Annotated in this window: 111 protein-coding genes, 2 tRNA genes, 1 other RNA gene and 1 pseudogene (1 of these 115 cut by a window edge); 59 read left to right on the top strand and 56 right to left on the bottom strand. The window is 68.5% G+C overall.

Annotated elements, in window-relative coordinates; all coding sequences use genetic code 11:
* Positions 1 to 53: 53 nt before the first annotated feature.
* The 16 genes from BM388_RS04190 to rlmE form a co-directional block, all read right to left on the bottom strand.
* Complete coding sequence (locus BM388_RS04190; protein WP_089847289.1) at positions 54 to 263, bottom strand: hypothetical protein; 210 nt, start codon at positions 261 to 263, stop codon at positions 54 to 56.
* Positions 264 to 478: 215 nt separating this feature from the next.
* Positions 479 to 2614 (bottom strand): polyribonucleotide nucleotidyltransferase, encoded by a 2136-nt coding sequence (pnp, locus tag BM388_RS04195; RefSeq protein ID WP_175535030.1) that lies wholly within the window; start codon positions 2612 to 2614, stop codon positions 479 to 481.
* Positions 2615 to 2996: 382 nt separating this feature from the next.
* The gene (rpsO, locus tag BM388_RS04200; protein ID WP_089847536.1) at positions 2997 to 3266 is read right to left on the bottom strand and encodes a 30S ribosomal protein S15; all 270 of its coding nucleotides are present in this window, start codon (positions 3264 to 3266) and stop codon (positions 2997 to 2999) included.
* Between the two features lie 78 nt (positions 3267 to 3344).
* On the bottom strand, positions 3345 to 4262 hold the full coding sequence (gene truB / locus BM388_RS04205) for a tRNA pseudouridine(55) synthase TruB (RefSeq protein ID WP_089847538.1): 918 nt from the start codon (positions 4260 to 4262) through the stop codon (positions 3345 to 3347).
* Positions 4262 to 4690 (bottom strand): 30S ribosome-binding factor RbfA, encoded by a 429-nt coding sequence (rbfA, locus tag BM388_RS04210; RefSeq protein ID WP_089847540.1) that lies wholly within the window; start codon positions 4688 to 4690, stop codon positions 4262 to 4264. The genes truB and rbfA overlap by 1 nt, the downstream gene beginning before the upstream one ends.
* A gap of 18 nt (positions 4691 to 4708) precedes the next feature.
* Positions 4709 to 7240, bottom strand: a complete 2532-nt coding sequence (gene infB / locus BM388_RS04215) for a translation initiation factor IF-2 (RefSeq protein ID WP_089847542.1) — start codon at positions 7238 to 7240, stop codon at positions 4709 to 4711.
* A 27-nt stretch (positions 7241 to 7267) separates the two neighbouring features.
* Positions 7268 to 8761, bottom strand: coding sequence for a transcription termination factor NusA (gene nusA / locus BM388_RS04220; protein WP_089847544.1), 1494 nt, complete (start codon positions 8759 to 8761; stop codon positions 7268 to 7270).
* Between the two features lie 43 nt (positions 8762 to 8804).
* Positions 8805 to 9263: a ribosome maturation factor RimP gene (rimP, locus tag BM388_RS04225; RefSeq protein ID WP_089847546.1), complete on the bottom strand. Its 459-nt coding sequence runs from the start codon at positions 9261 to 9263 to the stop codon at positions 8805 to 8807.
* A 218-nt stretch (positions 9264 to 9481) separates the two neighbouring features.
* A tRNA-Met gene (locus tag BM388_RS04230) sits at positions 9482 to 9558 on the bottom strand.
* Positions 9559 to 9665: 107 nt separating this feature from the next.
* Positions 9666 to 9752, bottom strand: a tRNA-Leu gene (locus BM388_RS04235).
* 23 nt (positions 9753 to 9775) lie between these two features.
* Positions 9776 to 10135 carry a preprotein translocase subunit SecG gene (secG, locus tag BM388_RS04240; protein WP_089847548.1) on the bottom strand — a complete coding sequence of 120 codons (360 nt, stop codon included), beginning with the start codon at positions 10133 to 10135 and terminating at the stop codon, positions 9776 to 9778.
* A gap of 4 nt (positions 10136 to 10139) precedes the next feature.
* Positions 10140 to 10889 carry a triose-phosphate isomerase gene (gene tpiA, locus BM388_RS04245; protein WP_089847549.1) on the bottom strand — a complete coding sequence of 250 codons (750 nt, stop codon included), beginning with the start codon at positions 10887 to 10889 and terminating at the stop codon, positions 10140 to 10142.
* A gap of 109 nt (positions 10890 to 10998) precedes the next feature.
* On the bottom strand, positions 10999 to 12348 hold the full coding sequence (gene glmM / locus BM388_RS04250; protein ID WP_089847551.1) for a phosphoglucosamine mutase: 1350 nt from the start codon (positions 12346 to 12348) through the stop codon (positions 10999 to 11001).
* Positions 12341 to 13204 carry a dihydropteroate synthase gene (gene folP / locus BM388_RS04255; protein WP_089847553.1) on the bottom strand — a complete coding sequence of 288 codons (864 nt, stop codon included), beginning with the start codon at positions 13202 to 13204 and terminating at the stop codon, positions 12341 to 12343. The genes glmM and folP overlap by 8 nt, the downstream gene beginning before the upstream one ends.
* A gap of 78 nt (positions 13205 to 13282) precedes the next feature.
* Positions 13283 to 15247 (bottom strand): ATP-dependent zinc metalloprotease FtsH, encoded by a 1965-nt coding sequence (ftsH, locus tag BM388_RS04260; RefSeq protein ID WP_089847555.1) that lies wholly within the window; start codon positions 15245 to 15247, stop codon positions 13283 to 13285.
* 199 nt (positions 15248 to 15446) lie between these two features.
* Positions 15447 to 16136: a 23S rRNA (uridine(2552)-2'-O)-methyltransferase RlmE gene (gene rlmE / locus BM388_RS04265; RefSeq protein WP_089847557.1), complete on the bottom strand. Its 690-nt coding sequence runs from the start codon at positions 16134 to 16136 to the stop codon at positions 15447 to 15449.
* A 191-nt stretch (positions 16137 to 16327) separates the two neighbouring features.
* On the opposite strand from rlmE, the gene BM388_RS04270 reads away from it, so the two are divergent.
* Positions 16328 to 16654, top strand: coding sequence for a YhbY family RNA-binding protein (locus BM388_RS04270; RefSeq protein WP_089847559.1), 327 nt, complete (start codon positions 16328 to 16330; stop codon positions 16652 to 16654).
* A 159-nt stretch (positions 16655 to 16813) separates the two neighbouring features.
* On the opposite strand, the gene greA is transcribed toward BM388_RS04270, so the two are convergent.
* The 7 genes from greA to BM388_RS04305 form a co-directional block, all read right to left on the bottom strand.
* Positions 16814 to 17290, bottom strand: coding sequence for a transcription elongation factor GreA (gene greA, locus BM388_RS04275; RefSeq protein WP_089847561.1), 477 nt, complete (start codon positions 17288 to 17290; stop codon positions 16814 to 16816).
* Positions 17287 to 20532: a carbamoyl-phosphate synthase large subunit gene (carB, locus tag BM388_RS04280; RefSeq protein WP_089847563.1), complete on the bottom strand. Its 3246-nt coding sequence runs from the start codon at positions 20530 to 20532 to the stop codon at positions 17287 to 17289. Before carB ends, greA begins: the two co-directional genes overlap by 4 nt.
* A 54-nt stretch (positions 20533 to 20586) precedes the next feature.
* Complete coding sequence (carA, locus tag BM388_RS04285) at positions 20587 to 21732, bottom strand: glutamine-hydrolyzing carbamoyl-phosphate synthase small subunit (RefSeq protein WP_175535031.1); 1146 nt, start codon at positions 21730 to 21732, stop codon at positions 20587 to 20589.
* A gap of 405 nt (positions 21733 to 22137) precedes the next feature.
* Positions 22138 to 22944: a 4-hydroxy-tetrahydrodipicolinate reductase gene (gene dapB, locus BM388_RS04290; RefSeq protein ID WP_089847568.1), complete on the bottom strand. Its 807-nt coding sequence runs from the start codon at positions 22942 to 22944 to the stop codon at positions 22138 to 22140.
* 101 nt (positions 22945 to 23045) lie between these two features.
* On the bottom strand, positions 23046 to 23423 hold the full coding sequence (locus tag BM388_RS04295; protein ID WP_089847570.1) for a cupin domain-containing protein: 378 nt from the start codon (positions 23421 to 23423) through the stop codon (positions 23046 to 23048).
* 70 nt (positions 23424 to 23493) lie between these two features.
* Positions 23494 to 24399: a DMT family transporter gene (locus BM388_RS04300; protein ID WP_245781456.1), complete on the bottom strand. Its 906-nt coding sequence runs from the start codon at positions 24397 to 24399 to the stop codon at positions 23494 to 23496.
* Positions 24396 to 24674 carry a DUF2218 domain-containing protein gene (locus BM388_RS04305; protein WP_089847573.1) on the bottom strand — a complete coding sequence of 93 codons (279 nt, stop codon included), beginning with the start codon at positions 24672 to 24674 and terminating at the stop codon, positions 24396 to 24398. Before BM388_RS04305 ends, BM388_RS04300 begins: the two co-directional genes overlap by 4 nt.
* A gap of 194 nt (positions 24675 to 24868) precedes the next feature.
* Between BM388_RS04305 and corA the strand changes: the two genes are divergently transcribed.
* The gene (gene corA, locus BM388_RS04310) at positions 24869 to 25834 is read left to right on the top strand and encodes a magnesium/cobalt transporter CorA (protein WP_089847575.1); all 966 of its coding nucleotides are present in this window, start codon (positions 24869 to 24871) and stop codon (positions 25832 to 25834) included.
* Positions 25835 to 25929: 95 nt separating this feature from the next.
* On the opposite strand, the gene dnaJ is transcribed toward corA, so the two are convergent.
* From dnaJ to grpE, 3 genes are all read right to left on the bottom strand, one after another.
* Complete coding sequence (dnaJ, locus tag BM388_RS04315; RefSeq protein ID WP_089847578.1) at positions 25930 to 27078, bottom strand: molecular chaperone DnaJ; 1149 nt, start codon at positions 27076 to 27078, stop codon at positions 25930 to 25932.
* Positions 27079 to 27170: 92 nt separating this feature from the next.
* Positions 27171 to 29099, bottom strand: coding sequence for a molecular chaperone DnaK (gene dnaK / locus BM388_RS04320; RefSeq protein WP_089847580.1), 1929 nt, complete (start codon positions 29097 to 29099; stop codon positions 27171 to 27173).
* 120 nt (positions 29100 to 29219) lie between these two features.
* Entirely contained in the window at positions 29220 to 29843 is a 624-nt protein-coding gene (gene grpE, locus BM388_RS04325; protein ID WP_089847582.1) for a nucleotide exchange factor GrpE, read from the bottom strand.
* A gap of 291 nt (positions 29844 to 30134) precedes the next feature.
* Between grpE and recN the strand changes: the two genes are divergently transcribed.
* Complete coding sequence (recN, locus tag BM388_RS04330; protein WP_089847584.1) at positions 30135 to 31808, top strand: DNA repair protein RecN; 1674 nt, start codon at positions 30135 to 30137, stop codon at positions 31806 to 31808.
* 113 nt (positions 31809 to 31921) lie between these two features.
* Here the strand turns inward: recN and fur are convergent, their stop codons facing one another.
* Entirely contained in the window at positions 31922 to 32368 is a 447-nt protein-coding gene (fur, locus tag BM388_RS04335) for a ferric iron uptake transcriptional regulator (protein WP_089847586.1), read from the bottom strand.
* Positions 32369 to 32440: 72 nt separating this feature from the next.
* On the opposite strand from fur, the gene BM388_RS04340 reads away from it, so the two are divergent.
* Positions 32441 to 32869, top strand: coding sequence for an outer membrane protein assembly factor BamE (locus BM388_RS04340; RefSeq protein ID WP_089847588.1), 429 nt, complete (start codon positions 32441 to 32443; stop codon positions 32867 to 32869).
* Between the two features lie 57 nt (positions 32870 to 32926).
* Here BM388_RS04340 and BM388_RS04345 read toward each other — a convergent pair whose 3' ends face one another.
* Positions 32927 to 33241, bottom strand: a complete 315-nt coding sequence (locus BM388_RS04345; RefSeq protein WP_089847590.1) for an RnfH family protein — start codon at positions 33239 to 33241, stop codon at positions 32927 to 32929.
* Complete coding sequence (locus BM388_RS04350; RefSeq protein ID WP_089847592.1) at positions 33231 to 33665, bottom strand: type II toxin-antitoxin system RatA family toxin; 435 nt, start codon at positions 33663 to 33665, stop codon at positions 33231 to 33233. The genes BM388_RS04345 and BM388_RS04350 overlap by 11 nt, the downstream gene beginning before the upstream one ends.
* Positions 33666 to 33793: 128 nt before the next feature.
* On the opposite strand from BM388_RS04350, the gene smpB reads away from it, so the two are divergent.
* Both smpB and ssrA read left to right on the top strand, forming a co-directional pair.
* Positions 33794 to 34285, top strand: a complete 492-nt coding sequence (gene smpB / locus BM388_RS04355; protein WP_089847594.1) for an SsrA-binding protein SmpB — start codon at positions 33794 to 33796, stop codon at positions 34283 to 34285.
* 41 nt (positions 34286 to 34326) lie between these two features.
* Positions 34327 to 34707: a transfer-messenger RNA gene (ssrA, locus tag BM388_RS04360) on the top strand.
* Between the two features lie 108 nt (positions 34708 to 34815).
* On the opposite strand, the gene BM388_RS04365 is transcribed toward ssrA, so the two are convergent.
* Positions 34816 to 35835 carry a GlxA family transcriptional regulator gene (locus tag BM388_RS04365; protein WP_089847596.1) on the bottom strand — a complete coding sequence of 340 codons (1020 nt, stop codon included), beginning with the start codon at positions 35833 to 35835 and terminating at the stop codon, positions 34816 to 34818.
* A 102-nt stretch (positions 35836 to 35937) separates the two neighbouring features.
* Here BM388_RS04365 and tmpA point away from each other — a divergent pair, with 102 nt between their 5' ends.
* The 14 genes from tmpA to BM388_RS04435 all read left to right on the top strand — a co-directional run bounded on the left by tmpA (position 35938) and on the right by BM388_RS04435 (position 51012).
* Positions 35938 to 37056 (top strand): 2-trimethylaminoethylphosphonate dioxygenase, encoded by a 1119-nt coding sequence (tmpA, locus tag BM388_RS04370; protein ID WP_089847598.1) that lies wholly within the window; start codon positions 35938 to 35940, stop codon positions 37054 to 37056.
* Positions 37053 to 37688 carry an HD domain-containing protein gene (locus BM388_RS04375; RefSeq protein ID WP_089847600.1) on the top strand — a complete coding sequence of 212 codons (636 nt, stop codon included), beginning with the start codon at positions 37053 to 37055 and terminating at the stop codon, positions 37686 to 37688. The genes tmpA and BM388_RS04375 overlap by 4 nt, the downstream gene beginning before the upstream one ends.
* A complete protein-coding gene (locus tag BM388_RS04380; protein ID WP_089847602.1) occupies positions 37685 to 39286 on the top strand; it encodes a 5-guanidino-2-oxopentanoate decarboxylase in 1602 nt (533 codons plus the stop codon). Before BM388_RS04375 ends, BM388_RS04380 begins: the two co-directional genes overlap by 4 nt.
* Before the next feature lie 100 nt (positions 39287 to 39386).
* Positions 39387 to 40343, top strand: coding sequence for an ABC transporter substrate-binding protein (locus BM388_RS04385; RefSeq protein ID WP_089847604.1), 957 nt, complete (start codon positions 39387 to 39389; stop codon positions 40341 to 40343).
* Positions 40340 to 41125, top strand: a complete 786-nt coding sequence (locus tag BM388_RS04390) for a class II aldolase/adducin family protein (RefSeq protein WP_089847606.1) — start codon at positions 40340 to 40342, stop codon at positions 41123 to 41125. Before BM388_RS04385 ends, BM388_RS04390 begins: the two co-directional genes overlap by 4 nt.
* 7 nt (positions 41126 to 41132) lie before the next feature.
* On the top strand, positions 41133 to 42344 hold the full coding sequence (locus tag BM388_RS04395) for a pyridoxal phosphate-dependent aminotransferase (RefSeq protein ID WP_089847608.1): 1212 nt from the start codon (positions 41133 to 41135) through the stop codon (positions 42342 to 42344).
* A complete protein-coding gene (locus tag BM388_RS04400) occupies positions 42341 to 43135 on the top strand; it encodes an ATP-binding cassette domain-containing protein (protein ID WP_089847611.1) in 795 nt (264 codons plus the stop codon). Before BM388_RS04395 ends, BM388_RS04400 begins: the two co-directional genes overlap by 4 nt.
* Positions 43136 to 43168: 33 nt before the next feature.
* Positions 43169 to 43942 carry a transporter substrate-binding domain-containing protein gene (locus BM388_RS04405; protein ID WP_089847613.1) on the top strand — a complete coding sequence of 258 codons (774 nt, stop codon included), beginning with the start codon at positions 43169 to 43171 and terminating at the stop codon, positions 43940 to 43942.
* Positions 43943 to 44016: 74 nt separating this feature from the next.
* Positions 44017 to 44724 (top strand): ABC transporter permease, encoded by a 708-nt coding sequence (locus tag BM388_RS04410; RefSeq protein WP_089847615.1) that lies wholly within the window; start codon positions 44017 to 44019, stop codon positions 44722 to 44724.
* A gap of 1 nt (position 44725) precedes the next feature.
* Positions 44726 to 45451, top strand: a complete 726-nt coding sequence (locus tag BM388_RS04415; protein ID WP_089847617.1) for an ABC transporter permease — start codon at positions 44726 to 44728, stop codon at positions 45449 to 45451.
* Between the two features lie 14 nt (positions 45452 to 45465).
* Entirely contained in the window at positions 45466 to 46926 is a 1461-nt protein-coding gene (locus tag BM388_RS04420) for an aldehyde dehydrogenase family protein (RefSeq protein WP_089847619.1), read from the top strand.
* A gap of 272 nt (positions 46927 to 47198) precedes the next feature.
* Positions 47199 to 48398, top strand: coding sequence for a saccharopine dehydrogenase family protein (locus BM388_RS04425; protein ID WP_089847620.1), 1200 nt, complete (start codon positions 47199 to 47201; stop codon positions 48396 to 48398).
* A gap of 6 nt (positions 48399 to 48404) precedes the next feature.
* Positions 48405 to 49559: a carboxynorspermidine decarboxylase gene (gene nspC, locus BM388_RS04430; RefSeq protein ID WP_089847622.1), complete on the top strand. Its 1155-nt coding sequence runs from the start codon at positions 48405 to 48407 to the stop codon at positions 49557 to 49559.
* Positions 49560 to 49716: 157 nt separating this feature from the next.
* Positions 49717 to 51012 carry an aspartate kinase gene (locus tag BM388_RS04435; RefSeq protein ID WP_089847624.1) on the top strand — a complete coding sequence of 432 codons (1296 nt, stop codon included), beginning with the start codon at positions 49717 to 49719 and terminating at the stop codon, positions 51010 to 51012.
* A gap of 51 nt (positions 51013 to 51063) precedes the next feature.
* Here the strand turns inward: BM388_RS04435 and gap are convergent, their stop codons facing one another.
* Positions 51064 to 52071, bottom strand: coding sequence for a type I glyceraldehyde-3-phosphate dehydrogenase (gene gap, locus BM388_RS04440; protein WP_089847626.1), 1008 nt, complete (start codon positions 52069 to 52071; stop codon positions 51064 to 51066).
* Between the two features lie 393 nt (positions 52072 to 52464).
* Between gap and BM388_RS04445 the strand changes: the two genes are divergently transcribed.
* Positions 52465 to 52938 carry a methylglyoxal synthase gene (locus BM388_RS04445; protein ID WP_089847628.1) on the top strand — a complete coding sequence of 158 codons (474 nt, stop codon included), beginning with the start codon at positions 52465 to 52467 and terminating at the stop codon, positions 52936 to 52938.
* 34 nt (positions 52939 to 52972) lie between these two features.
* On the opposite strand, the gene BM388_RS04450 is transcribed toward BM388_RS04445, so the two are convergent.
* Together BM388_RS04450 and crcB are read right to left on the bottom strand one after the other, a co-directional pair.
* On the bottom strand, positions 52973 to 53362 hold the full coding sequence (locus BM388_RS04450; protein ID WP_089847630.1) for a fluoride efflux transporter FluC: 390 nt from the start codon (positions 53360 to 53362) through the stop codon (positions 52973 to 52975).
* Positions 53359 to 53742 carry a fluoride efflux transporter CrcB gene (crcB, locus tag BM388_RS04455; protein WP_089847632.1) on the bottom strand — a complete coding sequence of 128 codons (384 nt, stop codon included), beginning with the start codon at positions 53740 to 53742 and terminating at the stop codon, positions 53359 to 53361. Before crcB ends, BM388_RS04450 begins: the two co-directional genes overlap by 4 nt.
* Before the next feature lie 265 nt (positions 53743 to 54007).
* Here crcB and ybiO point away from each other — a divergent pair, with 265 nt between their 5' ends.
* Positions 54008 to 56314 (top strand): mechanosensitive channel protein, encoded by a 2307-nt coding sequence (ybiO, locus tag BM388_RS04460; RefSeq protein ID WP_425431904.1) that lies wholly within the window; start codon positions 54008 to 54010, stop codon positions 56312 to 56314.
* Positions 56315 to 56665: 351 nt separating this feature from the next.
* Here ybiO and BM388_RS04465 read toward each other — a convergent pair whose 3' ends face one another.
* The 4 genes from BM388_RS04465 to hemC are packed head-to-tail and all read right to left on the bottom strand — an operon-like array spanning position 56666 to position 61211.
* Positions 56666 to 57919 carry a heme biosynthesis HemY N-terminal domain-containing protein gene (locus BM388_RS04465; protein ID WP_089847637.1) on the bottom strand — a complete coding sequence of 418 codons (1254 nt, stop codon included), beginning with the start codon at positions 57917 to 57919 and terminating at the stop codon, positions 56666 to 56668.
* Positions 57916 to 59469 (bottom strand): uroporphyrinogen-III C-methyltransferase, encoded by a 1554-nt coding sequence (locus BM388_RS04470; protein WP_089847640.1) that lies wholly within the window; start codon positions 59467 to 59469, stop codon positions 57916 to 57918. Before BM388_RS04470 ends, BM388_RS04465 begins: the two co-directional genes overlap by 4 nt.
* 6 nt (positions 59470 to 59475) lie before the next feature.
* The gene (locus BM388_RS04475) at positions 59476 to 60270 is read right to left on the bottom strand and encodes a uroporphyrinogen-III synthase (protein ID WP_089847642.1); all 795 of its coding nucleotides are present in this window, start codon (positions 60268 to 60270) and stop codon (positions 59476 to 59478) included.
* Positions 60270 to 61211, bottom strand: coding sequence for a hydroxymethylbilane synthase (gene hemC / locus BM388_RS04480; protein ID WP_089847644.1), 942 nt, complete (start codon positions 61209 to 61211; stop codon positions 60270 to 60272). Before hemC ends, BM388_RS04475 begins: the two co-directional genes overlap by 1 nt.
* A gap of 233 nt (positions 61212 to 61444) precedes the next feature.
* Between hemC and argH the strand changes: the two genes are divergently transcribed.
* From argH to BM388_RS04515, 7 genes and pseudogenes are all read left to right on the top strand, one after another.
* Positions 61445 to 62854 carry an argininosuccinate lyase gene (gene argH / locus BM388_RS04485; RefSeq protein ID WP_089847645.1) on the top strand — a complete coding sequence of 470 codons (1410 nt, stop codon included), beginning with the start codon at positions 61445 to 61447 and terminating at the stop codon, positions 62852 to 62854.
* Positions 62854 to 62967: pseudogene (lptM, locus tag BM388_RS18245) on the top strand (LPS translocon maturation chaperone LptM); the annotation flags it as partial. The gene argH and the pseudogene lptM, both read left to right, overlap by 1 nt.
* 232 nt (positions 62968 to 63199) lie before the next feature.
* Complete coding sequence (gene lysA / locus BM388_RS04495; protein ID WP_089847650.1) at positions 63200 to 64480, top strand: diaminopimelate decarboxylase; 1281 nt, start codon at positions 63200 to 63202, stop codon at positions 64478 to 64480.
* Positions 64480 to 65328, top strand: a complete 849-nt coding sequence (dapF, locus tag BM388_RS04500) for a diaminopimelate epimerase (RefSeq protein ID WP_089847652.1) — start codon at positions 64480 to 64482, stop codon at positions 65326 to 65328. Before lysA ends, dapF begins: the two co-directional genes overlap by 1 nt.
* 30 nt (positions 65329 to 65358) lie before the next feature.
* Positions 65359 to 66075 (top strand): DUF484 family protein, encoded by a 717-nt coding sequence (locus BM388_RS04505; RefSeq protein ID WP_089847654.1) that lies wholly within the window; start codon positions 65359 to 65361, stop codon positions 66073 to 66075.
* Positions 66072 to 66986, top strand: coding sequence for a tyrosine recombinase XerC (locus BM388_RS04510; RefSeq protein ID WP_089847656.1), 915 nt, complete (start codon positions 66072 to 66074; stop codon positions 66984 to 66986). Before BM388_RS04505 ends, BM388_RS04510 begins: the two co-directional genes overlap by 4 nt.
* The gene (locus tag BM388_RS04515; RefSeq protein ID WP_089847657.1) at positions 66983 to 67714 is read left to right on the top strand and encodes an HAD family hydrolase; all 732 of its coding nucleotides are present in this window, start codon (positions 66983 to 66985) and stop codon (positions 67712 to 67714) included. The genes BM388_RS04510 and BM388_RS04515 overlap by 4 nt, the downstream gene beginning before the upstream one ends.
* A 46-nt stretch (positions 67715 to 67760) precedes the next feature.
* On the opposite strand, the gene yihA is transcribed toward BM388_RS04515, so the two are convergent.
* Positions 67761 to 68399, bottom strand: coding sequence for a ribosome biogenesis GTP-binding protein YihA/YsxC (gene yihA, locus BM388_RS04520; protein WP_089847658.1), 639 nt, complete (start codon positions 68397 to 68399; stop codon positions 67761 to 67763).
* 238 nt (positions 68400 to 68637) lie between these two features.
* Here yihA and BM388_RS04525 point away from each other — a divergent pair, with 238 nt between their 5' ends.
* The 6 genes from BM388_RS04525 to BM388_RS04550 all read left to right on the top strand — a co-directional run bounded on the left by BM388_RS04525 (position 68638) and on the right by BM388_RS04550 (position 74291).
* On the top strand, positions 68638 to 69258 hold the full coding sequence (locus BM388_RS04525; protein WP_089847659.1) for a c-type cytochrome: 621 nt from the start codon (positions 68638 to 68640) through the stop codon (positions 69256 to 69258).
* Between the two features lie 166 nt (positions 69259 to 69424).
* A complete protein-coding gene (locus tag BM388_RS04530; protein WP_089847660.1) occupies positions 69425 to 70057 on the top strand; it encodes a thiol:disulfide interchange protein DsbA/DsbL in 633 nt (210 codons plus the stop codon).
* Position 70058: 1 nt separating this feature from the next.
* Complete coding sequence (locus BM388_RS04535; protein WP_089847661.1) at positions 70059 to 70895, top strand: endonuclease/exonuclease/phosphatase family protein; 837 nt, start codon at positions 70059 to 70061, stop codon at positions 70893 to 70895.
* A gap of 115 nt (positions 70896 to 71010) precedes the next feature.
* Entirely contained in the window at positions 71011 to 71568 is a 558-nt protein-coding gene (locus BM388_RS04540; protein ID WP_089847662.1) for a TRAP transporter small permease subunit, read from the top strand.
* On the top strand, positions 71568 to 72971 hold the full coding sequence (locus BM388_RS04545; RefSeq protein ID WP_089847665.1) for a TRAP transporter large permease: 1404 nt from the start codon (positions 71568 to 71570) through the stop codon (positions 72969 to 72971). The genes BM388_RS04540 and BM388_RS04545 overlap by 1 nt, the downstream gene beginning before the upstream one ends.
* Positions 72972 to 73181: 210 nt before the next feature.
* On the top strand, positions 73182 to 74291 hold the full coding sequence (locus BM388_RS04550; RefSeq protein WP_089847667.1) for a TRAP transporter substrate-binding protein: 1110 nt from the start codon (positions 73182 to 73184) through the stop codon (positions 74289 to 74291).
* 84 nt (positions 74292 to 74375) lie between these two features.
* Here BM388_RS04550 and BM388_RS04555 read toward each other — a convergent pair whose 3' ends face one another.
* The gene (locus BM388_RS04555; protein ID WP_089847669.1) at positions 74376 to 74807 is read right to left on the bottom strand and encodes a YqaA family protein; all 432 of its coding nucleotides are present in this window, start codon (positions 74805 to 74807) and stop codon (positions 74376 to 74378) included.
* Positions 74808 to 74870: 63 nt separating this feature from the next.
* On the opposite strand from BM388_RS04555, the gene thiD reads away from it, so the two are divergent.
* The 4 genes from thiD to dtd all read left to right on the top strand — a co-directional run bounded on the left by thiD (position 74871) and on the right by dtd (position 77825).
* Entirely contained in the window at positions 74871 to 75683 is an 813-nt protein-coding gene (gene thiD / locus BM388_RS04560; RefSeq protein ID WP_089847671.1) for a bifunctional hydroxymethylpyrimidine kinase/phosphomethylpyrimidine kinase, read from the top strand.
* An 83-nt stretch (positions 75684 to 75766) separates the two neighbouring features.
* Entirely contained in the window at positions 75767 to 76612 is an 846-nt protein-coding gene (locus BM388_RS04565) for a universal stress protein (protein WP_089847673.1), read from the top strand.
* Between the two features lie 112 nt (positions 76613 to 76724).
* A complete protein-coding gene (locus tag BM388_RS04570; protein WP_089847675.1) occupies positions 76725 to 77318 on the top strand; it encodes a chalcone isomerase family protein in 594 nt (197 codons plus the stop codon).
* A gap of 69 nt (positions 77319 to 77387) precedes the next feature.
* On the top strand, positions 77388 to 77825 hold the full coding sequence (dtd, locus tag BM388_RS04575; protein ID WP_089847676.1) for a D-aminoacyl-tRNA deacylase: 438 nt from the start codon (positions 77388 to 77390) through the stop codon (positions 77823 to 77825).
* A gap of 45 nt (positions 77826 to 77870) precedes the next feature.
* Here dtd and BM388_RS04580 read toward each other — a convergent pair whose 3' ends face one another.
* Positions 77871 to 79817 (bottom strand): ATP-binding cassette domain-containing protein, encoded by a 1947-nt coding sequence (locus BM388_RS04580; RefSeq protein WP_089847678.1) that lies wholly within the window; start codon positions 79815 to 79817, stop codon positions 77871 to 77873.
* Between the two features lie 53 nt (positions 79818 to 79870).
* Between BM388_RS04580 and BM388_RS04585 the strand changes: the two genes are divergently transcribed.
* From BM388_RS04585 to BM388_RS04615, 7 genes are all read left to right on the top strand, one after another.
* On the top strand, positions 79871 to 80398 hold the full coding sequence (locus BM388_RS04585; protein ID WP_089847680.1) for a TIGR02444 family protein: 528 nt from the start codon (positions 79871 to 79873) through the stop codon (positions 80396 to 80398).
* Positions 80399 to 80489: 91 nt separating this feature from the next.
* A complete protein-coding gene (locus tag BM388_RS04590; RefSeq protein WP_089847682.1) occupies positions 80490 to 81512 on the top strand; it encodes a TRAP transporter substrate-binding protein in 1023 nt (340 codons plus the stop codon).
* 198 nt (positions 81513 to 81710) lie between these two features.
* On the top strand, positions 81711 to 82289 hold the full coding sequence (locus tag BM388_RS04595; RefSeq protein ID WP_089847684.1) for a TRAP transporter small permease: 579 nt from the start codon (positions 81711 to 81713) through the stop codon (positions 82287 to 82289).
* 35 nt (positions 82290 to 82324) lie between these two features.
* Complete coding sequence (locus BM388_RS04600) at positions 82325 to 83608, top strand: TRAP transporter large permease (protein ID WP_089847685.1); 1284 nt, start codon at positions 82325 to 82327, stop codon at positions 83606 to 83608.
* Between the two features lie 33 nt (positions 83609 to 83641).
* On the top strand, positions 83642 to 84085 hold the full coding sequence (locus tag BM388_RS04605) for a universal stress protein (RefSeq protein ID WP_089847687.1): 444 nt from the start codon (positions 83642 to 83644) through the stop codon (positions 84083 to 84085).
* A 144-nt stretch (positions 84086 to 84229) separates the two neighbouring features.
* Positions 84230 to 84916: a BamJ family beta-barrel-assembly machinery protein gene (gene bamJ / locus BM388_RS04610; RefSeq protein WP_089847689.1), complete on the top strand. Its 687-nt coding sequence runs from the start codon at positions 84230 to 84232 to the stop codon at positions 84914 to 84916.
* Positions 84909 to 85982, top strand: coding sequence for a PHB depolymerase family esterase (locus tag BM388_RS04615; protein ID WP_245781457.1), 1074 nt, complete (start codon positions 84909 to 84911; stop codon positions 85980 to 85982). The genes bamJ and BM388_RS04615 overlap by 8 nt, the downstream gene beginning before the upstream one ends.
* Positions 85983 to 86029: 47 nt before the next feature.
* On the opposite strand, the gene BM388_RS04620 is transcribed toward BM388_RS04615, so the two are convergent.
* A complete protein-coding gene (locus BM388_RS04620) occupies positions 86030 to 86623 on the bottom strand; it encodes an SCO family protein (protein ID WP_089847695.1) in 594 nt (197 codons plus the stop codon).
* Between the two features lie 2 nt (positions 86624 to 86625).
* Positions 86626 to 87135 carry a hypothetical protein gene (locus BM388_RS04625; protein ID WP_089847771.1) on the bottom strand — a complete coding sequence of 170 codons (510 nt, stop codon included), beginning with the start codon at positions 87133 to 87135 and terminating at the stop codon, positions 86626 to 86628.
* 108 nt (positions 87136 to 87243) lie between these two features.
* Between BM388_RS04625 and BM388_RS04630 the strand changes: the two genes are divergently transcribed.
* Positions 87244 to 88158 carry an AEC family transporter gene (locus BM388_RS04630; protein WP_089847697.1) on the top strand — a complete coding sequence of 305 codons (915 nt, stop codon included), beginning with the start codon at positions 87244 to 87246 and terminating at the stop codon, positions 88156 to 88158.
* 349 nt (positions 88159 to 88507) lie between these two features.
* On the opposite strand, the gene trmB is transcribed toward BM388_RS04630, so the two are convergent.
* Positions 88508 to 89248, bottom strand: a complete 741-nt coding sequence (trmB, locus tag BM388_RS04635) for a tRNA (guanosine(46)-N7)-methyltransferase TrmB (protein WP_089847699.1) — start codon at positions 89246 to 89248, stop codon at positions 88508 to 88510.
* A 133-nt stretch (positions 89249 to 89381) separates the two neighbouring features.
* On the opposite strand from trmB, the gene BM388_RS04640 reads away from it, so the two are divergent.
* Positions 89382 to 89762: a DUF423 domain-containing protein gene (locus BM388_RS04640; RefSeq protein WP_089847701.1), complete on the top strand. Its 381-nt coding sequence runs from the start codon at positions 89382 to 89384 to the stop codon at positions 89760 to 89762.
* Here the strand turns inward: BM388_RS04640 and BM388_RS04645 are convergent, their stop codons facing one another.
* Both BM388_RS04645 and BM388_RS04650 read right to left on the bottom strand, forming a co-directional pair.
* Positions 89763 to 90176 carry a PaaI family thioesterase gene (locus tag BM388_RS04645; RefSeq protein ID WP_089847703.1) on the bottom strand — a complete coding sequence of 138 codons (414 nt, stop codon included), beginning with the start codon at positions 90174 to 90176 and terminating at the stop codon, positions 89763 to 89765.
* 184 nt (positions 90177 to 90360) lie between these two features.
* Entirely contained in the window at positions 90361 to 92547 is a 2187-nt protein-coding gene (locus tag BM388_RS04650; RefSeq protein ID WP_089847705.1) for a malate synthase G, read from the bottom strand.
* 246 nt (positions 92548 to 92793) lie between these two features.
* On the opposite strand from BM388_RS04650, the gene BM388_RS04655 reads away from it, so the two are divergent.
* On the top strand, positions 92794 to 93768 hold the full coding sequence (locus tag BM388_RS04655) for an alpha/beta hydrolase (RefSeq protein ID WP_089847707.1): 975 nt from the start codon (positions 92794 to 92796) through the stop codon (positions 93766 to 93768).
* On the top strand, positions 93765 to 94256 hold the full coding sequence (locus tag BM388_RS04660) for a hypothetical protein (RefSeq protein WP_089847709.1): 492 nt from the start codon (positions 93765 to 93767) through the stop codon (positions 94254 to 94256). The genes BM388_RS04655 and BM388_RS04660 overlap by 4 nt, the downstream gene beginning before the upstream one ends.
* Positions 94257 to 94283: 27 nt before the next feature.
* Here the strand turns inward: BM388_RS04660 and BM388_RS04665 are convergent, their stop codons facing one another.
* Both BM388_RS04665 and BM388_RS18070 read right to left on the bottom strand, forming a co-directional pair.
* Complete coding sequence (locus tag BM388_RS04665; RefSeq protein WP_089847711.1) at positions 94284 to 95786, bottom strand: YifB family Mg chelatase-like AAA ATPase; 1503 nt, start codon at positions 95784 to 95786, stop codon at positions 94284 to 94286.
* Between the two features lie 87 nt (positions 95787 to 95873).
* Positions 95874 to 96299, bottom strand: coding sequence for an accessory factor UbiK family protein (locus BM388_RS18070; RefSeq protein WP_089847713.1), 426 nt, complete (start codon positions 96297 to 96299; stop codon positions 95874 to 95876).
* Positions 96300 to 96591: 292 nt separating this feature from the next.
* Here BM388_RS18070 and BM388_RS04675 point away from each other — a divergent pair, with 292 nt between their 5' ends.
* The 3 genes from BM388_RS04675 (at position 96592) to glnK (ending at position 98710) form a co-directional block, all read left to right on the top strand.
* Entirely contained in the window at positions 96592 to 96930 is a 339-nt protein-coding gene (locus BM388_RS04675; protein WP_089847715.1) for a P-II family nitrogen regulator, read from the top strand.
* A 38-nt stretch (positions 96931 to 96968) separates the two neighbouring features.
* Positions 96969 to 98219 (top strand): ammonium transporter, encoded by a 1251-nt coding sequence (locus BM388_RS04680; protein WP_089847716.1) that lies wholly within the window; start codon positions 96969 to 96971, stop codon positions 98217 to 98219.
* A 152-nt stretch (positions 98220 to 98371) separates the two neighbouring features.
* Positions 98372 to 98710: a P-II family nitrogen regulator gene (glnK, locus tag BM388_RS04685; protein ID WP_089847718.1), complete on the top strand. Its 339-nt coding sequence runs from the start codon at positions 98372 to 98374 to the stop codon at positions 98708 to 98710.
* A 111-nt stretch (positions 98711 to 98821) separates the two neighbouring features.
* On the opposite strand, the gene BM388_RS04690 is transcribed toward glnK, so the two are convergent.
* Positions 98822 to 99598 carry a ferredoxin--NADP reductase gene (locus BM388_RS04690; RefSeq protein ID WP_089847720.1) on the bottom strand — a complete coding sequence of 259 codons (777 nt, stop codon included), beginning with the start codon at positions 99596 to 99598 and terminating at the stop codon, positions 98822 to 98824.
* 157 nt (positions 99599 to 99755) lie between these two features.
* Here BM388_RS04690 and BM388_RS04695 point away from each other — a divergent pair, with 157 nt between their 5' ends.
* A complete protein-coding gene (locus BM388_RS04695) occupies positions 99756 to 100682 on the top strand; it encodes a LysR family transcriptional regulator (protein ID WP_089847722.1) in 927 nt (308 codons plus the stop codon).
* A gap of 62 nt (positions 100683 to 100744) precedes the next feature.
* Here the strand turns inward: BM388_RS04695 and BM388_RS04700 are convergent, their stop codons facing one another.
* On the bottom strand, positions 100745 to 101173 hold the full coding sequence (locus BM388_RS04700) for a host attachment protein (protein ID WP_089847723.1): 429 nt from the start codon (positions 101171 to 101173) through the stop codon (positions 100745 to 100747).
* Positions 101174 to 101396: 223 nt separating this feature from the next.
* Between BM388_RS04700 and BM388_RS04705 the strand changes: the two genes are divergently transcribed.
* Positions 101397 to 101903, top strand: a complete 507-nt coding sequence (locus tag BM388_RS04705; protein ID WP_089847726.1) for a hypothetical protein — start codon at positions 101397 to 101399, stop codon at positions 101901 to 101903.
* Between the two features lie 40 nt (positions 101904 to 101943).
* Here BM388_RS04705 and BM388_RS04710 read toward each other — a convergent pair whose 3' ends face one another.
* A complete protein-coding gene (locus BM388_RS04710; RefSeq protein WP_089847728.1) occupies positions 101944 to 102327 on the bottom strand; it encodes a VanZ family protein in 384 nt (127 codons plus the stop codon).
* A gap of 7 nt (positions 102328 to 102334) precedes the next feature.
* Positions 102335 to 103411, bottom strand: coding sequence for a uroporphyrinogen decarboxylase (hemE, locus tag BM388_RS04715; RefSeq protein WP_089847730.1), 1077 nt, complete (start codon positions 103409 to 103411; stop codon positions 102335 to 102337).
* 155 nt (positions 103412 to 103566) lie between these two features.
* On the opposite strand from hemE, the gene ribA reads away from it, so the two are divergent.
* Positions 103567 to 104202: a GTP cyclohydrolase II gene (ribA, locus tag BM388_RS04720; RefSeq protein ID WP_089847732.1), complete on the top strand. Its 636-nt coding sequence runs from the start codon at positions 103567 to 103569 to the stop codon at positions 104200 to 104202.
* Between the two features lie 70 nt (positions 104203 to 104272).
* Positions 104273 to 104944: a PAQR family membrane homeostasis protein TrhA gene (gene trhA / locus BM388_RS04725; RefSeq protein WP_089847734.1), complete on the top strand. Its 672-nt coding sequence runs from the start codon at positions 104273 to 104275 to the stop codon at positions 104942 to 104944.
* 27 nt (positions 104945 to 104971) lie between these two features.
* Here the strand turns inward: trhA and BM388_RS04730 are convergent, their stop codons facing one another.
* A complete protein-coding gene (locus BM388_RS04730) occupies positions 104972 to 105601 on the bottom strand; it encodes a glutathione S-transferase family protein (RefSeq protein ID WP_089847737.1) in 630 nt (209 codons plus the stop codon).
* Positions 105602 to 105869: 268 nt separating this feature from the next.
* Here BM388_RS04730 and BM388_RS04735 point away from each other — a divergent pair, with 268 nt between their 5' ends.
* Positions 105870 to 106151 (top strand): hypothetical protein, encoded by a 282-nt coding sequence (locus tag BM388_RS04735; protein WP_089847739.1) that lies wholly within the window; start codon positions 105870 to 105872, stop codon positions 106149 to 106151.
* 162 nt (positions 106152 to 106313) lie between these two features.
* Here the strand turns inward: BM388_RS04735 and djlA are convergent, their stop codons facing one another.
* Genes djlA through BM388_RS04755 form a run of 4 tightly spaced genes read right to left on the bottom strand, consistent with a single transcriptional unit; the run spans position 106314 to position 110196 of the window.
* Positions 106314 to 107075, bottom strand: coding sequence for a co-chaperone DjlA (gene djlA, locus BM388_RS04740; protein WP_089847741.1), 762 nt, complete (start codon positions 107073 to 107075; stop codon positions 106314 to 106316).
* 27 nt (positions 107076 to 107102) lie between these two features.
* On the bottom strand, positions 107103 to 109016 hold the full coding sequence (gene dxs, locus BM388_RS04745; RefSeq protein WP_089847743.1) for a 1-deoxy-D-xylulose-5-phosphate synthase: 1914 nt from the start codon (positions 109014 to 109016) through the stop codon (positions 107103 to 107105).
* Between the two features lie 15 nt (positions 109017 to 109031).
* On the bottom strand, positions 109032 to 109919 hold the full coding sequence (locus tag BM388_RS04750; protein ID WP_089847745.1) for a farnesyl diphosphate synthase: 888 nt from the start codon (positions 109917 to 109919) through the stop codon (positions 109032 to 109034).
* Positions 109906 to 110196, bottom strand: coding sequence for an exodeoxyribonuclease VII small subunit (locus BM388_RS04755; RefSeq protein WP_089847747.1), 291 nt, complete (start codon positions 110194 to 110196; stop codon positions 109906 to 109908). The genes BM388_RS04750 and BM388_RS04755 overlap by 14 nt, the downstream gene beginning before the upstream one ends.
* A 271-nt stretch (positions 110197 to 110467) precedes the next feature.
* Here BM388_RS04755 and serA point away from each other — a divergent pair, with 271 nt between their 5' ends.
* On the top strand, positions 110468 to 111478 hold the 5' portion of the coding sequence (serA, locus tag BM388_RS04760; protein WP_089847773.1) for a phosphoglycerate dehydrogenase. It continues 240 nt past the right edge of the window; the window shows 1011 of its 1251 coding nt (coding positions 1-1011); its start codon is at positions 110468 to 110470; its stop codon lies off the right edge, out of view.

The raw sequence follows: 111478 nt of genomic DNA on the forward strand, positions 1-111478 counted from the left end.
CATGTCGACCGGCTCGCGGCACAGGTAGACCCTCAGTCCCGTGTCTGGCCGAATCATCGGGCCACCTCCACGGCGACGAAGCGCTGCGGGCGATGACGAGGTGGTACTGGTACCTCCTGCACCACCAGGCGCTGCTCCCACGCCAGCAGTGACGCCAGCTCCAGTCCCTGCTCCGCTGCGTTCTCACTCAACGGCAATTGCCGAGAGGAAGCATGGAACAGATGGCCCAGCCAGAAGGCCTGTGTCGGGGTCAGGTCGGTCATGGTGTCCTCCTTGGGATCGGGTGACACCAGTCTGATGGACACTATTCAGTTGCAGAAGATGGGGTTTGTGGAGCGCTTACGGCGATCAGCCTCTCATCGCTCGCGACATGAATCAGCGCCTCCTCTAAGCCAGAACTAAAAGAACCGCCCCCGCAGCCAGGCTGCGGGGGCGGTTTCGTTACCGCGTCGGCGATCGGCTCGCCGAGGGCGGTCGCTTACAGCTCGGGCTCGGCGGCCGCTTCGGCCTCGAAGGCGGCCTTCTCTTCCGGGGTGATCTCCTTGATGGTGAGCTTCACCCGGTTGCGGTTGTCGATGTCGAGCACCTTGACGATGGGCTCGTCGCCCTCGTTGAGGAAGTCGCGCACGTCGTTGACCCGCTCCGGCACGATCTGGGAGATGTGCACCAGCCCGTCGGTGCCCGGCATGATGTTGACGAAGGCGCCGAAGTCGGCGATGCGCACCACCTTGCCGCGGTAGAGCTTGCCGATCTCGGGCTCGGCGGTGATCGCGAGCACCGTGTCGATGGCCGCCTTGGCCGCCGTCTTGTCCTCGGCGTAGATGCGCACGGTGCCGTCGTCGTCCAGGTCGATGGAGGCGCCGGTATCCTCGCAGATCTTGCGGATGGTGGCGCCGCCCTTGCCGATGACGTCGCGGATCTTCTCCGGGTCGATCTTGAGGGTCGCCATGGAGGGCGCGTTCTCGGAGACCTCGGTGCGGCTCTGGGCGATCACGGTGTTCATCTGCTCGAGGATCTGCTGGCGAGCCTCGTGGGCCTGCTGCAGCGCCTGCTCCATGATCTCTTCGTTGATGCCCTCGATCTTGATGTCCATCTGCAGGGCGGTGACGCCCTCGGAGGAACCGGCCACCTTGAAGTCCATGTCGCCCAGGTGATCCTCGTCGCCGAGGATGTCGGTGAGCACGGCGAAGCCGTCGTCATCCTTGACCAGGCCCATGGCGATGCCGGCCACCGGCGCCTTCATCGGCACGCCGGCATCCATCAGCGCGAGCGACGAGCCGCACACGGAGGCCATGGAGCTCGAGCCGTTGGACTCGGTGATCTCGGAGACCACGCGGATGGTGTAGGGGAAGTCCGCCTCGTTGGGCAGCATGGCCTGGACGCCGCGGCGCGCCAGACGGCCGTGGCCGATCTCGCGACGCTTGGGCCCGCCCATGAAGCCCGCCTCACCCACGCTGTAGGGAGGGAAGTTGTAGTGCAGCAGGAAGCGGTCCTTGCGCTCGCCCTCCAGCGACTCGATCAGCTGGGAGTCGCGCAGGGTGCCCAGCGTCGCCACCACGATGGCCTGAGTCTCGCCGCGGGTGAAGATTGCCGAGCCGTGGGTCTTGGGCAGGCCACCGACCTCGATGGAGAGCGGACGCACGGTCTTGTGATCGCGGCCGTCGATGCGCGGCTCGCCCTTGACCACCCGCGAGCGCACCACGCGCTTCTCGAGGCCGGCGAAGGCGCCCTTCACCTCGTCGGCGGCGAACTGGCCGTCTTCCTCACCGGCGAACTGCTCGACCGCCTGATCCTTGAGGGCGGACAGGGCGTCCTGGCGGGCCATCTTGTCGGTGACGCGGTAAGCCTCGCCGACCTTCGCCTCGAAGGCCTCGGCCATGGCGCCCTTGAGGGCAACGTTCTCGGCGGGGGCCTGCCACTCCCACTTCGCCTTGCCGGCCTCGGCGGTCAGCTCGTTGATGGCGGTGATCGCCACCTGCATCTCCTGGTGCGCATAGAGCACCGCGCCCAGCATCTCGTCCTCGAGCAGCTCCTTGGCCTCGGACTCGACCATCAGCACCGCCTTCTCGGTACCGGCGACCACCATGTTGAGCTCGGAGTCGCCCAGCTCTTCCACGGTCGGGTTGAGGAAGTAGCCGTTGTCCTCGGTGAAGCCCACCCGCGCGGCGCCGATCGGGCCCTTGAAGGGCACGCCGGAGATCGCCAGCGCCGCGGAGGTGCCGAGCATCGCCGCGATATCCGGATCGTGGTTGCGGTCGGTGGAGAGCACCGAGCAGACCACCTGCACCTCGTTCATGAAGCCCTTGGGGAAGAGCGGGCGGATCGGGCGGTCGATCAGCCGCGAGGTGAGGGTCTCCTTCTCGGTAGGACGCCCCTCGCGCTTGAAGAAGCCACCGGGAATCTTGCCGACGGCGTAGGTCTTCTCCTGATAGTGGACGGAGAGCGGGAAGAAGGGCTGGGCCGGGTTGGCCTCCTTCTTGGCCACCACGGTGCACAGCACCACAGTGTCGTCCATGGTGACCATCACGGCACCGGTGGCCTGGCGGGCGATGCGCCCGGTTTCCAGGGTGACGGTGCTGCGACCGTACTGAAATGTCTTCTTGACCGGATTCACGGCGACTTCCTTCAACGTTACTTTTCTGTGTTTGGGTCGTTTTGACTCGCCAACCATTTTAGGGCGTGACGCCCGCCGGGACCACCAGGCGGCGACATTTCCGCGCCCCCATTGGCGGGGCTGACCCGGCGACAGGCCTCCGGGGAGGCGCTGTGAATACGTCCCTGTACGCTACCTCGGCCCTGCGGCGCTCTCGCGTCCCGCTCCGCTTGCAGGTCCGGTGCTGGCCATCCATGGACAGCCCGTTCGGAGCAGTGCTCCTCACCCCTGGTACTCGGACCTCCCCTGCGGCCCGTCCCCGGCGCCCGCCGATATCGCCGCCGCCAACGCAAAACGGGCAGCCCGAAGGCTGCCCGTTTCGTTACCGCGTGGGGTGCGACGCTTAGCGACGCAGGCCCAGACGCTGGATCAGCGACTGATAGCGCTCGAAGTCCTTGCGCTTCAGGTAGTCCAGCAGCTTGCGGCGCTGGTTGACCATGCGGATCAGGCCACGACGAGAGTGGTGATCCTGCTTGTTGGTCTTGAAGTGATCCTGCAGGCCATCGATGTTGGCGCTCAGCAGGGCCACCTGAACTTCGGGGGAACCGGTGTCGTTGTCGCCACGACCGTACTCGCTGACGATTGTGGACTTCTGCTCGGCTGTCAGTGCCATCTGTCTCTCCAGTAAGCAATATGCTTGGGGTTGAATGTGTGAGACCACGCATATTTGCAGTCTCGGGCGTTTCTCCCTTCACTCGGCTGCGGTGCTCAGCAGCCGTTTCGGCGCCACCTCCTGTGGCCCCGTCACCGTACCGAGGCCCAGGAAGGCCTCGCCACGATAGAGTCTTGCCGTCTCGCCCTCGGCGAGCCCGCGGGCCTCGACCCGGGCCGACTGGCCGTGGGTCAGGCGTCCCGCCGCCTCGCCGTCAACGTCGAGGCGCGGCAGATGATCGATCAGTGCGTCGACCGGCAGAAGCCCGGCCTCGCGCTCGGCCTGATCGGCCAGGGCCTCGAGCGCGGCAAAGTCCTGCATGCCGTCGCTCGTGAAGGGGCCGGTCGCCAGCCGCCGCAGCGCACTGATGTGGGCCCCGCATCCCAGGGCGCGGCCGATGTCCTCGGCCAGCGTGCGGACGTAGGTGCCCTTGCTGACGCGGACCTCCAGCTCGAAGGCCTCGGCCTCGCAGGCAAGAAGCCGGGCATCATACACCGTCACACGGCGGGCTGCACGCTCGATCGACTTGCCCTCGCGGGCGAGTTCGTAGAGCTTGCGGCCCTGGTGTTTGAGGGCCGAATACATCGGCGGAATCTGATCGATCTCGCCGCGAAAGCGCGCCAGCACGCCCTCTATATCGGCCTCGGTGAGCCGCGGCACCGCGTGACGCTCGATCACCGCACCCTCGGCATCGCCGCTGTCGGTGACCACCCCGAGCTCCACCCGAGTACGGTAGACCTTATCGGCCTCCAGCAGATGCGCGGAGAACTTGGTCGCCTCGCCGAAGCAGACCGGCAGCAGGCCGGTGGCCATGGGATCGAGCGTTCCGGTGTGGCCGGCCTTCTGGGCCTGAAACAGGCGCCGCGCCCGCTGCAGGGCGTGATTGCTGGATGCCCCCGCGGGCTTGTCCAGCAGCAGCACGCCGTTCACCGGCAGTCCGCGACGTCGCCGTGCCATCAGTGGCGCTCGTCGCTTTCTGTCGGCCCCTGACCCGAGGCACCATCCTCCGGTGCCTCGTCATGCTGATCGCGATCGCTGGCCACGGCCTCGTCGATCAGCGACGACAGCCGCTGACCGCGTACCACGCTCTCATCGTAGTGAAAGCGCAGCTCCGGCACGTGGCGCAACTTGATGCGTCGGGCGATCTGGCTGCGCAGGAAACCGGCGGCGCGCTTGAGCACCGCCAGGTTTTCCTTGATGCGCTCGGGCTCCTGCTCACCCAGCAGGGTCACGTGGACATCGGCATAGCCGAGGTCGCGACTGACCTCGACGCCGCTGACGGTGACCATGCCCAGGCGCGGGTCCTTGACCTCGCGCTGGATGAGCACCGCCAGCTCCTTCTGGAGCTGGTCGGCGACCCGGTCGGTACGCTTGAATTCCCGCATGGTCGCCTCCTGGGGCCCTTAGAGCGTCCGCTCGACCTTGACCTGATCGAAGACCTCGATCTTGTCGCCGACCTGGACGTCGTTGTAGTTCTTCACGCCGATGCCGCACTCCATGCCGTTGCGCACTTCCTGGACGTCGTCCTTGAAGCGGCGCAGCGACTCGAGCTCGCCCTCGTAGATCACCACGTTGTCGCGCAGCACGCGGATCTTCTTGTTGCGATGCACGCTGCCCTCGACGACCATGCAGCCGGCCACGGCGCCGATCTTCGGTGCGCGGAAGACGTCACGGACCTCGGCCACGCCGACGATCTCTTCCTTCCACTCCGGTGCCAGCATGCCGCTCATGGCCTGCTTGACCTCGTCGATCAGCTGGTAGATCACGCTGTAATAGCGCAGATCCAGGCCTTCACGCTCGATGATCTCGCGGGCTGCAGCGTCGGCACGCACGTTGAAGCCGACCACGATGGCGTCACTGGCGAGCGCCAGGTTGGCGTCGGTGCCGGTGATGCCGCCCACGGCGGAGGAGACCACGGCCACCTCGACCTCGCCCGTGGAGAGCTCTTCCAGGGCGCCCTTGATCGCCTCCAGCGAGCCTTGCACGTCGGCCTTGAGCACGATGTTGAGCTTGGCGGCGACATCCTGGCCCATCTGGCTGAACATGTTCTCCAGCTTGGCCTTCTGCTGGCGAGCCAGACGCACCTCGCGGTACTTGCCCTGACGGAAGTTGGCGACCTCGCGGGCCTTCTTCTCGTCGGCCAGCACCATGAAGTCGTCACCGGCTTCGGGGGTGCCGCCCAGGCCCTGGATCTCCACCGGGGTGGAGGGACCAGCCTCGTCGACCTGCTTGCCAAGCTCGTTGGTCAGCGCACGCACGCGGCCGTAGTGCAGGCCGGCGAGCACGATGTCGCCCTTCTTCAGGGTGCCGTTCTGGACCAGCACGGTGGCTACCGGGCCACGTCCCTTGTCCAGGCGCGACTCGACCACCACGCCCTTGCCGGGCGCTTCGGGCACGGCCTTGAGCTCGAGCACCTCGGAGACCAGCTGGATCGACTCCAGCAGCGTCTCGATGCCCTCCCCGGTGTGCGCGGAGACGTGCACGAACTGAGTGTCGCCGCCCCACGCCTCGGAGATGACGCCGTGCTGGGACAGCTCGTTCTTGACCCGGTCCGGATCGGCGCCCGCCTTGTCGATCTTGTTGACCGCGACCACCATCGGAACCTCGGCGGCCTTCGAGTGCTCGATGGCCTCGATGGTCTGGGGCATGACGCCGTCATCGGCGGCCACCACCAGCACCACCACGTCGGTGGCCTTGGCACCGCGAGCACGCATGGCGGTGAACGCCGCGTGGCCCGGAGTATCCAGGAAGGTCACGCCGCCGTGATCGTCTTCCACATGGTAGGCGCCGATGTGCTGGGTGATGCCGCCAGCCTCACCGGTGGCCACCTTGGCCTTGCGGATGTAGTCGAGCAGCGAGGTCTTGCCGTGGTCGACGTGACCCATGACCGTGACCACCGGCGAGCGGGTGATCTCCTCGCCCTCGTAGGAGATGCCCTCGAGGACCTCGGTCTCCAGCGCATCGTCCTTGACCAGCTTGGGCGTGTGCCCCATCTCCTCGACCACGATGGCCGCGGTGTCCTGATCGATGGTCTGGTTGATGGTCACCGCCGCACCCATGGTGAACATGGCCTTGATGACCTCGTTCGCCTTGATCGACATCTTGTCGGCCAGGTCGGCGACGCTGATCGACTCGGGGATGGAGACCTCGCGGACGATCGGCTGAGTCGGCTTCTGGAAGCCGTGCTTGCCGCCGCTCTGGCCGGCGCCACCGCGGCGACCGCCGCGACGCTCGGCGCGCTTGGCCTTCTTGCCGCCCCGGCGACGCTCCTCGCGATCACCACGGTCGTCTTCACGATCGTCACGGCCCTTCTTGCCAGCCTTGCCGCTGGCTTTCTTGACCGCGGCACGACGCGGCTCGGCACGCCCCTCCTTGGGGGGAGCGGGCGGCTCGTCGGAGGACGGCTGCGTTTCCAGCTCCGGCACCGGGATCGCCGGCTCGCTGGCAGCCTTCTCGGCCTTCTCGGCCTCGAGCTTGGCGGCGGCCTCGCGCGCAGACTCCTCGGCGGCACGCACCTTGGCTTCCTCGGCCTCGCGAGCATCCTTGGCGGCCTGGGCCTGCTGGGAATCGGCCATGTCGCCGACCAGCTGGCGCGGGCCGGCATCGACCTCGGGCTGGCTCTTGTCGGTCTCTTCCTCGGCGCGCTTGACGTAGGTGCGCTTCTTGCGAACCTGCACCTCGATGCTCTTGCCGCGCTCGCCGGTATTGATGCGGCTGCGCGTCTTGCGCGTCAGGGTGATGCGATTCTTCGCTGGCCCGGCGCCGCTGCCGCCGTGACTCTTGGTGAGATAGTCGAGCAGCTGACGCTTGTCCTCTTCGGACACGGCGTCACTCTCGGCCTTCTGGCCAAGCCCTGCTTCTTTCATCTGCTCCAGCAGGCGAGGCACGTCGCGCCCCACCTTCGCTGCAAAATCCTTAACGGTCATTTCTGACATTACGACCCTCCTCAGCCCGTGACCCGTTTACTGTTCGTTCTCGAACCATGGCGCACGGGCAGTCATGATCAGTGCCGCGGCGCGCTCCTCGTCGATACCCTCGATGTCGGTCAGATCATCGACGGACTGCTCGGCCAGGTCCTCCATGGTGACAATGCCCCGACTGGCCAGAATGAAGGCCAGATGACGCTCCATGCCGTCCATCTCCAGCAGGTCGTCGGCCGGCTGGGCGCCGTCGAGTTCCTCCTCGGAGGCGATGGCGAGGTTCAGCAGTTCATCCTTGGCGCGAGCGCGCAGCTCTTCGATGAGATCCTCGTCGAACTCCTCGATCTCCAGCATCTCCTCGACCGGCACGTAGGCGACCTCCTCCAGGGAGGTGAAACCTTCGTCCACCAGCAGGCGCGCCACGTCCTCGTCGATGCTCAGATGCTGAATGAAATGCTCGACGAGGCTATCCACTTCCTGGTCGCGCTTGGCCTCGGCCTCTTCCTCGGTCATGACGTTGAGACGCCAGCCGGTGAGTTCGGAGGCCAGGCGCACGTTCTGGCCACTGCGGCCGATGGCCTGGGCCAGGTTGTCCTCGGCGACGGCGACGTCCATGGCGTGGGACTCCTCGTCGACGAGGATCGAGGCGACATCGGCCGGCGCCATGGCGTTGATCACCAGCTGGGCGGGATTGTCGTCCCACAGCACGATGTCCACGCGTTCGTTCTGCAGCTCCGAGGAGACGGCCTGCACGCGCGAACCGCGCATGCCGACACAGGCGCCGACCGGATCGATGCGACGATCGTTGGTCTTGACCGCGATCTTGGCCCGGGAGCCCGGGTCGCGTGCCGCGCCCTTGATCTCGATGAGCTGCTCGGCGATCTCCGGCACCTCGATGCTGAACAGCTCGATGATCAGCTCCGGGCAGGTGCGCGAGAGAATCAGCTGGGCGCCGCGGGCCTCGGCATCGACCTTGACCAGCAGCGCGCGGACCCGCTCATTCATGCGGTAGCGCTCGCCCGGAATCATCTCGCTGCGCGGCAGGAACGCCTCGGCGTTCTCGCCCAGATCGATGATCAGGCCATCGCGGGTGGTCTTCTTGACGATGCCGGCGACCAGCTCGCCCTCACGCTCGGCATACTGGCGCACCACTTCGGCGCGCTCAGCCTCGCGGACCTTCTGCACGATGACCTGCTTGGCGGTCTGCGCGGCGATACGGCCGAAGGCGGCGTTCTCGATGCGCTCCTCAACCACGTCACCCAGCCCCAGGGGCGGGTCGCGACGCTCGGCGAAGGTGAGTTTGATCTGGGCATCGGGCCCGTCGAAGTCATCGTCCTCGACCACCTCCCAGCGGCGGAAGGTCTCGTAATCGCCCGTGTAGCGATCGATGTGCACGCGCACGCTGGCTTCCTCGTCTTCGAAGCGCTTGCGCGATGCACTGGCCAGGGCCGCCTCGACGGCCTCGAAGATCACCTCGCGGGAGACCCCCTTCTCGTTGGAGATCGTGTCGACGACCGCCAGAATTTCTTTACTCATGCCTTAGCCTCGCCAGTGAACCTGTCCTTATACACCGAGCTCATCACGTGAACTGCGGGACGACCCGCGCCTGATCGATGCCCTCGATGGGAAAGCAATACTCCTCGCCGTCGACCTGCAGCAGCACCTCGTCGTTCTCGACCCCGGCCAGCAGCCCCTTGAACTTGCGCCGGCCGTCGAAGGGCGCGCGCAGCTTCACGGTGACCACATGGCCCGCGTACTGGGCGAACTGCTCGAGGGTGAAGAGCGGCCGATCCATGCCCGGCGAGGAGACTTCCAGTCGATACTCGCCCGGCACCGGGTCCTCGACATCGAACACCGCGCTGACCTGGCGACTGACGTCGGCGCAGTCGTCCACGCTTATCCCGTTCTCATGGTCGATGTAGATCACCAGGCGGGAATGTTTGCCCTGAGACAGATGATCGATGCCCCAGAGTTCGAACCCCATGGCCGAGACCACCGGTTCGATCAGCGCATGCAGCGCAGCGTCCTTGATTGCCACGGAAGAAAGCTCCTACAGCCGTTGCATCAGGCACCTGGCCGGGAGTTGAGAGAAGAGTCAGGTGGCTGATTGGCGTTGCCCGAGCAGCGCCGCCGGCGTTTCCGGCTGACATGCTGCTAACAAAAAGCCCCTTCACAGGAAGGGGCTTTTACAAGAAACCTGTATACCACTTCGGCACTCTGGCACGCTCCTGCTACTGCGCATGCCTGCCAAGAAGATGGTAGCGGGGACCGGATTTGAACCGATGACCTTCGGGTTATGAGCCCGACGAGCTACCAGACTGCTCCACCCCGCATCAATCTAGGTCGGTGATTGTAAGCCCACATGACTCGATGGTCAAGTGGCAACACCGCTTTCTGCCAATCCTGCTTCGAAGGTGCGAACTGCTCGCTTGCTTCGATTTGGTGCCGAAGGCGGGACTTGAACCCGCACGACCGTAAGGTCACTACCCCCTCAAGATAGCGTGTCTACCAATTCCACCACTTCGGCATCGGGGGAGGCTGGATGACGACTCAGTCGCCGCTTTCCTCCAGCACTGGCGCAGTATTATCCACATCACTGCTGCCGCCGTCAAGGGTCGGCACGGCATTCTGTTGCTCGATCAGCTCGGCATCGGGAATGCCAGCCTCGGGCGCATCGCCGGCCTGAGAGGCGAAGTACGCCAGGGTCAGCGAGGTGGCGAAGAAGGCCGCGGCCAGCAGGCCGGTGAACTTCGCCAGGAAGTTACCGCTGCCCCGCGAGCCGAACACGGTCTGGGAGGCACCGCCACCGAAGGCGGCACCGGCTTCGGCGCCCTTGCCCTGCTGCAGCAGGATCAGGACGACCAGGGCGATGGCGATCGCCACGTGGGTCATGAGAATGGCAACTTGCATGGATTCAACCTGCTGACTGACAAATGGCTAGGAAATCGTCGACCTTGAGGGAGGCACCCCCCACCAGGCCGCCGTCGATGTCGGGTTGGGCGAGCAACTCGGCGGCATTATCCGCCTTCATGCTGCCGCCGTACAGCAGACGCATGCCGGCGGCGAGCGTCTCGTCATGGCGCGCCAGGCGCTCGCGCAGGGCAGCGTGAACCGCCTGCGCCTGCTCGGGCGTGGCGGTGCGGCCGGTGCCGATCGCCCAGACCGGCTCGTAGGCCACGATCAGGCGCGAGTGCTCGGCCGGGTCGAGGGCCTCGAACACCGCCTCGAGCTGGCCCAGCACCACCGCCTCGGTGCACCCGGCCTCACGCTCCTCGAGGGTCTCGCCGACGCAGAGCACCGGGGTGACCCCCTCGTGAAGCGCCGCTTTGACGCGCGCCAGCACCGCCGCGTCGTCCTCGCCGAACAGGGCACGGCGCTCGGAGTGGCCGACCAGCACCAGGCGGGCGCCGCACTCGCGCAGCATGGCACCGCTGACCTCGCCGGTGAAGGCGCCGGAGGGTCGATCGCTGAGCGTCTGCGCGCCCACCGTCACGGCGGTCTCGCCAAGCGCCTGAGACGCGGCCCCCAGGAAGGGGAAGGGCACCATCAGCGCCACCTCGACGTTCACGGGCAGGGAGCCCCCGGCGAAGGCCCGGCCGAACTCCTCGACCAGGGTCAGGGAGCCGTTCATCTTCCAGTTCCCGGCGATCAGCGGCATGCGCATGGAGCTTCCTCTTTCAAGGTGGTGCGAAATGGTATAGGAGGGGCCCAATCAAGACAACCAGAGTCAAGACAACCAGAGCCAGGACAACCGGGGCCGTCGCCCCCGACGCTCAGCAGAGCAGCGCCTCGACGTCATCGGCCAGGCGCCGCGCCAGGCCGTCGACGTCCAGGTGGGCCCGACCCTCGACCATCACGCGAATCAGCGGCTCGGTGCCCGAGGCGCGCAGCAGCACGCGCCCCTGATCGCCGAGCTCCTCCTCCAGGGCGCTCACCGCCTGCTTAAGCGCCGACTGATCGAGCAGCGCCTTGGCGTCACTGCCCGGCGTCAGGCGCACGTTGACCAGCGCCTGCGGCGCCTTCTCGAGCCCGGCGAGCAGGCGCTCCAGCGATTCGCCCGTGCGAACCATGATCGCCAGCACCTGGAGCGCCGAGACGATACCGTCGCCGGTGGTCTGCACATGGCCGCAGACGATGTGCCCCGAAGACTCGCCGCCCAGCTGCCAGCCGTTGGCCGCCAGGCGCTCCATGACGTAGCGGTCGCCGACCTTGGCGCGCTCGAAGGGGATCTCGAGCGCTTCCATGGCCGTAGCCAGGCCGAAGTTGGACATCAGGGTGCCCACCACGCCGCCGCCCAGATCACCCCGGGCATGCCGATCGCAGGCGATCAGGTAGAGGATGTCGTCGCCGTCGATCTCGCGGCCGTCGGCATCCACCAGCAGCACTCGGTCGCCGTCGCCGTCGAAGGCCACGCCGAGGTCGGCGCCCTGATCGACCACCGCGGCGCTCAGGGCGGCGGGATGGGTCGAACCCACCGCCTGGTTGATGTTGAGGCCGTCGGGCGAGGCGCCGATCAGGCTGACCTCGGCCCCCATCTCGCGGAACACGCTGGGCGCGATGTGGTAGGTGGCACCGTGGGCGCAGTCGATCACCATCTTCAGCCCGTGCAGGCTGACCCGGTCGGGAATGGTCGATTTGCAGAACTCGATGTAGCGGCCGGGGGCATCATCGACCCGCATCGCCTTGCCCAGCCGAGACGGCCCCACGGTGGTCAGCGGCTCCTCGAGCATCGCCTCGATGTCAGCCTCGACCGCATCGGCCAGCTTGGTCCCGGCGGCGGAGAAGAACTTGATGCCGTTGTCCTGGAAGGGATTGTGCGAGGCCGAGATGACGATGCCCGCGTCGGCGCGGAAGGTGCGCGTCAGATAGGCGATGGCCGGCGTCGGCATCGGCCCCAGCAGCATCACATCGACGCCGGCGGCGGAGAGCCCGGACTCCAGCGCCGACTCGAACATGTAGCCGGAGATCCGCGTGTCCTTGCCGATCATCACCCGGGCCCGCCCGGTCTCACGCGTCAGCACGCGACCGGTGGCCCAGCCCAGCTTGAGCATGAAATCGGCGGTGATGGGAGGCTCTCCCACGGTGCCACGAATGCCGTCGGTGCCGAAATAGCGTCTAGTCATGCGTACCGCCTTCCTCGAGTACGGCCCAGGTCATGTTCACCGCGTCCACGTGGGGCCCCACGTCGTGAACGCGCAGGATGCGTGCGCCGCGCTCCACCGCCATGGCGGTGAGCGCCAGGCCGCCGGAGAGACGCTCCTCTACCGGCCGCCCGAGCACCTTGCCGATCATGCTCTTGCGCGACATGCCGACGAGAAGGGGCAACCCCAGGGGCGCCAGCTGATCCATGTGCTTGAGCAGGCGCAGGTTGTGCTCCACGGTCTTGGCGAAGCCGAAACCGGGATCGAGTAACAGGCGCTCGCGACGCAGCCCGGCGGCCTCGCAGGCGGCCACCCGCTGCGCCAGGAAATCGGCCACGGCCTCTTCCACCGGCACATCGTAATGCGGCTCCTGCTGCATGTCGCCGGGCTCGCCGAGCATGTGCATCAGGCACACCGGCAGGCCGCTGGCGATCGCCGCCGACAGCGCGCCCTCGCGGCGCAGGTTGCGCACGTCGTTGATCATGCCGGCCCCGGCCTCGGCCGTCGCCTGCATCACCTCGGGGGTGCTGGTATCCACCGAGACCAGCGCATCGAACTCGCGCACCAGCGCCTCGACCACCGGCACCACTCGGTCCAGCTCCTGCTGGGGCGATACCGGCTCGGCCCCGGGGCGCGTGGACTCACCGCCCACGTCGATGATCGCGGCGCCCTCGGCGAGCATCTGCTCGGCATGACGCAGGGCGTCGTCCGGCACCGCGTGGCGCCCGCCGTCGGAGAAGGAGTCGGGAGTGACGTTGAGGATCCCCATGACGCGGGGAAAGGAGAGGTCGAGGCGGTGCCGGCCGCACTGCAGGTGGGTCGCTGTGCTGGTATCCATCGTCTTCCTGTTGATCGAACGGCGTGATCGAACGGCAAAGGCGCCCCGCAGGGCGCCTGAGAGTACTGCCGGTGCGGCTCAGCTGCCGGCCGGGCCACCCAGCGGGTCGGAGGGTCGACGCGAAGGCGTGTCGTCGTCTTCGGCGTCGTCGCTCGCCGCCGGGCCGGTCTCGGCATGCGGCTCGCCGCCGGTGGGGGCACCGCCGCTCGGATCATCCCAGCCCTCGGGCGGACGCGGGTCGCGACCGGCCATGATGTCCTTGAGCTGAGTGGAGTCGATGGTCTCGTACTTCATCAGCGCATCGGCCATGGCGTCCAGCTTCTCGCGATTCTCGCTGAGGATCTGCTGAGCCTGCTCGTAGCAGCCGTCGATGATCTTGCGCACCTCCTTGTCGAGCTTGGAGGTCGTCTCGCCGGACTTGAGCTTGCCCCCCTGGCCGGGGCCGCCGAGGAACTGATGGGACTCGTCCTCGTCGTACATGATCGGCCCCATCTCCTCGGAGAGGCCCCATTTGGCGACCATGTTGTGCGCAAGCTCGGTGGCCCGCTTGATGTCGTTGGAGGCACCGGTGGTGACACCGTTCGGTCCCAGCGTCATCTCCTCGGCGATGCGGCCGCCGAACAGCGAGCAGATCTGGCTGATGATCTGCTGGCGCGACAGGCTGTAGCGATCCTCCTCGGGGAGGAACATCGTCACGCCCAGCGCCCGGCCGCGGGGGATGATGGTGACCTTGTAGACCGGGTCGTGCTCTGGCATCACCAGGCCGATGATGGCGTGGCCCGACTCGTGATAGGCGGTGTTGAGCTTCTCCTTGTCGGTCATGACCATGGACTTGCGCTCGGCGCCCATCATGATCTTGTCCTTGGCGAGCTCGAGCTCCTCCATGCCCACCAGGCGCTTGTTGCGACGCGCGGCGAACAGGGCGGACTCGTTGACCAGGTTGGCCAGATCGGCGCCGGAGAAGCCGGGCGTGCCGCGGGCGATCAGCGACGGCTTGACGTCGTCGGCCAGCGGCACCTTGCGCAAGTGCACGTTGAGGATGTGCTCACGGCCGCGGATGTCCGGCAGCGGCACCACCACCTGACGGTCGAAGCGGCCCGGGCGCAGCAGCGCCGGATCGAGCACGTCGGGACGGTTGGTGGCGGCGATGACGATGACGCCCTCGTTGGCCTCGAAGCCGTCCATCTCGACCAGCAGCTGGTTCAGCGTCTGCTCGCGCTCGTCGTTGCCACCGCCCATGCCGGCGCCGCGCGAGCGACCCACCGCATCGATCTCGTCGATGAAGATGATGCAGGGCGACTGCTTCTTGGCCTGCTCGAACATGTCACGCACGCGGGAGGCACCCACACCGACGAACATCTCGACGAAGTCGGAACCGGAGATCGAGAAGAACGGCACCTTGGCCTCGCCGGCGATGGACTTGGCGAGCAGCGTCTTGCCGGTACCGGGCGGGCCGACCATCAGCACGCCGCGCGGGATGGTACCGCCCAGGCGCTGGAACTTGGTCGGATCACGCAGGAAGTCGACTAGCTCCTCGACCTCTTCCTTGGCCTCGTCGCAGCCGGCGACGTCGGCAAAGGTGGTCTTGATCTGGTCCTGGGAGAGCAGCTTGGCCTTGGACTTGCCGAAGCTCATGGGCCCACCCTTGCCGGCCCCGCCGCCCTGCATCTGGCGCATGAAGAACATGAAGATGGCCAGGATGAGCAGGATCGGGAAGCTGGCGATCAGCAGGCGCATCCACAGGCTCTGCTGCTCGGGCTCCTTGCCCACCACGGTAACGTCATTGGCCAACAGATCGTCCATCAGCTTGGGATCCTCCGCCGCCGGGCGGATGGTCCGGAACTGCGAGCCATCGGTGCGCTCACCGGCGATGGTGTAGCCATCGATGGTCACGCTCTTGACCTGCTGGTTCTGCACCTGCTGGACGAACTGGGAATAGTTCATCGCCTGCGGTGAGCTGTCGACGCTGAAATTGTTGAACACCGTCAGCAGCACTGCCGCGATGACCAACCACAGAATCAGGTTCTTCGCCATGTCGTTCAAGGGACTACCCTCATTGCAAGAATCTGTCGGCCGAAAATGCCTGGTCCTTCGACACTACATGAGCGGCACATGTTCAGCCAGCCTACGGCCGGAGCGGGAATATCCGTCACTGTGACACAGTCCCGTCATCCTGTCCGACAATCGGCCCATTAGTCGCTGCCTATCGGGGCAGTGCCCCGTATTGCGACCGAGGCACGCCTCAGCCGCGAAATCCTTCCGCCAGCAGGTAAACCTCACGCGAGCGGGCCCGTGAGGCCTCCGGCTTGCGCGTCACCACGCGCTTGAAGCTGCCGCGCAGCTCCGTCAGGAACTCGTCGAACCCCTCGCCTTGGAAGACCTTGGCCAGGAAGGTGCCGCCGGGTGACAGCGTCTGGCGCGCCAGCTCCAGTGCCAGCTCCACCAGATACATCGCCTGGGGCTGGTCGATGGCGGCCATCCCACTCATATTGGGGGCCATGTCCGACATCACAAGGTCTACTGGACGATCGCCGAGGGTTTCGAGTATCGCCTCGAGCACGTGCTCTTCGGTGAAATCGCCCTGCACGATGTCGACATCGGCCAGGGCATCCATCTCGAGGATGTCCGAGGCGATCACCACACCGCTCGACCCGACCTTCTCGGCGGCCACCTGGCTCCACCCGCCCGGGGCGGCACCCAGATCGATCACGGTCATGCCGGGGCGCAACAGACGATCCTTCTCGTCCAGCGCCAGCAGCTTGTAGCTGGCCCGGCTGCGATAGCCGTCCTGCCAGCTCTGCTTCACGAACCGGTCGTCGAAGTGCTCCTTCATCCAGTCCTTGCTGGTCTTACTGGTCTTGCTGGCGGAGGCCTTGCTGGCCGGCTTCTTGCCGGCAGCGCCCTTGGCGCGGGAAGCATGGGGACGTGCCACGGCATCACCTGTGAATGGCCATGAATGACAGGTAGTCGAGCGAAATCCGGGAAGACCCGAGGGAGGTGCGACGGGGTGCTGACCTGCGGACCCGGTCGATGGAGAAGCAGGCAACGGGTAACGAGCTTTCGCCGCGAGACGATTCGCCGTACCATGTGCGCTGCGCGCCAACCGGGAAGAAGCAAGATACCATGAGCTTGTCACAGGCACAAAAGAAAGCATTTCGCAGCATCGGCCACCATCTCGATCCCGTGGTCACGGTCTCCGAGAACGGCGCCTCCGAAGGGGTGCTCGCCGAACTCGACCGCGCTCTGCGCGACCACGAGCTGGTCAAGGTCAAGCTCGCCCTGCCCGACCGCGACGACCGCGCGGCCATGCTCGACGAGCTGGTCACGGCGAGTGGCGCCGAGCCGGTGCAGAAGATCGGCAAGATGGCCCTGCTCTATCGCCACAACCCCAAGGTCAATCCGAAGCTCTCCAACATCACGCGCTTCGAGGAACACCACGGGCGGCGCTGAGGCGCCCGGCGGTCTATGATCGCCAGAGGCCACGACGCAAGACCGTAAAAAAGAAACCCCGCCGACTCCGGTCCGCGGGGTTTCTTCTTGTCTGACGGGCATGGCGCTCGCTGATGCTGCCCCACCAACCCCGCCGGCGAGCGGCGGGGCGGCAAGCGCCTACAGGTGCTCGACGCTGGCGATCTCGTACTCGACCTCGCCGCCGGGCGTCTTCACCACCACCACTTCGCCCTCTTCCTTGCCGATCAGGGCACGGGCGATGGGCGAGGTGACCGAGATGCGACGCGCCTTGATGTCAGCCTCGTCCTCGCCGACGATGCGATAGGTCACCTCCTCGTCGTTGTCGAGGTTGATCAACCCCACGGTGACGCCGAAGATCACCTTGCCGGTCTGGGGCAGCTTGGCGACGTCGATCACCTGGGCGTTGGAGAGCTTGCCCTCGATCTCCTGGATACGCCCCTCGATGAAGCCCTGCTGCTCACGAGCCGCATGGTACTCGGCGTTCTCCTTCAGGTCGCCGTGCTCACGAGCCTCGGCGATGGCGGCGATCACCCTAGGGCGCGCCTCGCCTTTCAGCTCCTCGAGCTCCTTGCGAAGCCGCTGCTCACCGGCGACGGTCATCGGGACCTTGTTCATTGCGTAGCTCCTGCATGCAGTTCCTGTAGCCGCCGCACGGTGATGGCGTTGCCATACTCGAGCGCCATGCACACGGCGTTGGCTCCTGCCAGGGTGGTGGCGTAGGGAACCTTGCGAGCGAGTGCGGTGCGGCGGATCACCGAGGAGTCATTGATGGCCTGGCGGCCCTCGGTGGTATTGACGATATAGGCGACCTCGTCGTTCTTGAGCAGATCGACGATGTGGGGACGGCCTTCATAGACCTTGTTGACGATCTGAACCGACAGCTCGGTGCCCTCGAGGGCCTTCGCCGTGCCGCGGGTCGCGCAGAGTGTGAACCCCAAGGTTACCAGAGAACGGGCCACCTCGATAATGCCTGCCTTGTCCGGGTCGCGCACCGAGAGGAACGCCTTGCGCTTACCCTCGAGCCGCGGGATCGCCTCGCCGGCACCCAGCTGCGCCTTGTAGAAGGCCTCGGCGAAGGTGTCGCCCGAGCCCATCACCTCGCCGGTGGACTTCATCTCCGGCGAGAGGATCGGATCGACCCCCGGGAACTTGTTGAACGGGAAGACCGCCTCCTTGACGCTGTAGAAGTGCGGCACGATCTCGGCCTCGAAGCCCTGCTCGGTCAGGGTCTGGCCGGCCATGCAGCGCGCGGCGACCTGGGCCAGGGAGGTGCCGATGCACTTGGAGACGAAGGGCACGGTGCGCGAGGCGCGCGGGTTGACCTCGATGACGTAGATCTCGTCGTCCTGCCAGGCCAGCTGGACGTTCATCAGGCCCTTGACGCCGAGCTCCACGGCCATCTGCTTGACCTGCTCGCGCATCGCGTCTTGCACCTCGGCGGGCAGCGAATAGGGCGGCAGCGCACAGGCGGAGTCGCCGGAGTGCACGCCGGCCTGCTCGATATGCTGCATGATGCCGCCGATCACCACTTGGCTGCCGTCGCTGACCGCGTCGATGTCGATCTCGATGGCGGCATTGAGGAAGTGATCGAGCAGTACCGGCGAGTCGTTGGAGACCTTCACCGCGTGGGTCATGTAGTTCTCGAGCTCGGAGGCGTCGTAGACGATCTCCATGGCGCGACCGCCGAGCACGTAGCTGGGGCGCACCACCAGCGGGTAGCCGATCGCCTCGGCCTTGGCGAAGGCCTCGTCGAAACTGCGCGCGGTGGCGTTGGGCGGCTGCTTGAGGCCCAGCTTGTCGATCATCTGCTGGAAGCGCTCGCGATCCTCGGCGCGGTCGATGGCGTCCGGGGTGGTGCCGATGATCGGCACACCGGCGGCCTCGAGCTCGCGGGCGAGCTTGAGCGGGGTCTGGCCGCCGAACTGCACGATCACGCCGACCGGCTGCTCCTTGTCGGCGATCTCCAGCACGTCCTCCAGGGTCACCGGCTCGAAGTAGAGGCGATCCGAGGTGTCGTAGTCGGTGGAGACGGTTTCCGGGTTGCAGTTGACCATGATGGTCTCATAGCCGTCGTCGTGCATGGCGAAGGCGGCATGGACGCAGCAGTAGTCGAACTCGATGCCCTGGCCGATGCGGTTGGGTCCGCCGCCGAGCACCATGATCTTCTTCTTGTCGCTGACCTCGGCCTCGCACTCTTCCTCGTAGGTGGAATACATGTAGGCGGTGTCGGAGGCGAACTCGGCGGCACAGGTGTCGACGCGCTTGTAGACCGGGCGGATGCCGGCCCGCTGACGCGTACGCCGGAACTCCTTCTCGGCGACGCCCAGCAGGCGCGCCAGGCGGGCGTCACTGAAGCCCTTGCGCTTGAGCCGGTAGAGCTCGCGCGGGGTGAACTCGGAGAGCGGGCGCGTGGCCACCTCGGCCTCGATCCGGATCAGCTCCTCGATCTGCACCAGGAACCAGCGATCGATGTTGGTCAGGGCGAAGACCTCCTCGAGGCTCATCCCGGCGCGCATGGCGTCGGCGACGAAGAAGATGCGCTCGGCGCCGGCGGCCTGCAGCTCGCCCTTGATGTGCGCCATGGCCTCGGCGGTGAACGCGCCGGGCTTCTGCTCGGGAAACACGGGATCGAGGCCGTCGTTGCCGGTCTCCATGCCGCGCAGCGCCTTGTGCAGCGACTCCTGGAAGGTCCGGCCGATGGCCATCACCTCGCCCACCGACTTCATCTGGGTGGTCAGGCGATCGTTGGCCTGAGGGAACTTCTCGAAGGTGAAGCGCGGGATCTTGGTGACCACGTAGTCGATGGCCGGCTCGAAGGACGCCGGGGTGCGGCCGCCGGTGATGTCGTTCTGCAGCTCGTCCAGGGTGTAGCCCACGGCCAGCTTGGCGGCGATCTTGGCGATCGGGAAGCCGGTCGCCTTGGAGGCCAGCGCCGAGGAGCGCGACACCCGCGGGTTCATCTCGATGACCACCATGCGCCCGGTCTGCGGATCCATGCCGAACTGGACGTTGGAGCCGCCGGTCTCGACGCCGATCTCACGCAGCACCGCCAGCGAGGCGTCGCGCATGATCTGGTATTCCTTGTCGGTCAGCGTCTGGGCCGGGGCCACGGTGATGGAATCGCCGGTGTGCACGCCCATGGGGTCGAAGTTCTCGATGGCGCAGACGATGATGCAGTTGTCGTGCTTGTCGCGCACGACCTCCATCTCGTACTCCTTCCAGCCGAGCAGCGACTCGTCGATCAAGAGCTCATGGTTATTCGAGAGCTCGAAGCCGCGCTGGCAGATCTCGTCGAACTCCTCCTTGTTGTAGGCCACGCCGCCGCCGGAGCCGCCCATGGTGTAGGAGGGGCGGATGATGGTCGGGAAGCCCAGCTCGGCCTGGATCTCCCAGGCCTCCTGCATGCTGTGCGCCACCTTGGCCTTGGGGCACTCCAGGCCGATGTTCTTCATCGCCTTATCGAAGAGGTCGCGATCCTCGGCCTTGTTGATGGCATCGGCGTTGGCGCCGATCATCTCCACGCCGTACTTGGCGAGCACGCCGTGCTTGTCGAGCTCCAGGGCGCAGTTCAGCGCGGTCTGCCCGCCCATGGTGGGCAGGATGACGTCCGGGCGCTCGGCCTCGATGATCTTCTCCACCGTCTGCCAGGTGATCGGCTCGATGTAGGTGGCATCGGCCATCGCCGGGTCGGTCATGATGGTGGCCGGGTTGGAGTTGACCAGGATGACCCGGTAGCCCTCCTCGCGCAGCGCCTTGCAGGCCTGGGCGCCGGAGTAGTCGAATTCGCAGGCCTGGCCGATGACGATGGGGCCAGCACCAATGATCAGGATGCTCTTGATGTCGGTACGCTTGGGCATGACGGTTTCCGCGGCTAATCGATGAATGACGGTCTGATGTAGGGCGATTCGCGCCTAGCGGCGTTCCTTCATCATGGTGACGAAACGGTCGAACAGCGGCGCCACGTCGCGCGGGCCCGGGCTCGCCTCGGGGTGACCCTGGAAGCTGAAGGCCGGACGGTCGGTGCGCTCGATGCCCTGCAGGGTGCCGTCGAACAGCGAGCGATGGGTGGCGCGCAGGGTAGCCGGCAGGCTCGCCTCGTCGGCGGCGAAGCCGTGGTTCTGGCTGGTGATCATCACCTTGCCGGTGTCGAGATCCTGTACCGGGTGGTTGGCGCCGTGGTGGCCATGACCCATCTTCACCGTCTTGGCGCCGCTGGCCAGCGCCAGCAGCTGGTGGCCCAGGCAGATGCCGAACAGCGGGATCTCGGTCTCGAGGAACGCCTCGATGGCCGTGATGGCGTAGTCGCAGGGCTCGGGGTCGCCGGGGCCGTTGGAGAGGAAGATGCCGTCCGGGGCCATCGCCAGCACCTCGTCGGACGGAGTCTGGGCCGGCACCACGGTCAGCCGGCAGCCGCGCGAGGCCAGCATGCGCAGGATGTTGCGCTTGGCGCCGAAGTCGTAGGCGACGACGTGATAGGGGCGCTCGATGGCGCTCGCATCGGCGTAGCCCTGACCCAGGGCCCACTCACCCTCGTGCCAGTCGTGGGCGGTCTGGCAGGAGACCACCTTGGCGAGATCCATGCCCTTGAGGCCCGGGAAGGCACGGGCCGCGGCCAGGGCGCGCTCGACGGCGTCCTCACCCTCGGCCTCGCTGCCCGCCAGGATGGCGCCATTCTGGGCGCCCTTGTCGCGCAGGATGCGGGTCAGGCGGCGGGTATCGATGTCGGCGATGCCGAGCACGTTCTCGCCCTTGAGGTAGTCGGAGAGCGACTGCTCGCTACGAAAGCTGCTGGCCAGCAGCGGCAGGTCGCGAATCACCAGGCCCGCCGCGGCGATGCCGCCGGACTCGACGTCCTCGGCATTGACGCCGGTGTTGCCGATATGGGGATAGGTGAGAGTGACGATCTGTCGGGTATAGGAGGGGTCGGTCAGGATTTCCTGGTAGCCGGTCATGGCCGTATTGAACACCACCTCACCGCTGGTTTGTCCATCGGCGCCGATGGCCGTGCCGTGGAATACACTTCCGTCTTCCAGGGCCAGTATCGCGGGTCTGTTCAATGCTAGATCCTCCCAAGTGTTAAGAGACAGCTCGTCAAGCCGTGCCATTCGCCGGGCCGCAAAAAAGCGGGACGAACCCGATGGCTAGACCGGTTTCATCCCGCTTGTTGTCATTCGCTCGGAATGCCTGGGCCGAAGCAACAAGCGCTGTGAAGGGGCTTTCGCCCGTGCGCCCGGCCAAAATTTTCGGGATATTACAGGAAACGACGCCTCGCGACTACCCCCTGGAGGGACGACAGTCCCCGGCGAGCCACGGCACATGCCGCGAGAGGCGCCGGGGGCAGGTCGTAGAGGGGGTCCGAAGCCCAGGGATGGCGGAGGTAGCGTACAGGGACGTATTCACAGCGCCCCCTCGAAGAGCTGCCGCCGGAACAGCCTCGTGCCCTGTGCCAAGGACCGGCCTTCTTATTCCAGGCCCAGCACGTCCTGCATCGCGTAGCGGCCATTGCCCTGGCCGGCCACCCAGCGTGCCGCACGCACCGCGCCCTTGGCGAAGGTCATGCGGCTCGACGCCTTGTGGGTGATCTCGATGCGCTCGCCCTCGGTGGCGAACATCACCGTGTGCTCGCCGACGATGTCGCCGGCGCGCACGGTGGCGAAACCGATCTCCTTGTCGGTACGCGGGCCGCACTGGCCGACCCGCTCGAACACGCCGTACTCCTTGAGCGGACGCTCCAGGGCGTCGGCCATCACCTCGCCCATCTTGAGCGCGGTGCCAGAGGGGGCGTCGACCTTGTGACGATGGTGGGACTCGATCACCTCTATATCGTAGCCCTCGTCGCCCAGCGCCTTGGCCGCGGTCTCCAAGAGCTTGAGGGTCAGGTTGACCCCCACGCTCATGTTCGGCGCGAAGACCATCGGCACGCGATCGCCATAGCCATCGAGCTCGGCGAGCTCGGCGTCATCGAGGCCGGTGGTGCCGATGACCATGCGCTTGCCGTGCTCGGCACAGAAGGCCAGGTTGGCCAGGGTCACCTGCGGGGCGGTGAAGTCGATCAGCACGTCGAAGTCGTCGACGATGGCGCCGAGGCTGTCCGCCGCCGTCACGCCCAGCTTGCCGATGCCGGCCAGTTCGCCGATATCGGCGCCGACCAGCGAGCTGCCCGGCTCGACGACCCCGCCGGCCAGGGTGGCCTCGGCGTCCTGCTGTACGGCGTTGACCAGGGTGCGGCCCATGCGGCCGGCGACGCCGACGATGGCGATACGGGTCATGCGGACTCCTGCGAATGCGATGATGGAAAGCGCCGGCAGTATAACAGAGCGGGCCCGGCATGGCCGGGCCCGCGAACACGCGCAGCGATCAGAAGAGACGACTACTCGGCATCCGCCTCGCGCTTCGTGACATGCTCGGTGCCCGGCGCATGTTCGGGCGGGCTGTAGGTGGTGTAAAGCTTGAGCATGCCGCTACCGATATTCTTGAAATTGTGGAAGACGCCGGAGGGCACGATGCTCACGTCGCCGGCCTGCACGGCTACCTTGACCTCGCCAACCGTGGCCTCACCCTCTCCTTCGACGAAATAGAGCAGCTGGTCGTGGCCCTCGTGGACCTCACCGCCGATCTCCCCGCCCTGGGGGATGGCCATCAGCACCAGCTGACTCTGCTCGCCGGTCCATATCACCTGGCGAAACTCGTCGTTGTCCTTGGCCATCTGCACGATGGGCAGGGTCGTGCGCTGCGTTTCCTGCGTCATGGTCGCTCCTCGCATCAATATATTCATCCAGACTAGGAAGTCAGTCGAACGCCGGCAAGGGGCCGCGACCTCATGACGCCGCGTCGTCGCGACGCAGCAGCAGCGCCATCGCCAACACCACCAGCAGGCTGCCCGGCAGCCAGACCCAGTCGATCCGCCCCGGGTCGCGGACGAACAGCAGCAGCATCGAGACGAAGGGCACCAGGTAGCTGTAGGCGGTGACCGCCCCCGGCGTCAGCACCGCGGTGGCGCGCTGCAGCAGCCAGAAGGTCAGGGCGCTGGAGAAGAGGCCCAGATAGATCAGCAGCAGCAGGTCACGGCCGGTCATGGTCGCCAGGCGCGTCACCGGCTCGACGGCGAGGCCCGCCAGCCCGACCAGGACGGCGCCGAGCCCCAAGCTCCAGAAAGTGCGCACCGCGGCCGAGGCCGGCAGGCGCCCGGTCGACATCCCCCACTTGCTGAGCACCGGATAGAGCGCCGTGGCCAGGCAGCCGAGGAAGAACACGGCCTCGCCGATGCCGAACCGCAGACGCCCGCCCTGCCCCAGGGACTCGGCGATGGCAAGCCCCAGCGCGCCCGCCGCGCCGAGCGCCAGGATCAATGGCAACCGCCAGCTCAGCCGCTCGACCCCGACGCCCGCCCCGAGCAGGAAGGCCAGCAGCGGCACCGTGACGAACAGGGTGGACATGGAGAGCGCCGTGGCATGATGTGCCGCCCAGAACATGGCGCCGAAGAAGCCGGCCAGACAGAGCCCCATCAGCGCGTAGAGCGGCAGGGTTCGCCCATCGGGCAGGAAGTCCGGCGAGCACCGGGCCAGCCACCAGAGGCCCGCACAGGCGATGAGAAAGCGCAGTGCGGTCAGCGATAGCGGTGGCAGCTCGCTCATCACCCCCACCGCGGGGAACGAGAGCCCCACCAACACCGCCCACAGCAGCATGCCGAGGTGGGCGGCACGAACCGAGAGTGGCGCGTTCAATTTTCCCAGACGATCTCCAGGGTCACCCCCGCGAGCCCCTCGAGGGCGGCATTTACTCTGCCCTCCAGCTGATCCAGGCTCTCATCATCCAGCGTCTCGACGGCCACGCTCAGGTGCTGCGGCCGAGCCTCGAGCAGACAGCTGCCCTCGTCGAAGCTCACCCGCGCCTGGGTCGCTTCCCTATCGATCGGCTGGGCGTCGGCCCACTCCTGGCACAGCCGCTCGATCAGCCCCTTGGCATCCTCGGCGGGAATATCGGCACGTGAAATCGGCATGGGTGACTCCGTGTTCCTTGGATATGAGCCTCCAGCCTATGACGACAGCCACCGCCAACGCCACCCCGCCGCGACGAGGCCGCGCCGGCACGAGGTACAGGCGCCTGGCGTTCCAGCGTTGGCAGGCTTTCCTTCGATCGCGCCGCGCCCGGGCTACGCTGAGGACCGAGGCCGCCGACCGGGAGAACAGGGAGATGCTCGTCAACTGCGTAGCCTATGAGCAGGGGCGCCGCCTGTGCGATATCACGCCCGAGGAGATCCGCGCCCACCTGGATCAGCCCGGGCGCTTCGTGTGGGTGGCTCTGCACAACCCCGACGAGGGGGAGATGGCCCGCTTCCAGGCAATCTTCGGCCTCCACGAGCTGGCCGTGGAGGACGCCCTGAAGGGCGACCAGCGGCCCAAGCTCGAGGAGTACGGCGAGGCGCTGTTCGTGATCATGCACATGATGACGATGATTGACGGCGAGCTGCAGGCCGGCCAGGTGGCGGTGTTCGCCGGGCCCGGCTATGTGCTCTCGGTGCGCCTGCACCCGAGCCGCGGCTTCGCCGAGGTGCGCCGCCGCTGCGAGCACGAGCCCAAGCTGCTCAAACACGGCCCGGCCTTCGTGCTCTACGCGCTGCTGGACGCGGTGGTCGACCGCTACTTTCCGGTGGTCGAGGCGCTGGAGGCCGAGCTGGAGAGCATCGAGGACCAGATCTTCGTCAGGGGCTCGGCGCGCGCCAGCCTCGAGCGGCTCTATCAGCTCAAGCGCCAGACCATGCGGCTCAAGCACGCCGCCATGCCGCTGGGCGAGGCGGTGAGCCACCTGTTCGGCGGCCGGGTGCCGGCGCTGTGCCGCAAGACCCGGGAGTACTTCCGCGACGTCTACGACCACCTGCACCGCATCGAGGCGGCGGTGGACACCATCCGCGAGATGATCATCACCGCCATCCAGGTGAACCTCTCGATGGTGGCCATCGACGAGGGCGAGGTGCACAAGCGGCTCGCGGCCTGGGCCGCCATCTTCGCCGTGGCCACCATTCTCGCCGGCATCTGGGGCATGAACTTCGCCCACATGCCGGAACTCGACTGGCGCCTGGGCTACCCCCTGGCCCTGCTGGTGATGGGTGGCGCCTGCGGCGTGCTCTACCGACGCTTCCGGCGGGCGGGGTGGCTATAGCGAGCCACGCCGCAGGCCGCAGCCCAGCAACGGACACGAGAAGGCCCCGCCTCCTCTCGGAGTGCGGGGCCCTGTCGGTTCCTGCGGGACTAGCCTTACGGCTTCATGTCCTCGAAGAACTTCTTCACGCCGTCGAAGAAGCTCGACTTCTTCGGCGAGTGATGGCTCTTACTGCCCTCCAGGCTGTCCTGGAAAGCGCGCAGCAGGTCCTTCTGCTCCTCGCTGAGCTTGACCGGAGTCTCCACTACGACCTTGCACAGCAGATCGCCGGGGGGACCGCCGCGCACCGGCTTGACGCCCTTGCCGCGCAGGCGGAACAACTTGCCGGTCTGGGTCTCGGGCGGGATCTTCAGCTTGACCCGAGCCTCCAGGGTGGGCACCTCGAGCTCGCCGCCCAGCGCCGCGTCGACGAAGTTGATCGGCACCTCGCACTGCAGGTGACGGCCGTCGCGCTGGAAGATGTGGTGCGGCTTGATCGCCACCTGCACATAGAGATCCCCGGGTGGTCCGCCATTGACGCCGGCCTCGCCCTCGCCGTTCAGGCGAATGCGGTCGCCGGTATCCACGCCGGCCGGGATCTTCACCGAGAGGGTGCGAGTCTCGCGCACCCGGCCCTCGCCATGGCACTTGTGGCACGGCACTTTGATGTGCTCGCCGCCGCCGTGACAGGTCGGGCAGGTCTGCTGCACGGCGAAGAAGCCCTGCTGCATGCGCACCTGACCCATGCCGTTACAGGTCGGGCAGGTCTCCTTGCTGGAGCCCGGCTCGGCACCGCCACCGTCGCAGCGCTCGCACTCGACATGGCGCGGCACGCGGATGTCCACGCTGGTGCCGGCCACGGCGTCCTCGAGGTCGAGCTCGAGATTGTAGCGAAGGTCGCTGCCGCGCTGCGGGGCGTTGGGGTGGCGACGACCGCCGCCCCCGCCGAAGATGTCGCCGAACACATCGCCGAAGATGTCGCTGAAGCCGCCGGCACCGGCCCCGGCGCCACCGAAGCCGCCACCGCCGCCGGCCTGGCCGTCGACGCCGGCATGGCCGAACTGGTCGTAGGCCGAACGCTTCTCGCCGTCACTCAGGACCTCGTAGGCCTCGGAGACCTCGCGGAACTTCTCGGCTGCCGAGTCATCATCCGGATTGCGGTCCGGGTGGAATTTCTGGGCGAGGCGTCGGTAGGCCTTCTTGATGTCCTTCTGGTCGGCACCGCGCTCGACGCCCAGTACTTCGTAATAATCACGCTTGGACATGAGTCTGTCCGCCTCCGTAGGGACTCTGCGGAAACACCAACGCGGGAGTCAGGCCCCCGCGCTGGCATCATCCGTCAAACAGATGTCGTGGTTTACTGCTTTTTCTGGTCGTCGTTGACTTCTTCGTACTCGGCGTCGACCACGTCATCTTCCTGCTTGGCGGCGCCCTCATCGGCCTCGCCGGCCTGCTGCGCGGCCTCACCCTGCTCGGCGTACATCTTCTGCGCCAGGGTGCCGGAGGCCTCGGTCAGCTTGTCGAGCTTGGCCTGAATGTCCTCCTGGTCGTCGCCCTTGATCGCCTCTTCCAGCTCGGAAGCGGCGGTCTCGATGGCCTGCTTCTCTTCATCGCTGGCCTTGTCGCCGGCCTCTTCGAGGGTCTTGCGGGCGGCGTGGATCATGCCGTCGGCCTGGTTGCGCAGCTGGACCAGCTCCTCGAACTTCTTGTCCTCGTCGGCGTGCGCCTCGGCATCCTGGACCATCTGCTCGACTTCTTCCTCGGAAAGGCCGCTGGAGGCCTTGATCACGATGGACTGTTCCTTGCCGGTGGCCTTGTCCTTGGCGGACACGTTCAGGATGCCGTTGGCGTCCAGGTCGAAGGCGACCTCGATCTGCGGCACGCCGCGCGGCGCCGGCGGAATGTCGGCCAGGTCGAAGCGACCGAGCGACTTGTTGCCGCCAGACTGCTTGCGCTCACCCTGCAGCACGTGAATGGTCACGGCCGTCTGGTTGTCATCCGCGGTCGAGAAGGTCTGCGTCTTCTTGGTCGGGATGGTGGTGTTCTTCTCGATCAGCGGCGTCATCACGCCACCCAGGGTCTCGATGCCCAGGGTCAGCGGGGTGACGTCGAGCAGCAACACGTCCTTGACGTCACCGCCCAGCACGCCGCCCTGGATCGCCGCGCCCACGGCCACGGCCTCGTCCGGGTTGACGTCCTTGCGGGCGTCCTTGCCGAAGAACTCGGCCACGGACTTCTGCACCATGGGCATGCGGGTCTGACCGCCGACCAGGATGACGTCGTCGATCTCGCCGTTGGACAGGCCGGCATCCTTGAGCGCGGTCTTGCACGGCTCGAGGGAGCGCTTGACCAGCTCCTCCACCAGCGACTCCAGCTTGGCCCGGGTCACCTTCACGTTGAGGTGCTTGGGACCGGTGTTGTCGGCGGTGATGTAGGGCAGGTTGACGTCGGTCTGCTGGGCGCTGGACAGCTCGATCTTGGCCTTCTCGGCGGCTTCCTTGAGGCGCTGCATGGCCAGGTTGTCGCCGGACAGGTCGATGCCACTGTCGGCCTTGAACTGATCAACCAGGTAGTTGATCAGCTTCATGTCGAAGTCTTCGCCGCCCAGGAAGGTGTCGCCGTTGGTGGCCAGCACCTCGAACTGAGTCTCGCCGTCGACGTCGGCCACTTCGATGATGGAGATATCGAAGGTGCCGCCACCCAGGTCATAGACCGCGATGGTCTTGTCGCCGCGAGACTTGTCCATGCCGTAGGCCAGCGCGGCCGCGGTCGGCTCGTTGATGATGCGCTTGACCTCGAGGCCGGCGATACGACCCGCGTCCTTGGTGGCCTGACGCTGGGAGTCGTTGAAGTAGGCCGGCACGGTGATCACCGCCTCGGTCACTTCTTCGCCCAGGTAGTCCTCGGCGGTCTTCTTCATCTTCTTCAGGACTTCGGCGCTGACCTGCGGCGGCGCCAGCTTCTTGTCCTTGACCTGCACCCAGGCATCGCCGTTGTCGGCTTCGGTGATGGTGTAGGGAACCATCTTGACGTCTTTCTGGACGACATCGTCCTTGAAGCGACGGCCGATCAGGCGCTTGATGGCGTACAGGGTGTTCTCGGGGTTGGTGACCGCCTGGCGCTTGGCCGCCTGGCCCACCAGCGTCTCACCGTCCTCGGTGTAGGCAATGATGGACGGCGTAGTCCGTGCGCCTTCGGCGTTCTCGATCACCTTGGCCTGGTCACCGTCGAGCACGGCGACGCAAGAGTTGGTGGTCCCCAGGTCAATACCGATGATGCGTCCCATAGGAAATCCTCAAACTGGCAGTTGAATTCGTGATCTGCGGCTTTCGCCGCGGGGTTGCCGTCTATCTGGGGGCCCTCGAAACCTTTTCAAGACCCGAGGGCCGCTTTTCTATGGTCGGTGTCAGCCGGCGGCCTGGCTGACGACCACCATGGCCGGACGGACCAGGCGCCCGTTGAGCAGGTAGCCCTTCTGCACCACCTCCATCACGGAGTTGGGCTCCATCTCGGGATTGGGCACCATGGCCATGGCCTCGTGGTACTGCGGGTCGAAGGGCTCACCATGGGGCTCCACCACCTCGACGCCGAACTTGGTCATCACGTCGTGCTGCATTTTGAGCGTCATGGAGACGCCCTCGATGTGCGCCTCGCTGGCCTCGTCGCCCATGGACTCGAGCGCCTTCTCGAGGCTGTCGATCACCGGCAGCAGCTCCTTGACGAACTTCTCCAGCGCGAACTTGCGGGCCTTCTCGGCCTCCTGCTCGGCGCGACGCCGCACGTTCTGTGCCTCGGCGGCCGCCCGCATGGCCTGATCCTTGGCCTCGGCGACGCTCTGTTCGAGCTCCTCGACGCGTGCCGCCAGCACCTCGGCCTCTGGATCGCCGGCGGCCTCGGCCTCGGTGGCGGCCTGATCGGCGCCCTCGATGGCGTCCTCCAGCTCACCCTCCACGGTCTCGGCCTGCGGCGCGGCTTCCCGCTCCTCGCGAGCGAGTTCGTCGTCCAGCGGGGTCTGAGGGTCTTTAGCCATGTGGGGTCTCCTGAATGGCAATCAGCGGCCAGGGCCGCTGGCAAGGCATGAATGATGGCTTGAATAACGGTCTGCGAGGTATATGGGGCTGGCCGCGGTGAACTCAAGGCATCATCGCGAGACGAATTTGCGGGTGCATTGTGGGGGCCGCTTGACTACTGTATAAATACACAATACTTGTATGGATGCACAGTATTTGAAAGACAGTACTTGAGGGACGGTACTCGAAAGACCGTCTTGAAAGACCGTACTTCCAGAACGGTATCCCCAGACAGGCCCCCGGGAGGCACCATGCTGACAGAGCTTGCCATTCGCGACTTCGCCATCGTCGACCACCTCGAGCTGGACCTGGCCGGCGGCATGACCGCCATCACCGGCGAGACGGGGGCCGGCAAGTCCATCCTGCTCGGCGCCCTGGGGCTCTGCCTGGGCGAGCGCGCCGACAGCGCCAGCGTGCGTCATGGCAGCGAACGCGCCGACCTGAGCGCCCGCTTCGATCTCGAGGCCCTGCCCGAGGCGCGCGCCTGGCTCGAGTCCCGCGAGCTGCCCGTCGACGACTGCCTGCTGCGCCGCGTGGTAACGCGCGGCGGTCGCTCCAAGGCCTGGATCAACGGCCAGCCGGCCACGGTGGCCGACCTGCGCGGCCTGGGCGAGCACCTCATCGAGATCCACGGCCAGCACGCCCACCAGGCGCTGCTGCACGAGGAGACTCACCTGCGCCTGCTCGACGACTTCGCCGGCCATCGCGAGCGGGTGGCCGAGATGCAGCTGGCCTTCCGCGAGTGGCAGGCGGGCCGCCGGCGGCTCGCGCGCCTGGCCGAGGACGGCGACGAGATCCGCGCCCGCCGCCAGCTGCTGCGCTATCAGGTGGAGGAACTGGATACGCTGGCCCTGGCCGAGGGCGAGCTCAAGGGGCTCGAGGAGGAACAAGAGGAACTGGCCCACGCCGAGGAACGGCTGCGCGAGGCGCAGTTCGCCGCCGAATGCTGCGACGGCGACGAGGCCGGGGCCCTGTCACTGCTCAACCAGGCGATCCAGCATCTCTCGGAGCTACCGGGCAGCGACCGCGGCAGCCTCGCCGACACCCTCACCATGCTCGGCGAGGCGCGCATCCAGGTCGAGGAGGCCGGCCGCGAGCTCGGCCACTTCGCCGCCGGCGTCGAGCTTGACCCGGAGCGGCTGGCCTGGGTGGAAGAGCGTTTGGGCGAGATGCACCGCATCGCCCGCAAGCACCACGTGCTGCCCGAAGAGCTGGTCGACCTGCACCGGCGCCTGGCCGAGGAGCTCGAGGGCCTGGAGGGCGGCGACGGCGACCTCGAGACGCTGGCCGCCGAGGTCGAGGCGCTGAAGGCGCGCTGGCACGAGCAGGCCTCGGCGATCTCCAAGGCGCGCCGCCAGGCCGCCCGCCGCTTCGGCCGGGCCGTGCAGGAGCAGCTGGCCTTCCTGGCCATGGGCAAGGCGACGTTCGAAGTCGAGTTCGCCCCCCGTGAGACTCCGGCCCTCGAGGGGCTGGAAGGCGCCCGCATGCTGATCAGCACCAATCCCGGCCAGCCGGCGCGCCCGCTGGCCAAGGTGGCCTCGGGGGGCGAGCTGTCGCGCATCAGCCTGGCGATCCAGGTGGTGGCGGCGCAGCACTCGACCATCGCCAGCCTGGTCTTCGACGAGGTGGACGTGGGGGTCTCCGGAGCCACCGCCGAGATCGTCGGCCAGCTGCTGCGCCGGCTGGGTGAGAACGGCCAGGTGATGACCGTGACCCACCTGCCTCAGGTGGCCGCCCAGGCGCATCACCACCTGCACATCGAGAAGCAGGCCGAGAAGGCCTCCACCCTGACCCGCATGGCCCTGCTCGACGAGGCCGGCCGGGTCGGCGAGCTGGCGCGCATGCTGGGCGGCGTGAACCTCTCCGACCGCACCCTGGCCCACGCCCGGGAGATGCTCGACGCCAGCCAGCGCGCCCACCACTGACCCCGCCGAGCAAGGCGCGAACCAAGGCCCCAACGCAGCGCGGCCCCGATCCTCGGATCGGGGCCGCGCTGTGCTGCCGTTCGGGGGAGTGCCCCGTCGCCACGATGGCGACACTACTTCTTCTGGATGCCTTCCTGGCGAGTCGCCCGGGAGCCGCGGGGCCGCACATAGAGCACCAGGGCGTGATCGACGAGCTCGTAGCCGTGCTCCTCGGCGATCTCCTGCTGGCGCCGCTCGATGGTCTCATCGAAGAACTCGATGATCTCACCGCTCTCCAGGCACACCATATGGTCGTGGTGCTCCTCTTGAGAGAGCTCGAACACGGCATGTCCGCCATCGAAGTTGTGGCGAATCACCAGGCCGGCGGTCTCGAACTGGGTCAGCACACGATAGACGGTGGCCAGGCCCACGTCCTCGCCCGCGTCCAATAGGGTCTTGTACACATCCTCGGCGCTCAGGTGATGCTTCTCGGAGGCGCTCTCGAGGATCTGCAGGATCTTGACGCGCGGCAGGGTCACTTTGAGACCGGCCTTGCGCAATTCATGGTTCTGGTCGGCCATGGTCGCTCTTCGCAGTATCGGGTAGGGTCGGTTATGATCGACCGAATCCACGATAGTGAAGAACAGGCGCAAATGCAAAAGCTGACAAGAATCGTCACCCTTTCCCTCGCCCTGCTGATGATCAGCGGCTGCAGCTACTTCGGAGTCTACAAGCGCGACCTCCCCCAGGGCAACCTGGTGACCGAGGGCATGGCCGAACAGCTGCGGCCGGGCATGAGCCGCCGGCAGGTCGTCGACCTGATGGGCAGCCCGCTGCTCGAGGCGCCCTTCGATGCCCGCCAGTGGGACTATGTCTATCGCCTCGACGAAGCCTACGGCGGCGTCGAGCAGCGGCGCATTACCCTGACCTTTAATGGCGGGCGCGTCGTGGAGATCGAGCGCGAAGGCGACTTCTCGACGGCGCCGCCGCTCGGTGACGAGCGCGGCATCGGGCCGGACCGCGAGGCCGCCGCGGACGATCAGGAAGCGCCGCTCGACAACCTCACGCCGGATCGCCCCTGAGCCGACCCGCGCCAGCCTGTCCCTGACACCCCGCCCCGGCACCCGCCGGGCGGGGCGTCAGCGCGTCTTGCGCGCGGCGCGCTCGGCGCGCACCGCCTTGGGATCGATCTTGAGCGGCCGGTAGACCTCGACGCGATCCCCCGCCTTCAGGCGCTGGGCGTCGGGATCGCGCAGCAGTTTGCCGAAGAGACCCAGGTCGGCATCGAGGAAGGTCGCCGGCGGAAGCTCCGGAAACCTCGCTTCCAGCCCGGCCATCGCGACCGCCTGCCGAGCCGTGGTGCCCTCGCTCACGGAAAGCGGCACGATGCACTGCCGCTCGGGCAGGGCGAAGGCCACCTCGATCTCGATCGCGCCCGGCGCCCTAGCGCCCATAGAGGCTGTCCGCGCGGCGGGTGAAGGAGTCCACCAGCTGCCCGGCGACCTGCTGGAAGAGCTTGCCGAAGGCCATCCCCAACAGGCGATTGGCGAACTCGAACTCCAGTTCGAGGCTGATCTTGCAGGCCCCCTCACCCATCGGTATGAACAGCCAGCGGCCACGCAGGCGCTTGAAGGGGCCGCTGACCAGCGACATTTCGATGCGCTCGGGTTCGATCAGGTCGTTGCGGGTGGTGAAGCTCTGCTCGATGCCGGCACGACCCAGGGTCATCTCGCCGATCAGGTGCGCGTCGTCACGCTCCAGCAGGCGGGCGTTCCGGCACCCCGGGAGGAATTCCGGGTAGCGCTCGAAGTCGTTGACCAGGTCGAACATGTCCTGGGGGGTGTGCCGCACCATGGCGGACCGATTGACCGTTGGCATTGAGCTCTCCGCTGACTTCACAGTGCCCAGGGCGTATCATGAGCGGTTATTTCAGGCCTTGAATGGTACCACGCTTCCCCCCACATCGAAGGGCAAGCGCCACCGGCAGATACAGGACACGAGGTTTCATGGCCAACAAGAAAGGCAAGAGCAAGGGTCCAGGCGGCAACGTCATCGCCCAGAACAAGAAGGCACGCTTCGAATACCATATCGACGAGAGCTTCGAGGCGGGCGTGGTGCTGGCCGGCTGGGAGGTGAAGAGTCTGCGCGCCGGCAAGGCGCAGCTCACCGACACCTACATCCTGATCAAGAACGGCGAGGCGTGGCTGCTCGGCACCCACATCACGCCGCTCAATACCGCCAGCACCCACGAGATCGCAGACCCCACGCGGACCCGCAAGCTGCTGCTGCATCGCAAGGAGATCGCCAAGATCTTCTCGCGCACCCAGGAGAAGGGCCACACCTGCGTGCCGCTCAAGCTCTACTGGAAGGACAACCTGGTGAAGTGCGAGCTGGCACTGGTGACCGGCAAGAAGCTGCACGACAAGCGCGCCACCGAGAAAGACCGCGACTGGCAGCGCCAGAAAGGGCGCATCATGCGCGAACAAACCAAGGCCTGAGGTGTCACAAGCCCTAGCATCCTGTTAGGATGCCCAAGTACGGGGGCGACACGGTTTCGACGCCGGTGACAATCCCTGAGGTGCATGCCGAGAGCGTGATGTATCTCGTAAATCCAACATCACGACTAAATAGTCGCAAACGACGACAACTACGCTCAGGGCGCGCTGGCAGCTTAAACGCCGCTAGCTTCTAGCCCGGCCCGAAGGCAATGTGCCCATTCATTGCTGACGGGATATGAGCCAGGACTGATGGGATCGCGATAGGTGGTGTCCTCTCGCCTGTCGTTAAACCTGACGAGGAATCGCGTTGCTGGATCCTGGTCGTCGGAGCCAGTAGCGTTAAATCAAATGACGAAACTAAGCATGTAGAGCCAATGGGTGCGTGCCGGCGGACGCGGGTTCAATTCCCGCCGCCTCCACCAAACAGTCGACGAATCAAGCGCCTACGGGCGCTTTTTTCGTTTCTGACCGCCCATCACTAGCGCCTCAACGCCCGACGCATCGCTCACCGCTAGGCGACCCATCCGCCGTCACGCGCCCTGCTCGACGCTGCTGCCGCGCTCGGCGGTGACGCTGGGCGCTTCCTCGAAGCGGCTTCGATAGGCCCGGGTGAAGTGCGCTGGCTGGGTGAAGCCGGTCGCCAGGGCCGCCTCAGTGACCAGGCAGCGGCTATCGGCCAGCAACTGGCGCGCCCGGTCCAGGCGCATGCCCAGGTAGCACTGACGTGGCGTCTCGCCGAAGTGGCGCTGGAAGAGCCGCGTCAGCTGGCGCTGAGACTGCCCCGCCAGCCGACACACCTCGGGGATCGGCAGCGCCTGGACCAGGTTGGCCTCCATGACCGCCAGCGCTCGCACCACGCTGCGCGGCAGGTCCCAGTAGCGGTGCCGCGGGGCGCCGCCCTCGCCGCGCCCCCGCTCGTGCACCAGCTGTCGACCCACGGCGTCGGCCAGGGCGGGCCCGTAGGCGCGCTCGATCCACTCCAGCATCATGTCAATGCTCGCCGCCCCGCCGGACCCGGTCATCCGCGTGGCATCGAACTCATAGCGCACCGGGCTGATCTCCAGCTCCGGAAACTCGAGGCGGAAGGCCGGCACGCTCTCCCAATGCAGCGCCACCCGGCACCCCTCCAGCACCCCCGCCCGGGCCAGGATGAAGGGCGCGGTGTCCAGCCCGCCCAGCCAGCCGCCGTGGGCGGCGATGCGCCGCAGCACGGCCCGATCCTGGAAACGCACCGTCGCCTCTGCCTCGTAGGAGGAGACGACCATCAGGCGCGCGCTGTCCTCCAGCGACTCCAGCGGGCCGTCCACGTCGATACGCACTCCGTTGCTGGCCACCACCGCCTCGCCGTCCGCCGACAGCAGCCGCCAGGCGAAGAGATCGCGGCCGAAACGGTTGGCCACGCGCAGCGGCTCCAGCAGGCAGAACAGGGTCAGCATGGAGAAGCGCGGCACCAGCCACACATCGAGGGTGTATTCGGCCTGCTCCGGAGTGAGCAGGGGCGGGGAATCGGGGCGCGGATAGGGCCAGGCGCCGTCGGGAGCATCGATCATGGCCAATAGAGTCAAGCCTGAGGCTAATTTAATCAAGTCATAGTCGTCGCAGGCGGTTATGGTTGAGCGCGACCCCGAAGCACAGTCCGTGGAGACGCCGCCATGACACATGTCACACCCCTGGCCAATAACCGACGCCTGGTCATCGACCACCACGGCCGGACCCGCGAATTCGCCGCCCTCTGGCTGCGTGAGCGCTGCCCCGATGCCGAGACCCTGGACCCGCGCACCGGACAGCGACTGATCGAGGCGGCCGAGCTGCCGCTCACCCTCGCCGTGGAGTCGGCCGAGGTCCGCGACGGCGCACTGCGCCTACGCTTCAGCGACGGGCATCACGGCGTCTTCGATCTCGACGCGCTGGTGAACGACGCGCCGAGCGACCCGCCCCAGCGACTCTGGGATGCGGCCAGCGCGCCGCGCCCCGAGGCCGACTTCGCCGCCGCCGTGGAGGACGACGCGGCCCTGCTCGGCATGCTCGAGGCGCTGCATCGCGACGGCTTCGTGCTGGTCTCCGGCGTGCCCACCGAGGAGCACGGCATGCAGCCGCTGATCGATCGCATCGGCCCGCTGCGGCGCACCAACTGGGGCGGCATCGCCGACGTCAAGTCGGTGGCCGACGCCTACGACCTGACCATGACCCAGCGCGGCCTGGAGCCGCATACGGACAACCCCTATCGGGACCCCATCCCCGGCTACATCTGGCTGCACTGCCTGACCAATGCCGCCGACGGCGGCGACAGCACCCTGGCCGACGGCTTCATGGCCGCCCGCCTGCTGCGCGAGCGCGACCCGGCGGCCTACGACTGCCTGACCCGCGTCACCCCGGGCTTTCGCTACCGCGACGACACCACCCACCTAGAGGGCGAGGGGCCGCTGATCGAGCTGGACAGCCAGGGCGAGCCGGTCCGGGTGCGCTACTCCAACCGCACCGAGCGCGTGCCGGCCCTGCCCCCCGAAGAGCTGGAGGCCTACTACGCCGCGCGCACGGCGTTCTATCGCCTGATCACCGGCGAGGAGCTGACTCTGCACCTCAAGCTCGACCCGGGCCAGATGCTGATCATGGACAACTACCGCCTGCTGCACGGCCGCAGCGCCTTCCAGCTGGCCGGCGGCGTACGCCACCTGCGCCAGGGCTACGTCGACCGCGACAGCACCGCCAGCCGCCGCCGGATACTGCGCCACCAGGCCACCCCCGCCCCGACCGCTGGAGACCCCGCATGAACCAGGCCACCTTCCGCCACTTCGGCGAGGCACGCCGCGACGACTGGGCGCTGATCGACGCCCGCTTTCGCGACTACGTCGCCGATGCCCCGCGCCGGGTGCTGGCCCACCTGCACAACCTGGCCGGCGACACCCACGGCTATCCGGTGGATCGCTACCAGCACAGCCTGCAGACCGCGACCCGGGCGCTGCGCGACGGCGCCGACGAGGAGATGGTGGTCTGCGCGCTGCTCCACGACATCGGCGACGACCTGGCCCCGGCCAATCACGCCGAGATCGCCGCGGCGATCCTCGAGCCCTTCGTCGATCCGCTCAACGCCTGGATGATTCGCCACCACGAGCTCTTCCAGGGCTACCACTACCGCCACTTCTTCGGCCAGAACCCCCACGCCCGGGAACAGTTCCGCGACCACCCCGCCTACGCGCGCACCGTGCGCTTCTGCGACGACTGGGACCAGGCGAGCTTCGACCCCGACTACGACACCCTGCCCCTCGAGCACTTCGTGCCCATGGTGGAGCGGGTGCTGGGCCGCCCGGTGCGCGGCGGCCTGCCTGATCTTGTCAAAGAGCCGGTGGATGAGCCGGTGGATGAGCCGGTGAAAGCGTCGGCGAACGGGGAGGCGACCCCATGAGCCAGACCTGTGCCCGCCAGCTGCTGCGCCTGCTGGAAGCCTATGGCGTCGACACCGCCTTCGGCATCCCCGGGGTGCACACCATCGAGCTCTATCGCGAGCTGAGCGAGAGCCGCCTGCGCCACGTGACCCCGCGCCACGAGCAGGGCGCCGGCTTCATGGCCGACGGCTATGCCCGCGCCAGCGGCCGGCCGGCGGCGTGCTTCATCATCTCCGGCCCCGGGATGACCAACATCGCCACCGCCATGGGCCAGGCGCTGGCCGACTCGGTGCCGATGCTGGTGATCTCCAGCGTCAACCGCCGCCCGACCCTGGGCCGCGGCCAGGGGCGCCTGCACGAGCTGCCGAGCCAGCAGCAGACCCTGGCCGGGGTCAGCGTCTTCAGCCACACCCTGCACGACCCCGAGGCGCTGCCGGAGATTCTGGCCCGGGCCTTCGCGATCTTCCGCGGCGCCCGGCCGGGCCCAGTGCACATCGAGATCCCCATCGACCTCTTCGATGCCGAGGTCCCCGCGCTCGCGCCGCGCCCCGTCGAGGTGTTCCCCCCGGCACCGGCCCCCGCGGCCATCGCTCGGGCCGTCGACTGGCTGGCAGGCGCCGAGCGTCCGCTGCTGCTGCTCGGCGGCGGCTGCGTCAGCGCCCCCGAGGCCGCCATCTCGCTCGCCGAGCGCCTCGACGCCCCGACCCTGACCACCATCAACGCCAAGGGCGTGCTGGGCCAGGACCACCCGCTGGATCTGGGCGCCACCGCCAGCCTGCCCGCCGCGCGTCGGCTGGCGGCCGAGGCCGACGTGGTGCTCGCCATCGGCACCGAGCTCGGCGAGACCGACTACGACCTGGTGTTCGATGAGGGCTTCAGGCTCGATGGCCGGTTGATCCGCGTCGACATCGATCCCCAGCAGCTGGGCCGCAACCAGGCGACCGATCTGGCGCTGGTCGCCGACGCCGGCGAGACCCTCGCGGCGCTGGTGGCGAAGCTGCCCGAACCCGGCCAGCGCGACGGCGGCGCGCGCGCCGCGGCCGTGCGCCAGGAACTGGCACTCGCCGAGGACCCGGAACTCGCGCCCTACGTGCCGCTCTTCGCCACCCTGCGCGAGGCGCTGCCCGACGCCGTGGTGGTCGGCGACTCCACCGGCCCCGTCTACGCCGGCAACTTCCTGGCCGCCATGCCGGCCCCGCGGCGCTGGTTCAACGCCGCCACCGGCTTCGGCACCCTCGGCTACGGGCTGCCCGCCGCCCTGGGCGCCGCCCTGGCCCAGCCGGAGCTGCCGGTGGTCGCGCTGGTCGGCGACGGCGGCCTGCAGTTCGTGCTCGGCGAGCTGGGCACCGCCCGCGATCTGGGTCGGCCGCTGGCGGTCGTGGTCTGGAACAACGACGGCTACGACGAGATTCGCCGCTACATGTCGGCAAGCGACGTGCAGCACGTGGGCGTCGACCTGGCCGCGCCGGCCTTCAGGGACCTGGCCTCGGCCTACGCCTGCCGCTACGCCGCCATTGGCGACCCGGCCGGGCTGCACGCCGCCCTCGCACGCCTCGACGGCGCCGACTCGCCGCTGATCATCGAGGTGGATGCCGCCGCCTGGGCCGCATCGGCATAACGCCGCCCGCGGCACGCCGCTACCCCCGGGCCGGGCCCCCGGGGACAACGATAATCAGCCCTGACGATAACTGGCCCTGACGATAAGGAGACGTCTGCATATGGATACCAAGACGCGAAGCACCCTGACCCTCATCAACGGCCTGACCCTGATCACCGGCCTGGCCCTGACGGCGCCGGCGCTCGCCGCCGACCGCGACGACCGCCTGCGTCTGGTGGTGCCGCCCTGGCCGGGGGTGACCGTGAAGAGCGAGATCCTCGCCCAGCTGATCACGCCGCTGGGCTACACCGCCGAGCAGCAGCAGCTCAGCTCGACGGTCGGCTACAGCACCCTGCAGAGCGGCGACAGCGATGCCTTCCTGGCCGGCTGGCTACCCGCCCAGCAGGAGAGCTACGACGCCGCCATGGCGGCCGGCGCCATCGTCGACCTGGGCAACAACGTCACCGGCGCCCGCATGGGCTTCGCCGTGCCGAGCTACGTGGTGGAGGCCGGCATCACCAGCGCCGAGCAGCTCGCTGACCCCGAGATCGCCAAGCGCTTCGACCGCACCGTCTACAGCATCGAGAGCGGCTCCACCGTGACCGACATGCTCGACGCCGCGATCGAGACCGACACCTACGGCCTCGGCGACTGGGACGGCATGGCCTCCTCGACGCCGGGCATGCTCGCCGAGGTCAAGGCCGCCGTGGCGGAGGAGCAGTGGATCGTCTTCTACGGCTGGACCCCGCACTGGATGGTGCCGGAGTACGACACCCGCATCCTCGACGACCCGGCCGGCGTCTACGGCCCGGATAACGGCCGCAGCGACGTCAAGACCATCGTCGCCAAGCCCTACGCCGAGGCCAACCCCAACCTGGCCCGCCTGCTCGACCAGTTCGAGCTCACCGCCGCCCAGCAGAGCGACATCATCCGCGAGTACAGCCTGGAGGAGCGCGACGTCGAGGCGGTGGCCCGGGAGTGGCTGGCCGCGCACCCCGAGCGCCTCGCCGCTTTCCTTGAGGGCGTCGAGACCCGCGACGGCGGCGACGCCCTGGCCGCCGTGGAGGCGAGCCTGTGAGTACGCCCCGCGAGACCGAGGCCGGCGTGCGGCGCGACCTGGCGGCCGCCTATCGGCTGATCGCCCTGGACGGCATGGACGACGGCATCTCGACCCACATCTCGGCGCGGCTTCCCGATGAGGCGCCGAGCGGCGAGGGCCAGAAAGAAGAACGAGAGCGCTTCCTGCTCAACCCCTTCGGCCTGCGCTTCGAGGAGATCCGCGCCGATGACCTGGTCACGGTTGCCGCCGACGGCACGGTGCTCGACGACCCCACCGGGCTCGGCATCAACCCGGCCGGCTTCACCATCCACAGCGCCATCCACGCCGCCCGCCCCGAGGTGGCCTGCGTGCTGCACACCCACACCGTGGCCGGGGTCGCCCTCTCCTGCCTCGCCGAGGGACTGCTGCCGCTCAACCAGTGGGCGCTGCAGTTCCACGACCGCCTGGCCTACCACGACTACGAGGGCATCGCGCTGGACCTCGACGAGCGCCAGCGCCTGACCGATGACCTGGGGCCCCACATGGCCATGGTGCTGCGCCAGCACGGCCTGCTGACCTGCGGGCGCAGCGTCGGCGAGGCCTTCCTGCGCATGCGCGACCTGGAGCGCAGCTGCCAGACTCAGCTCGCCGCCCAGGCCACCCGCCGCGAGCTTCTCGCCGTCTCGCCGGCGATGGCCGAACACGTGGCCCGCCAGTATGAGGCCTGGGCCGAGAGCCCGGCGGGCACCGCCCTGGCCTGGCAGGCCGAGCGGCGCCGGCTGGCGCCGCACTCCGACTCCCCCGACACCGACCGAGGCTGAGCTTTCGATGCGCTATTCCCAACTGACTAACCGGATCGCCGGCGAGGGTGCCGCGGCCTGGGACATCCACTACCGAGCCCTGGCCCGCCAGGCCGCCGGCGAGGACATCACCGTGCTCTCGGTGGGCGACCCCGACTTCACCACCCCGGCGCCGATCATCGACAGCGCCGTCGCGAGCCTGCGCGCCGGCGCCACCCACTACGCCGACGTGCAGGGCAAGCTTTCGCTGCGCCAGGCCATCGCCGACGGCTATCGCCGCCAGGGCCTCGAGGTGGGGCCGGAGCACGTCATCGTCATGGCCGGCGCCCAGTGCGGCCTCTACGCCGCCGCCCAGTGCCTGCTCGATCCGGGCGACGAGGTGCTGGTCCCGGAGCCCAGCTACGTCACCTACGAGGCGGTGCTGCGCGCCACCGGCGCCGAACTGGTACAGGTCCCGCTGCGCGGCGAGGCGGACTTCCGCCTCGACCCGGCGGCCCTCGAGGCGGCCATCACCCCGCGCACCCGGGCGCTGCTGCTCAATAGCCCCCACAACCCCACCGGCCAGCTGATCGACGCCGAGACCTGGGAGGCCGTCGCCGCGCTGTGCCGCCGCCACGACCTATGGCTGATCTCCGACGAGGTCTACGCCGAGCTGATCTACGAGGGCGAGCATGTCTGTCCCGCCATCCTGCCGGGCATGGCCGAGCGCAGCGTGGTGATCAACAGCCTCTCCAAGTCCCACGCCATGACCGGCTGGCGGCTGGGCTGGGTGATGGGCCCGGAGCCGCTGATCGGCCACCTGAGCCACCTGGCGCTGTGCATGCTCTACGGCTGCCCGGACTTCATCCAGGACGCGGCCTGCACCGCCCTGACCGCGCCCCCCGCCGAGCTCAAAGAGATGCGCGAGGCGTATCGCGTGCGTCGCGACGCCGTCTGCGAGGCGCTGGCCGAGAGCGCCGCGGTCAGCGCGATCCGTCCGCCGGCGGGGATGTTCCTGATGGTCGACATCCGCGCCACGGGCCTCTCCTCCCAGGCCTTCGCCGACCGCCTGCTCGACGAGGAGGGCATCTCGGTGCTCTCCGGCGAGGCCTTCGGCCCCTCGGCGGCCGGCTTCGTGCGCCTCAGCCTGACCGTCGGCGCCGAGCGGCTCGCCGCCGCCAGCCGCCGCCTGGCCGCCTTCGCCGAACGCGCCCTGGCATCCCTGTCACCGACCCCGGCCTCGGAGGCCGATTGCCTATGACGTCATCGTTCGAACCCTCTTCCCGTCCCCAGGCCGCCGCCCCCGCAGTGGCGGCCCACCACCTGATCAAGCACTTCGGCGACCTGGAGGTGCTCAAGGGCGTCTCCCTCGAGGTCGACGAGGGCACCGTCACCTCCATCATCGGCTCCAGCGGCTCCGGCAAGAGCACCCTGCTGCGCTGCATGAACCTGCTGGAACGGCCCGACCGGGGCGAACTGGCGATTGCGGATGAGGCGATTCGCTTCACCCGCAATCCCCAGGGCGACATCGTCGGCCTGGACCGGCGCCAGCTGCAGCGGCTGCGCGCCAAGGTGACCATGGTCTTCCAGCAGTTCAACCTCTGGCCCCACCTCAGCGTGCTGGGCAACGTCATCGAGGCCCCGATGCGGGTCAAGGGGCTCTCCCGGCGCCGGGCCACCGCCATCGGCGAGCACTACCTCGAGCGGGTCGGCATGGCCGATCGCCGCGACGCCTATCCCGCCTTCCTCTCCGGCGGCCAGCAGCAGCGGGTGGCCATCGCCCGTGCCCTGGCCATGGAGCCCCGCCTGCTGCTCTTCGACGAGCCCACCTCGGCGCTGGACCCGGAACGGGTCAACGAGGTGCTCGGGGTGATCCGCGACCTCGCCGACGAAGGCCGCACCATGCTGCTGGTCACCCACGAGATGCACTTCGCCCGGGAGGTCTCCGACCAGCTGGTCTACCTCGACCAGGGTCGCATCGCCGCCTCGGGGAGCCCGCAGGACGTCTTCGATGATCCCCGCTGCCGCCGCTTCGTCGCGCCGGCCGCCTGAACGCTCCACACACCACAACGACAGGAGAAGATCATGACATTCCCCCTCAAGAGCGCCATCGCCGCCGCCACGCTGAGCCTCGCCGTGACCGCCCAGGCCAGTGAGCCCCTCAAGGTGGGCATCTCCGGCGAGCCCTACCCGCCCTTCACCTTCAAGGCCGCCAGCGGTGACTGGACCGGCTTCGAGGTGGATCTCGCCCTCGCCCTCTGCGACGCCATGGGCCGCAACTGCGAGATCACGCCCACCGGCTGGAGCGGCATCATCGCCTCGCTCAACGCCGAGCGCATCGACATGATCATGAACTCCATGTCGATCACCGCGAAGCGCCAGCGGGTCATCGACTTCACGCGTCCCTACTACTTCACGCCCGGCGCCTACGTGGCCGCCGACGAGCGTGAGATGAACAGCCCAGAGGACCTCGACGGCCTAGTGATGGGCGTCCAGGCCGCCACCACCAACGCCACCTACGCCCGCCGCGCACTGCGCGACAGCGGCGTGGACATCCGCCTCTACAACCAGGCCGAACAGGTCAACAACGACCTGCTCTCCGGGCGCCTGGACGTGATCCTGGCCGACGAGATCGCCATGCTGCAGTTCCTCGATCGCGACGAGGCCGAGGGCTTCGAGATCAAGGCCACCGCGCCGCGCCACGCGGCCTACGGCGAGGGGGTCGGCATCGGCCTGCGCCAGGCGGACGACGAGCTCGAGGCCTCGCTCAACGACGCCATCGCCACGGTGATCGAGGACGGCACCTGCGCCAGCCTCTCCGAGCAGTACCTGGGCACCGACGTCTGCGTCTACGACTGAGCCTCGCGCCAGTCGCCGCCCCGACGCCACCCGCGTCGGGGCGCTTCGTCACGTGACCAAGGACACCATCGACCATGACTTCCATGACACCGGAGGGGCTCGGCGACTGGGCCGGCCCCATCCTCGCCGGGGCCCTGACCACGGTACAGATCGCCGTGCTGGCCTACGCCATCGGCCTGCTGCTGGGGCTGCTGGGCGCCGGCGCCAAGCTGAGCCCCTGGGCGCCGCTGCGCGCCCTGGCGGGCGCCTACTCGACGCTGATCCGCGCCGTGCCGGAGCTTCTGCTGATCATCCTGCTCTACTACGCCGGCGCCCAGGCGCTGGACGCCCTGCTGGCGAAGCTCGGCATGGCGGGCGCGGTGAAGATCACCGGCTTCGCCACCGCCGTCGGGGTGCTGGCCTTCGTCCAGGGGGCCTACATGACCGAGGTCTTCCGCGGCGCCATACTGGCCATCCCACAGGGGCAGCTGGAGGCCGCCGACGCCTACGGCTTCTCGCGCTGGACCCGCTTTCACCGCATCGTGCTGCCGGCCATGCTGCCCAATGCGCTGCCGGGCATGTCCAACCTGTGGCTGATCCTGATCAAGGACACCGCGCTGATCAGCGTGATCGGCTTCAACGAGCTGTTCTTCACCATCCAGCAGGCCGCCGCCAGCAGCCGCGCCTACTTCCTGTTCTACGCCGCCGCCGGGGTCATCTACCTGCTGATGACCCTCTCCTCCACGGCGCTGTTCGCCCGCCTCGAGCGCCTGGTACGCCGCGGCCAACCCACGGAGGCCTGAGATGGACTTTTCCTGGCTGAGCGATCCCTTCTATCAGGAGTATCTGTGGGAGGGCTTCGTCAACACCCTGTGGCTGCTGGTGGTCTCGGCCGCCGGCGGCCTGTTCCTCGCCGTGGGCGTGGCCCTGGCCCGCCTGCGCGGCCCCCGGCCGCTGGCCTGGCTGGCCCTGGCCTTCACCACGGTGATCCGCGGCACCCCGCTGCTGGTGCAGCTGTTTTTCTTCTACTACGGCGTGGGCCGTCTGCTGGAAGGCGTACCGGGCATCCGCGAGAGCGTCTTCTGGCCGCTGCTGCGCGATCCCTTCTTCTTCGGCGCCCTGACCTTCATGCTCAGCGTCGGCGCCTACTCCGGCGAAGTGATCCGCGGCGCCATGCAGAGCGTGCCCCGGGGCGAGCTGGAGGCCGGCCGCGCCTTCGGGCTCTCCGGCGTCCAGGTGCTCGCCCGGCTGTGGCTGCCGCGGGCCATCCAGCTCTGCCTGCCGACCCTGACCGGCGAGATGATCCTGCTGCTCAAGTCGGTACCGCTGGTCTCCACCATCGCGCTGATGGACCTGCTGCAGGCAGCCAACATCATTCGCGACGAGACCTTCCTGATCTACGAGCCGCTGCTGCTGATCGCCGGCATTTACCTTGCCACCACCATCGTGCTGACCCTCGGGCTGCGCGTGGTGGAGCTGAACTTCCCCGGCATGCGGCCGACCCGGCGCCGCTGGCTGCCGATTCGCTGAGCACGAGAGGCCCTATGAACTCCCTGACCGAGCACTCCCTGACCGAGCAGTTCATCGACAATGCCTGGGTGCCGAGCCGGGCCGAGACCCGCCACCCGGTGGTGGACCCCTACCATGAGACGGTGATCGCCGAGGTCACCGCCGGCGACCCGGCGGACGTGGAGGCGGCCGTGGCCGCCGCGCGCCGCGCCCTGCCCGGCTGGCGCGCCACCCCGGAGCGTCGGCGAGGCGAGCATCTCGACGCCATCGCCGCCGGGCTCGAGGCGCGCCGCGAGTCGCTGGCCGCGCTCTCGAGCCGCAATAACGGCAAGCCCCTGCCCGAGGCGCACCAGGACCTCAGTGATGCCATCGACTGCTACCGCTACTACGCCGACCAGGCCCGCGCCCTGGGCGAACGCCAGGGCCAGGCCGACGCGAGCGGCCTTCCGGGCCTCTCGGCCCGGCGCTACTGGGATCCCGTCGGCGTCGTGGGCCTGATCACCCCCTGGAACTTCCCGCTGGTCAGTAGCGCCTGGAAGCTCGCCCCGGCGCTGGCCGCCGGTTGCACGGTGGTGTTCAAGCCCTCCGAGGTCACCCCCCTGCCGGAACGGGCGCTGGCCGAGCTCGTGCTCGAGGCGGGCCTGCCGGCCGGGGTGGTCAACCTGCTGCACGGTGACGGCCAGGGCATCGGCGCGCCGCTGAGCCGGCATCCGGGCATCGACAAGCTCTCCTTCACCGGCAGCAACGCGGTGGGCGAGGCGGTGATGCAGGCCGCCGCCCACGGGGTGCGCCCGGTCTCCCTGGAGCTCGGCGGCAAGTCGCCGATCGTGGTCACCGAGGATGCCGATCTCGCCCAGGCGCGGGACCTGGTGATGGCCGGCATCTGCTACAACGCCGGTCAGATGTGCTCCGCCACCAGCCGCCTGCTGGTTCACGAGCGGCTGGCGGATGCCCTGTTCGACGCCATCGACGAGGCCATGGGCGCGCTGCGCCTGGGCGATCCGCTGGCGACCGAGACCGACATGGGCCCGCTGGCCAACGCCGTGCAGCGCGACCGGGTGCAGGGCTTTCTCCTCCAGGCCGAGCGGGAGGCGCTTGCCAGCGCCACCCCCGTCCTCGAGCCGCCCAAGCACGGCTGCTTCGTGGCGCCGCGCCTCTATCGCGACGTGCCGACCGACAGCCGACTGTGGCGCGAGGAGATCTTCGGGCCGCTGCTCTGCGCGCGGCGGGTGGCCAATGATGAGGAGGCCATCGCCCTGGCCAACGACAGCGACTTCGGCCTGGCGGCCACCGTGGTGGCCGGCTCCCCGGCCCGGGCCGAGGCGATCGCCCGGCGCCTGGAGGCGGGCAACGTCTGGTGCAACTGCGACCAGGTCGCGCCGCCCCACGCCAGCTGGGGCGGCATGAAGCGCAGCGGCATCGGCCGCGAGCTCGGCCCGGCGGGGCTCGACGCCTACCTGGAGCCCAAGCGCATCACCCGCCCGACGGCGGACTGAGGCGCGCGCCAGGGTCCCGAGGCTGCCATGGCCGTGGCGACGCCCCCGGCACGTCGCCACGCTCACGACCTAGCCTTTGGTATGAGGCGGACCGCGAAAAGCACTTGCCCCCGACTCGCTTCGACGCCATCATCGCGCACTCGCGCCGACCTTGCGGGGCTCGGCGCGTTAGGTCGACCGGGGTGGCATCGGGTCCGGGCTCGCAGACGCGGTCCATCGACCGATAAGACCCTATCATCGTTGAACATTTCTCGATCTGGATTCGAAACCCCATGAGCAAAGTCCTGATTGTCGGCGCCGGCGGCGTCGGTGGTGTCGTTACCCACAAGTGCGCCCAGCATCCCGAGGTCTTCTCCGAGATCTGCCTGGCCAGCCGCAACCAAGACAAGTGCCGCGCCATCGCGGCGCAGCTGGACCGCCCCATCCAGACGGCCCAGGTCGATGCCGATGACGTCGAGGCGCTGGTCGCGCTGATCGAGTCCTACCAGCCGGACCTGCTGATCCACGTGGCCCTGCCCTACCAGGACCTGACCATCATGGAGGCCTGCCTGCGCACCGGCGTCCCCTACCTCGACACCGCCAACTACGAGCATCCCGACGAGGCGAAGTTCGAGTACAAGGAACAGTGGGCCTTCCAGGAGCGCTTCGCCAAGGCCGGCAACATGGCCACCCTGGGCTGCGGCTTCGACCCCGGCATGACCAACATCTACTGCGCCTGGGGCCAGAAGAACCTGTTCGACGAGATCCATCACATCGATATCCTCGATGCCAACGGCGGCGATCACGGCTACCCGTTCGCCACCAACTTCAATCCCGAGATCAACATCCGCGAGATCACCGCCAACGGTCGCTACTGGGAAGAGGGCGAGTGGAAGGAGACCGCGCCGCTGGCCGAGAAGCGCACCTTCGACTTCGACGGCATCGGCGAGAAGGACCTCTACCTGCTCTATCACGAGGAGCTCGAGTCCCTCTGCCAGAACATCACGGGCCTGAAGCGCATCCGCTTCTGGATGACCTTCTCCGAGCAGTACCTCACCCACCTCAAGGTGCTCGAGAACGTCGGCATGACCAGCATCGAGCCGATCGAGTTCGAGGGGCGCCAGGTCACCCCGCTGCAGTTCCTCAAGGCGGTGCTGCCGGACCCCGCCTCGCTCGGGCCGCGCACCAAGGGCAAGACCAACATCGGCGTGATCCTCGACGGCATCAAGGACGGCAAGCGTCGCAAGGTGCACATCTACAACATCTGCGACCACGAGGCCTGCTATCGCGAGGTGCAGTCCCAGGCGGTCTCCTTTACCACCGGCGTGCCGGCGGTGACCGGTGCCATGCTGATGCTCGAGGGCCTGTGGAAGGGTGATGGCGTTTACAACGTCGAGCAGCTCGACCCGGACCCCTTCATGGATCGCATCGGCGACATGGGCCTGCCGTGGCAGATGGTCGAGCTCGACCCCGACGCCGACCCACTGGCCTGATCGACGATGGTGGATACGCCCGACTTCGACGTGACGGCCTGCCCCTCGCCGGCCTATGTGGTAGACGATGCCCTGCTGCGCGAGAACCTGGAGCTGCTCGAGCGGGTCCAGGCTGAGAGCGGGGCGCGCATCCTGCTGGCGCTCAAGGGCTTCGCCCTGTGGGATGCCTTCCCGCTGGTCAGCCAGTACCTGGTGGGCACCACGGCCAGCGGCCAGGACGAGGCGCGCCTCGGCGCGGAGACCTTCGGCGGTGAGGTGCACGCCTACTCCCCGGCCTTCAGCGAGGCGGAGATGGCGGTGGTGCTGCGCTACGCGGACCACCTCAGCTTCAACTCCCCGGCCCAGTGGCAGCGCCACCGCGCGGCCGTGGCCGAGGCGCCGCGCACGGTCTCCTGCGGGCTGCGGGTGAACCCGGAGTACTCCGAGGGCAAGGTCGCGCTCTACGACCCCTGCGCGACGGGCTCGCGGCTCGGCATCCGGGCGGCGGAGCTCGAGGGCGTGGAACTCGCGGGCCTCGACGGCCTGCACTTCCACACCCTCTGCGAGCAGGACAGCGACGCCCTAGAGCGCACCCTGGCGGCCTTCGAGGAGGCCTTCGGCCGCTATCTCGCCGATCGCAAGTGGGTCAACTTCGGCGGCGGCCACCACATCACTCGTCCCGACTACGACGTCGAGCGGCTGGTGCGGGTGATCCGCGACTTCAAGGCGCGCCATCCGCACCTCGAGGTCTACCTGGAGCCCGGCGAGGCGATCGCGCTCAACACCGGCTACCTGGTCTGCACGGTGCTCGATATCGTCGAGAACGACGGCGCCATCGCCATCCTCGACACCTCGGCCACGGCGCACATGCCCGACGTGCTGGAGATGCCCTACCGGCCGGAGATCATCGGCGCGGGCGAGCCCGGCGAGAAGGCCCACACCTATCGCCTGGGCGGGCTGACCTGCCTGGCCGGCGACGTGGTGGGCGAGTACAGCTTCGATGCGCCGCTCTCGATCGGCGATCGCCTGGTGTTCACCGACATGGCCCACTACACCATGGTCAAGACCACCACCTTCAATGGCATGCGCCTGCCGTCGATCTGCCGCATCGACGAGGCGAGCCGCGAGGTGCGCACGGTGAAGACCTTCGGCTACGAGGACTACCGGCAGCGGCTGAGCTGACGCCGTCAGATTCCTCGAGGCAGACACTACGGGCACCTTCGGGTGCCCGTCGTCGTTTGGTCCGCCCCATCGATGGCGGTCGCCCGCGGCGCACCCTTTCCTCGCATCTCCGTTTCGCGCATGGTAGCGACACCATGCCACCGCGAAAGGAGTCTCCATGACCCAGGTCTTCAAGTTCGGCGGCGCCTCGATCCAGGACGCCGAGGCCATCCGCCACCTGGGCGAGCTGCTCGCCCGCTTCCCCGAGCGTCCGCTGGTCGTGGTGGTCTCGGCCATGGGCAAGACCACCAACGCCCTGGAGGCGTTGCTCGCGGCGGCCAGGGGCAGCGACGACGCCGACTACCGCGAGCGCCTCGCGGCCCTGCGCCGCGACCACCTCGCCACGGTCGAGGCGCTGTTCGGGGAAGAGGCCGAGCCGGTGGCGCGCCGCATCAAGGCGCTCATCGATGAACTCGACCGGCGCCACCGCGCCCATGCGCACCGCGAGCGGCCCTTCCACTACGACCAGACGGTGTGCTTCGGCGAGCTGCTCTCCACCACCATCGTCGCCGCCTGGCTCGAGGAAGCGGGCCTGGCCAGCGAATGGCGCGATGCCCGGGAGCTGATCGTCACCGACGGTGATCACCAGGCGGCCAACGTCGACTGGGCGGCCACCGCCGAGCGGGTGCGCGGCCTGGACTTCGACGACGGCAGGCTCCGCGTCACCCAGGGCTTCATCGGCGCCACCCCCGAGGGCACGGCGACGACCCTGGGGCGCGAGGGCTCGGACTACTCCGCGGCGATCCTCGCCCACTGCCTGGACGCCGAGGCCGTCACCATCTGGAAGGACGTGCCGGGGCTCTTCAACGCCGACCCGCGCAGGGTCGACAACGCGGTGCAGCTCGAACGGATCTCCTACGACGAGGCGATCGCGCTGGCCTGGCACGGCGCCACGGTGATCCATCCCAAGACCCTGGCACCGCTTCAGCAGCGGGCGATCCCACTGACCGTGCGCTCCTTCCAGGATCTCGAGGCGCCGGGCAGCACCATCGCCGAGGATGCCCGCCGCGACGGCGAGGTGCCCGCCGTCATGTTCTGCGAGGATCAGACGCTGCTGGAGATCCGCCCGCGGGACTTCGCCTTCATGGACGAGGCTCGCCAGCACGACATCCTCGGCCGGCTGGTGGCGGCCGGGCTGCATGCCGGCCTGATCGATGCCGGGGCCATGCGCCTCTCGCTGTGCCTGGATAGCCATCCCGCCCGCCTGGAACCCTTCGTCCAGTCGCTGAGTGTCGACTATGCGGTGACGCGCAGGGACGGCCTGACCCTGGTCAACGTGCGCCACGGCGACGACGCCCTGCTCCGCGCCCTCGGCGAGGGGCGCGAGTGCCTGGCCGAGCGGCGCAACGCCGATACCGCCCAGCGGCTCTACCCCGCCGGCCAGTGCCCGGCGACCTGGCACCTGCCCGACTGAGGTGCGCCCGGGGCACGCTCCCGGAGTGACCTGGGAGCGGCCGGCGACGCCCTAGCGCGTCGCAGCCGCCTGCATGGCCAGGGCGGTGTCCAGCATGCGGTTGGAGAAGCCCCACTCGTTGTCGTACCAGGCCATCACCTTGACCAGCCGGCCGTTCACCCGGGTGTGGTTGGCGTCGAAGGTCGAGGAGTGCGCATCGTGGTTGAAGTCGATGGAGACCAGCGGCTGGGCGTTGACCGCCAGCACCGGGGAGGCCTCGGCGGCCCGGGCGACGATCGCGTTGATCTCCTCCCGGCTGGTGTCGCGGCTCGCGGTGAAGGTCAGGTCCACCAGCGAGACGTTGATCACCGGCACGCGCACCGCCAGGCCATCGAACTTGCCGGCAAGCGCCGGCAGCACCAGCCCCACCGCCGCCGCGGCACCGGTCTTGGTCGGGATCATCGAGTGCGTCGCGCTGCGGGCCCGGTAGGGGTCCTGGTGGTAGACGTCGGAGAGGTGCTGGTCGTTGGTGTAAGCATGTACCGTGGTCATCAGGCCGTTTTCGATGCCCACCGCCTCATGGAGCGCCTGGGCGACCGGCGCCAGGCAGTTGGTGGTGCAGGAGGCGTTGGAGACGACCTCGTGCTCGGCGGTAAGCACGCCCTCGTTGACACCAAAGACCACGGTGGCATCGGCATCCGGGCTCGGCGCGGAGATCAGCACGCGCCTGGCCCCGGCCGCGAGGTGCCGGGCGGCGTCCGCCCGCTGGGTGAAGAGCCCCGTGCACTCCATTACCAGATCGACCCCCAGGGCCTGCCAGGGCAGCGCGGCGGGGTCCCGCTCGGAGAGGATGGCAATCCGCTGGCCATCCACGCTCATACTCTCCTCATCGTGGTCGACGGCGAAGGAGAAGTGGCCATGCACGGTATCGTGGCGCAGCAGGTGTGCGTTCATGGCCGGGTCGCCGAGATCGTTGATGGCGACCACCTGCACGCGGTCGCGATAGCCGTTCTCGAAGAGGGCCCGGAGCACGTTGCGGCCGATGCGGCCAAAGCCGTTGATGGCGATCTTGAGCGTCATGAGATGATTCTCCTTGGTCCGGTGCGTTCGGTGATCTCGACCCTCTGGGGTTAGAACGCCCCGGGACGTGAACGTTGTGTCTGGCGAGGCCGTCGCGCTCTTCCCGGCGCGTCGAGCCACGCATCGCGTGCCCTAAATGTGGACCAGCTCTCCCGGGGGCTCAAGGATTTTTAAGTAATTTTACAACATTGACCGCAACACCCGACACGATGCTTCACTGCCATTCGGATCGCCGCCCCACGAAGCTATTACGACCCATTACCGCCTTAAAACCAGCATGCAAGGAACAGCGACGCATCCCCTGGCACGCCTGCAGACACGGCACCAAGTAGTAAACTTACCTTTAAAGCGTTATCGTCATCGTTGGAACGCCCCCTTCCGAGGAGCATCGAGATGTCACATCGACCGCCGCGTAACGTAACGCGCACCCTGCCGGCCAAGAAGCGCATCGCGCTGGTAGCTCACGACGGCAAGAAGGATGAACTGCTGGAGTGGGTGGGCCGCTGGCAGGCGATCCTGGCCGGGCACCAGCTGGTCGGCACCGGCACCACGGCAGAGCGCATCTCGCGCCAGCTGGGCCTCGCGGTGGAGGGCCTGATGAGCGGCCCGCTGGGTGGCGACCAGCAGATCGGCGCGCGCATCGCCGAGCAGCGCCTCGACCTGCTGATCTTCTTCTGGGATCCCTTCGCGCCGCAGCCCCACGACCCCGACGTCAAGGCGCTGCTGCGCCTGGCGGCGCTGTGGAACGTCCCGGTGGCCTGCAACGCGGCCAGCGCCGACTTCATGGTCAGCTCGCCCTGGCTCGACCGGGACTACGAGATGAACATCCCCGATGCCGGCGCCTGGGTGTCGTCGCGCACCGACTGAGCCGCCCGGCGCGGCGACGCCCGATCGTGTGCCGTCAGGCCCGCGCCGCCGCCCGCTGGCCGATGAGATGTCCCAGCCAGGCCGCCACCAGCCACAGCGGCACGCTCGCCAGCACATAGCCCAGCGACAGCCAGGGGCGACCGACCTGAAGCAGCCTTAGCGTCTCGAGGCCGAACAGGGAGAAGGTGGTGAAGCCGCCGCAGAAGCCGGCGACCAGGAAGGGCTGCCAGCGCGCTGCCCGGCCGTGGACCCGGTGGGCGGCGAAGGCGGTGAAGGCGGCGATCAGCCACGAGCCCAGACCGTTCACCAGCAGCGTGGCCCAGGGGAAGGCCGGCCCGGCCAGCGCGACCCCGACGAGATAGCGCAGCATCGCCCCCAAGGCGCTACCGAGCCCCACGGCGCCGTAGGCGCGCCAGGCGATCAAGAGAGCCCGCCCGACAGCCAGGCCCCCGCCAGCAGCGCGGCGAACCCCGCCACCAGGGTCGTGAGGACGTTGACCAAGGCGGCGGCGCGGCGGCCCTGACGGGCGAGGGTCAGGGTCTGCAGGCTGAACGAGGAGACGGTGGTGTAGCCCCCCAGCAGGCCGATGGCCGCAAGCGACCACGCCGGTCCCGAAGCCGTCGGCTCCAACAGGCCGGCAAGCAGCCCCATCAGCAGGGCGCCGCTGAGGTTGACCGCGAGGGTGCCCCACGGCAGGCCGGCGCCCAGGCGACGCGCCACGACGTCCCCCAGCGCCAGGCGTGCCATGCCTCCCAGGCCCCCGCCGGCCGCCACGGCCAGCAGTGTCAACGAATCGATGCTCATCCCTTCCCCACGACGCCCACGCAAAAAAAAGCCACCCTAGAGGGTGGCTAAGAGTATCGCATGCTTGCCTTGCAGGGGGCAGCGACCTCAGGCCGCTGCTATAGAGCAATGTTGGCAGATAGCGAGCATGATGTACAATAATTGTACATAAAAATATCCCCACAGCCTCCGGGTCGTGATCACGGCGCCAAACCCGTACCATGCCGATGATGCACCGCTTCCCTGACATCCCATCGCCAACGCCCCGAGAGACGGAGATCACTGCGTGAATCCTATGCGAGCCCTGACAGCCCTGTGCGGCTGGCTGCTGCTGGCCCTGGTGGCCTTCGCCGGCCCGGCCCAGGCACAGCAAGCCGATACCGGCGGCGAGCCGCCGGCCTACTCCACCCTGGCCGACCTGCTCGAGAACGCCGAGAGCCGCCAACAGCTGATCGACCAGCTGCGCGGCCTGGCCGCCGCCGAAGCCCCACGGGCCGAAGCGGCCGCGGCGGCCTCCGAGCCCTCCCTGCCGCGCCAGCTGGCCCAGGCCACCAGCCGTATCGCCGGCGAGATCGGCACCCAGCTGGCCAGTGTGATGGACGCGGTCGGCGGCCTGGTCGCGGGCAGCGCCGAGGCGACCGCCAGCTTCGACATGGAGGCCTTCAGCGAGGCGGCGATCAACCTGGGCCTGGTGATACTCGCCACCCTCGCGCTGTTCCTGATCATTCGCCGGCTGGCCAAGCCGGTCTTCACGCGCATCAGCCAGTGGTCGCTCACCGACCAGGGACTCAACCCGGTGCTGCGCCTGGTGCTCTGCGTCGCGCTGGCCGCGCTGATCGACGTGCTGGTGGTGGCGCTCGCCTACGTCGGCGGCAACCTGGTCGCCACCTTCGCCGTCGGCGAGGCCGGCGAGCTCTCCACCCGGGCCTCGCTGTTCCTCAACGCCTTCCTGGTGATCGAGCTGCTCAAGGCGGGGGTGCGGATGCTGTTCTCGTCACGCTACGAGGGGCTTCGCCTGCTGCCGATCGCCGCCGACGAGGCCTCCTACTGGAACCGCTGGATCGCCCGGCTCATCGGCCTGGTCGGCTATGGTCTGATGGTGGTGGTGCCGCTGATCAGCGCCTACCTGGCCCCCACCTTAGGCCAGAGCATGGGCACACTAATCATGATCGCCGCCTTCGTCTATGCGGTGGCGGTGGTGCTGCGCAACCGCAAGCGACTGCGTGACGCCCTCAACCGCAAGGCACGGCAGACGACCATGGCCGCCAGCCGGGTCTCTCTGCAGCTGTTCGCCCGCACCTGGCACCTGTTCGCCCTGGCCTACTTCGTGATGGTGCTGGTACTCACCCTGACCCGCCCCGCGGACGCCCTGCCCTTCGTGCTCTTCGCCACCCTCAAGACGCTGGCGACCGTGGTGGTGGGCATGCTGGCATCGACCTTCCTGACCCAGACCATCGGCCGCCAGATCCGGGTCTCCGACGACCTGCGGCGCAAGCTGCCGCTGCTCGAGCCACGCCTCAACAGCTACGTGCCCAACGCCCTGCGCGCCGTCCGCGTGCTGATCCTGATCACGGTGACCATGGTGGTGCTGAGCGCCTGGGGCGCCTTCGATCTCACCGGCTGGTACGCCTCCGAGGCCGGCCGCGACCTCGTCGGCAAGACGGTCAGCGTGTTCGTGATCCTGGCGGTGGCGGCGGCAGCCTGGCTGGGGCTCGCCAGCCTGATCGAGCATAAGCTCAACCCCGAGACCGGCGGCGGCGTGCCCTCGGCCCGGGCCCAGACCCTGCTGGCGCTGTTCCGCAACGCCCTGGCCATCGCCCTGGTCACCATGACGGCGATGATCGTGCTCTCCGAGATCGGCATCAACATCGGCCCGCTGATCGCCGGTGCCGGCGTGCTGGGCCTGGCCATCGGCTTCGGCGCCCAGAAGCTGGTCCAGGACATCATCACCGGCATCTTCATCCAGGTCGAGAACGCCATGAACACCGGCGACGTGGTCACGGTGGGCGGCATCACCGGCACGGCCGAGAAGCTGAGCATCCGCTCGGTGGGCATCCGGGACCTGTCCGGCACCTACCACATCGTGCCCTTCTCCAGCGTCGACACCGTCTCCAACTACATGCGCGAGTTCGGCAACCACGTCGGCGAATACGGCATCGCCTACCGCGAGAGCATCGACGAGGCCATCGAGCAGCTCAAGCTGGCCTTCGAGGACCTCAAGGCCAGCGACGAGCACGGCCAAAAGCTGCTAGAGCCGCTCACCGTGGCCGGCGTGGTGGCACTGGCCGACAGCTCGGTGAATATCCGGGTGGTCATCAAGACCACGCCCGGCGACCAGTGGGCCGTGGGGCGCGCCTACAACCGCCTGGTCAAGCTGCGCTTCGACGAGGCCGGCATCGAGATCCCCTTCCCGCACACCACGCTGTACTTCGGCGAGGACAAGCAGGGCGGCTCACCGGCGGCCAACCTGCGGCTGCTGGACGCCGCGTCGCGTGGCCGACCCTCCGATGCCGCCCACGGCGACGATACCCGCCACGGCGTCCAGGAGATCGCCGATGCCGACCATCGCCAGCCCAACGACAGCGAGGTCTAGGCGCCCACCGCCAGGCGCCCGCGGGCGCCTGCCTTCCCGACAGCGGGGTCGCCTTCGGCGGCCCCGCTGTCGTTTTATCGGGCGGCTGGGCGTCGCGGCGGACCGGCCACGACATGTCGTGGCGTCGCGCCGGGCGCGGCAGAGCCCCAAGGCGACGCGATCGATCATCGACGCGCCGACGAGAAGGTACGGCCTCCAGGGCCGCGGCAGGCGAGGCCACTGGCGCCGCGTAGCAACCACCCGCACAGCAAGAGGGGCTGCCGAATGGCAGCCCCTCTTGCTGTGCGGTTCACTTCATGGCGAACCGGGTCATGGTGACTCGGGCGAGCCTGGCTCAGGTTCGGGCGTGGCTCAGGACGCCGCCTTGGCCGTCTTCGCCGCCGAGTCGGGTGTCTCAGTAGGCTGCGGCAGGGAGGGCAGCGACTTGTCGAGCAGCTCGACACTCTGGCGGTAGAAGAGCTGGCTCTTCTGATGCTCGCCCAGGTTGGCGTAGAGCCGGGCCAGCTCCGCGCATGCCACGCCGCTGGGCCGCTGGCGCTGGCTCGCTTCGAAGTACTCCTGAGCCTTGCCCCAGTAGGCGTTGCGCAGCGCCAGGCGTCCCAGGGCGAGCAGCAGGTCCGGGTCGTTGGGCCGCTCCTGCAACCACTTCTCGGCCACCACCAGCTGTCGGCGGGCATCCACGTCGAGCAGGCCGTAGCGCAGCACCAGGCGACTGTCCCAGTGCTCCTTGAGGGAGTGGCGCAGCAGCCGCTCGGCGATGCCCTCCTGGTCGCCCCGCACCAGCGCCTCGGCGTAGAGCACGATGAGGTCGTTGTTGGTACGCAGGTAATCGGGCATGTCGGCCCAGAGGTTGCGCACCCGTTCGATGTCGCCGGGGTTGCGTGCCTCCTGGCCGATCAGCTCGCGGTAGGCGCGCAGCTCAAGCTGCTCGCGTTCCTCGCGGGAGATCAGCTGCTGAGTCCCCAGCCGCGGCATCAGGCGGCGCAAGCCGTCCCAGTCGCTGACGCTGAGATAGGCCTGCTTGAGCTGCTTGAGGACCTGGGGATGGTTCGGCAGGTGGCGGTCCAGGCGGGTCAGGATCGCCAGCGCCTCCTCGTACTGCTGGCGATCCAGCATCAGCTGGGCCTGCATCATGCCCACCGCGGTGTCGGCACCCTCGGTGCTCAGGTGCGCCCGCTTGAGCAGGGTATCGGCCTGCTCGTAGCGCCCCTGATAGTGGGCGGCCAGGGCCGCGGAGAGGTAGTTGACCAGCGGCGTACTGGAGTCATCGGCGGCCTTGACCAGGGCCTTCTCGGCGCGCTTCCAGCGCCCCTCGGCGAGCGCCACCAGGCCGCGCACGGTGCGCTTCATGGCGGTGCGGTTGCGGGCCCGGCTGTTCCACACCTTGAAGCGGCTGACCGGCCGGGTCAGGCGCATCAACAGGCGCAGCCCGAAGTGCAGCACGATGAACACCGCCAGCAGGATGACCAGGCCGAACCAGAAGGAGGTCTGGTAGGAGGTGTCGCCCACCCGCACCAGCCAGTAGCCCGGCACCGACATCATCAGCTGGCCGAACAGCGCCCCGAGCGCAAGGCCCAGGACCACGATCAGAATCAGCTTTCTCATGCGTCATCTCCCTGGCCGCCCTCGGCCTGGTCGGCGGAGCGGCTCTCGAAGCGATGCTCGATGAAGCTCGCCAGCGCCTGCTGGGAGCCGCTGATATCGGGCAGCTCGGGGCGGATGCTGCGCTGCTTGAGCTCCTCGAGGCGCGCGATCACCGACTGGACGCCGGAGGCGTCGGTATCGTAGTAGCCGCGGACCAGCGTCAGGGCCTTGTCGAGGCTGGCCTCATAGAGCGCCTGCTCCTCCTTGAGCAGCGCCAGCTGGGACTGCTCGAGCACCAGGCGCACGCTCTGGCGCAGGTAGGACTCCTGCTCCGGGGCGATCAGCGCCTCCAGCGCCTCGTCGTGCTTGCGCACGGTGACCAGATCCTTGAGCTCGTTGCCGAAGCGCGACAGCTGCTGCTGCCAATCGCCGGTGGGCGTCTCCTCGATGGCGGCATCGGCGGTCATCTCCTCGATGTCCTGAGCCAGAGGCTGGCCGGCGATCAGCTCCTGCTGGGCGTTGAGCGCCAGGTAGAGGCCGGTGCGATCGACCGTCGGCACGGCCTCCAGGGCGGCGAGCTCGGAGGCGATCTCGCGACGCACCGGGACCAGGGCGGGATTGTCGGCCTCACGCAGGCGCGCGTCGGCGGTGCGCAGCAGGGCCGCGGCGCCCTCGACATCGCGCTCCAGCAGCAGGCGCTGATTGGCCAGGCGCAGCAGGTAGGCGGCCTCGGCATGCAGCCAGTCGCGCTCGTCGGTGTCCTGCTCACGGGACAGCTCGTCGAGTACCTTATCGAGGGTCTCATCGACGCTGCTGCGATAGTCGGCGAACTCGCCGCGCAGGCTGGAGAGTGTCGACTCGAGAGCCGCGTCACGCTCGCTTTCGGCGCTTTCCAGCTGGCCCTCCAGGTCGCCCAGGGCGGACTCGCTGGCGACGTCGGCGGGCAGAGCGGCGAGACGCTGCTGCTGCGCCTCGAGCTTCTGCCAGGCCTGCCAGCCGAAGAAGCCCACGCCGATGGCCAGCAGGATCACCAGCACCAGCGCCACGGCGCCGGACTTGCCGCCGCCCTGTCCGCCGTCGCTCCTGGCGGTGGCGGCGCCACCGGCCGGGGGCTTGCCAGCGTCGGAGGCCTTCGCCTTGTCCCCGGGCGCGCCCTGGGCCTTTGCCTTGCCGGCGCTGGCGCCTCCCGAGGCCGGCTTGTCGGTCGAGGCGTTCTGCGTCTTGGACGCGTTGGCGCCGGTGGCCGGCGTGTCGGCGGAGGCGCTCGGCGACTTCTTCTCGGTCGCACCGCCCTGACCACTCGGCTGGTCGGTGCCGGCACTCGGCGTGCTGGACGACGCGGTCGCGTCATCCGAGCTCGGCGCGGCGGCGCCCGGCGCTGCCGCCTCCTGCTTCGCCTGACCGGCCGGCGCCGATGATCCACCCTTGCCTCGGCGGCGCGAGCGACGGGAGGCAGTACCGCCACCCTTGTCGGCTTCGCCGCTCCCCTGGCCGCCCGAGGGCGTCGATGCGCCCTGAGCCGCATCCGAAGGCGTCTGCTGTTCGTCCTGATCGTTTGGTTGCTTGCTCATCTGTCGCTAGCCCTTTTCGAGATCATCATGATCGACATCGGCCTCCTCAGGGGCGCTGCTCCCGGCGACCGTGACCGCCAGGGCGGCAGGGGTGGCACCCGAGGCCACCACGGGGACGCGAAATCCCAGCCTGCCGGCCAGTGTAGCCAACCGCGCGCTGGAAACGATTAGCGGTTGGTTCAAGGCGGCATCCGTACACCATCCTGCCAGATGTTCGAGAATTTCTCCGCTGCTGACCACCAGCGCACGATAATTGCCCTCGGCCAGCCGCGCCTGCAGGGGCGGCGCGGGGTCGAGGAGGCGACGCCGATAGACCGCCAAGCGCGTCACCCGGGCGCCCCGCGCGGCCAGAGTATCGGCGAGCAGGGTGCGCCCGCCTTCACCGGCCACCAGCAGCACGCGCTGCTCGTCGAGGGCCCGCAGAGATGCGAGGCGCAGCAGCGCCTCGCTGGTGTCCTCGCCGCTCTCCGGCGGCGGCACGTGCACGCGCACGCCCAGATGGTGGTGAAGAGCGGCGGCGGTCGACGCTCCCACCGCATAGTAGTCGATGCCGACCGGCAGCTGCGGCCAGTAGCGATCCAGGGCGTTCGCCAAACACTCGGCGGCGAACGGGCTGACCACCACCACCTTGTCGAACTGGTCGACGTCCAGCCAGGTGCTGCGCGCCGCCGGCGTCTCCGCCAGCGGTTCGAGGCGCATGACATCCAGGCGCTCCACGGGCAGGCCGCGGGCCTCGATGGCCTCGGCCAGCGGGCCCGCGCGCTCGCCCGGGCGGGAGATCAACACCGGACGGCTCGCCATCAGCCGGCGCCGTAGACCTCGGCGAGGATATCGCCGGCGCCCTGGTCGAGTAGCTCTTCGGCCACGCGGATGCCCAGCGCCTCCGGCTCGTGGATCGAGCCGCGGCCCTCGGCGCGCAGCACCCGGGTGCCCTCCGGATTACCCACCAGGGCACGCAGCCAGAGGGTCTGGCCGTCGTTCTCGAACACGGCATGGCCGCCGATCGGCACCTGACAGCCGCCCTCGAGGCGGGTGTTCATGGCGCGCTCGGCGCGCACCCGGGTGGCGGTGGTCGCGTCGTCCAGCGGGGTCAGCAGCGCCAAAAGCTCCGGGTCATGGAGGCGGCACTCGATGCCCAGCGCCCCCTGGCCACAGGCCGGCAGGCAGACTTCGGGCGGCAGCTCCATGGCGATGCGCGCCTCGAGGCCCAGCCGCTTGAGGCCGGAGGTGGCCAGCAGGATGGCGTCGTACTCGCCGGCATCGAGCTTGCCCAGGCGCGTCTGGACGTTGCCGCGGAGGTTGAGGACCTCGAGGTCCGGACGCGCCTCGCGCATCTGCAGGCCGCGACGCAGGCTGGAGGTGCCGATGCGCGCGCCCTGGGGCATCTCGTCGAGCGAGGCGTAGTGGTTGGAGACGAAGGCGTCGGTGGGCTCGGCGCCCTCGAGGATCACCGAGAGCCCCAGGCTCTCGGGGAAGTGCATGGGCACATCCTTCATGGAGTGCACGGCGATGTCGGCGCGGCCGTCGAGCATCGCCTCCTCCAGCTCCTTCACGAACAGCCCCTTGCCGCCGACCTTGGCCAGCGGGGTGTCGAGGATCTTGTCGCCGCGGGTCGACATGGGCACCAGCTCGACCTGCAGGCCGGGGTGGGCGGCCATCAGACGGTCGCGGACATGCTCGGCCTGCCACATGGCCAGTTGACTCTTGCGGGTGGCGATACGCAGGGTATTGATGGCTTGCACGTGGTTCTCCCGTACCGGTTGGCCTGCCGATGGCGCACGATGCGCTGGCGCCCGGTGATGATGTGGATACGCCTCATCATAAAGCACCGCGCGAAACAGGAAAAATCGCGTCGCGCTGAGCGTGTGCCGCCCCTCGCCAGCCTCGTGGACTCTGGTACACTTTCTGCCATGTCAAGGCAGCGCCGCCCAGACGGCGCCCACCACCCCTATCGTCAAGCAGGATGCCCAGCCCGATGAGCCCGAGTCCTTCCACCCCCGGCACCAATCAGTCCTGGGGCGGCCGCTTCAGCGAGCCCACCGACGCCTTCGTCGAACGCTTCACCGCCTCGGTCGGCTTCGACCAGCGCCTCGCCCTCCACGACATCCAGGGCTCCGTCGCCCACGCCACCATGCTGGCAAGGGTCGGCGTGCTGACCATTGATGAGCGCGACGCCATCACCCAGGGCCTCGACGAGATCCGCGGCGAGATCGAGCGCGGCGAGTTCGAGTGGTCGGTGGCCCTGGAAGACGTGCACATGAACATCGAGGCGCGGCTCACCGACAAGATCGGCATCACCGGCAAGAAGCTGCACACCGGCCGTTCGCGCAACGACCAGGTGGCCACCGACATCCGCCTCTTCCTGCGCGCCGAGATCGACGTCGTCGCCGCCGAACTGGCGCGCCTGCGTGAGGGGCTGATCGAGCTGGCCGACCGCGAGGCCGACACCATCATGCCCGGCTTCACCCACCTGCAGACCGCCCAGCCGGTGACCTTCGGCCACCATCTGCTGGCCTGGCAGGAGATGCTGGCGCGCGACCACGAGCGCCTGCTCGACTGTCGCAAGCGGGTCAACGTGCTGCCGCTGGGCGCCGCGGCGCTGGCCGGCACCACCTACCCCATCGACCGCCACGTCACCGCCGAGCTGCTGGGCTTCGAGCGGCCCGCCGAGAACAGCCTCGACGCGGTCAGCGATCGGGACTTCGCCATCGAGTTCACCGCCTTCGCCAGCATCCTGCTGATGCACCTGTCGCGAATGAGCGAGGAGCTGGTGCTGTGGACCAGCGCCCAGTTCGACTTCATCGACCTGCCCGACCGCTTCTGCACCGGCTCCTCGATCATGCCGCAGAAGAAGAATCCCGACGTGCCGGAGCTGGTGCGCGGCAAGACCGGGCGGGTCTATGGCCACCTGATGGGCCTGCTGACGCTGATGAAGTCCCAGCCGCTGGCCTACAACAAGGACAACCAGGAGGACAAGGAGCCGCTGTTCGACACCCTGGACACCGTCAAGGGCTGCCTGCGCGCCTTCGCCGACATGGCCCCGGCCATCGAGTCGAAGAAGCCCAGCATGGCCGAGGCCGCCCGCCGCGGCTTCTCCACCGCCACCGACCTGGCCGACTACCTGGTGCGCAAGGGCGTGGCCTTCCGCGACGCCCACGAGATCGTCGGCCAGTCAGTGGCCTTCGGCCTCAAGGAGGGCAAGGACCTCTCCGAGATGAGCCTCGAAGAGCTGCGCCAGTTCTCCGACACCATCGAGGCGGACGTCTTCGAGGTGCTGACCCTCGAGGGCTCGGTGGCGGCCCGCAACCACATCGGCGGCACCGCCCCGGACCAGGTGCGGGCCGCGGCGCAACGCGCCCGCGATGCCCTGGCGAGCCTGGCCTGATGCGCCGGCTCCTCTCCGCCCTGGCCCTGGCCTTGGCCCTGCCCCTCGCACTGGCCGGCTGCGGCCAGAAGGGCCCGCTCTACCTGCCCGGCGACGAGGCGGCCGCCGAGCGCTACGACCCTGCCGCCGAGCAGGCGACGTCGGACGACGCCGCCGCCCGGCAAGACGCTGACACCGATTCCCAAGAGAAGCGCTGATTTATGTCGCGAGCGAAAGATAGGCTGATCGCCGCCGGCGCACAGCAACCGGAGTTGACAGGCTGCTCAATGAGGATTGCGCGCACCGCCGGCGGACAGGATATCGAGCGCAGCAATAAATCAACGTTTCTCCAAGGCGAGAGCTAGCATGGACTATTTCGACTACCGCGACGGCGTCCTCTACGGCGAGGATGTGCCGCTCACCCGCATCGCCGACGAGTTCGGCACGCCCTGCTACGTCTACTCCCGGGCGACCCTGGCCCGCCACTACCGCGCCTACGCCGAGGCCCTGGGCGGCCATCCGCACCTGATCTGCTACGCGGTCAAGGCCAATTCCAACCTCGCCGTGCTGGGCCTGCTGGCGACGATGGGCGCCGGCTTCGACATCGTATCAATAGGCGAGCTCGAGCGCGTGCTCGCCGCCGGTGGCGATCCGGCCCGGGTGGTCTTCTCGGGCGTCGCCAAGCAGGAGGCCGAGATGACCCGCGCCCTGGAGGCGGGCATCAAGTGCTTCAACGTGGAGTCGCGTCCCGAGCTCGAGCGCTTAAACGCGGTAGCGGGCCGGCTCGGCATGCAAGCGCCGGTCTCGCTACGGGTCAATCCGGACGTCGATGCCGGCACCCACCCCTACATCTCCACCGGGCTCAAGGACAACAAGTTCGGCATTCCGGTGGACGAGGCGCTGGCCGCCTATGAGCTGGCGGCCACGCTGCCCCACCTCGAGGTGGTCGGCCTGGACTGCCACATCGGCTCCCAGCTCACCGAGCTTTCGCCCTTCCTCGACGCCCTCGACCGCCTGCTGGTGCTGCTCGAGCGCCTGCGCGAGCGCGGCATCGAGATCGAGCACCTGGACCTCGGTGGCGGGCTGGGCGTGCCCTATCAGCACGAGCACCCCCCCGCGCCCTTCGACTACGCCACCGCCCTGCTCGAGCGCCTCTCGGCGTGGCCGGGCAGCGAGCGCCTGACCCTGCTCTTCGAGCCGGGCCGCTCCATCGCCGCCAACGCCGGCGTGCTGCTGACCCGGGTCGAGTTCCTGAAGCCCGGCGAGACCAAGAACTTCGCCATCGTCGACGCGGCCATGAACGACCTGATCCGCCCGGCGCTCTACCAGGCATGGCAGGCGATCCTGCCGGTGGATACCCGCCACCCACGCGACGCCGCCACCTATGACGTGGTCGGCCCGGTCTGCGAGACCGGCGACTTCCTGGGCAAGGATCGCGAACTCGCTATCGCCTCGGGCGACCTGCTGGCGGTGCGCTCCGCGGGGGCCTACGGCTTCGTGATGGCCTCGAACTACAACAGCCGCCCGCGCCCCGCCGAGGTGATGGTCGACGGCGATCGGACCCACCTGGTGCGTCGCCGCGAGCGCCTCGAGGAACTCTGGGCCGGCGAGGCGCTGCTGCCCGACAACGCACAAGAGGCCCGCTGATGCTCCTGCACTTCACCAAGATGCACGGGCTGGGCAACGACTTCATGGTGGTCGATCTGGTCACCCAGCGGGCGCGCTTCACCGAGGAGGAGATCCGCCGCCTGGCCGACCGGCGCTTCGGCATCGGCTTCGACCAGCTGCTGGTGGTCGAGCCGCCCCGTGATCCGGACAGCGACTTCCGCTACCGCATCTACAACGCCGACGGCAGCGAGGTCGAGAACTGCGGCAACGGGGCGCGCTGCTTCGCGCGCTTCGTGCGCGACCAGCGCCTGACCCACAAGCACGAGATCCACGTCGAGACCGCCGGCGGCCCGCTGACCCTGGTGGTCGAGGACGATGGCCGGGTGCGCGTCGACATGGGCGAGCCGCGCTTCGCCCCCGAGGCCCTGCCCTTCACCACGGAATCCTTCGACGCCGCCGAGGGCCGGGTCCTTCACACCCTCGAGGTGAACGGCGAGCGCCATGAGATCGGCGTGGTCTCCATGGGCAATCCCCACGCCGTGCTGCGGATCGAGGACGTCGACACCGCCCCCGTCGAGCGGCTGGGCCCGGCCATCGAGTCGCACCCGCGCTTCCCCAAGCGTGTCAACGCCGGCTTCATGCAGGTGGTGTCACCTCACGAAATCCGCTTGAGAGTCTATGAGCGCGGCAGCGGCGAGACACTGGCCTGCGGCACCGGCGCCTGCGCGGCCGTGGCCAGCGGCATCCGCCAGGGGCTGCTCGAGAGCCCTGTCACCGTGCACCTGCCCGGTGGCGAGCTTCGCATCGAGTGGGGCGGCGACGCCGCCCCGCTGATCATGACCGGACCGGCCGAGCGCGTCTTCGACGGCCGCGTCGTGCTGAACTGAGTCGCCCCCGCCACCCAAGGAGAAGTGCCCATGACCCGTGCCGCCCCCGACCCGCGCCAGACCCTCGATCCCGATCGAGTGGCCGAGTGGCTGGCCCGTCACCCGGACTTCTTCGTCGGGCGCGAGGGGCTGCTGCAGCAGCTCAAGGTGCCCCACCCCGAGACCCGCGGCGCCACCTCACTGCTCGAACGGCTGGTGCATGACCTGCGCGCCCGCGCAGAGCAGGCCGAATGGCGCCTGGAGCAGCTGCTGGAGTCGGCCCGCTTCAACGAGGGCCAGTATCGACGCACTCGCGAGCTGATCCTCGCGCTGCTCGAGGCCGAGGACAACGACGCCCTGGGCCAGGCGCTGGCCACCCAGCTCGCCGAGAACTTCCACACCCCGGCGGTGGCGCTGTGGTGCCCGGCCAGCCTCACCGATGCCGAGCCCCACCCGCCCCAGGCGCCCCGACAGGTGCTCGACGATCACGCCGGCCAGCGCCTGGCGGCGCTTCTCGACGGCCGGCCCAGCCGCTGCACGCGACTGACCCCCACCGATTGGAAGCGCCTGCTGCCCCACGTGCCGGCGCCCGCCAAGGCCGGCTCCTGCGCGGTGGCGCGGCTGACCCTGGGCGAGCCGCTGGGCTATCTGGTGCTGGCGAGCCCCGACCCGGATCACTTCCGCGCCAGCATGGACACCCTGTTCACCGACTACGTGGGGGAGGTGGTGGCGCGCCTGCTGGTGCGCATGGCGCCCGCCTCGTCGTGAGCACCGCGATACTCGAGCCCGCGGTCGAGGCCTTCCTCGCCGGGCTGGCGCGCACCGCGAGCCCCGCCACGGCCGACGCCTACCGGCGCGACCTCGCGGCCCTGACGACCTTTCTCGCCGCCGAGGCCATCGACGACTGGGCCGGACTCGATGCCGCCCTGCTGCGCCGCTTCCTCGGCGGCGAGCGGCTGCGCGGCCTGGCACCGCGTAGCCTGGCTCGCCGCCGCGCCGCGATCTCGCGCTTCGCCGCTCATCTGGTGGAGACGGGAGAGCTGGCGCACAACCCGGTCTCACTGGTGAAGGCCCCGCGCCAGCCCAGCCACCTGCCGCGTCCGCTGGACGTGGATCAATTGTCGCGCTTTCTCGACACGCCCCACGACGACTCGCCGCTGGCGCGCCGCGATCAGGCGATGCTGGAACTCTTCTACTCCAGCGGCCTGCGCCTGGCCGAGCTGGCGGCGCTGGATCTCGGGGATCTTCAGCCGCAGCGGGTCAGGGTACTCGGCAAGGGCGGCAAGCCTCGTCAGGTGCCGGTGGGCCGGCGAGCCCGCCAGGCCCTGGACGCCTGGCTCACCGTGCGCGGCCAGCTGGCCGCGCACGACGCCCAGGCGCTGTTCGTGGGGGTGCGCGGGGGACGGCTGGGGCATCGCGGCATCCAGCGGCGCCTCGCCGAGCTGGCCAAGGTGCGGGGGCTCGCCGAGCATCTCCATCCGCACCGGCTGCGCCACTCCTTCGCCAGCCACCTGCTGGAGTCGAGCCAGGACCTGCGCGCGGTGCAGGAGCTGCTGGGCCATGCGGATCTCGCCACCACCCAGGTCTATACCCGGCTCGACTGGCAGCACCTGGCGGCGAGCTACGACGCCGCCCATCCGCGGGCGCGACGCCGCGGCGACGACAGCGGAGAGCCCTGATGAGCCTCGAGGCGATCACCTTCGACCTGGACGACACCCTGTGGGACAACCGCGGGGTGATGGCGCGCACCGAGACCGGCCACTATGCCTGGCTCGACGAGGCCCTGACGGACTGGCTGTCGCGCCGCGGCGAGTCCCGCGGGCGATTCGCCGAGCGCTATCCCCTGGCGGCCTATCAGGCGGCGCGCGGCCGGCTGGCCGAGCGCTTCCCGCCGCGGCGGGGCGACTTCAGCTGGCTGCGCGAGCGCGCCCTGGTGGAACTGCTGGAGGCCTTTGGGCTGCCACGCAGCGCCGCCTGGCTGTGGGCATCCGCCGCCATGGGACGCTTTCATGCGCTGCGCCTGGACGTCGCGCCCCACCCCGAGGTGGAGCCGCTGCTCGAAGAGCTTGGCGATCGCTACCGGCTGGGGGCCATCACCAACGGCAACCTGGCGCTGCACCGCCTGGCACTGTGTCGCCACTTCCGGGTGGCCATCGCCGCCGGCGAGATCCAGGCTCCCAAGCCGGACGCGCGACCCTTCCTGGCCGCCCTGGCGCGGCTCGAGACCGCGCCTTCGCGGGCGCTGCACGTGGGGGATTCCTGGCGAGAAGATGTGCTGCCGGCGCTGCGTTTAGGGATGCGGGCGGTGTGGATCGCCCCGGACCCGCCGCCAGGCGCGCTGCCGGCGGGCGTGCATCGGCTGGCGCACGTGCGCGAGCTGCCGGCCCTGCTGACCGACCTGACCTAGTCGCTGCCATCACGGACGCCAGGGCAGAGCTCAAGGGAAGCGCTCGTCAGTCGGCGGCGGGCACCGGCGCATCGAGCAGCCACTGGTCGAGGCGCGCATGCACCTCCTCGATGCCCTGCTTCTTGAGGGCGGAGAACAGCTGGATGCTCACCAGGTCTTCCCACTCGTGCAGCCGCGAACGCACCTGCTGCAGGGCGCCCTTCGCTGCGCCGCTCTTCAGCTTGTCGGCCTTGGTCAGCAGGATATGCACCGGCATGTCGGCCTCGTCGGCCCAGCCGAGCAGGGTCTGGTCGAACTCCGAGAGCGGATGGCGCACGTCCATCACCAGCACCAGGCCGCGTAGCGAGCCGCGCCGACGCAGGTAGTCGGAGAGGTGGCGCTGCCACTCCAGCTTGACCTGCTCCGGCACCTTGGCATAGCCGTAGCCCGGCAGGTCGACCAGCCGGCGATCGCTGTCCTCGCCGAGCCCGAAGAAGTTGATCAGCTGGGTGCGTCCCGGCGTCTTGGAGGTGCGGGCCAGCGCCTTCTGCCGGGTCAGGGCATTGATGGCGCTGGACTTGCCGGCATTGGAGCGGCCGGCGAAGGCCACCTCGGCACCGCTGTCGGGCGGGCACTTGGCCAGGGTCGGAGCGCTAGTGATGAAACAAGCGGCCTGATAATTGAGGCGAGAGTTGAGTCGCGACATGCGGGAGAATCCTGACGTTGATCAAGGGCGCCACGGCTTGCATTCCCGCGGCTCGGGTGTTCCGTTATAATGCAGTGTCTTTGTCTGCGACCCGGGGCGCGTCAGTATACCACCGTGCTTCGGCCGCCAGCGACCGACCACCGCGTCGGCGACGACCGGCCACAGGGCACCCGGATCCAACCCGGGCGGCACCCGGGGTACGTACCGGCCAACAACGTAACGGGATAGTGGAACTGCGATGAGAAAGCTACTGGCAAGCCTGGCAATCACCATGGGCGCGGTCGGCGTGGCCCATGCGGACCTTCAAGCGGACGCCGATGCGGCGGCCGGTCGAGACAAGGCGCAGGCCTGCGCCGCCTGTCATGGCCAGCAGGGCATCAGCCCCTCCGGCGCCTTCCCCAACCTGGCCGGACAGCAGGCCTCCTACCTGGCCAAGCAGATCATGGACATCCGCGACGGCAACCGCATGGTGGCCCAGATGGCCGGCCAGGTGGACAACTACTCCGACCAGGACGCCTGGGACGTGGCCAAGTACTTCGCCGAGATGGACCCGGCCCTGGGCCAGGCCGAGGATGACGAGGTGCTGATCGAGCGCGGCCGCGAGCTCTACCGTGCCGGCAACATGGCCAAGGGCATCCCGGCCTGCTCGGCCTGCCACAGCCCGACCGGCGAGGGCATCGGCTCGGCGGTCTACCCGGCGCTCTCCGGCCAGAAGCATGATTACCTGGTCTCCACCCTGCAGGACTTCGCCGCCGGCGAGCGCGCGAACGACCCCGCCGCCATCATGCGCAGCATCGCCGCCAAGATGAGCGATAGCGACATGGACGCCGTGTCCAACTACGTGCGCGGCCTGCACTGAGCCCCGGCCCGGCGAGCCGGGCACCGGTACTTCGAGGGCGGCCTGGGGCCGCCCTCGGCGTCTGCGGGGAACCCGGACGCCGACGGGGCATCAAAGCCAGCGGCGTGTCGCCCACAGGCACCCGAATCCTGTTTCATTCAAGGTGTTGCACTCAAGGAGAGCCCCCATGCTGAAGACCCTGATGGTTGCCCTGGCCGGCCTTGGCCTGTCATCCCTGGTATCCGCCGCCCCCCTCGTCGAGGGCGAGCACTACACCGTGCTCGAGAACCCGGTGGAGACGCGGGTCGAGGACGGTCAGGTCGCGGTGACCGAGGCCTTCTGGTACGGCTGCCCGCACTGCTACGACCTGGAAGACCCGCTCAACGCCTGGGTCGCCGAGCAGTCCGAGGACGTGGCCTTCCAGCGCATGCCGGCCACCATGGGTGGCACCTGGAACACCCATGCCTTCGCCTACTATGCCGCCGAGCAGCTGGGGATCCTCGACGAGCTCCACGAGGATTTCTTCCACGCCATCCACGAGGAGGGCCGCCGCCTGGCCTCGGAAGACGACATCGCCGCCTTCTTCAGCGACTACGGCGTCAGCGAGCAAGAGGCCCGCGAGGCGCTGGCCTCCTTCGGCGTGAAGAGCCAGGTGAACCAGGCCCATGCGCGCATGCGCCAGATGCAGCTGATGGGCGTGCCGGCGCTGATCATCGACGGCCGCTACCTGGTCTCGCCGAGCACCGCCGGCAGCCTCGGCAACATGCCGCAGATCGCCGGCGCGCTGGTCGACAAGGTCCGCGAGGAGCGTGCTGACTGAGATGCCCCAGCTGGCCGAGGCAAGGACACGGCTGCTCGACGGCGGCCACCTGAAGCTGCTCACCTTCAACCTGCAGGTGGGCATACAGACCTCGGCCTACCACCACTACCTGACGCGCAGCTGGCAGCACTTCCTGCCGCACCCCAAACGGCTGCAGCGTCTGAACATGATCGGCGAGGTGCTCGGCCGCTTCGACATCGTCGGCCTCCAGGAGGCCGACGGCGGAAGCTTCCGCTCGAGCCACATCAACCAGGTGGAATACCTCGCCACGCACGCCGGCTTTCCCCACCATTTCCAGCAGCTCAACCGCAACCTGGGCCGCATCGCCCAGCACAGCAACGGGCTGCTCTCGCGACTGACGCCGTCGCGGATCGAGGAGCACCGCCTGCCCGGCACCCTGCCCGGCCGCGGGGCGATCCATGTCCGCTACGGCGAGGGCCCCGACGCCCTGCACCTGTTCGTCGCCCACCTGGCGCTGAGCCATCGCGGCCGAGTGCGCCAGCTCGACTACCTCAGCGAGATCATCCGCCCGCTGCGCCATGTGGTGGTGATGGGCGATCTCAACTGCACCCCGGACCAGCTGCACGGCCACGAGCGCTTCCGCGCCTCGCTGCCGCTGCACCCGGTGCGCCCGCCGCTCAGCTACCCCTCCTGGCAGCCGCGCCGCGCCCTGGACCACATCCTGCTCTCCGACTCGCTACAGGCGGACGAGGTGCGGGTGCTCGAGCACCTCTTCTCGGATCACCTGCCGATCGCCGTGGACGTGCGGCTGCCCGATGCCTGCCTGACCAGCTGCCTGGCCGCCGGCCGGCAGACGAGCGAGCGCAGGCGACACTGACGCTCCTCGGGTCGGTAACGTATAGTCAGCGTTGGTCGCCGCGACGGTAAGCACGCCTCCCGTGTGCGACCATCCGGCCTTTTCCTACGCTCAGTCCGACACAGCGAGACCCCCCATGGCCCAATCCCGCGAGCTGCCGGGCATCATCGCCTGGCTCGACCGCGCCTCGGAGCGGCTCGGCAACAGCCTCTCCTGGCTAATCCTTTTGATGATGCTCATCCAGTTCCTGATCGTGGTGCTGCGCTACGCCTTCAGCGTCAACAGCATCCCCATGCAGGAGTCGGTGATGTACATGCACGCCGCGGTGTTCATGCTGGCCGCCGCCTACACCCTCAAGCACGACGGCCATGTGCGGGTGGACATCTTCTATCGGGGGATGACGCCGAAGCGCAAGGCGCTGGTCGACCTCGCCGGCACCCTCTTTTTGCTGCTGCCGGTAATGGGCTTCGTGATCCTCTCGAGCCTCGGTTACGTCGGCAAGTCCTGGGCGATCCTCGAGGGCTCGCCCGACTCCGGCGGCATCCCCGGGGTCTTCCTGCTCAAGACGCTGATCCCGCTGTTTGCCGGCCTGATGATCCTCCAGGCCCTGGTCGAGGCGGTGAAGAACGTCTACGTGATGACCGGACGCCTTCCCGCTACCCATGACGACGAGCCCCACGAGGAGCACCTGTGATGCTGGAATTCATGCCGCTGATCCTCTTCATCGTCATCTGCCTGGTGCTGATGGCCGGCTACCCGGTCGCGCTGTCGCTCGCCGGCACCGCGCTGGCCTTCGCCGGGCTGGGCCTCGGGCTCGAGTCGCTGGGCATCGATGCCCACTTCGATGCCGGCTACCTGGGCGCCTTCCCCAACCGCCTCTACGGCATCATGACCAACCAGACGCTGCTGGCGGTGCCGCTGTTCGTGCTGATGGGCGTGCTGCTGGAGAAGTCCAAGGTCGCCGAGACCCTGCTCGAGGCCATGGCCCTGCTGTTCGGCTCGCTGCGTGGGGGCCTGGGCATCTCGGTGACCCTGGTCGGCATGCTGCTGGCGGCCTCCACCGGCATCGTCGGCGCCACCGTGGTCACCATGGGCCTGATGTCGCTGCCGACCATGCTCAAGCGCGGCTACAGCGTGCCGCTGGCCACCGGCACCATCTGCGCCACCGGCACCCTGGGGCAGATCATCCCGCCCTCCATCGCCCTGGTGCTGCTGGGCGACGTGCTCTCCTCGGCCTATCAGCAGGCCCAGCTCTCCATGGGCATCTTCAGCCCCAAGACGGTCTCGGTGGGTGATCTGTTCATGGGCGCCCTGATCCCCGGCCTGGTACTGGTGGTGTTCTATATCGCCTATGTTGCCGTGATCGCCTGGTGGAAGCCCAGCGCCACGCCGGCCGTCGATCGCCGCGAGCTGATGGAGGAGCTCGGCCACGAGGGCGGCCTCGGCCTGCTGCTGCTCAAGGGCCTGGTACCGCCCATCGTACTGATCGTGATCGTGCTGGGCTCGATCCTCGGCGGCTTCGCCACCCCCACCGAGGCCTCGGCCGTGGGCGCCTTCGGCGCGCTGATGCTGGCCCTGGCCTACCGCCGCCTGGATCTCGCCACCCTCAAGGAGGTACTGCGCTCCACCACCCACGTCACCACCATGGTATTCATGATCCTGATCGGCGCGGCGCTGTTCTCGCTGGTGTTCCGCGCCTACGGCGGCGAGGAGCTGGTGACCGAGGTCTTCGAGGGCATGCCCGGCGGCGTGGTCGGGGCGACGCTGATCGTGATGCTGGTGATCTTCCTGCTCGGCTTCATCCTCGACTTCATCGAGATCACCTTCGTGGTGGTGCCGATCGTCGGGCCGATCCTGCTGGCCATGGGCCTCGATCCCATCTGGCTCGGCATCATGATCGCCATCAACCTGCAGACCTCCTTCCTCACGCCGCCCTTCGGCTTCGCGCTCTTCTACCTGCGCGGCGTGGCGCCGGACTCGGTGCCCACCTCGGCGATCTACAAGGGCGTCATGCCGTTCATCGTGCTGCAGCTGGCCATGCTGCTGGCCCTGGCCTTCTTCCCCGGGCTCGCCACCTGGCTGCCGGACCAGTTCTAGCAGCACGTTCGCCCGGGCCGGGCCCGGGCGCGGTGCCGCCTGACACCGAGCGTGGACTGAGAGTTAGCAGCCAAGGCCACCCGATTCGCTATAGTGCCAGCGTCCTGACACGGCGCCCGCGCCGTTCACGGCGGGCACGCCCCGACACCCTACCGCCAACCGCCCCCTGGGGCGTCTCGACACCAAGTCCCACAACACGAGAGGCACCGTATGAAACTCAGATCACTCGCCATGGCCGTGGCCATGAGCGCCGGCGCATCCGGCCTGCTGCTGGTCTCCAGCATCGACAATACCGCCCAGGCCCAGGAGACCTTCGAGTGGAAGATGGTCACCTCCTGGCCGAAGAACTTCCCCGGCGTGGGCCAGGGGCCCGAGCGTCTCGCCAAGCTGGTCGATGAGATGTCCGACGGCCGCCTGACCATCGAGGTGTTCGGGGCCGGCCAGCTGGTGCCGGGCTTCGAGGTCTTCGACGCCGTCTCCGGCGGCACCGCCGAGCTGGGTCACTCCGCCTCCTACTACTGGAAGGGCAAGGCACCGGCGGCGCAGTTCTTCGCCGCCGTGCCCTTCGGCATGAACGCCCAGGAGATGATCGCCTGGCTGCATCACGGCGGCGGCCTGGAGCTGTGGAACGAGCTGTATGACGACTTCGGCGTCGACGTCATGGCGGCCGGCGCCTCGGGCGTGCAGATGGGCGGCTGGTACAACAAGGAGATCACCTCCGTCGACGATCTGGACGGCCTGAAGATGCGCATGCCGGGCCTCGGCGGCGAGGTGATGAACCGCATGGGCGTAGCCATCGTTAACATGCCGGGCGGCGAGATCTTCACCTCCCTGCAGTCCGGCGCCATCGACGCCACCGAGTGGATCGGCCCCTACAACGACCTGGCCTTCGGCCTGCACCAGGCCGCCGAGTACTACTACTACCCCGGCTGGCACGAGCCGACCGTGATGTTCGAGGCGATCGTCAACGAGGAGGCCATGGCCGCGCTGCCCGCCGACCTGCAGGCGATCCTGCGCACCGCGGTGCGTGACGTGAACGCCGACGTGCTCGACGAGTACACCGCGCGCAACAACGACGCTCTCGAGACCCTGGTCAACGAGCATGAGGTGGAGCTGCGTCGCCTGCCGGACGACGTGCTGGCAAAGGCCCAGGAGCACTCCGCCGACGTGGTCGCCGAGCTCGCCGAGTCCAGCGAGATGGCGCAGAAGATCTACGACTCCTACGAGGCCTTCCAGGAGAAGGTCGTGAACTATCACGCCATCTCCGAGCAGGCCTACTACAACGCCCGCAACCCGGAGGGCGACACCACCAGCGAGTGATCGCGCCGGTGCCACGCCACTAACGTGGCGTGCAATACCAAGGGGCCGCCTGCGGGCGGCCCCTCGTCGTTGTCGGCCGCGCACTCAAGCGCATAGCGGGGCCAGCCAGGCCTCGGCGAGCCACAGCACCAGGGCGTAGCGGGCGCCCTTGGCCACGGCGATCAGCAGGATCGCCCGCCACCAGGGCAGGCGCAGGATACCCGCCAGCACGGTGAGCGGGTCGCCGATGAGCGGCGCCCAGGCCGCCAGCAGGCTCCACTCGCCGAAGCGCAGGTACCAGCGCTCGGCGCGCTCGAGCCCTCCCCGCGAGACCGGAAACCAGCGGCGATCCTGGAAGTGGCGCGCATAGCGCCCCAGGCCCACGTTGACGAGGCTGCCGAGGGTATTGCCGACGCTCGCCACGCCCCACAGCCACCATCCCGGCTCGCCCTGGCACCAGAGTCGCGCCAGCCACACCTCGGAGCCACCGGGCAGCAGGGTGGCGCTGGCCAGCGCCACCAGAAACAGCATCAGCATGGCACCGGGCCCCCTCCCTGCAGTAGGCTATCGGTCCCCTTCGAAAGCAATGACAAGACGCTGATGGCCACCCCCCGTTCGATCCCCAATACCCTGACCATCGCCGGCTCCGACCCCGGCGGCGGCGCCGGCATCCAGGCCGATCTCAAGACCTTCTCGGCCCTGGGCAGCTATGGTACCAGCGTGATCACCGCCCTAACCGCGCAGAACACCCGCGGCGTCACCGGGGTGCATCCGGTGCCGGCCGCGTTCATCGCCGCCCAGCTCGACACCCTGCTCGACGACATCGCCATCGACGCGGTGAAGGTCGGCATGGTGGCCAGCCGAGAGGTGGCCGAGACGATCCGCGACAGCCTCACCGCCCGGCGGCCGCGCTGGGTGGTGCTCGACCCGGTGATGGTGGCCAAGAGCGGCGATACCCTGGTCGACGACGCCGGCATCGCCGCGGTGCGCGACTGCCTGGTGCCGCTGGCCGACCTGATCACCCCGAACCTGCCGGAGGCGGCGGTGCTGCTCGATTGCCCGGTGCCCACCGACCGCGCCGGCATGCAGGCGATGGCGCCCGCCCTGCGCGAGCTGAGCGCCGGCGCGGTGCTGCTCAAGGGCGGCCACCTGCGCGGCGAGGCCTGCCCGGACCTGCTGATCACCGCCGATACCCTCGAGTGGCTGGAAGGGCCGCGTATCGACACCGGCAACCTGCACGGCACCGGCTGCACGCTCTCCTCGGCAATCACCGCGCGCCTGGCCCTGGGCGATGCCTTGCCCGAGGCGGTGGCTGCCGCCAAGGCCTGGCTGTCCCGCGCGCTCGAGCAGAGCCATCGCCTCGCCGTGGGCCAGGGGCACGGCCCGGTGCATCACTTCCACGCCTGGTGGTAGGCGGGCGGCCTTGCGCCCTCCCCCGGTGCCACCCATGCTGAGAGCGGTGCCATCGAGATCTTCCTGTCCGGGAGGGAGTCATCATGAGCCAGACCCTGCTGTTCGCCAGCGATCTCTCCGCCGAGAACCGCGCCGCCTTCGCTCGTGCCGTGCGCCTGGCGGTGGAGAGCGGCGCCCGCCTCGACATCATCCATGTGCTCGACCCCTATCTGCCGCGCCGCGTCCTCCACGACCTGGAGGCCGCCGTGGTGGCGGACATCCGCGCGACCCTCACCGACCTGCGTGAGGATTACGCGCTACCCGAGCCGTCGAGCCTGATCCAGACCATGGCCGGCGCCCCCTATGCCGAGATCATCCGCGAGGCCCACGAGCGCCAGGCCGACCTGATCATCCTGGGCGCCCATCGCAAGCGCGGGCAGCCCGACCTGGTGGCCGGCACCACCCTGGCCCGAGTGCTTCGCAGCGCCCCCTGCCCGGTGCTCTCGGTCAGCCACCTGGCGACCCAGGCGTGGCACGACATCCTGGTGCCGGTAGACTTCTCGCTGACCTCGCGGCACACCCTGCGCGAGACGCTCAAGCGCTTCCCCGAGGCGCGACTGACCCTGCTGCATGCCTGGGACATTCCCGGCGAACGCGAGCTGGGCTCGAACGGCGACTACGCCCGCTGGCGCGACCGCGAGGTGGAGCGGCTGCGCACCCAGCTGGAGCGCGAGACCGAACAGCTGATGGGCGAGCTCGACGACGTGCCGGAGCTCGAGCTGGTGCTCGAACAGGGCGATCCCCTGGAGGTGTTGATGACGCGCCTGCGGCGCCAGCCGCCGGACCTGCTCGCGCTGGGCAGCCGCGGGCAGCTGGGCCGCCAGAGCCAGATCACCGAGCGCCTGCTCTCGGAGCCCCACTGCGACGTCATGCTCTGTCGCGCCTGGTAGCGGGTCGTCCATCTGGAGGGCCGTCCCTCGCATGGGTCAAGCGCATCTACACAGAACCTGCACGCGATTATAGTGTCTGTACAAGCCACACCCCGAAGCGTGAGGTTCGTCCATGTTCCTGTCCTGCACCCGCGGCCGCCTACTGCTCACCGCCCTGGTGATCGCGCTGCCCGCTGCGGCCGCCTCGGCCGAGAGTAGGCCCGCCGAAAAGGAGCCCGTCGAGGTCGAGGGCGCCCGCTTCGCCGCCACGCTGGAAGTCGGCGAGCGCCGCTATGAGCGCATCGGCCACGGCCTCTTTCGCTACATGATCTGGGATGCCTACGCCGGCGCCTACTACCAGGCCGCCGGCTACCCTCGCCCGGCCCCGCAGTCCGAAGTGCCGCGCCGCCTGGAGCTGGAATACTTCCACGCCATCGAGGCCGGGGACTTCGCCGAGGTGACCCGTGAGCGCATCCAGAAGGCCCTGCCCGGCAGCGAATTCGCCCGCCTCGAGTCGAGCCTCTCCGCCTTCAACGACCGCTATCGCGACGTCAGTCCCGGCGACCGCTACGCCCTGGGCTGGGACGGCGAGGCCCTGACCCTTGCCCTGAACGGCGAGCCACTCTATTCAGGCGGCGACCAGGCGCTTGCCAGCGCGCTGTTCGGCATCTGGCTGGGCGACGATCCGCTGGGGGACGATTTCCGGGACGACCTGCTGGGACGCTGAGGGCGGCCATCCAGCCAGCCGCCGTGCTAGGCTTGACCGCCCGAGACATCAGCCAGGAGAGCTCGCCCGATGAAGGCCCTGATTCAGCGCGTGCGACGCGCCAGCGTAGAGGTGGACGAGCGTGAGGTGGGCGCCATCGGCCCGGGGCTGCTGGCCCTGGTGGGCGTCGAGAGGGGCGATGACGAGGCCTCGGCCGACCGGCTGCTGCACAAGCTGCTGCACTACCGGGTCTTCGCCGACGCGGCCGGCAAGATGAACCTCAATGTGCAGCAGGCCGAGGGCGGACTGCTGCTGGTCTCCCAGTTCACCCTGGCCGCCGATACCCGCAAGGGGCTCAGGCCGAGCTTCTCCAGCGCTGCCCCGCCCGCCGAGGGCGAGCGCCTCTTTCACTACCTGCTCGACCGGACCAGGGCGGCCTGGCCGACGGTGGAAAGCGGCGAATTCGCCGCCGACATGCAGGTCGCGCTGATCAACGACGGACCGGTCACCTTCCTGCTGGAGGGCTGAGCTCACCCGAGCCGCCCACAGCCCCGACCCTCGTGAGCGCCGGCATCAGGCGCCGTTGAGCTCCGCCTCGGCGGCCTCCAGCGCCTCCTCGGCGTCGATCCAGGCCTGCTCCAGCTCCTCGAGTCGCGACTTGAGCTCGCCCTGGCGCCCCAGCCGCTCGGTGAGTTCGTCCTTTCTCGTCGGATCGGTATAGAGCGCGGCCTCACCGAGGCCCTCCTCGACGCCGACGAGCTCGGCCTGGACCTTCTCCATGGCCTTCTCGGCCCGATCACGATCGCGCTTGAGCGGACGCAGTTTCTCGCGCATCTCCGCGGCGGCGCGACGCGACGCCTTGCGATCCTCCCGGGGGGCACCCCCCTCGACCTGACGCTCGGCCTTGTCGGCCCGGGCCTCCCGGCGCTCCCCTTCCAGGCGGCTCTTGAGCCAGGCGCGGTAGTCCTCCAGGTCACCGTCGAAGGGCGCAACTCCGTGGTCGGCCACGCGCCAGAACTCGTCGACGGTGGCGCGCAGCAGGTGGCGATCGTGGGAGACGATGATCACCGTGCCCTCGAAGCTCGCCAACGCCTCGGTGAGCGCCTCGCGCATCTCCAGGTCCAGGTGGTTGGTGGGCTCGTCGAGCAGAAGCAGGTTGGGCTTCTGCCAGGCCACCAGGGAGAGCGCCAGGCGCGCCTTCTCGCCGCCGGAGAAGCGCCCCACCTCGGCGAAGACGTCATCGCCTTGGAACCCGAAGCCACCCAGGAACTTGCGGATGTCCAGATCCGCCGCGGTGGGCGACAGGCGCTGCACGTGCTGGAACGGCGTGGAGGCAAGATCCAGCCCCTCCAGCTGGTGCTGGGCGAAGTAGCCAATCGCCAGGTGCTCGCCAGGCACCCGGCGCCCGGCCAGCAGCGGCAGGTCGCCGGTCAGCGACTTGATCAGCGTCGACTTGCCGGCCCCGTTGGGGCCCAGCAGGCCGATGCGCTGGCCCGGCAGCAGGGTCACCTTGACGTCGTCGAGCTGCACCGTCTCGCGGCCGTCGGCGTGACGGTAGCCCAGGCGCGCCTCGTCGAGCACCAGCAGCGGGTGGGAGGAGCGATCGGCCGAGGGAATGGTGAAGTGGAAGGGCGAGTCGGCGTGGGCCACGGCGATATCGCCCATGCGCTCGAGCATCTTCAAGCGGCTCTGGGCGGCGCGCGCCTTGCTCGCCTTGGCGCGAAAGCGCGTCACGAAGCGCTCGATCTCCTCGCGGCGAGCCTGCTGCTTGGCGGCCTCGGCCTGCTGCAGGGCCAGCTTCTCGGCGCGGGTCCGCTCGAAGGTGGAGTAGTTGCCGCGATAGATCACCAGCGACTGGCGATCGAAGTGCACGATGTGGTCGCACACCGCGTCGAGGAAGTCGCGATCGTGGGAGATCAGCAGCAGGGTACCGGGATAGCGGGTGAGCCACTGCTCGAGCCACAGGAGCGCATCCAGGTCCAGGTGGTTGGTGGGCTCGTCGAGCAGCAGCAGGTCGGAGGGCTTGAACAGCGTGCGCGCCAGGTTGACGCGCATGCGCCAGCCGCCGGAGAAGGCCGACAGCGGCCGATCCAGATCGGCCTGGTAGAAGCCCAGTCCCACCAGCAGCTGGGCGGCGCGGGCCGGGGCGCTGTAGCCGTCCAGCGCCTCGATGGCGCCGTGCAGTTCGGCCTCGCGGTGGGCGTCTTCGCGCTGACGCGCCTGCTCGAGGGCCGTCTCGGTGCGGCGCAGCTCGCGGTCGCCATCGAGCACGTAGTCGACGATGGAGCGGTCAAGGGCCTCCACCTCCTGGTCCATGTGGGCGATGCGCTGGCCGCCGCTCATCTCCAGCTCGCCCTTGTCCGGGGCGAGCTCGCCGAGCAGCAGCTTGAACAGGCTGGACTTGCCCGCGCCGTTGGGCCCGACGATCCCCGCCTTGTGGCCGGCGTGCAGGGTCAGGTCGGCCCCCTCCAGCAGGGGCTGGGTGCCGCGTTGCAGGGAAACTTGGCGCAGTGCGATCATGCAGGCTCCACTCGGCAGTCGGTGAGGCCGCCGCCCAGAGGCGACAGCGTGTCATGACCCACGATTCTACCCAATTGCCCGACGCTCTGCGGGCCCGTCTGCGCCGCGACCCGCTCTGGGAGTTCGCGCTGGCCCTCTACGGGCGCGACGGTGTCGAGGCCGCCTGCCTGTCGCTGCAGGACGAGGCCGGCGTCGATGTCTGCGAGATGCTCTGGCACTGCTGGCTTTACCACCACGGCCTGACTTGCGACGCCCCGCCCGATGACACGCGTCGTTGGCAACGCGACGTCACGGCGCCGCTGCGCCGCCTGCGCCGGGCCCTCAAGGCCGAGGCCCAGGACGACGCCGGCGTCGCCGAGCTGCGCCGCACGCTCCAAAAGGCCGAGCTCCAGGCCGAGCGCGAGGCCCTCTCGCACCTGCAACGCCAGGCCCTGAGCGGACGCGGCATTGCGCCGCTGCCTACGCCGCCTCCCGCTCCACTGGAGGTCCTCGCCAACCGTCTTCGGCTCCGCAAAGCCCGTGATCTTACTAAACTTAAGATGCTAATAAGCCAGCTTGACCCCTCAAAGGGGCCACGCTAGCCTGAAATCAGTTGAGTGAATGCCGAATTCACCAGACGCCTGCCGATGGGCCATCCCCGTCGCGGGTCAAACCTGTAGAGGGATCACAAGAATGAAGTCACAGAAACTGTTGACGAGCGCCGGTATTGGCGCACTGATGGTTGGCATGTCCACCGCTGCCATGGCTGATAACTGGCGCTACGCCCACGAGGAGTACGAAGGCGACGTGCAGGACGTCTTCGCGGTCGCCTTCAAGGACTACATCGAGGCGAACTCCGATCACTCGCTGCAGATCTACCGCTTCGGCGAGCTCGGCGAGTCCGACGACATCATGGAGCAGACCCAGAACGGTATCCTGCAGTTCGTCAACCAGTCTCCCGGCTTCACCGGCGCGCTGATCCCCGAGGCACAGATCTTCTTCATCCCCTATCTGATGCCCACCGACATGAATCAGGTGCTCGAGTTCTTCGACGAGAGCAAGGCCATCAACGAGATGTTCCCGGAGCTCTACGCCGAGCAGGGCCTCGAGCTGCTGCAGATGTATCCGGAAGGCGAGATGGTGGTCACCGCCGATGAGCCGATCACCTCGCCGGCGGACTTCGAGAACAAGAAGATCCGCACCATGACCAACCCGCTGCTGGCCGAGACCTACAGCGCCTTCGGCGCGACGCCCACGCCGCTGCCCTGGGGCGAAGTCTACGGCGGCCTGCAGACCGGCATCATCGACGGCCAGGAAAACCCGATCTTCTGGATCGAGTCCGGCGGCCTCTACGAGGTCTCGCCGCACCTGACCTTCACCAGCCACGGCTGGTTCACCACCGCGATGATGGCCAACCAGGACTTCTTCGAGGGCCTCTCCGACGAGGACAAGGAGCTGGTGCGCGCCGCCTCCGACGCGGCCTACGACCACACCATCGAACACATTCAGGGACTGGCCGAGAGCTCCCTGGAGAAGATCCAGGCGTCCTCTGACGAGGTCACCGTGACGCGTCTCGACGACGCGCAGATCCAGGCCTTCAAGGAGCGTGCTCCCCAGGTCGAGGAAGAGTTCGTCGACATGACCGGCGAGAGCGGCAAGGAACTGCTCGAGCAGTTCAAGGCCGACCTCGAGGCAGTGAAAGACGACGCGGAGTAACCTCTATCGACGTCGCCTCGACAGGGGGGTGGCCCGCCCGGGCCACCCCCCTGCTGTTTCTGGGCAGGGAATTTCCAGGCATGCGCGAGCGTGCACCCAGCGTTGATGTCTCGGGTCTCGGTGGCCGGTCGCGGCGCGTATGCTGGACTTCTAGGAATCCCTGATTCCCCGCATCGCATGCTGAAAGGGAGCGCGGACATGACCGAAGAAGAGTCCGAAAAGCATTACCGCTCGGGATTGCCGGGCTTTCTGGGCACCATCGACACCTTCATCAGTAAACTCGAGGCGGTCATTCTGGCGCTCGGCGTGCTGCTGATGGCCTTCAACACGATCGCCAACGTTATCGCCCGCTTCGTGTTCGGCGACAGCATCTACTTCTCCGGCGAGATCAATCGCATCCTGATCATCATGATCACCTTCGCCGGCATCGGCTATGCCGCTCGGCACGGCCGCCATATCCGCATGTCGGCCATCTACGATGCGCTTCCCGTGGGCGGGCGCAAGGCGCTGATGATCTTCATCGCGCTGGGCACCTCGCTGGTGATGTTCTTCCTGCTTTACTACTCGATCATCTACATCCTGGACCTCCACGACAAAGGCAGGATCCTGCCGGCACTGGGCTTCCCGATCTGGATCATCTACGTCTGGGCACCGCTCGGCTTTTTGATCACCGGCATCCAGTACCTGCTCACCGCGATCAAGAACCTGACGTCGCGGGACGTCTATCTGTCGACCGGCGTGCTCGACGGTTACAAGGATACGGAAACGGAAGTCTGACCTGACGGTGGGCAGAAAGCCCGGGGGAACGCAAGATGACGACAATAATGGTTACCACCATGATCGCCCTGCTGCTGCTGGGCTTTCCCATGATGATCCCGCTAATCACTGCGGCGGTCATCGGTTTCTTCATGATGTTCAATGGCCTGGGCCAGATGGACACGCTGATCCAGCAGATGATGGCGGGCATCCGCCCGGCCTCGCTGATCGCGGTGCCGATGTTCATCCTCGCCGCGGACATCATGACGCGAGGCCAGTCGGCCGAGCGTCTGATCAACATGGTGATGTCCTTCATCGGCCACGTGAAGGGCGGGCTGGCGGTCAGCACCGCCGCCTCCTGTACCCTGTTCGGCGCGGTGTCGGGCTCCACCCAGGCCACCGTGGTGGCCGTCGGCTCGCCCCTGCGCCCCAAGATGCTAAAGGCGGGCTACTCCGACTCCTTCACCCTCGCGCTGATCATCAATGCCAGCGACATCGCCTTTTTGATCCCGCCGAGCATCGGCATGATCATCTACGGAGTCATCTCGGGGACCTCCATCGCCGAGCTGTTCATCGCCGGCATCGGCCCGGGGCTGCTGATCCTGCTGATGTTCTCCATCTACTGCGTGATCTACGCCACCCTGCGCAAGGTTCCCACCGAGCCGAAGTCGAGCTGGGGCGAGCGCTTCACCGCGGTGCGCCTGGCGCTGTGGCCGCTGGGCTTCCCGGTGATCATCGTCGGCGGCATCTACGGCGGCATCTTCAGCCCAACCGAGGCGGCGGCGGCCTGCGTGCTCTATGCCATCTTCCTGGAATTCCTGATCTTCCGCTCCCTGAAGATTCCGGACATCTACGCGATCGCCAAGTCCACCGGCCTGATCACCGCCGTGGTGTTCATCCTGGTCGCGGTGGGTAACGGCTTCTCCTGGATCATCTCCTTCGCCCAGATCCCCCAGGAGCTCCTGGCGGCGGCAGGCATTCACGAGGCCGGTCCCACCGGCGTGCTGATCGCCATCTGCATCGCCTTCTTCGTGGCCTGCATGTTCGTCGATCCCATTGTGGTGATCCTGGTGCTGACGCCGATCTTTGCCCCGGCCGTCGCGGCCACCGGCCTGGATCCGGTGCTGGTCGGTATCCTGATCACCCTGCAGGTGGCGATCGGCTCGGCGACCCCGCCCTTCGGCTGCGACATTTTCACCGCGATTGCCATCTTCAAGCGGCCCTACCTGGACGTGATAAAGGGCACCCCGCCCTTTATCATGATCCTGGTGCTGGCGGCGACTCTGCTGATCCTGTTTCCGCAGATCGCCCTCTTCCTTCGCGACCTGGCCTTCCGGTAAGCCTCGCGACTCGGCCTTAGGAGAACGACGATCATGTTCAATCGCATACTGGTCCCGGTGGACGGGTCCAAGGGTGCCATGAAGGCGCTGGAGAAGGGCGCAGGCCTGCAGATGCTCACCGGTGCCGAGCTCTACATCCTCTGCGTCTTCAAGCACCACAGCCTGCTCGAGGCCTCGCTCTCCATGGTGCGTCCCGACAAGCTGGACCTCCCCGACGACGTGCTCAAGGAATACGCCACTGAGATCGCGGTGCACGCCAAGGCGCAGGCCGAGGAACTCGGGGTGCCGCCGGAGCGGATGCGCGCCTTCGTCAAGGGGGGGCGGCCGTCGCGCACCATCGTGCGCTTCGCCCGCAAGCGCGAATGTGACCTGATCGTGATCGGCTCCCAGGGCACCAACGGCGACAAGAGCCTGCTGCTGGGCAGCGTCGCCCAGCGAGTGGCCGGCTCCGCCCACTGCCCTACCCTGATCATCTAACCCCGACGCGAGGCGTCAGCGAACCGGTTTGCCGGCACCCTCCACGGGTGCGGAACCGGTTCGGCACTGTTAGAGTCCCAGCATTCCGATCTTGCGTATTCTATCCATCCAAGGCGCCACGGCGCCGGACCACAAGGTTGCTTCATGAAGACACTGCTGACCACCGCCTCCCTCGCCGCCCTGCTGACTGCCGCGCCGCTGGCCCTGGCCGCGCCGGAATCCGAGGACGAGAAGCTGAGCTACAGCCTCGGCGTGACCCTGGGTCAGAGCATCCAGCAGGACGTGGCGGATCTCGACATCGACGCCTTCACTCAGGCCATTCGCGACGTCTTCGGCGGCGAGGAGCTGGAGATGAGCGATCAGCAGATGGCCGAAGCCCTGACCGCCTTCCAGCAGCAGGCCATGGCCTCCCGCGAAGCCGAAGCCGAGCAGAAGGCCGCCGCCAACCGCGCCGAAGGCGAGGCCTACCTGGCCGAGAACGCCGAGCAGGACGGCGTGACGGTCACCGACTCCGGCCTGCAGTATCGCGAGCTGGAAAGCGGCGACGGCGCCACGCCCGTGGCCGGCGATACCGTTCAGGTCCACTACGAGGGCACGCTGATCGACGGCACCGTCTTCGACAGCTCCTACCAGCGCGGAGAGCCGGTCAGCTTCCAGGTGGGCCAGGTCATCGAGGGCTGGCAGGAGGCCCTGCAGCTGATGAGCGTGGGCGATACCTGGGAAGTGGTGATTCCCTCCGAGCTCGCCTACGGCGCTCAGGGCCAGGGCCCCATCGGTCCTCACGAGACCCTGATCTTCAAGGTCGAGCTGCTCGACGTCACCGGTGAGTGATCCGGCCGCGATGCGTCCCGTCCGCTGCCTGTCGGCCGTCGGTCTCTGTCTGACGCTGGGCATGGCCGCTCCCGCGGTCGCCCAGTCAACGCCGGAGTCGCTGCCCCGCCTCGGGCTCGCCGCACACGACGCCAGCGTGATCGGCGTCTCCTCGGGGGGCTACATGGCCACCCAGCTGGCGGTGGCCTGGCCGGAGCGTTTCAGCGGGCTCGGCGTGCTCGCCGCCGGCCCTTGGGCCTGCGCCCGCGGCTCCCTGAGCCTGGCTCTGGGCCAGTGCATGGGCACCCACAAGGGCCCGCCCGACCTGGAACTCCTGGCGGATCGTTACCGCGACTATCGCGAGCGCGATCTGGTCGGTGAGGCCGAGGCGCTCGCCGAGCTGCGGGTCTTCATCTGGCAGGGCGCCGAAGACGACACCGTGGCCCCGGCGCTCGGCCAGGCACTCGCCGAGCAGTTCCGTGGCTGGCTGGCCGCGCCCGAGGAGCAGCTGAGCCGCGTGGAGAGCGAGCAGGCCGGCCACGGCTGGCCGGTGGCGGCAGATACTCAGGCGCCCGTGCAGGAGCTCACGGACTGCCGCGAGGGAGGGGCCACGCACCTGCTGGCCTGCGACCGGGACATCGCCGGCGAGGCGCTAGGCTGGCTGCATGGCGAGCTCACCCCGCCCGAGGCGCAGGAGGCCTCCGGCCGGCTGCTCGCCTTCGATCAGGCAGACTTCGATGCCCGGGGGCTCGCTGACACCGGCTACCTCTACGTGCCGGAACGCTGCGAGGCGGGGGGCTGCACGCTCACCGTGGCGCTGCACGGCTGCGCAATGGGTGCCGAGCAGATCGGCGAGACCTTCGTGCGCCACAGCGGCCTGAACGACTGGGCCGCCGCCAACGAGCGGGTGGTGCTCTACCCCCAGGCGGAGACCAGCCTGCCCAACCCCCAGGGGTGCTGGGACTGGTGGGGCTTCGCCGAGAGCGCCTGGCAGCTCGACCCGCTGCACGACACCCGCGAGGGCACACAGACCAGCGCCCTGATGGCCATGATCGCGCGCCTGCAGGCGGCGCCCGAGACGCCCTGAGCCGGCGCCGCCGGGCGGCGCTCCCGCAGCGGTTGGATCGGAGGGCGTCAGCCCTCCGCCAGGGCCTGCTCCAGGGCCGCCTGGAGCGGGCCCGAGGTGGGAGAGTGCAGCACGCGACGCCGGATCTCTCCGTCACGGTCGACCAGAAACAGCGAAGCGCTGTGGTCGATGGTGTAGGCCATGGCGGAGTCCGGAGTCTCCACCCGGCGCCAGACCACTCCGTAGCGCTCGGCCAGCGGCGCCAGCTCCTCCGGGCTGGCGGTGGCGCCGATGAACGCCTCGCCGAAGAACGCCAGGTACTCCTCAAGCCGCGCCAGGGTATCCCGCTCCGGATCCAGCGAGATCATCAACGGCACCACCCGGCGGCGCTGCGCGGGGTCCAGCCGCTCCATCGCCTGACGCACCACGGCGAGCCCCATCGGGCAGACGTCGGGGCACCAGGTGTAGCCGAAGAAGACCACCGCCAGCTGATCCTCCTCGAGCTGGCGCAGCGAGAAGTCGCCCTCGGTCGACGCCAGCTCGATCGGACCGCCCTCGGGCTCGCCGTCGGCCGGCGACGACTGTTGGGTGAAAGCCACGCCGACCGCCACCAGCATCGCCAGTACCGCGGAAAGCCCCAGCCAGATGCCACGTCGCCTCATCGTCATCGCCTCTCTACCTCGAAGTCGAACCAGCTTCCCAGACGCCCCCGGGGCGTGTCCACGACCACCTTCGCCCGCCAGGGCATGACCGCTTCGGTGCAGATCGAGACCTGCCCCGCGCCGCGGAATACCCCGCCGCCCTCGGCCTCGAGGGGGAAGCGATGCAGCCCCATGTCCATCTCGCGGCCGACGAAGTCGACCCGCACGGCCTCGGCCGGCGTGCCGGAGACGCGCACCTCCAGCGGCAGGCGCTCGAGGGGCCGGATTGCCCCCTGGGAGACCACCGCCAGGCTCAGCTCGGCGCCGCCGCCCAGGCGCGCGGTACACGGCGCCGCGGAGGGATCGCAGGCGGCCCGCGCCGGAGGCATCCAGCGCACCTCGGCCTCGTCGCGCAGGCTATAGCTGGTCAGGTACCAGAGGGCCACGGCGAGGGTCAGCAGGGTGACTGTGATCAGCAGGTGCAGCAGCGGCAGGCGCGCCGCGCCGCTCGACGACGGGATACGCGGGGGCATGGCGAAGCGCGAGGCCTCCATCGGTGGCAGGATGCGGGTAAGCTTACCAGTATTTACCGGCGGCGAAGTGCGCGAGGATGTCGCAGGGAACGTTCACGAGGGGGTGTCATGGAAGGCGTAGGCAGTGCACTGGGACCGCTGTTCCTGCTGATCCTGCTGGGCGCGGGGCTCGGCCGCTGGCGCCAGCCGGGCGGGGATTTCTGGCCGCAGATGGAGCGGCTGATCTACTTCCTCCTGTTTCCCGCCATGCTGGTGTCGACCCTGGCCGGCGCGGATGTCGGCCAGGTGCCGGTGGCGCGGCTCGCCCTGGCGCTGCTCGGCGCCCTGGGGCTGTTCGGTCTGCTGCTGTGGGGGCTGCGCCAGCGGCTCGGCCTCGAGCCCGCCGCCTTCACCTCGACCCTCCAGGGCGCGCTGCGCTTCAACACCTACGTCGGCGTGGCCGGCGCGGCGGCCCTGCACGGCAAGGCCGGGACCACGGTGGCGGCGGTCGCCGTGGCGCTGCTGGTGCCGATGGTCAACGTGCTCTGCGTGGTCAGCTTCATCGCCGCGGGCACCCTCGGCACGGCGAGCCTGGGGCGCAGCCTGGGAGCGCTGGCGCGCAACCCGCTGATCCTCGCCTGCCTGGCCGGCATCGGCCTGAACGCAAGCGGCGTCGGCCTGCCCGGCTGGAGCGCGCCCACCGTGGAGCTGCTCGGTCGCGCCGCCCTGCCGCTGGGTCTGGTGGCCGTGGGCGTGGCGCTGCGACCCGCCGCGCTGCTGCGGCTCGACCGCGGCGTCTGGGCCGCCAACCTGATCAAGCTGGTGCTGATGCCGGCGACGGTGCTAGCCCTGGCCCTGCTGCTCGGCCTGGACCCGGTGAGCCGGGACGTGGCGCTGCTCTTCGCCGCCCTGCCCACCGCCACCTCGGCCTACATCCTGGCCCGTCAGCTGGGCGGCGACGCCGAGCTGATGGCGGCGCTGATCACTGGCCAGACGCTGCTGGCCATGGCGACCCTGCCGCTGTGGCTGAAACTGGTCGGCTGAAGCCGGTCGGCCGAGATGGATCGGGCAAGCCGGGGCTTTCGATCTCTTAACGAAAACATTTCTTGTTTGCATTGACGACGCAAACGAGAATGATTACTCTGCAAGGGTGGCGTTGATGAGGCGCCACGACCGGACAGGGCCCCTGCCAGTGCCCTGTCAGGATTTCTCCCTCTCATTGTTTGTCACGGTTCTTGTCGCCGCCCCCACGGGCGGCGTTTTTTTGTGCGCCTCTTACGCGTCGGCCCTTTGCCACCTGCTTCCTTGCCAGCCGCCCTGTTACCACCGGCCCCATGCAAGACGCCCCCGGGATCGAAGGATCGCCGGGGGCGTCTGCTGGCCGTGTGATCACTCAGTCGTCGCGTCGGAAGATCAGGTCCCAGACGCCGTGGCCGAGCCTCTCGCCGCGCGCCTCGAACTTGGTCAGCGGGCGAAATTCGGGGCGCGGCACGTAGGGGGCCGTCTCGGGATCGGCGGTATTGGCAAAGCCCGGCGCCTCCTGCATCACCTCGGCCATCCACTCGGCGTAGGCCTGCCAGTCGGTGGCCATGTGCAGGGTACCGCCGAGCGTGAGGCGGCTGCGCACCAACTCGACGAAGGCGTACTGCACGATGCGCCGCTTATGGTGCTTCTTCTTGGGCCAGGGATCGGGGAAGAACAGCTGCAGGGTGTCGAGGCTCGCCTCGGGCAGGCACTGTTCGAGGACGGCCAGGGCGTCCTCACGATAGACTCGCAGGTTGGTCAGGCCGCGCTTGTCGGCCTCGTCAAGCAGCTTGCCGACGCCCGGCGCGTGCACCTCGATGCCGATGAAGTCGGTATCCGGATGGCGCTCGGCCTGCTCGACCAGCGAGGCGCCCATGCCGAAGCCGATCTCCAGCACCCGCGGCGCCCGGCGGCCGAACAGCGCATCGAGGTCCTGGCGGCCCTCGGCCAGGGTCAGCCCCAGGCGCGGCCAGACCTCCTCGAGCCCGCGGGTCTGAGCCTGGGTCATGCGCCCGGCGCGCAGCACGTAGCTCTTGATGCCGCGGCGATGCAGCGGGGCCTCGGGCCCTTCGGGGCCGGTCGTCTTGTCGTCGTGTCGCGGGTCGCTCATGGGCTGGGGAGAACTCGTTGGCAACGGTGATTCGGGGCCAACATTGTAGCGGCTAACGCGCCGCCGGGGTACGGTGGGCGGCCAAACGCCACCCTAAACAGTACGCGGAGACGCACTCATGCAGGACAGAGCCATGCAGGACAGAGGCTGGTGGTTCGGGGCGGCCCTCTCCGGGGCCCTGGTGGTCATGGCCGGCGCCTTCGGCGCCCACGCCCTGGAGGGAGCGCTTGCGCCGCGCCTGGCGGCCGCCTTCGAGACCGGCGTGCGCTACCAGGCCTGGCATACCCTGGCGCTGCTCGCCGTGCTGGCCTGGCGCGCCACGACGCCGCTGGTCGGCCAGCGCCTGGCGCTCGGCCTGTGGGCGGGGGGCATGCTGCTCTTCTCGGGCTCGCTCTACGCCCTGGCGCTGACCGGCATGGGTCGATGGGGCATGATCACCCCGTTCGGAGGAGTGCTGCTGATCGCCGGCTGGCTGGCCCTGGCGGCGGCGGTAGTGCGTGCCCGCCCCGGCTGATCAGTCGCCGTCCGGCAGCGCATAGGTGGCCGTGACCAGTGCCACCGGCTGCTCGTCACCCGCCGAGAAGAGCTGCACCTCACCCACCGCCAGGCGACGCCCCAGCTTGAGTAGCCGAGCGTTGGCGATGACGTCGCGATCGCCCCGGGGGCGGCGCAGGAAGCGGCAGTGCAGGTCGCTGGTCACGGCCATCGGCTCGGGGCCGATCTGGGCGAGGATCGCCACATAGAGGCAGACGTCGGCCAGCCCCATCAGGGTAGGGCCGGAGACGCTGGCGCCGGGGCGCAGGTGCTCGTCCTCGATGGCGAGGCTCATGGTGGCGCGCATCTCGCCGACCCCCTCGATGGTGCCGGTGCGCTGGGGAAAGACCTCGTCGAGGAAGTCCTCGATGGCGGCGGCGGTCATCACGGTCATGGCGCATCTCCCGTCGATAGGGGGGTGAGGGTGGGCCTTCACGATAGCGAAACCGGCCCCGCCCCGACAGTCGCCGAACGTCGCGCGCCAAGCCTGGCCGGCAAACACGAAAACGCCCCCGCGGCGGCAGCCGTGGGGGCGTTGCGGGTTCAGGAGGCGGGCGGGCCCGCGGCCTGGAACGGCCTTACTTGGCCTTGTGCACCGCGCGCCAGTGGTGCAGGAGCGGCTCGGTGTAGCCGGACGGCTGCTCGCAGCCCTTGAAGACCAGGTCGCTGGCGGCCTGGAAGGCGGTGGAGGCGGCAAAGTCGTCGCTCATCGCCGTGTACTCCGGATCGCCGGCGTTCTGCTGATCGACCACCTTGGCCATGCGTTCCAGGGTCTCCTGGACGCGGGCGGACTCGACCACCCCGTGACGCAGCCAGTTGGCGATGTGCTGGCTGGAGATCCGCAGGGTGGCGCGATCCTCCATCAGGCCCACGTCGTGGATGTCCGGCACCTTGGAGCAGCCCACGCCGTGCTCGACCCAGCGCACCACGTAGCCGAGGATGCCCTGGCAGTTATTGTCCAGCTCCTGCTGGATCTCCTCGTCGCTCCACTCGGGCGTCTCGGCGACCGGAATGGTGAGCAGCTCGTCCAGCAGCTTTTCATGAAGGGCGGGCTCGCCCTGACCTTCCATCTCGCGCTGCAGGGCCGCCACGTCCACCTGGTGGTAGTGCAGGGCGTGCAGGGTCGCGGCGGTGGGAGACGGCACCCAGGCGGTGTTGGCGCCGGCCTTGGGGTGGCCAATTTTCTGCTCGAGCATGTCCGCCATCAGGTCCGGCATGGCCCACATGCCCTTGCCGATCTGGGCGCGACCGCGCAGGCCGCAGGCCAGACCGACCTGAACGTTGTTCTGCTCGTAGGCCTGGATCCAGGCGGCGCCCTTCATGTCGCCCTTGCGGATCATCGGGCCGGCTTCCATGGCGGTGTGCATCTCGTCACCGGTGCGGTCGAGGAAGCCGGTGTTGATGAACACCACCCGCGACGGCGCCTCATTGATGCACGCCTTGAGGTTGGCCGAGGTGCGACGCTCCTCGTCCATGATGCCCATCTTCAGGGTATCGCGGGCCATGCCGAGGATGTCCTCGATGCGGCCGAACAGGGTATTGGCGAAGGCGACTTCCTTCGGCCCGTGCATCTTCGGCTTGACGATGTACATGGAGCCGGTGCGCGAGTTGCGCGGCTCGCACTCGCCCTTCTTCAGGTCGTGCAGGGCGATCAGCGAGGTGACGATGCCGTCGAGGATGCCCTCGGGCAGCTCGTTGCCCTCGGCGTCGAGCACAGCCGGGGTGGTCATCAGGTGGCCGACGTTGCGCACGAACATCAGCGAGCGACCCGGCAGGGTCACGCTGCCGCCGTCGGTGCCCTGCCAGGTGCGATCGCCCTTGAGGCGGCGGGTGATGGTCTTGCCGCCCTTCTGGACCTGCTCCTCCAGGTCGCCCTTCATCAGCCCCAGCCAGCTTGCGTAGACGCCGACCTTGTCCTCGGCGTCTACCGCGGCCACGGAGTCCTCGCAATCCATGATGGTGCTCAGCGCGGCCTCGACGATCACGTCCTTGACGCCGGCCGGATCGGTCTTGCCGATGGCGTCACTGGGATCGATCTGGATCTCCAGGTGCAGGCCGTGATTGACCAGCAGCAGCGCGGAGGGCGAGGCGGCTTCGCCGTCGAAGCCCAGCAGCTGCTCGGGCGCTTTCAGGACGGTCTCGCCACCGCCCTCGAGGGAGACGACGAGCTTACCGTCGCGCAGGGCATAGCCCACTGCGTCGCTATGGGAACCGCTGGCCAACGGCGCGGCGCGGTCGAGCACGCCCCGGGCGTAGGCGATGACCTTCTCGGCGCGTTTCGGGTTGAAGCTCGCGCCCTTCTCGGCGCCGTCGTCCTCGGGGATGGCATCGGTGCCGTAGAGGGCGTCATAGAGGCTGCCCCAGCGCGCGTTGGCGGCGTTGAGGGCATAGCGGCCGTTGTTGACCGGCACCACCAGCTGCGGACCGGCCTGGGTGGTGATCTCGTCATCGACGTTGGCGGTGGTCACTCCGACCTTGGCCGGTGCCTCGACGAGATAGCCGATCTCCTCGAGGAAGGCGCGGTAGGCGGCCATGTCGCGCACCGGGCCGGGGTTCTCACGGTGCCAGGTGTCGAGCTTATCCTGCAGGCGGTCGCGCTCGGCGAGCAGCTCACGGTTCTGTGGGGCCAGGTCATGGAAGAGCGCGTCGACCCCGCTCCAGAAGGCCTCGGGGTCGACGCCGCTACCCGGCAGGGCCTGTTCGTTGATGAAGCGGTCCAGCTCGGCGGCCACCTGGAGGCGGTGGCGAGCAATGCGTTGGGTCATGGGTCGTACTCCTCGTGCTTGGCTGCTCGGTGCCCCCTGGCACCGACCGGCCGGACAGGGAAAGATGACTGCGTAGCATCGATTTTGTGGAAATTGCTTCCACATGTAAAGCCGTTGCCGGCATGACGGGGCGTAAGCTAGACCAAATGATGAGGTCGCAAACCCCACCCCGCAGGCCCGCTAACAGGCTTCGCTGGTCGCGCCCTCGGCTTGGCGCTAGCATGAACGAGCATTGCGGAGAAACCGATGAGCGACTTCACCCCCCTGCAGGCCCTGGGGCCCCTCGCCCCCGCCGACCTCTCCGGTCAGGCGCTCGAGCACTACCTGGGCCACTACGGCCTGGCGCCCCTGCTCGCCGAGCGGGTAGGGCTCTACGTGGGCTATCTGCAGGCCGGCGATTTTCGCCTCTGGACCCAGGTCTGGAGCCCCGAGACGCCCCTCGGTACCGCCTTCGTCGTGCACGGCTACTTCGATCACCTCGGTCTCTACCGCCACCTGCTGGAATGTCTGCTCGCGCGGGGCTGGCGGGTGGTGCTCTGGGACCTGCCGGGTCACGGCCTCTCCAGCGGCCGGCGCGCCTCCATCGACGACTTTGAAGACTATGGCCGCTGCCTGCACCATCTGCAGCAGCATCTGCACGGCGAGGGACTGGCGCCGCGTCCCTGGCTCGGCGTCGGGCAAAGCACCGGGGCGGCGATTCTCGCCACCGATGCCCTGACCCGCGGCGACGACGGCCACTGGTCGGGACTCGCGCTGCTGGCCCCGCTGGTGCGTCCCTGGGGGTGGAACCAGTCTAGCTGGCTGCACCGCCTGGTGGGCCCCTTCGTGGAGTCGATCCCGCGCAAGTTTCGCGCGAATTCCACCGATGCCGAGTTCGCCGACTTCCTTCGCGAGGGCGATCCCCTGCAAGCCGATCGCCTGGCGATGGACTGGGTCGGCGCCATGCGCCGCTGGATGCCGCGGCTGCTGGCGCTGCCGCCGAGCCCGGTGCCGACGCTGATCCTGCAGGGCGAGCAGGACCTGACCGTGGACTGGGAATGGAACCTCGAGGTGCTTAACCGCAAGTTCCCCAACGCCGAGATCCATCGCCACCCCGAGGCCCGTCATCACCTGGTCAACGAGGCCGAGCCGATTCGCCGCGAGCTCTTCACGGTGCTCGACCGCTTCGTCGCGACGCTGGCCGCGACCGACGAACCGAGCAGAGGGAAGCGCTCGCCATGATCAGCCGCCTGCCATTGCTGCCGTTCCTGGCCTGCCTGCTGCTGCTCGTCGGCTGCGCCGGCGCCCCGGAGCGGCCGACCAGCGTGCGCCAGGCGCTGTTCGGCCTGAGCGAGCGCGCCGCGGAGAAGGTCACTGAAACCCCGCCCCTGCCGCGCCCGGCGGTCGACGAGGTCCTGCTGCTGACCATGCCGGAGGTCGATACCCGGCTGGGGCTCGCCGACACGCGCCTGCTCGAGAGCCTGACCCGGGCCCTGCTGGCGGTCGACGACGGCCCCCAGGTCCTGGAGTGGCGGGCGGCCATGGCCCAGGGGGGCCACGACAACCAGTGGCGCCTGGAGAGCCGCCTGAGCGCCGACGGCCCACGCCTGACGCTCTCGGACCGCGAGCTGCTGCCCTACCGCCTGAGCCTGACGCTTCGCCGCCTGGGACGCGACGCGCCCGCCTGGCGCACCGAGATCAGCGGCGCGCTGGATGCCACGGCCCTCTGACCGCGAGCGCCTTCATGCGTTGACCGATCACCCCTTGAGCAGCCGATCGAGCTGTCGATAGCCGATGGCCTCGATCAGCTGGTCACGCCCGGGTCGCGCCTCCCCGGCCAGATCGGCCAGGGTCAGGGCCACCCGCAACACCCGGTGATAGGCCCGCGCCGATAGCCTGAGCCGCTCCAGCACGCCGGCGAGCCAGGCCCGATCCGCGGCCTCGAGGCCGCAGGCCTCCTCCAGGGCGCGTCCGGACAGCCGGGCATTGAGTCCGCCACGGGTGGCCTGCTTCGCCCGCACCGCCAGCACCCGCTCGCGAACCACCGCCGAGGGCTCGCCCGGCTCGCGAGAGGTCAGTTGCTCCGGCGCCAGCGCCGGCACCTCCACCTGGAGGTCGATGCGATCGAGCAGCGGGCCGGAGAGCCGCGACTGGTAGCGCTGGATCTGCGCCGCCGTGCAGTGGCAGGGCCGACGCGGGTCACCCAGGTGCCCGCAGGGACAGGGATTCATCGCCGCGACCAGCTGGAAGCCGGCGGGGAAGCGTCGCTCGTGGTTGGCGCGGGCGATATGGATCTGCCCCGACTCCATGGGCTCGCGCATCACCTCCAGCACGTGACGGGAGAACTCCGGCAGCTCATCCAGGAACAGCACGCCCCGATGGGCCAGGGAGATCTCGCCGGGGCGCGGCTTCGAGCCACCGCCCACCAGGGCCACGGCGCTCGCCGTATGGTGCGGGGAACGGAAGGGCCGAACGCCCCACTGGGCGACGTGGGACAGCCCGCTGACCGAGCGGATCGCCGCCACCTCCAGCGCCTCCTGCTCGGTGAGCGGCGGCAGGATGCCCGGCAGGCGGCTGGCCAGCATGGTCTTGCCGGTGCCGGGCGGACCGGCGAACAGCAGGTTGTGGCCGCCGGCCGCCGCCACTTCCAGGGCGCGGCGCGCCTGGTGCTGGCCGCGCACATCAACGAGATCCGGGCCCGGCTCCGACGCCGGGGCGGGGCCAGGCGCACGGTGGGGAAGCAGCGGCGTCTGGCCGAGCAGGTGGGCCACCACCTCGAGCAGGTGGTCGGCGGGCAGCACCTCCAGGTCGCCGGCCAGGGCCGCCTCATCGGCGTTGGCCCGGGGTACGATCAGCCGGCGGCGCGCCTGGCGGGTGGCCATGGCCATCGGCAGCACCCCGCTGAGCGGTCGCAGCCGGCCGTCCAGGGCCAGCTCGCCGGCGCACTCGACTCCGTCGAGTGCCTCGGGGGGCACCTGGCCCGAGGCCACCAGCAGCCCCAGGGCGATGGGCAGATCGAAGCGGCCGCCCTCCTTGGGCAGGTCGGCGGGGGCGAGGTTGAGGGTAATGCGCCGCAGGGGGAAGTCGAAACCGGCATTGACCAGGGCGCTGCGGACGCGCTCGCGGCTCTCCTTCACCGCGGCCTCCGGCAACCCCACCAGGGTGATGCCGGGCAGTCCATTGGCCAGATGCACCTCGACCAGCACCTCGGGCGCCTCGAGTCCGAGGCCGGCCCGGGTGTGGATAATTGCCAGCGTCATGCGCGATCCCTCGCTGCCTGTCTGCCCTCAGGCTAGACCAGGCCGGCGAGGGGCGCCCGGCGAGGGGTGCCCGGCGCCGGGCGAGGATCAGCGGTTGGACTCGCCGGCGCCGGCGTCTTCCTCCGGGTTTGAATCTGGGGCGCTCGACTCGGTGCGCGAATCGGAACCTGCCTCAGGGCCGGGTTCGGGCTTCGACTCGCTCGTGGCGGCAGCACTCGGCTCCTCCGGCAGCGCCTCGGTCGAGGCGCTCGCCGTTTCCCGCGAGGCGTCGGCGTCCAGCGCCTCTTCCAGCGCCGCCACCTGCTGTTCCAGCGACTCGACGCGCGACCGGGTACGCTGCATCACATCCATCAGGATGTCGAAGTCCTCCCGCGACACCAGCTCCAGGCGATCGAAGGCGCCCTTGACCACCTGCTGGATCCCCTTCTGCACCTCTTCCGGGGCCTGGGACGCCCCCTGCAGCCGGTCGCCGATCTGCTGGGCCAGGCGGCTGATGCGATCGTGGCTCACCATGGTGTCTCTCCTGAATCGTGGGTGGATGCCTGTCCAAAGGATACGCAAGCCACCGGCAGGGCGCATCATTCGCCGCTGCCTACTTCTGGTGCACATGCGCCACGGCGAGGCACCAGAAGAGTGCGCGCCCTCCGCCCGCCTCGCGCGCCCCGTCGAATGGCGAGCCGACATGGCCCCTCCAGCCAACTGATTTCACGAAACTATCGTGGGAAGTGGCACGGTTTGCGCAAAGTCATGACAACCACTTCTCGGGGGGCACCACGCCGCCCACCTTCAGCAGGGGAGATCCGTCATGAAGCTGATCACCGCCATCATCAAGCCCTTCAAGCTCGACGACGTCCGCGAGGCGCTCGCCGATAACGGCGTGCAGGGCATCACCGTCACCGAGGTCAAGGGCTTCGGCCGCCAGAAGGGCCACACCGAGCTCTATCGCGGTGCGGAGTACGTCGTCGACTTCCTGCCCAAGGTCAAGGTCGAGGTCGCCGTTGACGACGGGCGCCTCGAGACCGTGCTGGACGCCATCTGCAGCGCGGCCAACAGCGGCAAGATCGGCGACGGCAAGGTCTTCGTCACGCCGCTGGAGGACGTGATCCGCATCCGCACCGGCGAGCGCGGTGCCGATGCCGTCTAACTGCCCCTCCCTTTCCTTCCCGACGTGGAGAGACACCCATGAGTGAACTTCCCGAACTGAGCTACGCGCTCGATACCTTCTACTTCCTGATCTGCGGCGTGCTGGTGATGTGGATGGCCGCCGGCTTCTCGATGCTCGAGGCGGGCCTGGTGCGCTCCAAGAACACCGCCGAGATCCTCACCAAGAACATCGCCCTGTTCGCGATCGCCTGCACCATGTACCTGCTGGTCGGCTACTACCTGATGTACTCCAGCGATGCCGGCGGCTTCCTGCCGAGCCTGGGCGCGCTGATCGGCAGCGAGAACGGGGTCGAGGCGGTGCTCGCCGGTGGCGATGACGCCCCCTACTACTCCATGCGCTCGGACTTCTTCTTCCAGGTGGTGTTCGTGGCAACCGCCATGTCCATCGTCTCCGGTGCCGTGGCCGAGCGCATGAAGCTGTGGGCCTTCCTGGCCTTCGCCGTGGTCATGACCGGCTTCATCTACCCGGTGTCCGGCTACTGGACCTGGGGCGGCGGCTGGCTGTCCGAGGTCGGCTATTCCGACTACGCCGGCTCGGGCATCGTGCACCTCGCCGGTGCGGCGGCGGCGCTCGCCGGGGTCATCGTGCTCGGCCCCCGCAAGGGCAAGTACGGCAAGAACGGCAGCATCTACGCCATCCCCGGCGCCAACCTGCCGCTGGCCACCCTGGGTACCTTCATCCTGTGGATGGGCTGGTTCGGCTTCAACGGCGGCTCCGAGCTGAAGATGTCCGACGTCTCCTCCGCCAACAACGTGGCCCAGGTGTTCGTGAACACCAACGCGGCCGCCGCCGGTGGCGTGATCGCCGCGCTGATCCTGGCCAAGCTGTGGTTCCGCAAGGCCGACCTGACCATGTCGCTGAACGGCGCCCTGGCGGGCCTGGTGGCCATTACCGCCGACCCGCTCTCGCCCAGCGCCCTGGGCGCCGCCCTGATCGGCGCCGTGGGTGGCCTGCTGGTGGTCCTCGCCATCGTGACCCTGGACAAGCTGAAGCTGGATGACCCGGTGGGTGCCATCTCCGTGCACGGCGTGGTGGGTATCTGGGGCGTGCTGGCCGTACCGCTGACCAACAGCGGAGCCAGCTTCGGTCCGCAGATCATCGGCATCCTCGGCATCTTCGTCTGGGTGTTCGTGGCCAGCCTGATCGTGTGGCTGATCCTCAAGGCCGTGATGGGCATCCGCGTCACCGAGGAGGAAGAGTACGAAGGGGTCGACCTGACCGAATGCGGCCTGGAAGCCTACCCCGAGTTCGGCGCCGCCAAGTCGTGAGACTCACCCCAGTGTGAGCCCACGCGCACATCCTGGCCCCCTTCGGGGGGCTTTTTCATTCCTCTCGCCCCGGGTGTATGCTCTGGCACAATGAGTACGGTAAGGGTGGCGGCGTTCGCCACCGACCCACGGACACGACGAGGATCAAGACCATGAAACTGGTGACCGCCATCATCAAGCCGTTCAAGCTCGACGACGTACGGGAGTCGCTCTCCGAGATCGGCGTCCAGGGCATCACCGTTACCGAGGTCAAGGGCTTCGGCCGCCAGAAGGGGCACACTGAGCTCTACCGCGGCGCCGAATACGTCGTCGACTTCCTGCCCAAGGTGAAGCTCGAAGTGGCCGTGGATGACGACATGGCCGAGAAGGTGATCGATGCCATCACCCAGGTAGCCAACACCGGCAAGATCGGCGACGGCAAGATCTTCGTCACCGCCCTGGAACAGGTGCTGCGCATCCGCACCGGCGAGACCGGCAAGGACGCGGTCTGAAAGCTCGAAGCTCGAAGGCAACATGAATGAAACCGCCCCCATGGCCTGTGCCTGGGGGCGGTTTGTCTTCCAGCTTCAAGCTTATGGCTTACAGCTCCGGGCGAAGCCCGGTTATTTCTCGACGAAGGCGCGCTCGATCACGTAGTCGCCGGGCTCGCCCATGCGCGGCGAGATGGTGAAGCCGAGCTCGTCGAGCAGGGCGCTGGTATCGTCGAGCATCGCCGGGCTGCCGCAGATCATGGCGCGATCCTGCTTCGGGTCGATGGCCGGCAGCCCCATGTCGTCGGTGAGCTTGCCGCTGCGGATATGGTCGGTCAGCCGCCCCATGGTGTGGAACTCTTCGCGGGTCACCGTGGGGTAGTAGACCAGCTTCTCGCTGATCTCCTCGCCGAGGTACTCGTGGGCCGGCAGGTCCTTCTGGATGAAGTCGGCGTAGGCCAGCTCGTTGACGTTACGCACGCCGTGCACCAGCACCACCTTCTCGAAGCGCTCGTAGACCTCCGGGTCCTGGATCAGGCTCATGAAGGGCGCGAGGCCCGTGCCGGTGGAGAGCAGGTAGAGGTTGCGCCCCGGCAGCAGGTCGTCGGTGACCAGGGTGCCGGTGGGCTTGCGGCTGACCATGATCTGATCGCCCACCTCGAGGTGCTGCAGCCGCGAGGTCAGCGGGCCGTCCTGCACCTTGATACTGAAGAACTCCAGGTGGTCCTCGTAGTTGGGGCTGGCGATGGAGTAGGCCCGCATCAGCGGCTTGCCGTTCACCTCGAGGCCGATCATCACGAACTGGCCATTCTTGAAGCGCAGGCTGCGCTCCCGGGTGGTGCGGAAACTGAACAGGGTGTCGTTCCAGTGGTGCACACTGAGAACGTCCTCAAGCGCAAACTTGCTCATGCCGACTCCTTTATATTCCAAAAAAGAATAAATTAGCCCAGTAGATCGATGCAGCAATTCTAAGAGCCGGGAGTTTATCTGTTAAATGGATTGTATGGATAACGCTTATCTATACTCTGGATATCAACTCTAGAGATCACATCCGCCAAGGAGCGTCATGCGCTACACCCTGCGCCAGCTGGAGGTCTTCGTCGCCGTCGCCCAGCACGAGAGCGTCTCCCGGGCGGCCCGCGCCCTGGCGCTCTCGCAGTCGGCGACCAGCACCGCCCTGGCCGAGCTGGAACGCCAGTTCGACTGCCGGCTGCTCGATCGCCTCGGCAAGCGCCTCAAGCTCAACGCGCTGGGCTTCCAGCTGCTGCCCAAGGCGGTGGCCCTGCTCGATCGCGCCGAGGAGGTCGAGGAGCTGCTGCGTGGCCAGCAGGGCATCGGCATCCTCGACGTGGGCGCCACCCTGACCATCGGCAACTACCTGGCGACGCTGCTGATCAGCGACTTCATGCAGCGCCACCCGGGCAGCCGGGTGCGCCTCTCGGTGCGCAACACCCGCACCATCATCGAGAGCGTGCGCCAGCACGAGCTCGACCTGGGGCTGATCGAGGGGCAGTGCGAGGAGGAGGATGTGATCACCCAGCCCTGGGTGGAGGACGAGCTGGCGGTGTTCTGCTCGCCGCGCCATCCGCTGGCCGGCGGCGGCCCGGTGGAGCTCGACCGGCTGCTGCGCGAGGCCTGGATCATGCGCGAACAGGGCTCCGGCACCCGGCTGACCCTGGAGCAGGCCGCCCGACACCGCCGCGGGCGTTTCAACATCCTGCTCGAGCTGGAGCACACCGAGGGCATCAAGCGGGCGGTGGAGTCGGGGCTCGGCATCGGCTGCGTCTCCAAGCTGGCGCTGCGCGACGCCTTCCGTCGCGGCAGCCTGGTGCCCATCACCACCCCGGAGCTCGACCTGAGCCGCCAGTTCACCTTCATCTGGCACCGCCACAAGTACCTGGCCACCGGCATGCGCGAGTTCCTGAAGCTGTGCCGCCAGATGACCGAGGGCATTCGCCGCAGTGATCAGATCGACCTGCCCCAGGTGCCCTGACGCCGATGCCCTGACAGCAAACGGCCCGGCTCAATGGCCGGGCCGCATGACGCGAAAGGGGCCTAGCGGAGGTCGCGAACTGCCTCCTGGATATCGGCGGGGCTGGCCTTGGTCAGATCCTTGACCAGCGAGTGAATCACCAGCTTGGCAGTGGGGCCGTCGAGCTTGTCGCGCAGCTGGCCGAGAAAGCGCGGCGGGGCGACCAGGATCAGCTTCTCCATGCTGTTGTCGACGCGAGCGCGATAGAGGCGCTCGGCGACCTCGCGGGCAAACATCTCCTCGTGATGCTGGGTCGCCACGCTCTCGCCGCCGGCACTGCGAGCCGTGGTCGAGGTCGACTCGTGGACATCACCCCCGCGATCCGTGACCAGATCGCCCTCGTGCAGGCGCCCCTCGGCGTGCACCAGGCTATCCAGCTCACTGACCGTGAGTCCGTCGCGGGTAAACAGGCGCGCCCGCGCCGCATCCGCCACCACGATATAGGTCGTCATAGTCGCTCCTCGAAGCCGGTGAGTGGACGAAGGCACGTCCTTCGGGACACCCGCCTTCGCCTCTGATTCAACCTTGGCAAGCGCCCCGGAGTTGGTCAACCGACATTACGGTGACACGTCGAGACTGCAGGAGGCCGGGAACTGGGGTAGCATCGCGCCTCGCCCGACACGGAGGTCGGCACGCCTCATCGCCGCGATGTGCATTCCCCCGGGAGGATCCCCCATGCGACAGTTCCTGTTTCCCCGCCGGCCGCTGGCCCGCGCCACCGTGCTCACCTGCCACCTGCTGCTGCAGCTCGGCCTGCTGGCCGGGGCCGCCCTGTGGCTGGCGCCCCGCACGCCATGGCTTACGCCGTCCCTCGAGCTGGCCAGCGCCTGGCCGCCCCTGGCGCTGGGCGGCGGGCTCTGGCTGCTCGCCGCCGTGGCCCTGCGCCTGGTGGCCGAACTCGCCCTGCTGCCCCACCACCTCAGCGCGCAGCGTCCCGGCTTCGCGCCGAGCGCCGTGGTCACCCGCTCCTTTGAGCGGCGCCCGGCGGTGCATGACGACGCCCAGTCCTGGACCAGCGGGGCGCGGCGTGCCGCCGACGAGGAGGAGAGCGTCCTGGGCAGCCCGCGGGTGGTGCGCGGCGCCGAGCGCCGGGCGCCGGCCCGCGTCGCCGACGAGCCCACCCTGGACCTGAACCACCCGGGCGAGGCGGAACCGACGGCGGCCAACGAGCCGCGGCTCTAGGTTCGAGTCCGAGCTCGAGTTCGGATACGGCGCCGCACGCTCACCCCTGGGCCACGCGGCGCCCTTGCAGCAAGCGTATTCCCTTGAGCCCGGTCACCGCGCAGGCCGCCCCCAGGGTATTGGCGAGGATGTCGTGCCAATCGCCGCCGAAGCGACCCGGCACAGGAATCTGGGCGAACTCGATGGCCACCCCGAGCAGGGTACTGGCGAGGAAGGCCCGCGGCAGGTGCACCCCGGCGAGCCCGATCAGGCCCGCGAGGCCGGCGTAGGCGATGAAGTGGCTGGCCTTGTCCCAGGGCAGCGACTCGGGCAGCTCGCTTCCTGACGTCAGGCTGCCCCAGGCGATCACCAGAGCCGCCAGCACGGCGAGCGCCGCCCACAGGCGGCGCCACGTCGTCTCGCCTTTTGGAACTCCCGGCGTCATCGCCGCCTCAGTCCTGGGCGATCTGGCGATGATAGGACGGGCTCAGGTCGTGCAGCGCATCCATGAAGGCCGTGACGTTGTCCGGATTGGTGAACTGGTTGATGCCGTGACCCAGGTTGAAGATGTGCCCGGGGCCGTGGCCGTAGCTGTCCAGGGTGCGCGCCACCTCGGCACGAATCGCCGAGGGACGGGCGAACAGCACGTTGGGGTCGAGGTTGCCCTGCAAGGCGACGCGATGGCCGACCCGCGCCCGAGCGGAGGAGAGCTCGGTGGTCCAGTCCAGGCCCACGGCATCGGAGCCCGCCGCCGCGATGTCCTCGAGCCACTGCCCGCCATTCTTGGTGAACAGGATCACCGGCACCCGGCGGCCTTCGTGCTCACGGATCAGGCCGGCCACGATCTGCTCCATGTAGCGCAGCGAGAACTCCAGGTAGGCCGGCGTCGTCAGCGCCCCGCCCCAGGTATCGAAGATCTGCACCACCTGGGCGCCGGCACGGATCTGGGCGTTGAGGTAGTCGGTGACCGCATGGGCCAGCATGTCGAGCAGCCGATGCATGGCATCCGGGGAGTCGTAGAGCATCGTCTTGACGTGACGGAAGTCCTTGCTGGAGGCGCCCTCCACCATGTAGGTGGCCAGCGTCCAGGGGCTGCCGGAGAAGCCTATCAGCGGCACTCGGCCGTTGAGCTCACAGCGGATGGTCGAGACGGCCCGCATCACGTAGTCCAGGTCGCGCTCGGCATCGGGCACCGACAGGGCATCCACTTCGGCGGCGGTGCGCACCGGCTTGCGGAATTTCGGCCCCTCGCCGGTCTCGAAGTAGAGACCCAGCCCCATGGCATCGGGGATGGTGAGGATGTCCGAGAAGAGGATTGCCGCATCCAGCGGATAGCGCTCCAGCGGCTGCAGGGTAACCTCGCAGGCCAGTTCCTGATTGCGGCAGAGATCCATGAAGCTGCCGGCATGAGCCCGCACCTCACGATACTCCGGCAGGTAGCGGCCGGCCTGACGCATCATCCAGACCGGGGTGCGGTCAACGGGCTGACGCGCCAGGGCGCGCAGAAAGCGATCGTTCTTGAGTTCCATGCGGGCGCTCGTCCACGGGAAATGTGGGCGCCATTGTACCCCATCGTAGGCGCCGGGGATGAGCCCCGTGATGCACACGGTGAGCCCGCCCGGCCTTCCTGATAGAATGATCGCTCACTCGTCGGCAACGCCGTGGTCTTCCTCCGAGGTACATCGTGACGATTCGATTCATCGCCGCCTCGCGGCTGCCCACCCCCTGGGCCACCTTCACCATGCACGGCTTCGAGGACGAAGCCACCGGCAAGGATCATATCGCCCTGACCCTGGGCGACGTGGCCGACGGCGAACCGGTGCTGGGCCGGGTCCACTCGGAGTGCCTGACCGGCGATGCGCTCTTCTCCATGCGCTGCGACTGCGGCTTTCAGCTGCAGGAAGCCCTCAAGCGCATCGCCGAGGAGGGCCGTGGGGTGCTGTTCTACCTGCGTCAGGAGGGGCGCGGCATCGGTCTGCTCAACAAGATCCGCGCCTACCGGCTGCAGGATGCGGGCGCCGACACCGTTGAGGCCAACGAGCAGCTGGGCTTCGCCGCCGATCTGCGCCGCTACGATCTGTGCGTGCCGATGCTCGACCACCTGGAGATCACGGCGCTGCGGCTGATGACCAACAATCCCCGCAAGGTCGACGCCCTGACCCAGGCCGGGGTGGCGGTGAGGGAACGCGTGCCGCTGACCACCGGTCTAAACCCCCACAACGAACAGTACCTGACCACCAAGGCGGGCAAGCTGGGGCACATGATGGCGCTGGGCGACTTCACCCAGGCCCGCGACGTGGACATCGAACGCAAGCCCTGAGCCCTCGAGGCGCGCCGACCGGCATCGGGCCAACCGACATCGGGACAGTGGTCTGAAAGGAGGCGACCCGATGACGCATTCCCCCGCGAGTGGCGAAACGCCCTACAGCGTCTTCGAAGAATTGCTGCACAGCATCAGCCACGGCATCGGGGCTGCATTGAGCCTCGCCGGCCTCGCGGTGCTGCTGATACTCGCTAGCCTGGGCGCCCATGTCGACCCCTGGAAGATCGTCGGCATCAGCCTCTACGGCGTCAGCCTGGTGCTGCTCTACACCGCCTCCACCCTCTATCACGGCGTTCGCCATCCGCGCCTGAAGCGCCTCTTCCAGTCCCTGGATCACTGCGCGATCTACCTGCTGATCGCCGGCACCTACACCCCCTTCCTGTTGGTCAACCTGCGTGGCCCGACGGGCTGGACGCTGCTCGCCACGGTCTGGTCGCTGGCGCTGGCGGGGATCGCCTGCAAGCTTGCCTGGCCGCATCGCTTCGAGGCGCTGCGGGTGGCGATCTACCTGGTGATGGGCTGGCTGATCGTGCTGGCCGGCGACAGCCTGGCGGCCAGCCTCTCCGGCACCGGCCTCGCCCTGCTGGTCGCCGGCGGCATCACCTACACCCTGGGCGTGATCTTCTACGCCGTCAGCGCCATCCCCTTCAACCATGCGATCTGGCACCTGTTCGTCATGGGCGGCAGCGCCTGCCACTACTTCGCGGTCTACACCGCGGTGCTACCCTTCGCGGCCTGAGCCGGCGCGGGCCCACCCGATTCGACGTCAGCTCGGCTCGGCGGCGACGCGCTCCCGCTCCACCGCCCGAGCCAGCGCCGGCCGCGCCGAGACGCGCTCGCGATAGGCCGCAAGCGTCGGCGGCAGGCGCATCTTGAACTGCACGGCCCAGGTCAGAGTGTGGGCCAGCAGCAGATCCGCCAGAGTGAAGCCCTCTCCCACCAGCCAACCCTCACCGTCGAAGCGACGCGCCAGGGCGGCGAGAGCCCGCTGGAACTCCCAGGCGGCGGTCGGCAGCACCGCCGGCACCCGCTGCTCGCCCGGCAGCGCGAACTTGTGCTTGGCCTGGGTCCAGAGCGGCTGCTCCAGCTCACTGATGATGAAGAAGAGCCACTGGTCCACCCGGGCGCGCTCCTCGATGGCCGCCGGCAACAGCGCGCCCGGCTCGCCGTAGCGCTCCGCCAGGTAGCGACAGATCGCCGCCGACTCGAACAGCGTCAGCTCACCATCCTCCAGCACCGGCACCTTGCCGTCGGGATGGCGCGCCAGGAAGGCTTCCGACTGGCCTTCGCCGCTCCCCAGGTCAACGTGGTGAGAGACATACTCCAGGCCCAGCTCTTCCAGGGTCCAGGCGACCCGCAGCGAGCGGGAGTTGGGAAAACCGTAGAGAGTGATCATCGGGCGGCTCCTTGGCGATGTCTCGGTACCCCCACGCTAGCGCACCCCCGGCGGCGTGGCGAACCGCACGGCCCCGTTCGCCCAGCGAAGCGCATTACCGTTGCCCTTCACCGTTGCCGCTCAGCGATAGACCCTCGCCGATCACCCTTAACCGATAGCCCTTAACCGATAGCCCCGCTCAATCTCGCCCATCGAATTCAATAACTATTCTAATGTTTAGCTGGCTATTAATATGCTCGTCATACACCAACACGACGAGGCACTCGCCATGAAGACCACACTGATGACCGCCACCCTGATGCTTGCCGCCCTGCCGCTGGCCGCCCAGGCCGACCCGGCCACCGACAAGGCCCTGCAGCTGAACCAGGAGCCGCTGTCGAGCGTCGAGCGCTCCGCCTTCGCGGGCGCGCCGGTCGACCTCGAGCGCCTCGATGGTGCCAGCGACGCCATGGCCCAGGCGCGCCTGCGCCTGCGCTCGCAGCAGGCCGCCATGACCGACTTCGCCGCCAACGGCGACGCCTACCGCCTGGCCCGCGAAGCCACCAGCTGAGGCGCCGGCCGTTACCCGAGCCACACCCAGCACGCAAAAAGCCCCCGACATCGGGGGCTTTTTGCGTGGGCGGAGCTGTCGTAAACCGGGCCGTCTTGAATCGGACCGTTGTGAACCGGCTCATCGTGGACAGGCCCTTCGTTAAAAGGGCTAAGCGCGGGATCAGGCCGCCGCGCGGGCCTTGCGGATGCGCTCGTAGGCGTTGCCGATCTCGCTGGTACGCTCCTTGGCCATCTCGCGCATGCTCTCGGGCAGCCCCTTGGCGGCGAGCTTGTCGGGGTGGTTCTCGCTCATCAGCCGACGATAGGCCTTCTTGATCTCGGCGTCGCTGGCCTCGGCCTCGACCCCCAGCACCCGATAGGCATCCTCCAGGGAGAGGCTGTGCTCGCCGGTACCCTGGGGGCCTCCTCGCAGCATGGCCTCGATCTGGGCGATCTCGGCCTCAGAGCAACCCAGGCCTCTCGCCACGCGCAGCAGCATCTCATGCTCGGCGGGGTGCAGCTCACCGTCGGCGGTGATCGCCGCGAGCTGGACCTGCAGGAACACCTGCAGCAGGGCATGCTGGCGCCCCACCACCTGGCGCACCCTGGCAAGCTCCGCCTCCAGGTCGAAGTCCGGCGCCTTGCCGCGGTTGAAGGCGGTCCGCGCCCGGGCGCGCTGCGCCTCGTTGAGGCGCAGGCGATCCCACAGCTGCCGGGAGGCCTCCAGCTCGTCCTCGGTGACGCGGCCATCGGCCTTGCACATGCAGCCCATCACCGCGAAGGTCGAGTCGAGAAACTGCGCCTGGGCGCCGGCCAGCCGACCCAGCACGCTCTTGCGCAGCCGCCGCACCAGCCAATAGCCGAGGCCGGCACCGATCAGCAGCCCCAGAGGGCCGCCGATCCAGAAGCCCAGCAGCGCACCGAGCAGAGTCAGAAAAAGCATCGTCGCCTCACAGGTAAAGGGAAAGAATCAGCCGCGCCAGGCGCGGATCGACGCCTCGATGCCGTCGGCGTCTAGGCCGCACTCGGCAAGCAGCTCGGCGGGTTTGCCGTGCTCGACGAAGGCGTCGGGCAGGCCCAGATTGAGCACCTCGACCTGGGCCCCCTCGGCCATCAGCAGCTCGTTGACGGCGCTGCCGGCCCCCCCGGCGATCACGTTCTCCTCCAGGGTCACCAGCAGGTCGTGATCGTCGGCGGCCGCCATCACGGCGTCGCGATCCAGCGGCTTGATCGAGCGCATGTTGAGGTGGCTCGTGCCGAGGCGCTCGGCCACCTCGGCCGCCGGGCCGTTGAGGCTGCCAAAGGCCAGCAGCGCGACCCGCTCCATGCCGCGCCGCCGCCACTCGGCCCGGCCGATCTCGAGGGGCTCGAGGTGATCGGGAGTCGCCACACCCGGGCCGGTGCCGCGGGGATAGCGCACCGCCGCCGGGCCGGGATGCTGGTAGGCGGCGCTGAGCATGGCCCGGCACTCGGCCTCGTCGGCCGGCGCCAGCACCACCAGCCCCGGGATGCAGCGCAGGTAGGAGAGATCCAGGCTGCCGTGGTGGGTCGGCCCATCCTCGCCGACCAGGCCGGCGCGGTCGATGGCGAAGGTGACGTCGAGCTCCTGAACCGCCACGTCGTGGATCAGCTGGTCGTAACCGCGCTGCAGGAAGGTGGAGTAGATCGCCACCACCGGCTTCATCGCCTCGCAGGCCAGGCCCGCGGCCAGGGTCACCGCGTGCTGCTCGGCGATGGCCACGTCGAAATAGCGCTCGGGATACTCCTTCGAGAAGCGCACCAGATCGGAGCCCTCGCGCATCGCCGGGGTGATGCCGATCAGCCGCTCGTCCGCCGCCGCCATGTCGCAGATCCAGTCGCCGAAGACGCGGCAGTACTTCTGCTTGAGGCTCGAGGCCTGGCCGGCCGGCTTGAACGGCGGGGGTGTCTCGCCCTTGCCCGGCTCGCTCTTCTCGAGCTTGGTGATGGCGTGATAGCCGATGGGATCGGCCTCGGCGGGCAGGAAACCCTTGCCCTTGCGCGTCTTGACGTGGAGGAACTGCGGACCCTCCAGGTCGCGCATATTGCGCAGGGTGTCCACCAAAAGCGGCAGGTCATGGCCATCGATGGGCCCGATATAGTTGAAACCCAGCTCCTCGAAGAGCGTGGCGGGGCTGATCATGCCCTTCATGTGCTCCTCGGTGCGCCGCGCCAGCTCCAGGGCACCGGGCAGATGAGAGAGCACCTTCTTGCCGCCCTCGCGCATGCTGGTATAGGGCTTGCTGGTGAGGATGCGCGCCAGGTAGCTGGCCATCCCGCCGACGTTCTCGGAGATCGACATCTCGTTATCGTTGAGCACCACCAGCAGGTTGGCGTCGACGTGGCCGGCGTGGGCCAGGGCCTCGAAGGCCATGCCCGCGGTCAGGGCGCCATCGCCGATCACCGCGCAGACCCGGCGCGACTCGCCGCGGGTGCGAGCGGCCAGCGCCATGCCCAGCGCCGCCGAGATCGAGGTGCTGGAGTGGCCGACGCCGAAGGTGTCGAACTCCGACTCGGCTCTTCGCGGAAAGGCAGCCAGGCCGCCGTACTCGCGAATGCCGGTCATCGCCTCGCGGCGGCCGGTGAGGATCTTGTGGGGGTAGGCCTGGTGGCCCACGTCCCACACCAGGCGGTCGTGGGGCGTCTCCAGGGCCTGGTGCAGGGCCACGGTGAGCTCCACCACGCCGAGGCCCGCGCCGAAGTGACCGCCGGAGACGCCCACGCTGTAGAGCAGATAGGCACGCAATTCGTCGGCCACCTGCGCCAGCTGGCCGGCGTTCATGGCGCGCAGTGCGGCCGGCGCCTCTAGGGTGTCGAGCAGCGGCGTGGCCGGACGCTCGACGGGAATATCATCGAACAGCTTCATGTGGGGCCTGTGGTGTCAGTGGTCACGCTCGATCATGTAGCGGGCCAGGTCGGCCAGGGGCGCGGCGTCCTCGCCCAGCGGCGCCAGGGCCGCTACGCCCGTCTCGACCAGGTCGAGGGCCCGGCGGCGAGCACCTTCGAGCCCCAGCAGGCTCGGGTAGGTCGGCTTGGCGCGGGCGGCATCGGCCCCGGAAGTCTTGCCGAGGGTGGCGGTGTCGCCGGTCACGTCCAGCACGTCGTCGTGGATCTGGAAGGCCAGGCCGATGGCGTCGGCATAGGCGTCCAGGGCGGCCAGCCGCGGGTCCGTCTCGTCGACCGCGACCAGCCCGCCGAGGCGCACCGCCACGCGAATCAGGGCGCCGGTCTTGTGGCCGTGCATGGCCGCCAGCGCGGCCACTTGGGGATGCCCGCCCACCGCGGCCAGATCCAGCGCCTGGCCGGCCACCATGCCGTCGCGACCGGCGGCCCGCGCCAGACCGGCGATCAGGGCGCCGACCCGCGGATGCTCGCTTGCCGCCAGCACCTCGAAGGCCAGCGCCTGGAGGGCGTCGCCGGCCAGTATTGCAGTGGCCTCGTCGTAGGCGCGATGCACCGTGGGCTGGCCGCGGCGAAGGTCGTCGTCATCCATCGCCGGCAGATCGTCGTGCACCAGCGAGTAGGCGTGGATCAGCTCCAGCGCCATGGCCGGGGCATCCAGGTCGTCCTCGACGGCGCCCAGGGCGCGGCCGGCCGTGTAGACCAGCACCGGCCGCAGGCGCTTGCCGCCCACCAGCAGGGCGTGGCGCATCGCCGCCTCCAGGCGCGGCGAGGGCGCTGCCCGCTCGGTGAACAGCGATTCGAGGCGGGCATCGACCCGGGCACGGTCCGCGGCCAGCCTGGCCACCAGTGCGTCAGCGCTCACCATCGTCCTCCGCTGGCGGGGCCGCGAAGGGCGCGAGGTCGACGCCGCCCGCCTCGCCCTCGGTAAGGGTGCGCACCCGCAGTTCGGCCTCGTCGAGACGCCGCTGGGCATCGCGGGTCAGGCTCACGCCCTGCTCGAAGGCCGCGAGCGACCCCTCCAGCGACAGCTCGCCGGACTCCAGCCGCTCGACGAGCTGTTCGAGCCGCTCGACGGTGGCGGCGAAGTCGGCCGGCGTCTCGTCGCCGGCCTCGTCCCTGCCTTGACTATGGTGTTCCGCCATCGCCTCTACTCGCCGGTGGATGATCCTAGGTCCGACAGTATACACGCACTCCCGGGGGGGTCGTCTGCCCCGGCCAACGGGGTTCCAACATGCAGGGGGCTCATTCAGGACCTCAGCATTTTCATCCCGGCTCATGCCGGCTGTGGTACGATATCGGCCCTGTTTCGAGCCTGTCTTGCCCCGGGCGAAGTGCGGCCGGCCGGTTCCAGGCTCATCAGCATCTTCATGACACATGCATGCGGCGCACGCCGACGAAGGGGTTGAATCGACCATGGCCAAAACGTCCCTGGACAAGAGCAAGATCAAGATCCTGCTGCTCGAGGGCGTCCACCAGAGTGCGGTGGACAATCTTCTCAATGCCGGTTACACCAACATCGAACACCTGCCGACCTCGCTGGACGAAGCCACGCTGATCGAGAAGATCCGCGACGTCCACTTCATCGGCCTTCGCTCGCGGACCCAGCTCAACGAGCGCGTCTTCGAGGCCGCCGATAAGCTGGTGGCGGTGGGCTGCTTCTGCATCGGCACCAACCAGGTCGACCTCGACGCCGCCCTGGCTCGCGGCATCCCGGTGTTCAACGCCCCCTTCTCCAACACCCGCTCGGTAGCCGAGCTGGTGCTGGCCGAGGCGATCATGCTGCTGCGCGGCATCCCCGAGAAGAGTTACCGCGCCCACCAGGGCGGCTGGCTGAAGTCGGCCAAGAGCTCCCACGAGGCACGCGGCAAGACCCTGGGAATCATCGGCTATGGCAGCATCGGCTCGCAGCTCTCGGTGCTTTCCGAGTCGCTGGGCTTCGACGTCATCTACTATGACGTGGTGACCAAGCTGGCCATGGGCAACGCCCGCCAGGTGGGCAGCCTCGAGGAGCTGCTGGCGCGCGCCGACGTGGTCAGCCTGCACGTGCCGGACCTCGCCTCCACCCGCTGGATGATCGGCGAGGCCGAGATCGCCCTGATGAAGCCGGGCAGCATCCTGATCAACGCCTCCCGCGGCAGCGTGGTGGTGATCGAGGCGCTGGCCGCGGCGCTCGAGGCCGACCGCCTCGCCGGAGCGGCCGTCGACGTCTTCCCGGTAGAGCCCAAGGGCAACGAGGAGGAGTTCGTCAGCCCGCTGCGCGGCCTGGCCAATGTCATCCTCACCCCGCACATCGGCGGCTCCACCCTCGAGGCCCAGGAGAACATCGGCATCGAGGTCTCCGAGAAGCTGGTGACCTACTCCGACAACGGCACCACCGTCAGCTCGGTCAACTTCCCCGAGGTCGCCCTGCCGGCCCACCCCGGC

The organism is Halomonas saccharevitans (assembly GCF_900116405.1).
GTDB classification, from domain to species: Bacteria; Pseudomonadota; Gammaproteobacteria; order Pseudomonadales; family Halomonadaceae; genus Halomonas; species Halomonas saccharevitans.

Excerpts from the sequence above, each read along its gene's own strand:
- BM388_RS04190 (WP_089847289.1), bottom strand. The coding sequence starts at position 263 with ATGACCGACCTGACCCCGACACAGGCCTTCTGGCTGGGCCATCTGTTC.
- rpsO (WP_089847536.1), bottom strand. The coding sequence starts at position 3,266 with ATGGCACTGACAGCCGAGCAGAAGTCCACAATCGTCAGCGAGTACGGT.
- truB (WP_089847538.1), bottom strand. The coding sequence starts at position 4,262 with ATGGCACGGCGACGTCGCGGACTGCCGGTGAACGGCGTGCTGCTGCTG.
- rbfA (WP_089847540.1), bottom strand. The coding sequence starts at position 4,690 with ATGCGGGAATTCAAGCGTACCGACCGGGTCGCCGACCAGCTCCAGAAG.
- infB (WP_089847542.1), bottom strand. The coding sequence starts at position 7,240 with ATGTCAGAAATGACCGTTAAGGATTTTGCAGCGAAGGTGGGGCGCGAC.
- nusA (WP_089847544.1), bottom strand. The coding sequence starts at position 8,761 with ATGAGTAAAGAAATTCTGGCGGTCGTCGACACGATCTCCAACGAGAAG.
- secG (WP_089847548.1), bottom strand. The coding sequence starts at position 10,135 with ATGCAAGTTGCCATTCTCATGACCCACGTGGCGATCGCCATCGCCCTG.
- tpiA (WP_089847549.1), bottom strand. The coding sequence starts at position 10,889 with ATGCGCATGCCGCTGATCGCCGGGAACTGGAAGATGAACGGCTCCCTG.
- glmM (WP_089847551.1), bottom strand. The coding sequence starts at position 12,348 with ATGACTAGACGCTATTTCGGCACCGACGGCATTCGTGGCACCGTGGGA.
- folP (WP_089847553.1), bottom strand. The coding sequence starts at position 13,204 with ATGGATACCAGCACAGCGACCCACCTGCAGTGCGGCCGGCACCGCCTC.
- BM388_RS04270 (WP_089847559.1), top strand. The coding sequence starts at position 16,328 with ATGAGCTTGTCACAGGCACAAAAGAAAGCATTTCGCAGCATCGGCCAC.
- greA (WP_089847561.1), bottom strand. The coding sequence starts at position 17,290 with ATGAACAAGGTCCCGATGACCGTCGCCGGTGAGCAGCGGCTTCGCAAG.
- carB (WP_089847563.1), bottom strand. The coding sequence starts at position 20,532 with ATGCCCAAGCGTACCGACATCAAGAGCATCCTGATCATTGGTGCTGGC.
- dapB (WP_089847568.1), bottom strand. The coding sequence starts at position 22,944 with ATGACCCGTATCGCCATCGTCGGCGTCGCCGGCCGCATGGGCCGCACC.
- BM388_RS04295 (WP_089847570.1), bottom strand. The coding sequence starts at position 23,423 with ATGACGCAGGAAACGCAGCGCACGACCCTGCCCATCGTGCAGATGGCC.
- BM388_RS04305 (WP_089847573.1), bottom strand. The coding sequence starts at position 24,674 with ATGCCGATTTCACGTGCCGATATTCCCGCCGAGGATGCCAAGGGGCTG.
- corA (WP_089847575.1), top strand. The coding sequence starts at position 24,869 with ATGCTCGTCAACTGCGTAGCCTATGAGCAGGGGCGCCGCCTGTGCGAT.
- dnaJ (WP_089847578.1), bottom strand. The coding sequence starts at position 27,078 with ATGTCCAAGCGTGATTATTACGAAGTACTGGGCGTCGAGCGCGGTGCC.
- dnaK (WP_089847580.1), bottom strand. The coding sequence starts at position 29,099 with ATGGGACGCATCATCGGTATTGACCTGGGGACCACCAACTCTTGCGTC.
- grpE (WP_089847582.1), bottom strand. The coding sequence starts at position 29,843 with ATGGCTAAAGACCCTCAGACCCCGCTGGACGACGAACTCGCTCGCGAG.
- recN (WP_089847584.1), top strand. The coding sequence starts at position 30,135 with ATGCTGACAGAGCTTGCCATTCGCGACTTCGCCATCGTCGACCACCTC.
- fur (WP_089847586.1), bottom strand. The coding sequence starts at position 32,368 with ATGGCCGACCAGAACCATGAATTGCGCAAGGCCGGTCTCAAAGTGACC.
- BM388_RS04340 (WP_089847588.1), top strand. The coding sequence starts at position 32,441 with ATGCAAAAGCTGACAAGAATCGTCACCCTTTCCCTCGCCCTGCTGATG.
- BM388_RS04345 (WP_089847590.1), bottom strand. The coding sequence starts at position 33,241 with ATGGGCGCTAGGGCGCCGGGCGCGATCGAGATCGAGGTGGCCTTCGCC.
- BM388_RS04350 (WP_089847592.1), bottom strand. The coding sequence starts at position 33,665 with ATGCCAACGGTCAATCGGTCCGCCATGGTGCGGCACACCCCCCAGGAC.
- smpB (WP_089847594.1), top strand. The coding sequence starts at position 33,794 with ATGGCCAACAAGAAAGGCAAGAGCAAGGGTCCAGGCGGCAACGTCATC.
- BM388_RS04365 (WP_089847596.1), bottom strand. The coding sequence starts at position 35,835 with ATGATCGATGCTCCCGACGGCGCCTGGCCCTATCCGCGCCCCGATTCC.
- tmpA (WP_089847598.1), top strand. The coding sequence starts at position 35,938 with ATGACACATGTCACACCCCTGGCCAATAACCGACGCCTGGTCATCGAC.
- BM388_RS04375 (WP_089847600.1), top strand. The coding sequence starts at position 37,053 with ATGAACCAGGCCACCTTCCGCCACTTCGGCGAGGCACGCCGCGACGAC.
- BM388_RS04380 (WP_089847602.1), top strand. The coding sequence starts at position 37,685 with ATGAGCCAGACCTGTGCCCGCCAGCTGCTGCGCCTGCTGGAAGCCTAT.
- BM388_RS04385 (WP_089847604.1), top strand. The coding sequence starts at position 39,387 with ATGGATACCAAGACGCGAAGCACCCTGACCCTCATCAACGGCCTGACC.
- BM388_RS04395 (WP_089847608.1), top strand. The coding sequence starts at position 41,133 with ATGCGCTATTCCCAACTGACTAACCGGATCGCCGGCGAGGGTGCCGCG.
- BM388_RS04400 (WP_089847611.1), top strand. The coding sequence starts at position 42,341 with ATGACGTCATCGTTCGAACCCTCTTCCCGTCCCCAGGCCGCCGCCCCC.
- BM388_RS04405 (WP_089847613.1), top strand. The coding sequence starts at position 43,169 with ATGACATTCCCCCTCAAGAGCGCCATCGCCGCCGCCACGCTGAGCCTC.
- BM388_RS04410 (WP_089847615.1), top strand. The coding sequence starts at position 44,017 with ATGACTTCCATGACACCGGAGGGGCTCGGCGACTGGGCCGGCCCCATC.
- BM388_RS04415 (WP_089847617.1), top strand. The coding sequence starts at position 44,726 with ATGGACTTTTCCTGGCTGAGCGATCCCTTCTATCAGGAGTATCTGTGG.
- BM388_RS04420 (WP_089847619.1), top strand. The coding sequence starts at position 45,466 with ATGAACTCCCTGACCGAGCACTCCCTGACCGAGCAGTTCATCGACAAT.
- BM388_RS04425 (WP_089847620.1), top strand. The coding sequence starts at position 47,199 with ATGAGCAAAGTCCTGATTGTCGGCGCCGGCGGCGTCGGTGGTGTCGTT.
- nspC (WP_089847622.1), top strand. The coding sequence starts at position 48,405 with ATGGTGGATACGCCCGACTTCGACGTGACGGCCTGCCCCTCGCCGGCC.
- BM388_RS04435 (WP_089847624.1), top strand. The coding sequence starts at position 49,717 with ATGACCCAGGTCTTCAAGTTCGGCGGCGCCTCGATCCAGGACGCCGAG.
- gap (WP_089847626.1), bottom strand. The coding sequence starts at position 52,071 with ATGACGCTCAAGATCGCCATCAACGGCTTTGGCCGCATCGGCCGCAAC.
- BM388_RS04445 (WP_089847628.1), top strand. The coding sequence starts at position 52,465 with ATGTCACATCGACCGCCGCGTAACGTAACGCGCACCCTGCCGGCCAAG.
- crcB (WP_089847632.1), bottom strand. The coding sequence starts at position 53,742 with ATGAGCATCGATTCGTTGACACTGCTGGCCGTGGCGGCCGGCGGGGGC.
- BM388_RS04465 (WP_089847637.1), bottom strand. The coding sequence starts at position 57,919 with ATGAGAAAGCTGATTCTGATCGTGGTCCTGGGCCTTGCGCTCGGGGCG.
- BM388_RS04470 (WP_089847640.1), bottom strand. The coding sequence starts at position 59,469 with ATGAGCAAGCAACCAAACGATCAGGACGAACAGCAGACGCCTTCGGAT.
- BM388_RS04475 (WP_089847642.1), bottom strand. The coding sequence starts at position 60,270 with ATGGCGAGCCGTCCGGTGTTGATCTCCCGCCCGGGCGAGCGCGCGGGC.
- argH (WP_089847645.1), top strand. The coding sequence starts at position 61,445 with ATGAGCCCGAGTCCTTCCACCCCCGGCACCAATCAGTCCTGGGGCGGC.
- lysA (WP_089847650.1), top strand. The coding sequence starts at position 63,200 with ATGGACTATTTCGACTACCGCGACGGCGTCCTCTACGGCGAGGATGTG.
- dapF (WP_089847652.1), top strand. The coding sequence starts at position 64,480 with ATGCTCCTGCACTTCACCAAGATGCACGGGCTGGGCAACGACTTCATG.
- BM388_RS04505 (WP_089847654.1), top strand. The coding sequence starts at position 65,359 with ATGACCCGTGCCGCCCCCGACCCGCGCCAGACCCTCGATCCCGATCGA.
- yihA (WP_089847658.1), bottom strand. The coding sequence starts at position 68,399 with ATGTCGCGACTCAACTCTCGCCTCAATTATCAGGCCGCTTGTTTCATC.
- BM388_RS04525 (WP_089847659.1), top strand. The coding sequence starts at position 68,638 with ATGAGAAAGCTACTGGCAAGCCTGGCAATCACCATGGGCGCGGTCGGC.
- BM388_RS04530 (WP_089847660.1), top strand. The coding sequence starts at position 69,425 with ATGCTGAAGACCCTGATGGTTGCCCTGGCCGGCCTTGGCCTGTCATCC.
- BM388_RS04535 (WP_089847661.1), top strand. The coding sequence starts at position 70,059 with ATGCCCCAGCTGGCCGAGGCAAGGACACGGCTGCTCGACGGCGGCCAC.
- BM388_RS04540 (WP_089847662.1), top strand. The coding sequence starts at position 71,011 with ATGGCCCAATCCCGCGAGCTGCCGGGCATCATCGCCTGGCTCGACCGC.
- BM388_RS04545 (WP_089847665.1), top strand. The coding sequence starts at position 71,568 with ATGCTGGAATTCATGCCGCTGATCCTCTTCATCGTCATCTGCCTGGTG.
- BM388_RS04550 (WP_089847667.1), top strand. The coding sequence starts at position 73,182 with ATGAAACTCAGATCACTCGCCATGGCCGTGGCCATGAGCGCCGGCGCA.
- BM388_RS04555 (WP_089847669.1), bottom strand. The coding sequence starts at position 74,807 with ATGCTGATGCTGTTTCTGGTGGCGCTGGCCAGCGCCACCCTGCTGCCC.
- thiD (WP_089847671.1), top strand. The coding sequence starts at position 74,871 with ATGGCCACCCCCCGTTCGATCCCCAATACCCTGACCATCGCCGGCTCC.
- BM388_RS04565 (WP_089847673.1), top strand. The coding sequence starts at position 75,767 with ATGAGCCAGACCCTGCTGTTCGCCAGCGATCTCTCCGCCGAGAACCGC.
- BM388_RS04570 (WP_089847675.1), top strand. The coding sequence starts at position 76,725 with ATGTTCCTGTCCTGCACCCGCGGCCGCCTACTGCTCACCGCCCTGGTG.
- dtd (WP_089847676.1), top strand. The coding sequence starts at position 77,388 with ATGAAGGCCCTGATTCAGCGCGTGCGACGCGCCAGCGTAGAGGTGGAC.
- BM388_RS04580 (WP_089847678.1), bottom strand. The coding sequence starts at position 79,817 with ATGATCGCACTGCGCCAAGTTTCCCTGCAACGCGGCACCCAGCCCCTG.
- BM388_RS04585 (WP_089847680.1), top strand. The coding sequence starts at position 79,871 with ATGACCCACGATTCTACCCAATTGCCCGACGCTCTGCGGGCCCGTCTG.
- BM388_RS04590 (WP_089847682.1), top strand. The coding sequence starts at position 80,490 with ATGAAGTCACAGAAACTGTTGACGAGCGCCGGTATTGGCGCACTGATG.
- BM388_RS04595 (WP_089847684.1), top strand. The coding sequence starts at position 81,711 with ATGACCGAAGAAGAGTCCGAAAAGCATTACCGCTCGGGATTGCCGGGC.
- BM388_RS04600 (WP_089847685.1), top strand. The coding sequence starts at position 82,325 with ATGACGACAATAATGGTTACCACCATGATCGCCCTGCTGCTGCTGGGC.
- BM388_RS04605 (WP_089847687.1), top strand. The coding sequence starts at position 83,642 with ATGTTCAATCGCATACTGGTCCCGGTGGACGGGTCCAAGGGTGCCATG.
- bamJ (WP_089847689.1), top strand. The coding sequence starts at position 84,230 with ATGAAGACACTGCTGACCACCGCCTCCCTCGCCGCCCTGCTGACTGCC.
- BM388_RS04620 (WP_089847695.1), bottom strand. The coding sequence starts at position 86,623 with ATGAGGCGACGTGGCATCTGGCTGGGGCTTTCCGCGGTACTGGCGATG.
- BM388_RS04625 (WP_089847771.1), bottom strand. The coding sequence starts at position 87,135 with ATGCCCCCGCGTATCCCGTCGTCGAGCGGCGCGGCGCGCCTGCCGCTG.
- BM388_RS04630 (WP_089847697.1), top strand. The coding sequence starts at position 87,244 with ATGGAAGGCGTAGGCAGTGCACTGGGACCGCTGTTCCTGCTGATCCTG.
- trmB (WP_089847699.1), bottom strand. The coding sequence starts at position 89,248 with ATGAGCGACCCGCGACACGACGACAAGACGACCGGCCCCGAAGGGCCC.
- BM388_RS04640 (WP_089847701.1), top strand. The coding sequence starts at position 89,382 with ATGCAGGACAGAGGCTGGTGGTTCGGGGCGGCCCTCTCCGGGGCCCTG.
- BM388_RS04645 (WP_089847703.1), bottom strand. The coding sequence starts at position 90,176 with ATGACCGTGATGACCGCCGCCGCCATCGAGGACTTCCTCGACGAGGTC.
- BM388_RS04650 (WP_089847705.1), bottom strand. The coding sequence starts at position 92,547 with ATGACCCAACGCATTGCTCGCCACCGCCTCCAGGTGGCCGCCGAGCTG.
- BM388_RS04655 (WP_089847707.1), top strand. The coding sequence starts at position 92,794 with ATGAGCGACTTCACCCCCCTGCAGGCCCTGGGGCCCCTCGCCCCCGCC.
- BM388_RS04660 (WP_089847709.1), top strand. The coding sequence starts at position 93,765 with ATGATCAGCCGCCTGCCATTGCTGCCGTTCCTGGCCTGCCTGCTGCTG.
- BM388_RS04665 (WP_089847711.1), bottom strand. The coding sequence starts at position 95,786 with ATGACGCTGGCAATTATCCACACCCGGGCCGGCCTCGGACTCGAGGCG.
- BM388_RS18070 (WP_089847713.1), bottom strand. The coding sequence starts at position 96,299 with ATGGTGAGCCACGATCGCATCAGCCGCCTGGCCCAGCAGATCGGCGAC.
- BM388_RS04675 (WP_089847715.1), top strand. The coding sequence starts at position 96,592 with ATGAAGCTGATCACCGCCATCATCAAGCCCTTCAAGCTCGACGACGTC.
- BM388_RS04680 (WP_089847716.1), top strand. The coding sequence starts at position 96,969 with ATGAGTGAACTTCCCGAACTGAGCTACGCGCTCGATACCTTCTACTTC.
- glnK (WP_089847718.1), top strand. The coding sequence starts at position 98,372 with ATGAAACTGGTGACCGCCATCATCAAGCCGTTCAAGCTCGACGACGTA.
- BM388_RS04690 (WP_089847720.1), bottom strand. The coding sequence starts at position 99,598 with ATGAGCAAGTTTGCGCTTGAGGACGTTCTCAGTGTGCACCACTGGAAC.
- BM388_RS04695 (WP_089847722.1), top strand. The coding sequence starts at position 99,756 with ATGCGCTACACCCTGCGCCAGCTGGAGGTCTTCGTCGCCGTCGCCCAG.
- BM388_RS04700 (WP_089847723.1), bottom strand. The coding sequence starts at position 101,173 with ATGACGACCTATATCGTGGTGGCGGATGCGGCGCGGGCGCGCCTGTTT.
- BM388_RS04705 (WP_089847726.1), top strand. The coding sequence starts at position 101,397 with ATGCGACAGTTCCTGTTTCCCCGCCGGCCGCTGGCCCGCGCCACCGTG.
- BM388_RS04710 (WP_089847728.1), bottom strand. The coding sequence starts at position 102,327 with ATGACGCCGGGAGTTCCAAAAGGCGAGACGACGTGGCGCCGCCTGTGG.
- hemE (WP_089847730.1), bottom strand. The coding sequence starts at position 103,411 with ATGGAACTCAAGAACGATCGCTTTCTGCGCGCCCTGGCGCGTCAGCCC.
- trhA (WP_089847734.1), top strand. The coding sequence starts at position 104,273 with ATGACGCATTCCCCCGCGAGTGGCGAAACGCCCTACAGCGTCTTCGAA.
- BM388_RS04730 (WP_089847737.1), bottom strand. The coding sequence starts at position 105,601 with ATGATCACTCTCTACGGTTTTCCCAACTCCCGCTCGCTGCGGGTCGCC.
- BM388_RS04735 (WP_089847739.1), top strand. The coding sequence starts at position 105,870 with ATGAAGACCACACTGATGACCGCCACCCTGATGCTTGCCGCCCTGCCG.
- djlA (WP_089847741.1), bottom strand. The coding sequence starts at position 107,075 with ATGCTTTTTCTGACTCTGCTCGGTGCGCTGCTGGGCTTCTGGATCGGC.
- dxs (WP_089847743.1), bottom strand. The coding sequence starts at position 109,016 with ATGAAGCTGTTCGATGATATTCCCGTCGAGCGTCCGGCCACGCCGCTG.
- BM388_RS04750 (WP_089847745.1), bottom strand. The coding sequence starts at position 109,919 with ATGGTGAGCGCTGACGCACTGGTGGCCAGGCTGGCCGCGGACCGTGCC.
- BM388_RS04755 (WP_089847747.1), bottom strand. The coding sequence starts at position 110,196 with ATGGCGGAACACCATAGTCAAGGCAGGGACGAGGCCGGCGACGAGACG.